The organism is Kribbella speibonae (genome assembly GCF_004331375.1).
Lineage (GTDB): Bacteria > Actinomycetota > Actinomycetes > Propionibacteriales > Kribbellaceae > Kribbella > Kribbella sindirgiensis.
Window position 1 is genome coordinate 55672 of sequence record NZ_SJKC01000005.1, and the last position, 113482, is coordinate 169153.

Annotated in this window: 106 protein-coding genes, 1 tRNA gene and 1 riboswitch (1 of these 108 cut by a window edge); of the genes, 61 read left to right on the forward strand and 46 right to left on the reverse strand. The window is 69.2% G+C overall.

Annotation, left to right across the window (positions count from 1 at the left end; translation table 11 throughout):
* Positions 1-99: 99 nt before the first annotated feature.
* Complete coding sequence (locus tag E0H92_RS31505) at positions 100-3639, reverse strand: NACHT domain-containing protein (RefSeq protein WP_131498818.1); 3540 nt, start codon at positions 3637-3639, stop codon at positions 100-102.
* A gap of 11 nt (positions 3640-3650) precedes the next feature.
* Here E0H92_RS31505 and E0H92_RS31510 point away from each other — a divergent pair, with 11 nt between their 5' ends.
* The 4 genes from E0H92_RS31510 (at position 3651) to E0H92_RS31525 (ending at position 8521) form a co-directional block, all read left to right on the forward strand.
* Positions 3651-4262, forward strand: a complete 612-nt coding sequence (locus E0H92_RS31510) for a VOC family protein (RefSeq protein ID WP_131498819.1) — start codon at positions 3651-3653, stop codon at positions 4260-4262.
* Positions 4263-4396: 134 nt separating this feature from the next.
* Positions 4397-5230, forward strand: coding sequence for an MIP/aquaporin family protein (locus tag E0H92_RS31515; protein WP_131461378.1), 834 nt, complete (start codon positions 4397-4399; stop codon positions 5228-5230).
* A 27-nt stretch (positions 5231-5257) separates the two neighbouring features.
* On the forward strand, positions 5258-6775 hold the full coding sequence (gene glpK / locus E0H92_RS31520) for a glycerol kinase GlpK (RefSeq protein ID WP_131498820.1): 1518 nt from the start codon (positions 5258-5260) through the stop codon (positions 6773-6775).
* Positions 6776-6808: 33 nt separating this feature from the next.
* The gene (locus E0H92_RS31525) at positions 6809-8521 is read left to right on the forward strand and encodes a glycerol-3-phosphate dehydrogenase/oxidase (RefSeq protein ID WP_131461380.1); all 1713 of its coding nucleotides are present in this window, start codon (positions 6809-6811) and stop codon (positions 8519-8521) included.
* A gap of 46 nt (positions 8522-8567) precedes the next feature.
* Here E0H92_RS31525 and E0H92_RS31530 read toward each other — a convergent pair whose 3' ends face one another.
* From E0H92_RS31530 to E0H92_RS31555, 6 genes are all read right to left on the reverse strand, one after another.
* On the reverse strand, positions 8568-8936 hold the full coding sequence (locus E0H92_RS31530; RefSeq protein WP_131461381.1) for a hypothetical protein: 369 nt from the start codon (positions 8934-8936) through the stop codon (positions 8568-8570).
* A gap of 119 nt (positions 8937-9055) precedes the next feature.
* A complete protein-coding gene (gene glpK / locus E0H92_RS31535; protein ID WP_131461382.1) occupies positions 9056-10576 on the reverse strand; it encodes a glycerol kinase GlpK in 1521 nt (506 codons plus the stop codon).
* A gap of 21 nt (positions 10577-10597) precedes the next feature.
* Positions 10598-11350 carry an IclR family transcriptional regulator gene (locus tag E0H92_RS31540; protein ID WP_131461383.1) on the reverse strand — a complete coding sequence of 251 codons (753 nt, stop codon included), beginning with the start codon at positions 11348-11350 and terminating at the stop codon, positions 10598-10600.
* 59 nt (positions 11351-11409) lie between these two features.
* Positions 11410-13932 (reverse strand): ABC transporter permease, encoded by a 2523-nt coding sequence (locus E0H92_RS31545; protein ID WP_131498821.1) that lies wholly within the window; start codon positions 13930-13932, stop codon positions 11410-11412.
* Positions 13932-14696 carry an ABC transporter ATP-binding protein gene (locus tag E0H92_RS31550; RefSeq protein ID WP_131461385.1) on the reverse strand — a complete coding sequence of 255 codons (765 nt, stop codon included), beginning with the start codon at positions 14694-14696 and terminating at the stop codon, positions 13932-13934. The genes E0H92_RS31545 and E0H92_RS31550 overlap by 1 nt, the downstream gene beginning before the upstream one ends.
* 49 nt (positions 14697-14745) lie before the next feature.
* On the reverse strand, positions 14746-15633 hold the full coding sequence (locus E0H92_RS31555; protein WP_131461386.1) for a RecB family exonuclease: 888 nt from the start codon (positions 15631-15633) through the stop codon (positions 14746-14748).
* Positions 15634-15761: 128 nt separating this feature from the next.
* Between E0H92_RS31555 and E0H92_RS31560 the strand changes: the two genes are divergently transcribed.
* The 5 genes from E0H92_RS31560 to E0H92_RS31580 all read left to right on the forward strand — a co-directional run bounded on the left by E0H92_RS31560 (position 15762) and on the right by E0H92_RS31580 (position 21159).
* The gene (locus E0H92_RS31560) at positions 15762-16619 is read left to right on the forward strand and encodes an intradiol ring-cleavage dioxygenase (RefSeq protein ID WP_131498822.1); all 858 of its coding nucleotides are present in this window, start codon (positions 15762-15764) and stop codon (positions 16617-16619) included.
* A gap of 35 nt (positions 16620-16654) precedes the next feature.
* Positions 16655-17809, forward strand: a complete 1155-nt coding sequence (locus E0H92_RS31565) for a M50 family metallopeptidase (protein ID WP_238152623.1) — start codon at positions 16655-16657, stop codon at positions 17807-17809.
* 62 nt (positions 17810-17871) lie between these two features.
* A complete protein-coding gene (locus E0H92_RS31570; RefSeq protein WP_131461388.1) occupies positions 17872-18834 on the forward strand; it encodes a tRNA (adenine-N1)-methyltransferase in 963 nt (320 codons plus the stop codon).
* 100 nt (positions 18835-18934) lie between these two features.
* The gene (gene arc, locus E0H92_RS31575) at positions 18935-20680 is read left to right on the forward strand and encodes a proteasome ATPase (protein WP_131296988.1); all 1746 of its coding nucleotides are present in this window, start codon (positions 18935-18937) and stop codon (positions 20678-20680) included.
* Between the two features lie 137 nt (positions 20681-20817).
* Complete coding sequence (locus tag E0H92_RS31580; protein ID WP_131461389.1) at positions 20818-21159, forward strand: hypothetical protein; 342 nt, start codon at positions 20818-20820, stop codon at positions 21157-21159.
* 8 nt (positions 21160-21167) lie between these two features.
* Here E0H92_RS31580 and E0H92_RS31585 read toward each other — a convergent pair whose 3' ends face one another.
* From E0H92_RS31585 to E0H92_RS31600, 4 genes are all read right to left on the reverse strand, one after another.
* Complete coding sequence (locus E0H92_RS31585; protein WP_131498823.1) at positions 21168-22034, reverse strand: hypothetical protein; 867 nt, start codon at positions 22032-22034, stop codon at positions 21168-21170.
* A complete protein-coding gene (locus E0H92_RS31590; RefSeq protein WP_238152624.1) occupies positions 22031-22633 on the reverse strand; it encodes an RNA polymerase sigma factor in 603 nt (200 codons plus the stop codon). The genes E0H92_RS31585 and E0H92_RS31590 overlap by 4 nt, the downstream gene beginning before the upstream one ends.
* Positions 22634-22705: 72 nt before the next feature.
* On the reverse strand, positions 22706-23446 hold the full coding sequence (locus E0H92_RS31595) for a phosphotransferase (protein WP_165550123.1): 741 nt from the start codon (positions 23444-23446) through the stop codon (positions 22706-22708).
* Positions 23443-23928, reverse strand: coding sequence for an NUDIX hydrolase (locus E0H92_RS31600; RefSeq protein ID WP_238152710.1), 486 nt, complete (start codon positions 23926-23928; stop codon positions 23443-23445). The genes E0H92_RS31595 and E0H92_RS31600 overlap by 4 nt, the downstream gene beginning before the upstream one ends.
* Positions 23929-24010: 82 nt before the next feature.
* Between E0H92_RS31600 and dop the strand changes: the two genes are divergently transcribed.
* From dop to E0H92_RS31670, 14 genes are all read left to right on the forward strand, one after another.
* The gene (dop, locus tag E0H92_RS31605) at positions 24011-25531 is read left to right on the forward strand and encodes a depupylase/deamidase Dop (protein ID WP_131461394.1); all 1521 of its coding nucleotides are present in this window, start codon (positions 24011-24013) and stop codon (positions 25529-25531) included.
* Positions 25532-25586: 55 nt separating this feature from the next.
* Positions 25587-25796, forward strand: coding sequence for a ubiquitin-like protein Pup (locus E0H92_RS31610; RefSeq protein ID WP_130448384.1), 210 nt, complete (start codon positions 25587-25589; stop codon positions 25794-25796).
* Between the two features lie 8 nt (positions 25797-25804).
* The gene (prcB, locus tag E0H92_RS31615) at positions 25805-26647 is read left to right on the forward strand and encodes a proteasome subunit beta (RefSeq protein WP_131498824.1); all 843 of its coding nucleotides are present in this window, start codon (positions 25805-25807) and stop codon (positions 26645-26647) included.
* Positions 26648-26695: 48 nt separating this feature from the next.
* The gene (gene prcA, locus E0H92_RS31620) at positions 26696-27592 is read left to right on the forward strand and encodes a proteasome subunit alpha (protein ID WP_131498825.1); all 897 of its coding nucleotides are present in this window, start codon (positions 26696-26698) and stop codon (positions 27590-27592) included.
* Positions 27589-28203 (forward strand): NUDIX hydrolase, encoded by a 615-nt coding sequence (locus tag E0H92_RS31625; RefSeq protein WP_131498826.1) that lies wholly within the window; start codon positions 27589-27591, stop codon positions 28201-28203. Before prcA ends, E0H92_RS31625 begins: the two co-directional genes overlap by 4 nt.
* Positions 28204-28206: 3 nt before the next feature.
* The gene (locus E0H92_RS31630; protein WP_131498827.1) at positions 28207-29025 is read left to right on the forward strand and encodes a hypothetical protein; all 819 of its coding nucleotides are present in this window, start codon (positions 28207-28209) and stop codon (positions 29023-29025) included.
* Positions 29025-29109, forward strand: a riboswitch (ZMP/ZTP riboswitch). (Overlaps the previous gene by 1 nt.)
* A 22-nt stretch (positions 29110-29131) precedes the next feature.
* Entirely contained in the window at positions 29132-29992 is an 861-nt protein-coding gene (locus E0H92_RS31635) for a bifunctional 5,10-methylenetetrahydrofolate dehydrogenase/5,10-methenyltetrahydrofolate cyclohydrolase (protein ID WP_131498828.1), read from the forward strand.
* A gap of 31 nt (positions 29993-30023) precedes the next feature.
* Positions 30024-30392, forward strand: coding sequence for a chorismate mutase (gene aroH / locus E0H92_RS31640; RefSeq protein ID WP_130385491.1), 369 nt, complete (start codon positions 30024-30026; stop codon positions 30390-30392).
* Positions 30389-31453: a prephenate dehydrogenase gene (locus E0H92_RS31645; RefSeq protein WP_131498829.1), complete on the forward strand. Its 1065-nt coding sequence runs from the start codon at positions 30389-30391 to the stop codon at positions 31451-31453. Before aroH ends, E0H92_RS31645 begins: the two co-directional genes overlap by 4 nt.
* Before the next feature lie 31 nt (positions 31454-31484).
* Entirely contained in the window at positions 31485-32165 is a 681-nt protein-coding gene (gene cmk / locus E0H92_RS31650; RefSeq protein WP_131498830.1) for a (d)CMP kinase, read from the forward strand.
* A complete protein-coding gene (locus E0H92_RS31655) occupies positions 32155-32883 on the forward strand; it encodes a lysophospholipid acyltransferase family protein (protein ID WP_131498831.1) in 729 nt (242 codons plus the stop codon). The genes cmk and E0H92_RS31655 overlap by 11 nt, the downstream gene beginning before the upstream one ends.
* Positions 32876-34243 carry a ribosome biogenesis GTPase Der gene (gene der, locus E0H92_RS31660; protein WP_131461403.1) on the forward strand — a complete coding sequence of 456 codons (1368 nt, stop codon included), beginning with the start codon at positions 32876-32878 and terminating at the stop codon, positions 34241-34243. Before E0H92_RS31655 ends, der begins: the two co-directional genes overlap by 8 nt.
* Positions 34244-34313: 70 nt before the next feature.
* A tRNA-Pro gene (locus E0H92_RS31665) sits at positions 34314-34387 on the forward strand.
* A 172-nt stretch (positions 34388-34559) separates the two neighbouring features.
* Positions 34560-35336, forward strand: coding sequence for a group I intron-associated PD-(D/E)XK endonuclease (locus tag E0H92_RS31670; RefSeq protein WP_131498832.1), 777 nt, complete (start codon positions 34560-34562; stop codon positions 35334-35336).
* Here E0H92_RS31670 and E0H92_RS31675 read toward each other — a convergent pair.
* Together E0H92_RS31675 and E0H92_RS31680 are read right to left on the reverse strand one after the other, a co-directional pair.
* On the reverse strand, positions 35247-37418 hold the full coding sequence (locus E0H92_RS31675) for an MMPL family transporter (protein ID WP_131498833.1): 2172 nt from the start codon (positions 37416-37418) through the stop codon (positions 35247-35249). The genes E0H92_RS31670 and E0H92_RS31675 overlap by 90 nt on opposite strands.
* Before the next feature lie 78 nt (positions 37419-37496).
* Positions 37497-38057 (reverse strand): TetR/AcrR family transcriptional regulator, encoded by a 561-nt coding sequence (locus tag E0H92_RS31680; RefSeq protein WP_131498834.1) that lies wholly within the window; start codon positions 38055-38057, stop codon positions 37497-37499.
* A 143-nt stretch (positions 38058-38200) separates the two neighbouring features.
* Here E0H92_RS31680 and E0H92_RS31685 point away from each other — a divergent pair, with 143 nt between their 5' ends.
* A complete protein-coding gene (locus tag E0H92_RS31685) occupies positions 38201-39142 on the forward strand; it encodes a S1C family serine protease (protein ID WP_131498835.1) in 942 nt (313 codons plus the stop codon).
* On the opposite strand, the gene E0H92_RS31690 is transcribed toward E0H92_RS31685, so the two are convergent.
* Positions 39132-39665 (reverse strand): GNAT family N-acetyltransferase, encoded by a 534-nt coding sequence (locus E0H92_RS31690; protein WP_131498836.1) that lies wholly within the window; start codon positions 39663-39665, stop codon positions 39132-39134. The genes E0H92_RS31685 and E0H92_RS31690 overlap by 11 nt on opposite strands.
* Before the next feature lie 23 nt (positions 39666-39688).
* On the opposite strand from E0H92_RS31690, the gene E0H92_RS31695 reads away from it, so the two are divergent.
* Entirely contained in the window at positions 39689-40324 is a 636-nt protein-coding gene (locus E0H92_RS31695) for a tetratricopeptide repeat protein (protein WP_238173681.1), read from the forward strand.
* 24 nt (positions 40325-40348) lie between these two features.
* Here the strand turns inward: E0H92_RS31695 and E0H92_RS31700 are convergent, their stop codons facing one another.
* Complete coding sequence (locus E0H92_RS31700; RefSeq protein WP_131498837.1) at positions 40349-41008, reverse strand: MBL fold metallo-hydrolase; 660 nt, start codon at positions 41006-41008, stop codon at positions 40349-40351.
* 203 nt (positions 41009-41211) lie between these two features.
* Between E0H92_RS31700 and uvrA the strand changes: the two genes are divergently transcribed.
* Positions 41212-44238 (forward strand): excinuclease ABC subunit UvrA, encoded by a 3027-nt coding sequence (gene uvrA, locus E0H92_RS31705; protein ID WP_131498838.1) that lies wholly within the window; start codon positions 41212-41214, stop codon positions 44236-44238.
* Positions 44239-44256: 18 nt separating this feature from the next.
* Here uvrA and E0H92_RS31710 read toward each other — a convergent pair whose 3' ends face one another.
* The gene (locus E0H92_RS31710) at positions 44257-45153 is read right to left on the reverse strand and encodes a hypothetical protein (protein ID WP_131498839.1); all 897 of its coding nucleotides are present in this window, start codon (positions 45151-45153) and stop codon (positions 44257-44259) included.
* A gap of 357 nt (positions 45154-45510) precedes the next feature.
* Here E0H92_RS31710 and E0H92_RS44390 point away from each other — a divergent pair, with 357 nt between their 5' ends.
* Positions 45511-46290 carry a MinD/ParA family ATP-binding protein gene (locus tag E0H92_RS44390; protein WP_165550124.1) on the forward strand — a complete coding sequence of 260 codons (780 nt, stop codon included), beginning with the start codon at positions 45511-45513 and terminating at the stop codon, positions 46288-46290.
* A 126-nt stretch (positions 46291-46416) separates the two neighbouring features.
* Complete coding sequence (locus tag E0H92_RS31720) at positions 46417-46986, forward strand: Rieske (2Fe-2S) protein (RefSeq protein WP_238152627.1); 570 nt, start codon at positions 46417-46419, stop codon at positions 46984-46986.
* Between the two features lie 114 nt (positions 46987-47100).
* Here the strand turns inward: E0H92_RS31720 and E0H92_RS31725 are convergent, their stop codons facing one another.
* Positions 47101-48327 carry a S8 family peptidase gene (locus E0H92_RS31725; protein WP_131461412.1) on the reverse strand — a complete coding sequence of 409 codons (1227 nt, stop codon included), beginning with the start codon at positions 48325-48327 and terminating at the stop codon, positions 47101-47103.
* A gap of 157 nt (positions 48328-48484) precedes the next feature.
* Positions 48485-48946, reverse strand: a complete 462-nt coding sequence (locus E0H92_RS31730; RefSeq protein WP_131498840.1) for a DUF6194 family protein — start codon at positions 48944-48946, stop codon at positions 48485-48487.
* Between the two features lie 82 nt (positions 48947-49028).
* Between E0H92_RS31730 and uvrC the strand changes: the two genes are divergently transcribed.
* From uvrC to E0H92_RS31745, 3 genes are read left to right on the forward strand one after another with little or no spacing between them, the layout of a single operon-like run.
* On the forward strand, positions 49029-51059 hold the full coding sequence (gene uvrC, locus E0H92_RS31735) for an excinuclease ABC subunit UvrC (RefSeq protein ID WP_131498841.1): 2031 nt from the start codon (positions 49029-49031) through the stop codon (positions 51057-51059).
* Positions 51059-51925: an RNase adapter RapZ gene (gene rapZ, locus E0H92_RS31740; RefSeq protein ID WP_131296880.1), complete on the forward strand. Its 867-nt coding sequence runs from the start codon at positions 51059-51061 to the stop codon at positions 51923-51925. Before uvrC ends, rapZ begins: the two co-directional genes overlap by 1 nt.
* Positions 51922-52863 (forward strand): gluconeogenesis factor YvcK family protein, encoded by a 942-nt coding sequence (locus tag E0H92_RS31745; RefSeq protein ID WP_131498842.1) that lies wholly within the window; start codon positions 51922-51924, stop codon positions 52861-52863. The genes rapZ and E0H92_RS31745 overlap by 4 nt, the downstream gene beginning before the upstream one ends.
* Here the strand turns inward: E0H92_RS31745 and E0H92_RS31750 are convergent, their stop codons facing one another.
* Entirely contained in the window at positions 52864-54285 is a 1422-nt protein-coding gene (locus E0H92_RS31750) for a hypothetical protein (protein ID WP_131498843.1), read from the reverse strand.
* Positions 54282-54782: a SigE family RNA polymerase sigma factor gene (locus E0H92_RS31755; RefSeq protein WP_131498844.1), complete on the reverse strand. Its 501-nt coding sequence runs from the start codon at positions 54780-54782 to the stop codon at positions 54282-54284. Before E0H92_RS31755 ends, E0H92_RS31750 begins: the two co-directional genes overlap by 4 nt.
* Positions 54783-54901: 119 nt before the next feature.
* On the opposite strand from E0H92_RS31755, the gene whiA reads away from it, so the two are divergent.
* The 9 genes from whiA to E0H92_RS31800 all read left to right on the forward strand — a co-directional run bounded on the left by whiA (position 54902) and on the right by E0H92_RS31800 (position 63106).
* A complete protein-coding gene (gene whiA / locus E0H92_RS31760) occupies positions 54902-55885 on the forward strand; it encodes a DNA-binding protein WhiA (protein ID WP_130448357.1) in 984 nt (327 codons plus the stop codon).
* 57 nt (positions 55886-55942) lie between these two features.
* A complete protein-coding gene (locus E0H92_RS31765) occupies positions 55943-56353 on the forward strand; it encodes a hypothetical protein (RefSeq protein ID WP_131461418.1) in 411 nt (136 codons plus the stop codon).
* A gap of 252 nt (positions 56354-56605) precedes the next feature.
* The gene (locus tag E0H92_RS31770) at positions 56606-58132 is read left to right on the forward strand and encodes a M4 family metallopeptidase (protein WP_131498845.1); all 1527 of its coding nucleotides are present in this window, start codon (positions 56606-56608) and stop codon (positions 58130-58132) included.
* A 205-nt stretch (positions 58133-58337) separates the two neighbouring features.
* A complete protein-coding gene (gap, locus tag E0H92_RS31775; protein ID WP_131461420.1) occupies positions 58338-59345 on the forward strand; it encodes a type I glyceraldehyde-3-phosphate dehydrogenase in 1008 nt (335 codons plus the stop codon).
* A 79-nt stretch (positions 59346-59424) separates the two neighbouring features.
* Positions 59425-60618: a phosphoglycerate kinase gene (locus tag E0H92_RS31780; protein WP_131498846.1), complete on the forward strand. Its 1194-nt coding sequence runs from the start codon at positions 59425-59427 to the stop codon at positions 60616-60618.
* 2 nt (positions 60619-60620) lie between these two features.
* Complete coding sequence (gene tpiA / locus E0H92_RS31785) at positions 60621-61427, forward strand: triose-phosphate isomerase (RefSeq protein ID WP_131461422.1); 807 nt, start codon at positions 60621-60623, stop codon at positions 61425-61427.
* Positions 61424-61657: a preprotein translocase subunit SecG gene (gene secG, locus E0H92_RS31790; RefSeq protein WP_130385521.1), complete on the forward strand. Its 234-nt coding sequence runs from the start codon at positions 61424-61426 to the stop codon at positions 61655-61657. The genes tpiA and secG overlap by 4 nt, the downstream gene beginning before the upstream one ends.
* Before the next feature lie 16 nt (positions 61658-61673).
* Positions 61674-62033: an RNA polymerase-binding protein RbpA gene (locus E0H92_RS31795; protein WP_131296896.1), complete on the forward strand. Its 360-nt coding sequence runs from the start codon at positions 61674-61676 to the stop codon at positions 62031-62033.
* 89 nt (positions 62034-62122) lie between these two features.
* Positions 62123-63106 (forward strand): SMP-30/gluconolactonase/LRE family protein, encoded by a 984-nt coding sequence (locus E0H92_RS31800; protein WP_131498847.1) that lies wholly within the window; start codon positions 62123-62125, stop codon positions 63104-63106.
* Here E0H92_RS31800 and E0H92_RS31805 read toward each other — a convergent pair.
* Positions 63093-64820 (reverse strand): BCCT family transporter, encoded by a 1728-nt coding sequence (locus E0H92_RS31805; protein ID WP_131498848.1) that lies wholly within the window; start codon positions 64818-64820, stop codon positions 63093-63095. The genes E0H92_RS31800 and E0H92_RS31805 overlap by 14 nt on opposite strands.
* Positions 64821-64973: 153 nt before the next feature.
* On the opposite strand from E0H92_RS31805, the gene E0H92_RS31810 reads away from it, so the two are divergent.
* Positions 64974-65828, forward strand: coding sequence for an LLM class flavin-dependent oxidoreductase (locus E0H92_RS31810; protein ID WP_131498849.1), 855 nt, complete (start codon positions 64974-64976; stop codon positions 65826-65828).
* A gap of 77 nt (positions 65829-65905) precedes the next feature.
* Here E0H92_RS31810 and E0H92_RS31815 read toward each other — a convergent pair whose 3' ends face one another.
* Positions 65906-66115: a cold-shock protein gene (locus tag E0H92_RS31815; RefSeq protein WP_130385526.1), complete on the reverse strand. Its 210-nt coding sequence runs from the start codon at positions 66113-66115 to the stop codon at positions 65906-65908.
* Positions 66116-66540: 425 nt separating this feature from the next.
* Here E0H92_RS31815 and E0H92_RS31820 point away from each other — a divergent pair, with 425 nt between their 5' ends.
* Positions 66541-66807 (forward strand): protealysin inhibitor emfourin, encoded by a 267-nt coding sequence (locus tag E0H92_RS31820; protein ID WP_131498850.1) that lies wholly within the window; start codon positions 66541-66543, stop codon positions 66805-66807.
* Here E0H92_RS31820 and E0H92_RS31825 read toward each other — a convergent pair.
* The 3 genes from E0H92_RS31825 to E0H92_RS31835 are packed head-to-tail and all read right to left on the reverse strand — an operon-like array spanning position 66804 to position 70227.
* Positions 66804-68258, reverse strand: coding sequence for a beta-N-acetylhexosaminidase (locus tag E0H92_RS31825; protein WP_131461427.1), 1455 nt, complete (start codon positions 68256-68258; stop codon positions 66804-66806). The genes E0H92_RS31820 and E0H92_RS31825 overlap by 4 nt on opposite strands.
* A 42-nt stretch (positions 68259-68300) precedes the next feature.
* Complete coding sequence (locus E0H92_RS31830; RefSeq protein ID WP_131461428.1) at positions 68301-69050, reverse strand: fructosamine kinase family protein; 750 nt, start codon at positions 69048-69050, stop codon at positions 68301-68303.
* Positions 69019-70227: an MFS transporter gene (locus tag E0H92_RS31835; protein ID WP_165550125.1), complete on the reverse strand. Its 1209-nt coding sequence runs from the start codon at positions 70225-70227 to the stop codon at positions 69019-69021. Before E0H92_RS31835 ends, E0H92_RS31830 begins: the two co-directional genes overlap by 32 nt.
* Positions 70228-70276: 49 nt before the next feature.
* Between E0H92_RS31835 and E0H92_RS31840 the strand changes: the two genes are divergently transcribed.
* Entirely contained in the window at positions 70277-70957 is a 681-nt protein-coding gene (locus tag E0H92_RS31840) for a CGNR zinc finger domain-containing protein (protein ID WP_165550126.1), read from the forward strand.
* Positions 70958-71128: 171 nt separating this feature from the next.
* Positions 71129-71545 carry a VOC family protein gene (locus E0H92_RS31845; RefSeq protein ID WP_131461431.1) on the forward strand — a complete coding sequence of 139 codons (417 nt, stop codon included), beginning with the start codon at positions 71129-71131 and terminating at the stop codon, positions 71543-71545.
* Between the two features lie 48 nt (positions 71546-71593).
* Here the strand turns inward: E0H92_RS31845 and E0H92_RS31850 are convergent, their stop codons facing one another.
* Positions 71594-72328, reverse strand: coding sequence for a phytanoyl-CoA dioxygenase family protein (locus E0H92_RS31850; protein WP_131461432.1), 735 nt, complete (start codon positions 72326-72328; stop codon positions 71594-71596).
* A gap of 70 nt (positions 72329-72398) precedes the next feature.
* Between E0H92_RS31850 and E0H92_RS31855 the strand changes: the two genes are divergently transcribed.
* Complete coding sequence (locus E0H92_RS31855) at positions 72399-73229, forward strand: helix-turn-helix transcriptional regulator (protein ID WP_131461433.1); 831 nt, start codon at positions 72399-72401, stop codon at positions 73227-73229.
* On the opposite strand, the gene E0H92_RS31860 is transcribed toward E0H92_RS31855, so the two are convergent.
* Entirely contained in the window at positions 73195-74067 is an 873-nt protein-coding gene (locus E0H92_RS31860) for a DinB family protein (protein ID WP_131498852.1), read from the reverse strand. The two genes, E0H92_RS31855 and E0H92_RS31860, sit on opposite strands and share 35 nt — an antisense overlap.
* Before the next feature lie 65 nt (positions 74068-74132).
* Here E0H92_RS31860 and E0H92_RS31865 point away from each other — a divergent pair, with 65 nt between their 5' ends.
* Positions 74133-75074 carry a helix-turn-helix transcriptional regulator gene (locus tag E0H92_RS31865; RefSeq protein ID WP_238173682.1) on the forward strand — a complete coding sequence of 314 codons (942 nt, stop codon included), beginning with the start codon at positions 74133-74135 and terminating at the stop codon, positions 75072-75074.
* Here E0H92_RS31865 and hrpA read toward each other — a convergent pair.
* Genes hrpA through E0H92_RS31890 form a run of 5 tightly spaced genes read right to left on the reverse strand, consistent with a single transcriptional unit; the run spans position 75071 to position 82663 of the window.
* Positions 75071-79123: an ATP-dependent RNA helicase HrpA gene (gene hrpA, locus E0H92_RS31870; RefSeq protein WP_131498854.1), complete on the reverse strand. Its 4053-nt coding sequence runs from the start codon at positions 79121-79123 to the stop codon at positions 75071-75073. The two genes, E0H92_RS31865 and hrpA, sit on opposite strands and share 4 nt — an antisense overlap.
* Positions 79124-79167: 44 nt before the next feature.
* Positions 79168-79572, reverse strand: coding sequence for a universal stress protein (locus E0H92_RS31875; RefSeq protein ID WP_130385540.1), 405 nt, complete (start codon positions 79570-79572; stop codon positions 79168-79170).
* A 15-nt stretch (positions 79573-79587) separates the two neighbouring features.
* The gene (locus E0H92_RS31880) at positions 79588-81150 is read right to left on the reverse strand and encodes a tripartite tricarboxylate transporter permease (protein WP_131498855.1); all 1563 of its coding nucleotides are present in this window, start codon (positions 81148-81150) and stop codon (positions 79588-79590) included.
* Complete coding sequence (locus E0H92_RS31885; RefSeq protein WP_131498856.1) at positions 81147-81653, reverse strand: tripartite tricarboxylate transporter TctB family protein; 507 nt, start codon at positions 81651-81653, stop codon at positions 81147-81149. The genes E0H92_RS31880 and E0H92_RS31885 overlap by 4 nt, the downstream gene beginning before the upstream one ends.
* Positions 81650-82663, reverse strand: a complete 1014-nt coding sequence (locus tag E0H92_RS31890; protein WP_131498857.1) for a Bug family tripartite tricarboxylate transporter substrate binding protein — start codon at positions 82661-82663, stop codon at positions 81650-81652. The genes E0H92_RS31885 and E0H92_RS31890 overlap by 4 nt, the downstream gene beginning before the upstream one ends.
* A 106-nt stretch (positions 82664-82769) precedes the next feature.
* Here E0H92_RS31890 and E0H92_RS31895 point away from each other — a divergent pair, with 106 nt between their 5' ends.
* From E0H92_RS31895 to E0H92_RS31915, 5 genes are read left to right on the forward strand one after another with little or no spacing between them, the layout of a single operon-like run.
* Entirely contained in the window at positions 82770-83540 is a 771-nt protein-coding gene (locus E0H92_RS31895) for an IclR family transcriptional regulator (RefSeq protein WP_131461440.1), read from the forward strand.
* Positions 83530-84741: a CaiB/BaiF CoA transferase family protein gene (locus E0H92_RS31900; RefSeq protein WP_202873934.1), complete on the forward strand. Its 1212-nt coding sequence runs from the start codon at positions 83530-83532 to the stop codon at positions 84739-84741. Before E0H92_RS31895 ends, E0H92_RS31900 begins: the two co-directional genes overlap by 11 nt.
* Entirely contained in the window at positions 84738-85523 is a 786-nt protein-coding gene (locus E0H92_RS31905) for a citryl-CoA lyase (protein WP_131498858.1), read from the forward strand. The genes E0H92_RS31900 and E0H92_RS31905 overlap by 4 nt, the downstream gene beginning before the upstream one ends.
* Before the next feature lie 27 nt (positions 85524-85550).
* Positions 85551-86333: an LLM class flavin-dependent oxidoreductase gene (locus E0H92_RS31910; RefSeq protein ID WP_131498859.1), complete on the forward strand. Its 783-nt coding sequence runs from the start codon at positions 85551-85553 to the stop codon at positions 86331-86333.
* A 6-nt stretch (positions 86334-86339) separates the two neighbouring features.
* A complete protein-coding gene (locus E0H92_RS31915; RefSeq protein WP_131498860.1) occupies positions 86340-86978 on the forward strand; it encodes a hypothetical protein in 639 nt (212 codons plus the stop codon).
* On the opposite strand, the gene E0H92_RS31920 is transcribed toward E0H92_RS31915, so the two are convergent.
* The 3 genes from E0H92_RS31920 to E0H92_RS31930 are packed head-to-tail and all read right to left on the reverse strand — an operon-like array spanning position 86965 to position 90279.
* Entirely contained in the window at positions 86965-88599 is a 1635-nt protein-coding gene (locus tag E0H92_RS31920) for an AMP-binding protein (RefSeq protein WP_238173683.1), read from the reverse strand. The genes E0H92_RS31915 and E0H92_RS31920 overlap by 14 nt on opposite strands.
* The gene (locus tag E0H92_RS31925; protein WP_131498861.1) at positions 88596-89474 is read right to left on the reverse strand and encodes an SDR family NAD(P)-dependent oxidoreductase; all 879 of its coding nucleotides are present in this window, start codon (positions 89472-89474) and stop codon (positions 88596-88598) included. The genes E0H92_RS31920 and E0H92_RS31925 overlap by 4 nt, the downstream gene beginning before the upstream one ends.
* A gap of 28 nt (positions 89475-89502) precedes the next feature.
* Entirely contained in the window at positions 89503-90279 is a 777-nt protein-coding gene (locus E0H92_RS31930; RefSeq protein ID WP_131498862.1) for an alpha/beta fold hydrolase, read from the reverse strand.
* Positions 90280-90355: 76 nt separating this feature from the next.
* On the opposite strand from E0H92_RS31930, the gene E0H92_RS31935 reads away from it, so the two are divergent.
* Complete coding sequence (locus E0H92_RS31935) at positions 90356-91480, forward strand: M24 family metallopeptidase (RefSeq protein WP_131498863.1); 1125 nt, start codon at positions 90356-90358, stop codon at positions 91478-91480.
* On the opposite strand, the gene E0H92_RS31940 is transcribed toward E0H92_RS31935, so the two are convergent.
* A complete protein-coding gene (locus tag E0H92_RS31940) occupies positions 91477-92457 on the reverse strand; it encodes a GlxA family transcriptional regulator (RefSeq protein ID WP_131498864.1) in 981 nt (326 codons plus the stop codon). The genes E0H92_RS31935 and E0H92_RS31940 overlap by 4 nt on opposite strands.
* A gap of 70 nt (positions 92458-92527) precedes the next feature.
* Between E0H92_RS31940 and E0H92_RS31945 the strand changes: the two genes are divergently transcribed.
* The 3 genes from E0H92_RS31945 (at position 92528) to E0H92_RS31955 (ending at position 96519) form a co-directional block, all read left to right on the forward strand.
* Complete coding sequence (locus tag E0H92_RS31945; protein WP_238173684.1) at positions 92528-93802, forward strand: MFS transporter; 1275 nt, start codon at positions 92528-92530, stop codon at positions 93800-93802.
* 46 nt (positions 93803-93848) lie between these two features.
* The gene (soxR, locus tag E0H92_RS31950) at positions 93849-94328 is read left to right on the forward strand and encodes a redox-sensitive transcriptional activator SoxR (protein WP_131498865.1); all 480 of its coding nucleotides are present in this window, start codon (positions 93849-93851) and stop codon (positions 94326-94328) included.
* Between the two features lie 64 nt (positions 94329-94392).
* Positions 94393-96519, forward strand: coding sequence for a RecQ family ATP-dependent DNA helicase (locus E0H92_RS31955; protein WP_131498866.1), 2127 nt, complete (start codon positions 94393-94395; stop codon positions 96517-96519).
* Here the strand turns inward: E0H92_RS31955 and E0H92_RS31960 are convergent.
* A complete protein-coding gene (locus E0H92_RS31960) occupies positions 96516-97805 on the reverse strand; it encodes a sulfatase family protein (RefSeq protein ID WP_131498867.1) in 1290 nt (429 codons plus the stop codon). The genes E0H92_RS31955 and E0H92_RS31960 overlap by 4 nt on opposite strands.
* An 8-nt stretch (positions 97806-97813) precedes the next feature.
* On the reverse strand, positions 97814-98593 hold the full coding sequence (locus tag E0H92_RS31965) for an ArsR/SmtB family transcription factor (protein WP_131498868.1): 780 nt from the start codon (positions 98591-98593) through the stop codon (positions 97814-97816).
* 100 nt (positions 98594-98693) lie between these two features.
* Here E0H92_RS31965 and E0H92_RS31970 point away from each other — a divergent pair, with 100 nt between their 5' ends.
* The 3 genes from E0H92_RS31970 to E0H92_RS31980 all read left to right on the forward strand — a co-directional run bounded on the left by E0H92_RS31970 (position 98694) and on the right by E0H92_RS31980 (position 101051).
* Entirely contained in the window at positions 98694-99485 is a 792-nt protein-coding gene (locus tag E0H92_RS31970; RefSeq protein WP_238173685.1) for a GNAT family N-acetyltransferase, read from the forward strand.
* Between the two features lie 13 nt (positions 99486-99498).
* Positions 99499-100242, forward strand: a complete 744-nt coding sequence (locus E0H92_RS31975; protein WP_131498869.1) for an SDR family oxidoreductase — start codon at positions 99499-99501, stop codon at positions 100240-100242.
* Positions 100243-100322: 80 nt separating this feature from the next.
* Positions 100323-101051, forward strand: a complete 729-nt coding sequence (locus E0H92_RS31980) for a MerR family transcriptional regulator (protein ID WP_202873935.1) — start codon at positions 100323-100325, stop codon at positions 101049-101051.
* A gap of 14 nt (positions 101052-101065) precedes the next feature.
* Here E0H92_RS31980 and E0H92_RS31985 read toward each other — a convergent pair whose 3' ends face one another.
* Positions 101066-102628, reverse strand: coding sequence for an adenylate/guanylate cyclase domain-containing protein (locus E0H92_RS31985; RefSeq protein WP_131461455.1), 1563 nt, complete (start codon positions 102626-102628; stop codon positions 101066-101068).
* Positions 102629-102756: 128 nt separating this feature from the next.
* On the opposite strand from E0H92_RS31985, the gene E0H92_RS31990 reads away from it, so the two are divergent.
* Both E0H92_RS31990 and E0H92_RS31995 read left to right on the forward strand, forming a co-directional pair.
* The gene (locus E0H92_RS31990; protein ID WP_131498870.1) at positions 102757-104523 is read left to right on the forward strand and encodes a M1 family metallopeptidase; all 1767 of its coding nucleotides are present in this window, start codon (positions 102757-102759) and stop codon (positions 104521-104523) included.
* 54 nt (positions 104524-104577) lie between these two features.
* The gene (locus E0H92_RS31995; protein ID WP_131461457.1) at positions 104578-105099 is read left to right on the forward strand and encodes a TrmH family RNA methyltransferase; all 522 of its coding nucleotides are present in this window, start codon (positions 104578-104580) and stop codon (positions 105097-105099) included.
* Between the two features lie 3 nt (positions 105100-105102).
* Here the strand turns inward: E0H92_RS31995 and E0H92_RS32000 are convergent, their stop codons facing one another.
* Positions 105103-105963 (reverse strand): GNAT family N-acetyltransferase, encoded by an 861-nt coding sequence (locus E0H92_RS32000; RefSeq protein WP_131461458.1) that lies wholly within the window; start codon positions 105961-105963, stop codon positions 105103-105105.
* Positions 105964-106062: 99 nt separating this feature from the next.
* Here E0H92_RS32000 and E0H92_RS32005 point away from each other — a divergent pair, with 99 nt between their 5' ends.
* Positions 106063-106749 carry a GntR family transcriptional regulator gene (locus E0H92_RS32005; protein ID WP_131498871.1) on the forward strand — a complete coding sequence of 229 codons (687 nt, stop codon included), beginning with the start codon at positions 106063-106065 and terminating at the stop codon, positions 106747-106749.
* A gap of 38 nt (positions 106750-106787) precedes the next feature.
* Here E0H92_RS32005 and E0H92_RS32010 read toward each other — a convergent pair whose 3' ends face one another.
* The 6 genes in view from E0H92_RS32010 to E0H92_RS32035 are tightly spaced (each overlapping or abutting the next) and all read right to left on the reverse strand, a layout consistent with a single transcriptional unit that may run on beyond the window.
* On the reverse strand, positions 106788-108539 hold the full coding sequence (locus tag E0H92_RS32010) for a gamma-glutamyltransferase family protein (protein ID WP_131498872.1): 1752 nt from the start codon (positions 108537-108539) through the stop codon (positions 106788-106790).
* On the reverse strand, positions 108536-109546 hold the full coding sequence (locus tag E0H92_RS32015; protein ID WP_131498873.1) for an ABC transporter ATP-binding protein: 1011 nt from the start codon (positions 109544-109546) through the stop codon (positions 108536-108538). The genes E0H92_RS32010 and E0H92_RS32015 overlap by 4 nt, the downstream gene beginning before the upstream one ends.
* Positions 109546-110523, reverse strand: a complete 978-nt coding sequence (locus tag E0H92_RS32020) for an ABC transporter ATP-binding protein (protein ID WP_131498874.1) — start codon at positions 110521-110523, stop codon at positions 109546-109548. The genes E0H92_RS32015 and E0H92_RS32020 overlap by 1 nt, the downstream gene beginning before the upstream one ends.
* The gene (locus E0H92_RS32025) at positions 110520-111407 is read right to left on the reverse strand and encodes an ABC transporter permease (protein WP_131296193.1); all 888 of its coding nucleotides are present in this window, start codon (positions 111405-111407) and stop codon (positions 110520-110522) included. The genes E0H92_RS32020 and E0H92_RS32025 overlap by 4 nt, the downstream gene beginning before the upstream one ends.
* Entirely contained in the window at positions 111407-112360 is a 954-nt protein-coding gene (locus E0H92_RS32030; RefSeq protein WP_131498875.1) for an ABC transporter permease, read from the reverse strand. Before E0H92_RS32030 ends, E0H92_RS32025 begins: the two co-directional genes overlap by 1 nt.
* Positions 112357-113482, reverse strand: the 3' portion of a protein-coding gene (locus tag E0H92_RS32035; protein ID WP_131498876.1) for an ABC transporter substrate-binding protein. Its footprint extends 563 nt past the window's final position; 1126 of the gene's 1689 nt are visible here — the last part of the coding sequence; the start codon falls outside the window, past its right edge; it ends in the stop codon at positions 112357-112359. Before E0H92_RS32035 ends, E0H92_RS32030 begins: the two co-directional genes overlap by 4 nt.

The window sequence follows — 113482 nt, forward strand, 5'->3', positions numbered from 1 at the left end:
CACTCATCCAACCCTCCGAAAGCTGAGCAGACCCAAACCGCAGACGCCCACCCACCCGAATTGGTTGGCATGCCCCACCCCGACCCTCTCAGCGGCTACTCAGCTTCCCGCGAGACCACGCAGCGCGGCGATCCGATCGCCGTCCGGCTGCACGAAGACCGCCCGGCTGAGCAGGTACTTCAGGACGAATTCGGCGCTGCTGTCGGGCCAGGTCTCCGCAACGTAGAGCGCATCCTCCGGTGCGATTCTGTCCAGATAATCGCCAGGCAGTGCGTCGAACATCTGCGGAACGTCCGGCTGGAGGTTCCAGTGATCCGGCCCCGCGACCCGCAGATAGGTGATGAATTCGGGGGCGAAGTCGTCGCTGCAGGTGATCGGCATCGACTGCGCGGCGTAGCGGTCGATCTCGAGCCGAAGGACACTCAACCGGTCCCGGTCCTCGGCGGTCGCGGACGTCTCGGCGCGCCACAGCACGGCGACGACCGTGGTCGAGCGGGCCGGTTCGGCGGCGTACAAATAATCGCGCAGTTCGGGCATCGTCGCCAGCAAGGCGGGATGGGAGCCGACCACCGCCGCGATCTCGATCTCATGTCCGGCTTCGAGCCTCGGCAGGATGACAGCGAGCGACTCCCGGACATATTCGAACGACAGCCGCGGAGCGGTCCGGGTGAGCAGGAGCAGGATCGCCCGCTTGACACTGGAGGTGATCGCCGTCGCCGAGGAGACCTTGTCCAGCAGCTCGTCGAACGCGACGCCGTCGTACGGCAGCAGGCGATCGAACTGGGGCACGCCGATGCCGTAGAAGTAGATGTTCGCGATCTCACCCAGCGCGACCACGTCCGTCGGCAGCCACCAATCCAGGTCGCTGGCATGGGTAGCGCGGGAACCGACCGTGAGCACGGCCTGGTGCATGACGTCCCCGAGCAGCTCAGCTTCTTTGAGCACTGGATCGAACGTGGTGGTGATCCCGGCTGAGAGCTCAGCTTCCGCCAGGATGACCGGGCCATCGGTCGGTTCGAGCGTCACCGTGTTCATGAGTGTGATCCACGACGACCGGTCGAGCCCTGCGCGCCAGAGCCGAACCGTCCGGGTCCAGCGGTCGGCGGTGTCGGTGCCGCCGACCACCGCCGGCACCGGGACCACATCGTCGGCGGCCACGAGTCGGAGCAGAGTGAGGTTGGCGGTGTAGCAGGCTCGGCGGCGGATCGGGTCGTAGGGGAGCGGTGTGTAGAGCTGGTCGCCGGTGTCCGGGCGGGTCAGTTCGCGTTGGAGGAGGTGGCTGATAGTGGCTTGGAAGGCGTCGTGGTTGTCGTCGGCGAGTCGTTCGGTGAGCTCGGCGACGAAGATCAGGATCGGATAGCGGGCGCTCAGCGGCTGGTGGCTGAGGAGCCGGCGAAGCAGTTCGTCGTCCAGGCCGCCCGAGTGCGGCAGATCGGCCTCCAGTTCGCGGTGCCGGGTGAGTTGGACGAGCAGCTGTACGACGAGTTCGGCGACCAGGAATTCGCCGAAGGTGGCGTGCAGGAACTCGTAGGCGCCGCGCTGCTCCCGGTCCGCGCGGGCGTTGTGGACGAACATGAACTCGCCGAGGACGCGGTCCGCGGCGGTGAGGGGCTGGACGCCGGCCCTTATGGCGGCGGGTGGTTCGAGGGCGGCCAGGTCTGCGTTCAGTTCGGTATCCGTGATGTGCTGGCGCCCGCGGTTGAACATTCCGATGGCGGCGTACTGGAGTTGGCGGCGTTGCTGACGCTGCAGCAGCTTCTGCTCGGACTCCGAAGCATCTGGTGCGGTCTTCTCGATGATCTGGCGGCTGATGAAGCGGTCCATGATCCGTTGGTACAGCGCGCTCCGGGTGAGGTCGGCGCCTAGCTGATTGGTACCGAGTTCCACGAGGTATACCGCCAGCATCAGCAGGAGCAACGGCTGACACGTCAGCTGCTTGATCTCGTCCGTCGCCGTCATCTCGTCGATCTCGAGTGGTGCGAAGCCGGCGATCCCGCTGTGTGCTGTGTTCCACGCCGCGAGCCAGCTCTCGATCCGGCCTCGGTCGAACTCGCGCAGCTTGATCATCGGGGTGTCCGGGGCGATCTCGGCGCGGTCGGCGACGACGGTTCGGGACGTGACGATGACGGAGGTCGGCGTACCCAGGGTTCTGGCGCGCTTCTGGAAGTCTCCGACCTTCGACAGGTACGCCGACTGGGTCACGCCAGTGGCCTGGACAAGTTCGTCGAAGCCGTCGAGCAGGACGACGAGATGGCACCGGTGTGGGCAGACGCTCGCGTCATCGCAGAGCTCGCATGCGCCACACTCCTGGCGCAGCTCGTCGAGGTCGGCGTTCGGCCGTTGCAGCGTTCGCTGAAGCTCCTTGTTGATCTGAAGGGTCAGGTCATCGTCAGGATTGACTGATCGGAGCGGTACGCGGATGACCGCGAACGCGTTCTCCGGGAGCTGTGCCGCCAGCACCTCCGTGAGTAACGACTTGCCGGCGCCGGGATGGCCGAGCAGGAGCAACGGGCGCCGGGCACCTTCGGGACTCGCGAGGTAGCTCGCGAGGTACTCGACCAGCGACGAGTGCTCCGGCTGGTCCGACCACCAGTCCTCGTCCGCAGGCCGGGACCGGTCGTCCGCGACTGCGTAGTGGAATGACGGCTCGACGAACCCGTCTCGGACAGTGGGTGAGGCGACGGACTGGGTCCGGGACCGGAGCAGCGGCTCGTCGAGGATCTCACGAGCTGCGAGAGCCAGCTTTTCGCGGTAGCTGTTGCGCGGTGCGGGGCGGCCCGGCATCACCATCATGAGCATCGTCCGCAGCTCGCCGAGAGCCGCTGCATGTACGTCGGCCTGCGCGCGGATCAGCTCGCGGGTTCCGGAGAACTCGTTCAGCGTCACCCACAGACTGAACGGCGCGGACGTGCTGAGCTCCAGCATCCGGCTTCGGTACAGCGACGCCGCCCGTTTGACGATCGCGTCCAGCAGCCCGGCCGACGGCACGGGCTTGAGCTGGCTCCAGGCCTCGAGGCCGGTGAAGAAGTCAAGACACCGTCGTCCGAGCCGCTCGTAGTACGGCTGCAAGTTGCGGTCGAGGTTCTCCTCAAGCCCGAGCTCCGGCGACGAGACCGGCACGGCTACGTCGAACAGGTCGTCGGGGGATGTTCCAGGTACGGCGAGCAGCCGGCGCCGCTCCTGGTCGGTGAGGCCGAGTTCGCGGTACCTCGGTCCAATGATCTGGGGCAGTGCGTCGAAGAACGACGAGACAGCCGTGATGGTGTGCGCGGCCACAACGAGGTCGAGTGGGTTCGTGTCCTTCGTGCCGCGGAGCCTCTTCGACACCTTGGTCACGACGGCATCCAGCAGACTCACCGCTTCGTTCTTCGGATCCACGAGTGCCAACCACGCGGCCCCGGCGGCCGGTCCGCCCGCGATGGTCGCTACGCCGGCGCCGGCGAAGATCGCCGTACCGAAGAACTTCTCGAGCGCGGACCGGTGCCGGTCGTCGATGTCGAGGACGGACAGCGCACCGCGGAAGGTGTACGGCGACAGAGCCACAGGCGGAAGCTCCTCGGAGGATCGGACGCGGAAGAACAACCTATCGTCGTCGACCACGGTGCGATCGCGGGCGAGCCGACGTACGTCGGAAGTCATAAGGTCGGGGCATGTTGGATCATCTGGTTCTGGCCACTGACGATCTCGGGCGGAGTGTGCGGGAGTTTGCCGTCGCGACTGGCGTCGAGCCGGCGGAGGGTGGTCGGCATGAGGGTCTTGGGACTCGGAACTACCTCGTCGCGTTCGGGCCTACGGCGTACCTGGAGATCATCGGGCCGGATCTGGAGCGGCCGGTCGGAACGGCGATGCCGTTCGGGATCGAGGGGCTTCGGGGGTCGCGGCTGGTGACTTGGGCAGTTCGGCCGGTGGATATCGCGGCCGGGGTGGCTGCGGCGCGGGAAGCGGGGGTGGAGCTCGGGGCGATCGAGCCGATGAGCCGGAGGACGGCGGCGGGGGAGTTGCTGAGATGGCGGCTGACCTCGATCTACCAGGCGCCGTACGACGGGATCGTGCCGTTCCTCATCGACTGGGGGACGAGCAGCCATCCGGCCGGGTCGGGGTTGCCGTCCGTGGAGCTGGTCGACTTCGGAGCGACACATCCACGGCCCGACGAGGTCAACGCCGTACTCGAGGCTCTGCACGCCGATCTGCGGGTGGCCGCGGGGGAGCCGGGATTGCGGGCCACGGTGGCAGGGCCGGGAGGTACGTACTCGCTGCGATGAGTTGACTGGGTGTCGCAGCCGGAAGTCGGGTGGGCCGCGTTCGACAATGTCGAACGATGGGCGTTGTGCCGCCTCGCGATCGCTCCTAGATTCCAGCCAGCCGTGGTCGTCACGGCGGGGAAGGGAGGTTCGGTATGGCTACGACCGAAGCGGTCAAAGCGAAGACCCTTCTGGGGGAGTGTTCGGCGGAACTGGCGGGCACGTTCATCCTGATCCTGTTCGGCGTCGGCGTGGTGGCGCAGGTGGTGGCGGGCGGGATCGGGAACCACGACTCGATCTCGTGGGCGTGGGGTCTCGGCGTGACCCTGGGCATCTACACCGCGGGCCGGATGACCGGCGCGCACCTGAACCCGGCGGTGACGATCGCGCTGGCGGCGTTCCGCGGGTTCAGCTGGCGGAAGGTGCTGCCGTACTCGGTGGCGCAGTTCCTCGGGGCGTTCCTGGCGGCGCTCGTGGTGCGCTGGAACTACACCGAGGCGATCGGCAAGGTCGATCCCGGCCACACGATCAAGACCCAGGGCATCTTCTCCACCCTGCCCGGCAACGGCAGCCTGGATCTCGGCGTGGGCATGTGGGGCGGCTTCCGGGACCAGATCATCGGTACGGCGATCCTGATGTTCGTCATCCTGGCGATCACCGACCTGCGCAACACCTCACCCGCGGCCAACATGGCGCCGCTGCTCGTCGGCCTGCTGGTGGTCGGCATCGGGATGGCGTGGGGCACCAACGCCGGGTACGCGATCAACCCGGCCCGTGACTTCGGGCCCCGGGTGGCCTCGCTGATCACGGGATACGGAGGAGCACTCAAAGACCAGTTCGGGGATCTCTATTTCTGGGTGCCGATCGTGGCACCGATCCTCGGCGCACTGGTCGGCGCGTTCCTGTACGACCTGCTGGTCGGCCGCAACCTGCCGATCGCGGACGAGGAAGAAGAACCCGGCCGGATCCCCGAGGAGAAGGCGGCATGACACAAACGTGTGAGGAGAGGACTTTCCATGGCTGACTTCGTCGGTGCCGTCGACCAGGGCACCACGAGCACCCGCTTCATGATCTTCGACCACTCCGGCAACGAGGTGGGCAAGCACCAGCTGGAGCACGAGCAGATCCTGCCGCAGGCCGGCTGGGTCGAGCACAACCCGGTCGAGATCTGGGAGCGGACCAGCTCGGTGATCCAGACCGCGCTGGGCGCGAAGGGCCTGCAGGCGAGCGACCTGGCGGCGCTCGGGATCACCAACCAGCGCGAGACGGCCGTGGTCTGGAACCGCAAGACCGGCCGGCCGTACTACAACGCGATCGTCTGGCAGGACACCCGGACCGACCGGATCGCCTCCGCGCTCGAACGCGAGGGCAAGGGCGACGTCATCCGGCAGAAGGCCGGGCTGCCGCCGGCGACGTACTTCTCGGCCGGCAAGGTGCAGTGGATCCTCGAGAACGTCGACGGCGTCCGGGCGGCCGCCGAGGCCGGTGACGCCGTGTTCGGCAACACCGACACCTGGCTGCTGTGGAACCTGACCGGCGGCGTGAACGGCGGCGTCCACATCACCGACGTCACGAACGCCAGCCGCACGATGCTGATGAACCTCGAGACCCTCGACTGGGACGACGAGTTGATCAGCTTCTTCAACATCCCGCGCTCGATGCTCCCGGAGATCCGCCCGTCCTCGGACCCGAACATGTACGGCGAGACGCTCGCGAACGGCCCGCTGGGCGGCGTCGTCCCGCTGACCGGCGATCTGGGTGACCAGCAGGCGGCGACGGTCGGTCAGGTGTGCTTCAACCCTGGTGAAGCGAAGAACACCTACGGCACCGGCAACTTCATGCTGCTGAACACCGGCACCGAACTGGTCCGTTCGAAGGCCGGCCTGCTCAGCACGATGTGCTACAAGTTCGGCGACGAGGCCCCGGTGTACGCGCTGGAGGGCTCGATCGCGGTCACCGGCTCCGCGGTGCAGTGGCTGCGGGACCAGCTCGGCATCATCTCCGGTGCGGCGGAGATCGAGACGCTGGCCAAGCAGGTCGACGACAACGGCGGCGTGTACTTCGTGCCCGCGTTCTCCGGCCTCTTCGCGCCGTACTGGCGCTCCGACGCCCGCGGCGCGATCGTCGGTCTGTCCCGGTTCAACACCAACGCTCACCTGGCGCGCGCAACACTGGAAGCGATCTGCTACCAGAGCAAGGACGTCACGGACGCGATGGAGAAGGACTCGGGTGTGACGCTCGACGTCCTCAAGGTCGACGGCGGTGTGACGGCCAACGAGCTGGCCATGCAGATGCAGGCCGACATCCTCGGGGTACCGGTGAGCAAGCCGGTCGTCGCGGAGACCACGGCGCTCGGTGCGGCGTACGCGGCCGGCCTCGCGGTCGGGTTCTGGAAGACCAAGGACGAACTGGTCGCGAACTGGAACGAGGACAAGCGGTGGGAGCCGCGGTGGAACGACGAGCAGCGCGAGAAGGGGTACGCCGGCTGGCAGAAGGCCGTGCAGCGCACCCTGGACTGGGTCGACGTCGACTGATTTTCAGGTAACAACGAGTTCGGAGGAAACACAGTGGCTGTAGTGGCTCTGTCACCGCAAGCAAGGGCCGACGCGATCGACGCGCTGGCCGACGGACGTGAACTGGACGTCCTGGTGGTCGGTGGCGGGGTGGTCGGCACCGGCGCGGCGCTCGATGCCGCCACCCGCGGCCTGACCACCGGACTGCTGGAGGCCCGCGACTTCGCGAGCGGCACCTCCAGCAGGTCCAGCAAGCTGATCCACGGTGGCCTGCGCTACCTGGAGATGCTCGACTTCCGGCTGGTGCACGAGGCGCTGCAGGAGCGCGGTCTGCTCCTGCAACGCCTGGCACCGCACCTGGTGAAGCCGGTGCCGTTCCTGTACCCGCTGCAGCACCGCTGGTGGGAGCGGTTCTACGCCGGCGCCGGCGTCGCGCTGTACGACGGTATGGCGGTCAGCTCCGGCCTCGGTGCCGGGCTGCCCATCCACCGGCACCTGACCCGGCGCGGCGCGATGCGGCTCGTACCGTCGCTGAAGAAGTCCGCACTGGTCGGCGCGCTGCAGTACTACGACGCGCAGGTCGACGACGCGCGGCACACGATGGAGCTCGCCCGGACCGCGGCGTCGTACGGCGCTCTCGTCGCCAACCGGGTGAAGGTGACCGGGTTCCTTCGGCAGGGCGAGCGGGTCACCGGCGTCCAGGCGAAGGACCTGGAGAGCGGGCGCGAGTTCGAGGTCCGCGCCAAGCAGGTCGTGAACGCGACCGGTGTCTGGACCGACGACACGCAGGCGATGGTGGGGGAGCGCGGGCAGTACCACGTCCGCGCGTCGAAGGGCATCCACCTCGTCGTCCCGAAGGACCGGATCCAGTCCAGCACCGGGATGATCCTGCGGACCGAGAAGTCCGTGCTGTTCATCATCCCGTGGGGCCGGCACTGGCTGATCGGCACCACGGACACCGACTGGCACCTGGACAAGGCGCACCCGGCCGCGACGAGCAAGGACATCGAGTACCTGCTCGACCACGTCAACGCCGTCCTCACGACCCCGCTCACCCGAGAGGACGTCGAGGGCGTGTACGCCGGTCTGCGGCCGCTGCTCGCCGGTGAGTCGGAGAGTACGTCGAAACTGTCCCGCGAACATGTCGTCGCGCACGCGGCGCCGGGTCTCGTCGTGGTTGCCGGGGGCAAGTACACGACGTACCGGGTGATGGCCAAGGACGCGATCGACGCGGCCGCGGACGCGCTCGACGGGCGGGTGCCGCGCAGTGTCACGAAGAACATCCCGCTGGTCGGCGCGGACGGCTACCAGGCGCTGTGGAACCAGCGGCACCTGATCGCGCAGCGCTCCGGCCTGCACGTCGCGCGGATCGAGCACCTGCTGAACCGGTACGGCGCGCTGGTCGACGAGGTCCTCGAGCTCGTCGCCGACGACCCGTCGCTGGGTGAGCAGCTGCCCGGTACGCAGGATTATCTGAAGGCCGAGATCGTGTACGCCGCGCTGGCCGAGGGCGCCCGGCATCTCGACGACATCCTCGCCCGGCGCACCCGGATCTCGATCGAGGCCTGGGACCGCGGCGTCGGCGCCGCGGAGGCGGCCGCCCGGCTGGTCGCGCCGATCCTCGGCTGGGACGAGGCGACCATCGACCGCGAGGTCTCGTTCTACACCCGGCGCGTGCAGTCCGAACGCGATTCGCAAGACCAGCCCGACGACGAGTCGGCCGACAAGGTCCGCCTGGAAGCGCCGGACATCGTCTCCCCGGCCTAGCCCGGAGGGGTGGGGAGGGCTGTCCCGGACAGCCCTCCCCGAACTGCTAGCCGACGGTCACGGTGTAGTGCGCGCCGTCGTCGGTGAACTCGTACGTGCCGGGGCCGGTGATCGCCTTCTGGCCGAGGTTGTCGTCCTCGTCCGGGAAGTCGCCTTCACGCATGACGAGCACCTTGCCTTGCTCGATGCCGACGCCCGAGATGTCCTTGCTGTCCCCCTTGACGAACTGGATCGACTCCATGACGGTGCCGCCGTCGACCGTCAGGTAGATGTCGTCGGCGCCGGTGTTGTCCTCCTGCTCGTGGCAGGTGATGTGGGTGACGTGCAGCGTCTGCGCGTTCGCGGTGAGCGGCGCGACCGCCAGCGCCGACACCCCAAGAGCTACCGCGGCGAGAACCTTGCGAGCTGAAGACATGAAACTTTCTCCTCCCGAGTCGATCGTGCTTGTGACGTCAGGACGCTAAGCAGGCGATGTATCAAGCGTTTGACAGGCACATCACGACTGCCGCTCTTCGCCCCTGCCCGAAAGGGTTGCTACAGCTCTTGATCCTCGGGACGGATCCAGTTGAAGGTGCGCTGGACGGCGGCTTGCCAGTTCGCGTACTCGGTGGCGCGGCGGGCCGGGTCCATGTGTGGCATCCACTGGCCGGCGCGGTGCCAGTTGCTGCGCAGGCCTTCCAGGTCCGGCCAGTACCCGACCGCCAGCCCGGCGGCGTACGCCGCTCCGAGCGAGACTGTCTCCGTCACCATCGGCCGGACCACGCGGACGTCCAGCAGGTCGGCGAGGAACTGCATCAGCAGGTTGTTGGCCGTCATCCCGCCGTCCACCTTCAACGCGGTCAGCGCGATCCCGGAGTCGGCGTTCATCGCGTCGACCACCTCGAGCGTCTGGAATCCGGTGGCCTCGAGGACGGCGCGAGCCAGATGTCCCTTGGTGATGTAGCCGGTCAGCCCCGCGATCACGCCGCGCGCCTCGCTGCGCCAGTGCGGCGCGAACAGCCCGGAGAACGCGGGCACGATGTACGCGCCGCCGTTGTCCTCGACCGTCCGTGCCAGGGTCTCGATCTCGGCCGCGGTGTGGATCATCCCGAGCCCGTCGCGGAACCACTGCACGAGCGACCCGGTGACCGCCATCGAGCCCTCGAGCGCGTACGACGCCGGCTGGTCGCCGATCTGGTACGCGACGGTCGTGAGCATCCCGTGCTTTGACCGGACGATCTCCTGCCCGGTGTGCAGCAGCAGGAACGAACCCGTGCCGTACGTGCACTTCGCCTCGCCCGCGCTGAAGCACGTCTGCCCGAACAGCGCCGCCTGCTGGTCGCCGAGCGCCGCGCCGATCCGGACTCCCGGAAGTACTTCGGTCGCGGTCGCGAACACCCCGGACGACGGGCGGATCTCGGGCAGGATCGCCCGCGGTACGTCGAACGCCTCGAGCAGCTCGTCGTCCCAGTCCAGCGTCTCGATGTTCATCAGCATCGTCCGGCTGGCGTTGGTGACGTCGGTGACGTGCCGCGCCTGACCGTTCGGGCCGCCGGTGAAGTTCCAGATCAGCCAGGTCTCCATCGTCCCGAACAGGATCTCGCCGCGCTCGGCGCGCTGCCGCAGGCCGGGCGTGTGGTCGAGCATCCACTTGATCCGCGGCGCCGAGAAGTACGTCGTCAGCGGCAGACCGCAGAGGTCCGCGAACCGGTCCGCACCTTCGTCTCCGGCCAGCTCCGTGACGAGCCGGTCGGTCCGGGTGTCCTGCCAGACCACCGCGTGCCCGATCGGGCGTCCGGTCCGCCGGTCCCACAGCAGGCTCGTCTCGCGCTGATTGGTGATGCCGATGGCAACGACCTGCGACGGCGCGGCGCCGATCTGCCGGATCGCGGCCGGCACCACCCGGGCCACGTTCCGCCAGATCTCCTCGGCGTCGTGCTCGACCCAGCCCGGCCGCGGGAACAGCTGCCGGTGCTCGCGCTGCGCCACCGACACCAGCCGCCCGCGCCGATCGAACAGAATGCACCGGCTCGAGTTCGTCCCCTGATCCACCGCGGCCACATACTGCTCAGCCATCCCCCCACCCCCTGATCAGCGTCACGTGTCGTCCCGGAGGTCGCGGGCGATGGCGTCGGCGGTGGCGCGGACCATGGTGACCAGGTCGGCGCGATGCCGCAGGCGGCTGTCGCAGATGCGCTCGATCCGGCCGGCCAGTCCGACCGCGCCGACGACCAGCCCGCCGAGTCCCCGGATCGGCGCCGCGATACTCCCGAGCTCGACCGTGTGCTCCTCGAACTCGGTCGCCCACCCGCGGGATCGCACCGTCGCGAGCTCCTCGCCCAGCTTCACCGGGTCGATGATCGTCCGGGTCGTGTACGCCTCCAGGTTCCGCGGCCGGGCGCTGGTGTCGTAGGCCAGGACGGCCTTGCCGAGGGCGGTCGCGTGCGGCGGCAGCGTCGTACCGACGTCGAGGTCCTGGTCGCTGTCGTCGGGCCGGAACACGTGGTGCACAACCTCCACCTTGCCCTCGACGAGCCGGCCGACGCGGACCACCTCGCCGCTGCGGGAGGCGAGCGAGTCGGCCCAGTTGATCGCGCGGCTGCGCAGTTCGTTCGGGTCGAGATAGCTCTCGCCGAGCCGCCCGAACGCGTCGCTCAGGTGGTAGTGCGCACCGCTGCGGTCCTGTTCGACGAAGCCGACCTGGTGCAGCGTCCGGAGGATCCCGTGCACGGTCGTCTTCGCCAGGCCGAGCGCGTTGCCGAGGTCGGCGACCCCCAGCCCGTCAGGCGCGGCGGCGAGCAGTCGCAGCACCGCCGCGGCCCGTTCGATCGACTGCACGGTCCCCGGCACACCGGCAGGCTACCTGTGAATCACTGGTCTGGCTCCACCTCACGCGTCACGCCGAACGATCACTCTGACGCGATGGCCTGCAGTACGTCGAGTCGCGCTGCGCGACGTGACGGCCAGACCGCGGCCAGTACGCCGAACACGATCGCGAGCACGACCGCGATCACCAGCTGCAGCACCGGGATGTCGCGGACCGCGAGCCCGTCGTCCACCATCGCCGACTGCACCGCGGCGGCGAAGGTGACGCCGATCGCCAGGCCGAGGAACGCGCCGAGCAGGGTGATCGCGATCGACTCGACCCGGAGCATCCGGCTGAGCTGCGGCCGGTCCATCCCGATCGCGCGCAGCAGCCCGATCTCCCGGGTCCGCTCGACCACGCCGAGCGCGAGTGTGTTCACGATGCCGAGCAGCGCGATCAGGATCGCCATCGCGAGCAGGAACCCGACCGCGATCAGGACGCCGTTCACCGGCTCCCGCGCGACCGCGGCGTACGCCTCCTGGTCGCGGACCTCGATCGTGGGGTAGTCCTTGCGCAGCTGGTCCAGGATCGCGGTCCGGACCTGGGCCACCTGGTTGCCCTCGGCAACTTCGACGTACAGCAGGTTGTCGCTCGGCGACCCGCCGAGGGTCCCGTACGTCGGGAGTGACACGACGATCGCGTTCAGTTGCCGGTTCGGGGCGAGGATCGCGCCGACGGTCAGGCGGTGGGTGCCGTTCGTGGTCTTCAGGTCGAACGGCTTGCCGACGGTGAGCTTCAGGGTCTTGGCGAGGTTGCGGGGGAGGATCGCCTGGCCGGCGTCCAGCGCCGCGGCGGAGCCCGCGTCGAAGGTAGTCGTCACAGGCCCGGCCAGCGTGCCGTCGCTGACGCCGGTGACCTGGACGTTCGTCCGGCCGACCTCACCGGACTGCTGCCGGACCCGCTGCACGGCCTGGACGCCCGGGACCTTCGCGGTCCGGTCGCCGACCTCGGCGCCGAAGCCGGGCGTGCCGTCGTTCGTGACGAGGATCTCGGCCGTGCCCAGCGCGTCGACGAGGCTCTTGTCGATCGACGCCTTCACCGAGGCGCCGATCACCAGCAGGCCGCTGATCAGCCCGACGGAGATCATCAGCGCGGACGCGGTCGCCGACGTACGGCGTGGGTTCCGCTCGGCGTTGCGGCGGCCGAGGGTGACCGGCGCCTTGCGGCCGAACGGGTACATCAGCGCGCGGACGACGTACCGGCTGATGATCGGGTTGAGCATCACGATCGCGAGCACGGCGGTGCCGGTGCCGAGCGTGATCAAGACGGTGCCGGGGAGTCCGCCGGCTCCCACGCCGATGCCGAAGAAGAGGACGGCCATCAGCAGCATGAAGGCGCCGATCAGCACCCGGACGAGCAGTGAGCGTTCCGGGACGTGGACGTCGTCGCGCATCGCCGCGACCGGTGGGAGCTTCCCGGCCCGGCGGGCGGCGGGGGCCGCGGCGGCGACCGTCACGCCGATACCGATCACGTAGCACGCGATGATCGTGGTCGGTGTGACCTGCAGTGACGCGGTCGGGATCCGCAGGTCGAGCAGCTCGTAGCCGAACCGGATCGCGGAGGCCACGGCGATCCCGACCAGCAGTCCGAGCGTCGCTCCGACGAAGCCGATGACGACGCTCTCGGCGAGCACCGTGCGGGTGATCTGGCCGCGGGACGCGCCGATCGCGCGGAGCATCGCGAGCTCCCGGGACCGTTGCGCGACGACCATCGCGAACGTGTTGACGATCAGGAACCCGCCGACGAATAGCGCGAGCCCGGCGAACAGCAGCAGCACGGTGCCGAATCCGCCGAAGGTGTTGTCGAGGTCGTGTTCGCCGTCGGTGGTGACCTGCTGCGCGGTGCGGACCTTGACCGAGTCGCCGATGGTGTCCGCGATCGCCTTGCTGACCACGTTCGGGTCGGAGTCCGGCTTGAGCGCGACGGTGATCGAGGTCCAGCCGGGCTTGCCGAGCAGCAGGAGCTGTGCGGTCGCCCCGTCGAAGCTGACCAGCGGTGCGCCGGCCGCGGCGCCGGCCTGTGCGGGGGTCGTGGTCGCGGTGAGCGTCGCGGTGACGGCTCGGGTCGGCGTGACGATCCGAACCTGGTCGCCGACGTGGTACCCGGCGCGGCTCGCGGTCGACTCGTCGAGGGCGAGCTGGCCGCCGCCCCAGGGCGCCGTACCGTCGACGAGCTTGAACGGCGCCGCCCCGGGGTCCCGCGGCCAGGCGGCGCCGAAGGACGTCAGACCGTAGTTCTCCAGCGGCTTGCCGTCCGGACCGAGGATCTGCACGTTGCCGACCATGAGCTGCGGGACGGCGGCAGCGACTCCGGGTACGGCGGCGATGCGGTCGACGAGATCGATCTGGAACGTCGCGGGACGGTCCGTGCCGGTCTCGATCGGGGACGCCGGCGTGACCGTGACATCCGCCGTACTGACCGCGAAGTTCTTCTTCAGCGCCGAGGACAAGCTGTCGGTGAAGACCATCGCGCCGCCGGCGAACGCGACGCCGAGAGTGACGGCGAGCGTGCACAGCACGAAGCGGAGCCGGTGCGCGAGCACCGAACGGAGGCCGAGCTTGAACATCAGCCGGCCAGCTCGTCCGCGGTGTCGTGCCGGCTCTCCAGCTGCTTCATGGCGTCGAGGACGGACTCCGCGGTCGGGTCGACCAGCTCGGACCGCAGCTGCCCGTCGGCCAGGAACAGGACGCGATCGGCGTACGACGCGGCCGTCGGGTCGTGGGTGACCATCACCACGGTCTGGTTGAACTCCCGGACCGAGCGATGCAGGAACTCGAGGACGTCACCCGAGGATCGCGAGTCGAGGTTGCCGGTCGGCTCGTCGGCGAACACCACGTCCGGGCGGGAGACCAGCGCGCGGGCGCAGGCGACCCGCTGCTGCTGGCCGCCGGACAGCTCGGACGGCTTGTGGCGGAGGCGGTCCATCAGGCCGATCGTGTCGACGACCGTGGTCAGCCAGTCCTGGTCGGGTTTGCGGCCGGCCAGGTCGAGGGGGAGCGTGATGTTCTCCAGCGCGGACAGCGTCGGGACCAGGTTGAACGCCTGGAACACGAAGCCGATCCGGTCGCGGCGCAGGTGCGTGAGCTGCTTCTCCGGCAGCGTGGTCAGGTCGACGTCACCGAGGAACACCTTGCCCTCGGATGGCTTGTCCAGCCCCGCGAGACAGTGCAGCAGCGTCGACTTGCCGGAGCCCGAGGGGCCCATGATCGCGGTGAACCGGCCTTTTCCGAAGTCCGCGCTCACCCCGGCCAGCGCGTCCACCTGCGTGAGACCACCGCCGTACCGCTTCCAGACGCCGGTCGCTCGCACCGCCACATCGCCCACACTCATGCGACGAACCGTATCCACCCAGGGTTCCTCCGCCGGGGCGAGGGCGGGACTAACCGTCGACTGTGATCAGGTCTATGCCTGCCGACTCGGCGGCGACCTCCTCCACCGAGCGGGTGGGGAGCGGCGGGGGTGTGCCGCCCCAGGCCGGGCAGATGGCCTTGTGGTCGCACCATTCGCAGAGCGGGCCCTTGCTGGGGCGCCAGTCGCCGGAGTCGAGGGCTCGGGTGATCGCGACCCACAGCGCGGAGACCTTGCGTTCGCAGGCGCGCAGGTCGGCCTCGTCGGGGACGTAGCGGACGATCTCGCCGTTGCCGAGGTAGACCAGTTGCAGCATCGCCGGCACCACGCCGCGCAGCTTCCACAGCACCAGCGCGTAGAACTTCATCTGGAACAGCGCCTTGGCCTCGAAGAACTCCGAAGGCGAGCGACCGGTCTTGTAGTCGACCACCCGGATCTCCCCGGTCGGCGCCACGTCGAGACGGTCGACGTACCCCCGCAGCACCAGACCGGATTCCAGCGCGGTCTCGACGTACAGCTCCCGCTCGGCGGGCTCCAATGCGTTCGGGTCTTCGAGCGCGAAGTACTTGCCGAGCAGCTGGTGCGCCTCGGCCAGCCACTTCGCCAGCTCCTCGCCGTCCGCGTCCTCCGCGAACAGCTCCGCGACCTCCGGCTCCTCCTCCAGCAGTCGCTGCCACTGCGGCTCGAGCATCTGCGCCGCCTGCTCCAGCGTCCGCTCGCCGCGCGGCAGGTCGAACAGCCGCTCCAGCACCGCGTGCACGACGGTCCCGCGCACCGCGGCCGCCGACGGCTTCTCCGGCAGCCGGTCGACGACCCGGAACCGGTACTTCAGCGGGCAGCTCATGAAATCCGCGGCCCGGGACGGCGACAACGCCCCGCGCGGATGCACGTGCGGATCGGCAGCAGCTGCAACGCTCATGCCCAGACCCTAGGCACAACCACCGACAGTTCGCCCGCACCCCACCCCGAGCCTGTGGAAAACCGCTTCACAGCAAACTCCCAGCAGACTCACGGCAGGCAGTCGGGACGCGTTGTCATGCTCGTTCCATGACGCCACCGACACAGCCTCCGCCGAACCATGACCGTGGTCTCGAGTACGACCTCGCGACCCTGCACCGCCGCCGCTTCCTCGGCCTGTTCACGGCCGCCGGCCTGGCCGCCGTCGCCGGCTGCTCGGCGGACGACAGCACGACGACGAGCACCCCCAGCACCACCGCGACAAGTGCGACGCCGTCAACCAGTACGAGTACGTCGACCGCGACGACCGACGCGTCCCTGGACGTGGACGAGATCCCGCAGGAGACCGGCGGACCGTACCCGGGCGACGGCTCGAACGGGCCCAACGTCCTGACCCAGTCCGGCATCGTCCGCAGCGACATCACCAAGTCGTTCGGCTCCGCGTCCGGCGTCGCCGCCGGCGTACCACTGACCGTCGAGCTGACCGTCGTCGACGCCGACCAGGACAAGGCCCTCGAAGGCGCCGCCGTTTACCTCTGGCACTGCGACGCCCAGGGCCGGTACTCGCTGTACTCCGACGGTGTGACGAACGAGAACTACCTGCGCGGCGTCCAGGCCGCAGACGGCTCCGGTAAGGTCACCTTCACCACGATCTTCCCGGCCGCGTACATGGGCCGCTGGCCGCACATCCACTTCGAGGTCTACGCCAGCACCGCCGAGGCCACCAATGCCGGTCAGATCACCCGTACGTCGCAGCTCGCGCTCCCGAAGGACGTCTGCAGCACGGTCTACGCCACCGACGGGTACGACGGCAGTGCGCAGAACCTCAGCCAGACGTCGCTGGAGAACGACAACGTGTTCGGCGACGACGACGGCGTACACCAGCTCGCGACCGTCACCGGGGACGTCTCCGGCGGGTACGTCGCCACGCTGACGGTGGGTGTGTAGCAGCGAGTTAACACCGGCCAGATAGCGTTGGTGTGATGCCAGACTCGCGTGACCCTCAGAACCCCGCCCAGCCGGCCGGTCCACCACCGCCCGGAACGTGGGTGCTGGGGCGTGTCCGCGGCATCCGGCTGACCATGCGGTTCACCTGGCTGCCGGTGGCGATGCTGCTCGCGATCGGCTTCGCGGCCATCATCGGGCAGCAGTTCCCCGAGCTCGGCGGCTGGCGGTACGTCGCCGCGTTCGCGTTCGTGGTCGCGTTCACGGTGTCGATCCTGATCCACGAGCTGGCGCACGCGCTGATGGCGATGCGGTTCGGCATCGGGGTCTCGGAGATCAACCTCGGGTTCTTCGCGGCCGGCACGCACATCGAGGGGGAGCGGAAGTCGCCGCTCGAGGAGTTCGCGGTCTCGGTCGTCGGCCCGATCGCGTCCCTGATCGTCGGCGGCCTCGCGTACCTCGGGTCCCGCGCCTTCGACGAGGGCGTCGGGTACGTCGCTCTCTGGGAACTCGGCGTGGCGAACCTGATCGTCGGCGTCACGAACCTGCTGCCCGGCCTGCCGCTGGACGGCGGCTGGGTGCTCCGGGCGATCGTCTGGAAACTCACCGGCAACATGCACACCGGCACGATCGCGGCCGCGTGGGCCGGACGGATCCTCGCGATGGCGGTGCTGGCGCTCCCGGTGCTGCTCGAGGAGATCTGGGGCCGGCAGCCGTCGATGGTCGACTTCCTGATCGCGCTGCTCGTCGGCTTCTTCCTCTGGTCCGGCTCGACCGCGTCCCTGATGCAGGCCCGGCTGCGGCGCAAGCTGCCCGCCCTCCAGGTCCGCACGATGGCCCGCCGAGCCATCGCCGTACATTCCGGCACGCCGCTCGCGGAGGCCGTCCGGCTCGCGGGGGAGGCCCACGCCGGGGCGGTCGTGGTGATCGACGGCGACGGCAAGGCGCACGCGCTGGTGTCCGAGACCGCGGTCGCCGCCGTCGCCCCGAACCAGCGCCCGTGGACCACGGTCAGCGAGGTCTCCACCCGGATCGGCGCGGGCCACATCATCGGCGTCAACGACACCGGCGAGGAGATCCTCGCCACACTCCGCGAGCACCCCGCCTCGGAGTACCTGGTCCTCGACGCCGACGGCGGCGTGTACGGCGTGCTCGCGACCTCCGACGTAGAACGCGCTTTCCGCGGCCGCTGACCAGTCGCTGATGCCGTCCTGATTACAGGCTCGCGGTGACCGAAAGTTAAGGTGAGCGCCTTATGGCTGACTTGCGCGACTTTCCCGACCAGGCGTTCTCCGGCGTCCATCACGGACCGCTGCAGGAGGGCGAGTGGATCACCCTGCAGGACTCCAAGGGCCGCCGGCACTCGGTCAAGCTGGAGCGTGGGAAGACCTTCCACACGACCAAGGGCGGGATCGAGCACGACGACCTGATCGACGGCCCGGACGCGGTCACGATCCGGTCCAAGGGCAACGTCGAGTACCTCGCGCTGCGGCCGCTGATGGCCGACTACTCGGTCTCGATGCCGCGCGGCGCCGCGGTGATCTACCCGAAGGACACCGCGCAGATCGTCACGATGGCCGACATCTTCCCGGGCGCGAAAGTGGTCGAGGCCGGCGCCGGTTCCGGTGCGCTGACCACCGCGCTGCTGCGGGCGGTCGGGATCCACGGCCAGGTGATCTCGTTCGAGCGCCGCGAGGACTTCGCCGAGGTCGCCCGCAAGAACGTGACCGGTTTCTTCGGCGCCGAGCACCCGGCCTGGCGGCTCGAGGTCGGTGACCTGGTCGAGAAGCTGAACGAGCAGGACGTCGACCGTGTGATCCTCGACATGCTCGCGCCCTGGGAATGCGTTGACGTGGTCGCTGAGGCACTTTCACCCGGCGGGGTGTTCTGTGCCTATGTGGCCACCACGACGCAGCTGAGCCGCGTTGTGGAGACGCTGAGGGCACACGGCGAGTTCACCGAGCCGCGCGCGTGGGAGTCTCTCGTGCGAGACTGGCATGTAGAGGGTCTCGCCGTCCGTCCGGGCCACCGGATGCAAGGACACACGGCCTTCCTGGTCACCGCCCGGAGGATGGCGCACGGGGTGCAGGCACCCCGCAAGAAGCGCCGTCCGGCACCGGGCGCGTACGGCGACGACTACGCCGGTCCGCGCCGCCCTGAGGCAGCCGGTGTGCCGTCGTCCGAAGTATCCGTGGAAACTTCCGGCGACATGCCGTAGGCAACGGACTCCATCCGCAACCGACACGTGATGGGATTCAGCTTGCCCGGCGAGGTTTTCTGGGTAAGGTCCATAGGGTCGAGCCCCACATGGTGAGGTGATGATCGTGGCTGGAGACGAGAGTCCTACCGCGGCAGAACTGCGTAACCAGGTCCGGTACCTGGAAGCCGAAGTCGCGGCGTTGCGACGTCGGCTGCTCGAGCACCCGGCGGACAGCCGGTCGCTCGAGAGCAGACTGTCCGAAACCCAGGCCTCCTTGGCGAGTGTCACCGCTCAGAACGAGCGGCTGGCGGACACGCTGCGGGAGGCGCGAGAGAAGATCATCGCCCTGAAGGAGGAAGTCGACCGGTTGGCGCAACCGCCGTCCGGATTCGGCACCTTCCTCGGACGGAACGAAGACGACACGCTCGACGTGTTCACCGGCGGCCGGAAACTCCGGGTCGCGGCGAGCCCGTCGGTGGATCTGGACGCGCTCAAGCTCGGCCAGGAACTGATGCTGAACGAAGCACTCAACGTGGTCGAGGCCTGTGACTTCGAGGTCGTCGGCGACGTGGTGATGCTGAAGGAGCTGCTCGCCGACGGCGAGCGGGCGCTGGTGATCGCGCAGGCCGACGAGGAACGCGTGGTGCGACTCGCCTCGCCGCTGCTCGACGTACCCCTGCGGGCCGGTGACTCGCTGTTGCTCGAGGCCCGCTCCGGCTACGTCTACGAGAAGATCCCGAAGTCCGAGGTCGAGGAGCTGATCCTCGAAGAGGTCCCGGACATCGACTACACCCAGATCGGTGGCCTGTCCGGCCAGATCGAGCAGATCCGGGACGCGGTCGAGCTGCCGTACCTGCACAAGGACCTGTTCCTCGAGCACGAGCTGAAGCCGCCGAAGGGCGTGCTGCTCTACGGCCCGCCGGGCTGCGGCAAGACGCTGATCGCGAAGGCGGTGGCGAACTCGCTGGCCAAGAAGGTCGCCGAGCGCACCGGGACCGAGGGCCAGAAGTCGTTCTTCCTGAACATCAAGGGCCCCGAGCTGCTGAACAAGTACGTCGGTGAGACCGAGCGGCACATCCGCCTGGTCTTCCAGCGGGCCCGGGAGAAGGCGTCCGAGGGCATGCCGGTGATCGTGTTCTTCGACGAGATGGACTCGCTGTTCCGTACCCGCGGATCCGGTGTGTCGTCGGACGTGGAGAACACCATCGTTCCGCAGCTGCTGAGCGAGATCGACGGTGTGGAAGGGCTGGAGAACGTCCTGGTCATCGGCGCCTCGAACCGCGAGGACATGATCGACCCGGCGATCCTGCGGCCCGGCCGGCTGGACGTGAAGATCAAGATCGAGCGCCCCGACGCCGAGGCGGCCCGGGACATCTTCTCGAAGTACCTGACCGCCAACCTGCCGCTGCACGTCGACGACCTGGGCGAGTTCGGCGGCGACCGGCAGGGCTGCGTGGACGGGATGATCCAGCGCACGGTCGAGCGGATGTACACCGAGGCCGACGAGAACCGCTTCCTGGAGGTCACCTACGCCAACGGTGACAAGGAGGTCCTGTACTTCAAGGACTTCAACTCGGGCGCGATGATCCAGAACATCGTCGACCGGGCGAAGAAGATGGCGATCAAGGCGTTCCTGGACGAGAACCAGAAGGGCCTGCGGGTGCAGCACCTGCTCCAGGCCTGCGTGGACGAGTTCAAGGAGAACGAGGACCTGCCGAACACCACCAACCCGGACGACTGGGCCCGGATCTCCGGCAAGAAGGGCGAGCGGATCGTCTACATCCGGACACTCATCTCCGGCAAACAGGGCACCGAACCAGGCCGCTCCATCGACACGGCCACGAACACCGGCCAGTACCTGTAACAGACGCCGTACGACGAACCGCCCCTGGACTCACTGTCCGGGGGCGGTTCGTCGTGTTGGGGGGTAGGTGTAACACCCGGTGCGATCGGGGGGTTTCCCCGATTGGTACGGCGGTTTCGCGGGCCTACCGTGCTGGTATGGCGACGGACGAGGTGCGGAAGGACCTGCGGGCTGCGGTGGCGGCGCGGCAGGAGCTGGGACCGGAGTACGAGGCTGAGATCATCGACAGCTTCCTGGAGAAGCTCGACGCGCGGGACCGGCACCGCAGCGCCGGGCTGCTGCCCGAGCCTGCCCCGCGGCCGCGGCACCCGAGCCGGGAGACCGACCCGGGTGGGCTGGCGCTGGCGATCGTGTCGATCGTCGCGGCGATCCCGATCACCGCGATCGCGGCCGGCATGATCGGCCCCTTCGGCGTGGTGATCTGCTGGGCCGGTCTGGTCGCGATCAACTTCGCCCGCACCATCGCGCGCCGCCGCTAGCTGTACAGCTAGCCGAGCTGCACCTGCCGGCCCTGTGCGTCGAACGCGCGGACCTCGGTCGGCAGGCGCTGACCGACCTTGAACTTCCCGTTCGCCTGGACCTCGATGTAGGCGAAGCCGCCGTCGACCACACCGCTGGTCCACGGTCCGGGCCTGCCGTTCAGGACGTACCGCGCCTCGATCTTCGCGACGTCCGGATGAGCCCGGTAGATCCGCCACGCCTGCAGCGTGGTCAGGTTGTTCGTGAAGTCTCCGTCCGAGGTGCCAAGCGTCACCAGAGCGTGCTCTGCGGTGGGCTGGGTCTGCCAGGCCCGGTCCTCGAGCCGTGCGACCGCTCCGACGGCGCCGAGCTTGCCGCTCGGTGGTGTGCGTGCCATGCAGGTCCGGTACCCGAGCTTGGCGGTGGAGGGTGCTCCTCCCTTCCCGGGCTTGCGACCACTGGGTTTCCCGCTCGGCTGAGCGGTGGCCATCTTGGTGTTCCGCGCCACTGCCACCAGCGTTGTGCTGTCCTTCGTGATTCCTCGGACGTGGCGGCTCCAGAGGAGTTCAGCAGGACCCCCCTCGCCCGGGAATTGGCATTCGGCGATGATCTTGGCCAGGTCGCTCTGCGGCACCGCACCGAGGTCGACGCCGACCTTGGCCTCGGGTGCGACCGACGTACCGGCCGCTCCGACGTCACTGGGTGACTGGTGGGTCACGACGAGCGTGCCGGCGACCACGGCCGCGACCGCTGCCACGCCGACCACCGGGGCGATCCGGTGCCGTGCCGGGCGCTGCGGAGCGGGTCGCGTCTTGTCCATCAGCTGGTTGCGGATCCGGGAGCGCTCGGCAGCGCTCATCGGCGGAACGCGCGGCGGCTCGAGCTGGGTGTTCATGAGAGCTCCTCGTTGAGGGCGACCCGGGTCAGCAGGTCGGGGAAACGGCGACGGGTGCGGTGCAGGCGGGCCTTGACGGTCCCGACCGGTACGCCGAGGGCCTCGGCCGCTTCGGCTGTGGTGAGTCCAGACCAGACGACGAGCTCGAGCGTCTCGCGTTCGTGCCGGGGCAGTTTGGCGACGGCCCGGCGGATCGCGGACATCCGGCGCTCGTCGTCCAGGCGGCGGGCGACGTCGGGGGCATGGTCGTCGTCGGGCGCCGGGTCCGGCAGCCGATCGACGAGCCCGCGCAAGCGGCTGGCCGCCCGGGCCAGCGTCCGGCACTCGTTGCCGGCCACGATCAGCAGCCAGCCGCGCGCGCTGGCACCGGTCAGCGGACCCGGCGGGTTGCGCTGGAAGCGCCGCCAGGTGCTCAGGAAGGTCGCCTGGACCACGTCGTCGGCGGTGCTCCAGGACGCGGTACGCCGGAACGCGAACGCCCGTACGTCGTCCGCGTACCGGTCGAAGAGCTCGCCGAGCGCGAAGTGGTCCCCAACGCGCAACCGATCCCAGAGTTCCCGGTCGATCGCCGAAGCGTCGCCTGTGGATGCGGTGGCCATCGACGGCTCCGTATCTTCACTCAGGATGATGTTCACACCAGGAAGTGACCGGCCGGGGGCCGGGTGGTTGCATCACAGTGCGGCGACGATCTCCGGAACGCCGTTCGCGACGTCCTCGGGCAGGTCGAGCAGCAGGCCGCGGTGGACGCCGTACCAGGGGGAGAGACGCGCCCAGTCCCTGGAGCGTTCGACCAGGTCAGGGGCGGGTTGGTAGACCTCGAGCAGCCCTTCCGCGACGGCCTCCGGTGCGCCGTTGAGGGGCCAGCAGAGGTCGAGCGCGGGGTCGCCGATCAGGGCGTCGGTCCAGTCGATGATTCCGGTGATCTGTCCGTCGGTCATCAGGATGTGGTCCGGACCGAGGTCGCAGTGCACCAGGGCGGTCCGAACGTTCGCGACGCGGTCCAGCAGTTCGGTCGCTGCGGTCCGGACCTCTGCCGGCAGCAACGGCACGATCTGGTCGCGGCACTCGTCCAGAAAGGCGGTCTTCTCGGCTGTAGCGGTCTCTGCGTCCAAAGCGCCGCACGCCACGGCTTCCGCGGTGTCGACCGCGTGCAAAGCGCTCAGAAAGGCACCCAGCGCTCGGCCCGTTTCTGTGTCGCCCTCGGTGAACGGCTCGCCGGGGAGCAGGAGGTGTCGTACGCCGTCCGTTGTCAGCTCAGGGACCGGGACAGGCAGCGGGAGCTGGGGCGCGAGCCAGGGGAGGAGCGTGGCCTCGGCCAGCAGCCGCGGGCGAACGGCGGGGCGGCGCGGTGCCCGGTGGATCCACGGCCCGTCGATCCAGGCGTGGCTGTCCCACCCCTCGAGGATCGTCATACCAAGCTCCGGACGTACGGTCCCAGCACCGCCAGCGTGTCCGGCATGAACGACCATTCGTCGAACTTGGCCACGAGCTCGGCCGGCGACATCCACGCGCCCCACGCGACCTCTTCCGGCTGGTGCCGCACCGGACCGTCCCAGACACACGTGTACAGGTAGGCGTGGTACCGCGTGTTCTCGTCGGCGTAGTCGTCCTCGGGCAACCGCGTCAGCTCGACACCGGCGATCCCGAGCTCCTCCTCCAGTTCCCGTACGACGGCATGGAACGGGTCCTCACCGGCCGCGACGACCCCACCGGCGGCGAAGTCGTACCGGCTCGGGTAGACGTCCTTGGTCGGCGTCCGCCGATGCACGTAGATCTGCCCGGCCGAGTTCAGCACGACGACACCGGTCGCGGAGTGCCGCAGGTTGTCGCGTCGCATCACCGACCGTGGCGCCGCACCGGTGACTTCGTTGTCCTCGTCCAGAATCGCCACCATCTCGTCCACTCGCGCAGTCTCACAGATAACCCTGTGGACACAGCAACCCCTTTAGTCGCCGGCACCGCGTAGGCTCGGCTGCATGAGTGTTCGGCGGATCATGGGTACCGAGACCGAGTTCGGGATCTCGGTGCCGGGCCAGCCCGGGGCGAACCCGATGCTGACCTCGAGCCAGGTGGTGAACGGCTACGCGCAGACGCAGCCGCTCGCGCGCAAGACCCGGTGGGACTTCGACGAGGAGCACCCGCTGCGGGACGCGCGAGGATTCGACCTCAGCCGGGAGGTGGCGGACTCCAGCCAGCTCACCGACGAGGAGACCGGCCTGGCGAACGTGATCCTCACCAACGGCGCCCGGCTGTACGTCGACCACGCCCACCCCGAGTACTCCGCGCCCGAGACCACGAACCCGCGGGACGCGGTGGTGTGGGACAAGGCCGGTGAGCTGGTGATCATGGAGGGCGCGCGGCAGGCCCGCCTGATCCCCGGTGCGCCGCAGCTGAACCTCTACAAGAACAACACCGACAACAAGGGCGCGTCGTACGGTTCGCACGAGAACTACCTGATGCGCCGGTCGACACCGTTCGCGTCGATCGTGCGGCACCTGACCCCGTTCTTCGTGAGCCGTCAGGTGGTCACCGGCGCGGGCCGGGTCGGGATCGGCCAGGACGGCGCGGCACACGGTTTCCAGATCAGCCAGCGGGCCGACTACTTCGAGGTCGAGGTCGGCCTGGAGACGACGCTGAAGCGGCCGATCATCAACACCCGCGACGAGCCGCACGCGAATCCGGACCGGTACCGCCGGCTGCACGTCATCATCGGCGACGCCAACCTGTCCGAGATCTCGACGTACCTCAAGGTCGGCACGACGTCGCTGGTGCTCGCGATGATCGAGGACGGCTGGCTGACCGACGACCTCGGCGTCGACCGGCCGGTGACCGCGCTGCACGAGGTCAGCCACGACCCGTCCTGCACGCACCTGCTGACGATGAAGGACGGTCGCAAGCTCACCGCCGTCCAGCTGCAGACGGAGTACCTGGAGCAGGCCCGCAAGTACGTCGAGGACAAGTACGGCGACGACGCGGACCGGCAGACCAAGGACGTGCTGCACCGCTGGGAGCAGGTGCTCGACCAGCTCGCCATCGATCCGATGAAGCTGTCCGACCAGCTCGACTGGGTCGCGAAGTACAAACTGCTCCAGTCGTACCGCGACCGCGACGGCCTGGAATGGGACGACTCGAAGCTGCACCTGGTCGACCTGCAGTACGCCGACCTGCGTCCGGACAAGGGCCTGTATTACAAGTTGGTGAAATCCGGCCGGATGCAGCGGATCGTCACCGACGAGGAGATCCGGATGGCCGTCGCGCACCCGCCGACCGACACCCGGGCGTACTTCCGCGGCCGCTGCATGCAGCAGTACGCGCCGCAGGTCGCGGCCGCCTCCTGGGACTCGGTGATCTTCGACCTGCCCGGTAAGGAGTCACTGCAACGAATCCCGACGCTGGACCCGTTGCGGGGCACGAAAGCGCATGTCGGGGCACTTCTTGACCAATGCGACACCGCAAGTGACCTGGTTCGCACCATTACTGGGGGTGCCGCCGGGTAGGGTCGCTAGTGAGGGTCGGTTGGGCGGCCCTCCCAGCGGTTCTAGGAGGTGTGCCATGGCGAAGGACGGCGGTCAGCAGCACAAGCAGCCGAAGCGTTCGTCGACCGAGGAAGAGGTCGAGCAGGTCGAGGCGTCGGAGGACGTCCAGGAGCGGAAAGAGCGGCTCGACGAGGACGTCGACTCGATCCTGGACGAGATCGACGAGGTCCTCGAGGAGAACGCCGAGGAGTTCGTCCGCGGATTCGTGCAAAAGGGTGGGGAGTGAACCGCTCGATGACATCTGATGCCTCCGGCCGGCTGCCGGAAGCCTTCCTGACCCCAGGCGGCTCGTCGTTCATGGACTTCCTGGCCGGGCACGCGCCCGACCTGTTGCCCGGACGACGGTCCCTGGGGCAGGGTGACCTGTCCAGCGAAGTCCCGCACGGTACGACGATCGTCGCGGCCACCTTCCCCGGTGGCGTGATCATGGCCGGCGACCGGCGGGCCACGATGGGCAACATCATCGCCCAGCGTGACATCGAGAAGGTGTTCCCCGCCGACGAGTACTCGGCGGTCGCGTTCGCCGGCTCGGCCGGCTTCGGGATCGAGATGGTCCGGTTGTTCCAGGTCGAGCTGGAGCACTACGAGAAGCTCGAGGGCGCCACCCTCAGCCTCGACGGCAAGGCCAACCGGCTGAGCGCGCTGATCCGGGGCAACCTGCCGATGGCGATGCAGGGCCTCACCGTGGTGCCGCTGTTCGCGGGCTACGACCCGGACATCAAGGGCGGCCGGATCTTCTCCTACGACCCGACCGGCGGTCGGTACGAGGAGACGCACTTCTACAGCGTCGGTTCGGGCTCGCTGTTCGCCCGCGGCGCACTGAAGAAGCTGTACCGCGAGGACCTGTCCGAGACCGACTGCGCGACGGTGGCGATCCAGTCGCTGATCGACGCGGCCGACGACGACTCGGCGACCGGCGGCCCGGACATGCTGCGCCGGATCTTCCCGGTGATCGGCGTGGTCACCGCGGACGGTTACCGGCGGCTGCCGGAGGACGAGGTGGCGGCGCTCGTCGACGCGGCCTGGGCCCAGCGGCACGAGCGTCCCGACGGCCCGTCCGCGGCGTCCCTCATCTGACCATTCCGACGATCCTGCCGATCGACTGATTAGAGGACGACACCTTCGATGAGCGTTCCGTTCTACGTCTCGCCCGAGCAGCTGATGCGGGACCGGGCCGACTTCGCCCGGAAGGGCATCGCCAAGGGCCGCAGCGCGATCGCGCTGCAGTACGCCGACGGCATCCTGTTCGTGGCGGAGAACCGCTCGCCCGCCCTGCACAAGGTGGCCGAGATCTACGACCGGATGGCGTTCGCCGCCGTCGGCCGGTACAACGAGTTCGAGAACCTGCGGATCGCCGGCGTCCGGCTCGCCGACATGCGCGGGTACTCCTACGACCGGCGTGACGTCACCGGCCGGGCCCTGGCCAACGCGTATGCGCAGACGCTCGGCGCGATCTTCTCCTCCGGCGGCGAGAAGCCCCTCGAGGTGGAGATCCTGGTCGCCGAGATCGGCGCCGGCGCGGCCGACGACCAGATCTACCGGCTCACCTACGACGGCTCGATCGCGGACGTCCGCGGGTACGCCGTGATGGGCGGCGCCGCCGACACGGTCGCGGAGTACATCGGCGAGCACTACACCGAGGGCATCTCGCTGGCCGGCGCGCTCCGGCTCGCGGTGGACGCGCTCGGTCACGACGGCACCGAGGTCCGGGAGCTGACCCCGGATCAGCTCGAGGTCGCCGTCCTGGACCGGACCCGGACCCAGGTGCGCAAGTTCAAGCGGATCTCCGAGGAGTCGCTGGCCGGCATCCTCAGCGAGTCCCGCCCGGCCGCCTCCGAGAAGGCGGACACGGACTCGACGTCGGAATCGGACGGCGGCTCCGACGAGGGCACGGGGTCTGACTCCGCTTCGGATGCGGGCGGCTCCGGTGAGTCGGCGGCGGGTGACACTCCGGTCGCTCCGCCGGCCGACGACGCACCGGTGGCCCCGCCGGAGGATCCCGACGACGACCGTCCGCTGTGACGGACCAGCTCAAGAACTCAGCCGCCACCGACGAGGTGGCGGCTGAGTCCTCTCGGCCCGCTGACCCGGCCCCGTGGGAACTGCTGGGGGAGGAGCCGGGTTTCAACCGGTTCCTGAGCGTCAGCTTGCGGCGGTACCGCCTGCCGGACGGCCGTGAGGTCGACTGGGACGTGATGGGCCCGAAGTCGTCGGATGGGATCACCGCCGGCGTGACCGTGCTGCCGTTGACCCCGGACGGCCGGATCGTCACGATCCGGATGTTCCGTGCCGGCCCTGACACTGTCGTCACGAACCTGCCCGGCGGTCTGGTCGAGCCCGGCGAGGATGTCGGGCTGGCGGGTGCACGGGAGCTCGAGGAGGAGACCGGCTACACCTGCGAGACGCTCGATGTGGTCGGCTGGCAGTGGTCGGGCGCCTCCTCGACGTACCGCAAGTACGTCGCGATCGCGCGTGGGTGCCGTCCCGACGGCAAGCAGCAACTGGACGAGACCGAGGACTGTGTGCCGGTCGAGCTGACCGTGGACGCCTTCCGCGCCGAGTTGCGCACTCCCGGCGCGATGACCGGAATCGACGCGGCGTACCTCGCCCTCGACCACGCCGGCCTCCTCTGATCCATGCCCAAGGCGAACCAGTCGACCAACGTCCGGACCTGGTCCAAGACGGTCCCGTCGTACGGCCTGCGGCTGAGCGACCTCGACCTGTACGTCCTGAAGAACCACGACGATCTCCTTCGCGTCCTCGGGTACGAGCGCGTCGAGGGCCCGTCGCCCCGGGCGCTCGTTGGCTGGGCTGTCCACATGGTGTTCCTGTTCGCGCTCGTCGGCGGGGTGAGCACCCTCGGCGGAGACATGTTCAGCACGTACGGCGGCCGGACCGTGCGCACAGGTACGGCGGATCCGCTCGACAACGACATCGGCGTACCGCTCACGTCGTGGTGTTTCGCCGTGGTGCTGATCGGCGTACTGCTGGTGGCTCTCCGGTGGTTCCGGTCGGACCGGCACCGGGACGGCCTGGAGATCGGCTATCTGGTGGCCACCGTCGCCTGCGGTGCGCTCGCGCTCGGGCAGCTCGTGAGTGACCGTGGTGTCGACGCCTTCGCCGCGCCGTCGCTCCCGGTCTGGGCAGCCGCCGTGTGCGCCGCCCTTCTGCTTGCTGCGGTGCTGCTCTTCTCCCGCGGTCGCCGGGTCCCGGTCCCGAACACTTTCCGCCAGATCGACACGCCGGACCCGCAGCAGGCGATCGCACTGGTCGAAGCACTCGAACCCAAGGAACGGGACAAGCTGCTCGGTGAGCGTCGACGGGCGATCGGACGCCTGCGGGAGCGCGGCCTGATCGATGCTGCTGAGGCGGCGCACGTCGAGTCGCTGCCGCTGGGAGCGTCGACGACCATCGCCCCTGCCCGCGAGTCCCACGGGCCGCGGTCGGTATCCTGACGGTGGACCGCGACTGGCGCTGAGGTGGACGACCACCGGGGAACGGTCTGCCATCCGGCTTCGCCGCGCGCCTGGGCACCTGGCTGACGCCCAGAGGAGTGCGCAGATGAGTGCAGAGTTGATGATCGGGACCGACCTCGCCGCCGAGATGGTCGCCAAGGCGGCGGAACGGGCGCGGGTCCTGCAGGAGCAGTACGGCGTCCAGCCGTGCCTGGCGACCGTGCTGGTCGGAGACGACCCGGCGTCCGCGACGTACGTGCGGATGAAGCAGAACCGCTCGAAGAAGGCCGGGATCGCGTCCCGCAGCGTCGTACTGCCGGCGTCGACGACGACGGACGAACTGGTCGCCGAGATCACGAAGCTGTCCGACGACCCGGACGTGCACGGGATCCTGCTGCAGCACCCGGTGCCGCCGCAGATCGACGAGCGGGCCGCGTTCGAGGCGATCGACCCGGGCAAGGACGTCGACGGCGTGACGATGCGCTCGTTCGCCGCGATGGCGTTCGGGGATCCGGGATTCCGGTCCGCGACGCCCGGCGGGATCATGCGGTTGCTGGCGGCGTACGACGTACCGCTCGAAGGGGCGCACGCGGTGGTGATCGGCCGCAGCCCGATCCTCGGCAAGCCGGCCGGCATGTTGCTGCTGGCATCGAACGCCACCGTCACGTACGCGCACTCCCGGACCCGGGACCTGCCCGAGCTGGTCCGTACCGCGGACGTGGTGATCGCCGCGGTCGGCAAGGCGAACTTCGTCCGCGGCGACTGGCTGAAGCCGGGCGCGGTCGTGGTCGACGCCGGCTACAACGAGGGCAATGTCGGTGATGTGCACTTCGCGGAGGCGGCCGAGGTCGCGCGCCTGATCACGCCGGTGCCGGGCGGTGTCGGGCCGATGACGATCGCGCTGCTGCTGGAGCAGACGGTCGACGCCGCTGAGACGGCTGTCCAGTCCTTGACTACTCTGGCCTAGGGTTGGGGGAGACGAACCAAGGAGGCGAGACGTGGCGGTACGGGCGATCCGGGGTGCCACCCAGCTGGACGTGGACGAGCGCGAGCACCTGCTCGAGCGGTCCGCGGAGCTGGTGAAGGCGGTCCTGGAGGCGAATGATCTGGAGAACGAGGACCTGATCAGCATCCTGTTCACCGTCACGTCGGACCTGCGTTCGGAGTTTCCCGCGGTCGCGGGCCGGCAGATCGGGCTGACCGACGTACCGCTGATGTGCATGCAGGAGATCCCGGTGCCGCACGCGCTGCCGCGGGTGGTGCGGCTGATGGTGCACACCGAGACGCCGCGGTCCCGGGACAAGATCCAGCACGTCTACCTGCACGGCGCGGTCGCGCTCCGCCCAGATCTGACCGGCGCCCAGTGAGCGAGTTACGGGGGCCGGTCCGGATCGTCGGCACCGGGTTGATCGGTACGTCGATCGGTCTCGCGCTGGCGCGGCTCGGTGTCGTCGTGGAACTCGTCGACGGGAACCCGGACAACGCGCTGATGGCGGAGCGGATCGGCGCCGGCTCGCGGCTGGTCCAGATCGAGCCGCAGCTGGTCGTGGTCGCCGTACCGCCGGATCACGTCGGCGCGGTCGTCGCGGAGCAGTTGCGGCAGACGCGGGCGATCGTGACCGACGCGGCGAGTGTGAAGTCCAAGCCGTTGGCCGATGCGCGTGCGCTGACCGACGACGTCAGCCGGTACGTCGGCAGTCACCCGATGGCCGGCTCCGAGCGCAACGGCCCGCTGGCGGCGCGCGCGGACCTGTTCGACGGCGCGACCTGGGCGATCACGCCGCACGCGACGAGCGCTCCGGAAGCAGTCGATCTCGTACGCCGACTCGCCGAAGCCTGTGGCGCCCGCACGGTGGAGATGCCGGTGGAGGACCACGATCTCGGGGTTGCCCGGGTGTCGCACCTCCCGCATCTGATGTCGGCGCTCGCCGCGGGCACGCTGGCGGACGCGCCGTCCTCCCATCTCGAACTGTCCGGTCAGGGGGTGCGCGACGTGACCCGGATCGCGGCCGGCGACCCCCGGCTGTGGACCCAGATCGTGTCCGCGAACTCGACCGCGCTGACCGGTCTGCTGGAGCAGATCCGCGGCGAGCTCGACCGGCTCCTCGTTGCCCTCGGCAAGGAAGAGGCGGGCGACGAACTGACCGCGATCCTCGGCCAGGGCGTGTCCGGCGCGGTCCGCGTTCCCGGCAAGCACGGTACGCCGCACATCGACCTGGTCACGGTCCTGGTCACGATCCCGGACCGCCCGGGCCAGCTGGCCCGCCTGTTCGCCGACGCTGCCGAGTCCGGCGCCAACGTCGAAGACCTCCGCATCGACCACAGCCCCGGCCGCCCGGTCGGCGAGGTCGAACTCGCCGTCAAGCCCGGTTCGGTCGACCAGTTGGTCGACGTACTGACCGAACGCGGGTGGGTAGTCCACCGCTGAAGTGTCCCCGGGCGAAGGTAATCTTCGGGGCATGATCATCGCTGTTGACGGGCCGAGTGGCTCCGGTAAGTCGAGCACCGCGCGTGGCGTGGCCTCCCGCCTCGGCCTGCGGTACCTGGACACCGGTGCGACGTACCGCGCGGTGACCTGGTCGGCCGTCGATCGCGGGCTGGACCTGGACGACACGGCGGCGGTCGCGCAGCGGGCGCGGGAGCTCGAGCTGGAGATCAGCACCGACCCGGACCGCCAGTTCGTGATCGCCGACGGGACCGACGTCACGGCCGCGATCCGGGAGCCGCGGATCAGCGAGGTGGTGTCGAAGATCGCCACCAACCTGGACGTCCGCAAGGAGCTGATCCGGCGGCAGCGGGCCGTCATCGACGCCGCCCAGCCGAGCGGCGGGATCGTCGTCGAGGGCCGCGACATCGCCACCGTGGTCGCCACCGACGCCGAGCTCAAGGTGCTGCTGACCGCCGACCAGGAGGCGCGGATGGCGCGCCGCGGGGCGGAGCTGGGCTCGGTCACCGCCGAGCAGCTCCGGGACCAGATCGTCCGCCGGGACGCGGACGACGCGACCGTGTCGGAGTTCCAGGTCGCCTCCGACGGAGCGGTCACCGTCGATTCGACATACATGACGCTGGACGAGGTCGTCGAGGTGATCAGCCGGCTCGCGCTCGAGAGTGTTGCCCAGGGCCGGAGTTATGACGGCTGAGGTCACCGGGCACAAGGATCTGCCCCGCACCGACGATCTGCCCGCACTGCCTTACCGGATGGCGCTTCCGTTGCGGAGAGCCGCCAGGCCGTACTTCCGCCGCAAGTACGAACTGACCGTGCTGCACGAGGACCGGTTCCCGCTGACCGGTCCGCTGCTGATGGCGCCGAACCACCTGAGCCTGCTCGACGGGCCGCTGCTCGGGGCAATCGCGCCGCGGATGCTGCACCAGCTCGGCAAGATCGAGGTGTTCGGCGGCCTCCAGGGGTGGTTCCTGCGCCGGGTCGGCCAGATCCCGGTCGACCGGTCGACGTACGACGTCCTCGCGGTCCGGCGGTCGATCAAGGTCTTGCGGGACGGCCGGGTGCTGAGCGTCTACCCCGAGGGCACCCGCGGCCCGGGCGACTTCAGCCGGATCCGGACCGGGGTGGCGTACCTGGCGATGGTCACCGGGGCGCCGATCCTGCCCGTCGCGCTGATGGGGACCCGGCTGCCCGGGGGCGACGTGGAGGGCTTTCCGCCGGCCGGGAGCCGCATCGACGTGGTGTACGGCGAGCCTTTCGCCGTCGAGCGCGTACCCTTTCCCAGGAGACACTCCGACGTACAGGCGGTCGCCGGCCAGATCGGCGACGTATTGCGCGCCCATGTGAAGGCGGCCGTCGACGAAACCGGCCACCCGCTTCCGGGCTGGCGAGACCAGAAGGACCCTGATGACTGACCTGCCCACCGAAGCACCGACGCACGACCGCGAAGACACCGGCCCGCTGCCGGTCCTCGCGATCGTCGGCCGGCCGAACGTGGGCAAGTCCACGCTGGTCAACCGCATCATCGGCCGCCGCGAGGCGGTCGTCGAGGACACCCCGGGCGTCACCCGCGACCGCGTGTCGTACGACGCCAACTGGGCCGGCCGCGAGTTCACGGTCGTCGACACCGGCGGCTGGGACCCGGACGCGGTCGGTATGGCCGCCCTGGTCGCCGCCCAGGCCGAGGTCGCGATCAACGCCGCCGACGCGGTGCTGTTCGTGGTCGACGCCGTGATCGGCATCACGGACGCCGACGAAGCGGTCGTCCGGGTACTGCGGAAGTCCGGCAAACCCGTCGTACTGGCCGCGAACAAGGTCGACGACCAGCGCATCGAGTCCGAGGCCATGAACCTGTGGAGCCTCGGCATCGGCGAGCCGTACCCGGTGTCCGGTATGCACGGCCGCGGCACGGGCGACCTGCTGGACGCTGTCCTCGAGGCGTTGCCGGAGGCACCGGCGGAGCGCGACGGTGAGCTCGGCGGACCGCGCCGGGTCGCGATCGTCGGCAAGCCGAACGTGGGCAAGTCCTCGCTGCTCAACAAGGTCGCCAAGGAGGACCGGGTCGTCGTCAGCGACGTCGCCGGTACGACGGTCGACCCGGTCGACGAACTGATCACGCTCGGCGGCCAGGAGTGGCGGTTCATCGACACCGCCGGCATCCGGCGCAAGGTGAAGAACGTCCAAGGACACGAGTACTACGCCTCCCTGCGGACCAACGCGGCGATCGAGCGGGCCGAGGTCGTCGTGGTCGTCATCGACGCCTCCGAGTCGCTCACCGAGCAGGACCTGCGGATCATGAACGCGGTCGAGGAAGCCGGCAAGGCGCTGGTGATCGCGTACAACAAGTGGGACCTGATGGACGAGGAGCGCCGCTACTACCTGGAGCGCGAGATCGACCGCGACCTGGTGCAGTTCCGCTGGGCGCCGCGGGTCAACATCAGCGCGCTCACCGGCTGGCACATGGACCGCCTCGTCCCCGCCATCGAGGCCGCGCTGGAGGGCTGGCAGACCCGCGTCCCCACCGGCCAGCTGAACGCCTTCCTCGGCCGCCTCGTCGCCGCCCACCCGCACCCGGTCCGCTCCGGCAAACAGCCGAAGATCCTGTTCGGCACCCAGGCCACCACGATGCCCCCCACCTTCGCCATCTTCACCTCCGGCCAGATCGAAGCCTCCTACCAACGCTTCATCGAACGCCGCCTCCGCGAAGACTTCGGCTTCGTAGGAAGCCCCGTCCACGTCCAAATCCGAGCCCGCCAAAAGAACAAGAAACGCTGACCGAACCCGGTAAGAACCAGCCCTCCGGATGGGGTAAGGTTTACCCCGGCTCGCTCTTCGGAGCGGTCTGCGGGCTGTAGCTTAGGTTGGTAAAGCGCCTGGCTGGGGGCCAGGAGAGCGCAGGTTCAAATCCTGTCAGCCCGACATCGAGAGGGGCACCGATTCTGTCGGTGCCCCTCTCTACGTTTGTCCCATGGCGACCTGGGATGACAGACGAACCTGGACCGACGACGACCTGCGACAGGCGGTCGCGGACAACCATTCGTGGCGGGGCGTTGCCCGAGCACTCGGCTTGAAAGGGACGTCCGCGGGGACCGTGCGCGCGCTCAAGAAGCACGCCGATCGACAGGCGTTGGACGCCACCCACTTCACCGGCCAACGCCAGTGGTCCGATCGGCAGTTGCGTGCCGTTATGCGCGACGCGACCAGCTGGACGGACGTCATCGCCGGACTCGGTGTCAGCGACGGCAAAGAGTCCCGGGTCCGGATCAAGGGACACGCGATGCGCTTGGGACTGGACTGCACGATTCTCCGGCCAGCTGAGTCGGCGCGCCCGGCAGGCGAGCCATTGAAGTTGACCGCGCGCCCAGAGACACTCCGAGCTGCGGCTCCCGCCCTCGCAATGGCCTGGTTCACACTTCATGGTTGTGCCGTCGCCTTGCCGATGGAGCCCGAGGTCTACGACCTGTTGGTGACCACGACAGACGGCGTCCGACGCGTGCAGGTGAAGAGCTCGGAACGTTCCGGCCGCGATGGTCATTGGCAGGTCGGGATAGGACGGCGGCCCTACGTTCTCGACAAGTCGGCCACGAAGATGCCGTACGATCCCGATGACATTGACCTGTTCTTCATCGTCCTTGGCGACGGACACCTGTATGTCATCCCGAGCTCAGTGCTGGCTGGTCGGACGTCCATCTACGCGGACACCTACACGGCGTACCGCGTCGGTGATGCTTCGAGTTTGTTGGGTGGGGCGTCGGAGGCCGACGCCCCACGGCGGCTGTCAGCGTACGCCCGCGAGTTCCTTGGGCTCCGTGGGTTCGACCCGGAGGGTTTCGCCTTCGATGTCTACTCGGGGGGTGAGGCGGTCTAGCCACTTCGGGAACCACCAGGCTCGGTCGCCGAGGAGGCTGAGGATGGCGGGGACGAGGGTCATCCGGACCACGAAGGCGTCGATCAGTACGCCGATGGTGAGGCCGAAGCCGATCGCCTTGATGATCGGGTCCTCGACGAGGATGAAGCCGGCGAAGACCGACGCCATGATCAGGGCCGCGGCAGTGACGACGCGGGCGCCGTGGCCGAGGCCCTGGACGGTGGCGTCGTTCGCGTGCCGGCCGTGCACGAACTCTTCCCGGACGCGGGACACGATGAACACCTCGTAGTCCATCGCCAGCCCGAAGAGAATGCCCATCATGATGATCGGCAGGAAGCTGACCAGCGGACCGGGGGAGTCGACCCCGACGAGGCTCGCGAGGTGCCCTTGCTGGAACACCGCGACCGTGATCCCGAAGGTCGCCCCGATGGTCAGCACGAACCCGAGCGTCGCCTTCAACGGCACCAGCACCGACCGGAACGCCAGCAGCAACAGCAGGAACGACAGCCCGATCACCACAAAGAGGTACGTCGGCAACGCGTCGGACAGCTTGTTCGACACATCGACGCCCACTGCCGTGTTCCCGGTCACGGAAATACTTGCGTCGCCGGTGGCGAGGGGCTGCACCGCGGACCGCAGGTTCTTCACGAGGTCAGCGGTTTCCTCGCTGGCCGGCCCGCTCTTGGGGATCACCTGCAGCAACCGCGTCGTACCGTCCTGACTCGCCGCGGCCGGCTGCGCCGCGACGACATCCGGAAGACCCTGGGCCTTACCCAGCACCTGCTGCACCAGCGTGTTGGACGTCGCCGCGTCGTTGCTCTTCACAACCACCACGAGCGGCCCGTTGGCGCCCGGCCCGAATGCTGCGGCCGTCAGGTCGTACGCGACGCGCTGGTTGCTCCCGGCGGCGGCCGAAGCACCGTCCGGCAGCGCGAGCTGCATGTCCTTCGCCGGGATCGCCAGCAACCCCAACCCGATGATGCCGACAGCAACGATCGGGACCCGGAAGCGCGTCACCAGCCGGCCCCACCGGAAACCGAAGCCTTCCTTGTGTGTCGCTTCAGCCGGCGCCTTGCGCAGCTTCCGCGGCAGCACCCGGTTCCCCACGAAACCGAGCAACGCCGGCAGCAACGTCAACGCCACCAGCACCGCGGTCAACACGGTCGCGGCCGCAGCCAGGCCCATCGCGGTCAGGAACGGTACGCCGACCACGGACAACCCGGCGAGCGCGATCACGACGGTCGCACCGGCGAACAGCACCGCCGACCCGGCCGTGGCGGTCGCTCGTGCGACCGATTCCTCCGGATCCATGCCCTCGCCCAGCTGCGACCGGTGCCGTGAGCTGATGAACAGCGAGTAGTCGATGCCCACCGCGAGCCCGAGCATCAGCGCGAGGATCGGCGCCGTCGACGACACGTCGGTGAACGCGGTCACGACGAAGAGCCCGGCCATCCCGGCGAGTACGCCGAGGAGCGCCGTCACGAGCGTCATCCCGGCTGCCACGAGCGACCCGAACGTGACGACCAGTACGACGGCCGCGACCGCGACACCGAGGATCTCGGTCGCACCGATCTCCGGTACGCCGGCCTTGATCTGCCCGCCCGGCACGACCTGGAGGTCACCCGAGCTCAGTCCGCTGAGACTGTCGTACCCGTCGACGCTCTCGTGTGAGAGCTCGTCCTGCGGCTTGTCGAACTGGACGCTGATCAACCCGGTCGTACCGTCCGGGCTGATCGCCTTGCTGGTGAACGGGTCGATCGCCGCGATCACCTCGGGCACCTTCGCGACCTTGGCGACGGTCGCGCCGACGGCCGCCTTCACGGTCGGGTCGGCGAGCGTCTTGCCGTCCGGCGCCTTCACCACGACCGTTGCGGACGCGCCGCTGGCGGCGGGCAGCTCCTGCTTGAGTGCGTCGAGTGCGCGCTGCGACTCGGTGCCCGGGATCGAGAACGTGTTCGCGGTCTTGCCGCCCAGCGTCAGCGCGCCGACACCCAGGACGACGAGGAACAGCGCCCACAGTGCGGCGACCAGGCGCCGGCGCTGGTAGGAGAACCGGCCGAGCCGGTACAGGAGGTTGGCCATCGTGGTCCGTTTCGGTGTCAGGTACGGCGTACGGGCAGAAAGGATCGCCCCGTGGCGGCGGGGGAGTCGGGTCGATGCTCAGGCGCGGCGGAGGATTCTCCGGAGGGCGATGTCGCAGAGTCTTCGGAGGTCGTCGTCGGTGCGTTCCTGTGCGTGCCGGCACTCGCCGAGGAGGCCGTTGATGGCGAACTTCGCCAGGTCCTGCTCGAGCGGGTCGTCGGAGCCGGCCAGGTAGTCCGACAGTTGCAGGCCGTCGGCGACCAGTTGCCCGACCTCGGGCATCTGCTCGATCACCGGGAGGATGTCCTGGAGTACGTCGACGACGCCGCGATGCACGACGGCCAGGTCGATGAAGCTCTGGATGGCGAGCTCCTGCGCGTCGGCCCGGGACAGCACGGCGGCGGCCTTGACGAGCGCGGCCACGTCGGCAGCGGCGGGCTCGAGGACGGCGGCGAGTACGGCGGGTTTGCCGCTGAAGTGGTACAGAACGGTCGCCTTGGAGCAGCCGGCCGCGGTCGCGATGTCCTGCAGTGACGTCGCGTTGTACCCGCGGGCCTGGAAGAGGTCCATCGCCTGATGGACGATCTCCCGCCTGGTCCGCTCCCGCGCGGGGGTGGTGCCGGGGGTAGTTACTGCCATGTCAGATAGCTTGCCTGACCGATCGGCCAGTTTTCAACCGATCGGTCAGTTTTGTGGTCCGCTTCACGCGGTTGTCTGCGGTGTAATGATGTAATTCAGGCCCCTCGCTTCGCTCGGGGTCGGGACGAGATGAGGCGAGGGCGATGGCTGACGAGATTGCCGGGGACGACGTACTGGATGCCTATTCCCGCGTGGTCTCCGGCGTGGCCGCACATCTGATCCCGCGGGTCGCGAGCCTGCGGATCCACAGCCGCCGGGGCGACTCGTCCGGTTCCGCCGTCGTGCTGACCGGCGACGGGCATCTGCTCACGAACGCGCACGTGGTCGGCGACGGCTCCGAGGCAGCGGCGGAGTTCGCGGACGGTACGACGGCGCAGGCCCGCGTGGTCGGGGTGGACCGGCTGTCCGATCTCGCCGTACTGCGGGCCGACCGGGAGATTCCTGATCCGCCGGAGTACGGCGACGCGGACCTGCTGAAGGTCGGGAACCTGGTGGTTGCCGTCGGCAATCCGCTCGGCCTGGCCGGGAGTGTGACCGCCGGCGTGGTGAGTGCACTGGGCCGGTCGTTGCCGGTGCGCAGTGGCTCAGCTCAGCGCATCATCGAGGACGTGATCCAAACTGACGCCGCGCTGAACCCGGGCAACTCCGGCGGAGCGCTTGCCGACGGCAACGGGCGGGTGATCGGGATCAACACCGCGGTCGCCGGGATCGGTCTGGGGCTGGCGGTGCCGGTCAATCCGACCACGCGGCGGATCATCTACTCGCTGCTGCACGACGGTCGGGTACGCCGCGGGTACCTCGGGCTCGTGACCAAGCCCGCGCCGCTGCAGCCGGCCCTCGCGGAACGGTTCGATCAGCGCACGGCGCTGCGGGTCGTCGAGGTGATCTCGGCCAGCCCGGCGGCGGCAGCGGGTCTCCGGCAGGGCGATCTCGTCCTGGCCGTGAACGGCGTACCGCTGCGCGACGCCCAGTCGTTGCAGCGCCAGCTGTTCGAGGACGCGATCGCGCGCCGTACCGAGATCACGGCGATCCGGAACAACGCCCTGGTGGACGTGATCGCCTACCCAGCCGAACTCAGCGATTGAGGTCGGCGCGTAGCAGGACGCAGGTGCCTGGTTTGAGGGGTGCGTTGGGGAAGGTGAAGTCGCGGGTGACCTCGGTGAATCCGAAGCGGCTGGTCAGGTCGAGGATGGGAGCGTTGGAGAGGTTGACGAAGGTGTAGACCTCGTCGGCGCGCTCGGCGGTCCAGCGCATCCGGTCTTGGGTGAGCAGGTCGCCGATGCCGTGGCGGCGCCAGTCCGCCGAGACGATCAGGCCGATCAGGTAGTACCCGTCTGGAGCCGTCGTGGGTGGGTCGGCGGGGGAGATCTGGTGGCGGATCACGGCGCCGTACCCGACGACTTCACCGTTGATCTCCGCGACCGCCGTGTAGCGATCGGGGTTCTCGAGGTCGGCTTCCAGTCGGCTGCGCCTCTCGTCGACGGGTCCGCCGGTCCGTGTGACGATCAGTTCGGCGCAGGTCGTGAGGTCCGCGTCCACGGCCGGGCGGACCAGTACGTCGGCTGATTGCCGGGCGGCCCCGGGCTGGTACTCCGCGAAGCCGGTCATCCGCTCATCCTAGGATCTGCGGGGTGGACGAACTGATGCGGCAGGTCGACGAACTGTACGAACGAGCAGTCTTCAACGGCGACTACACCGAACTCCCCGACGCGGACCGCGCATTGGACGCAGTCGAAGCGCGCCTCCTCCTGCAACGCGGCCGCATCCTCCACTGCCGCTTCCTCAAATCGCGCGTCGAACCCGTGGAGGAGTTGGCGTACTTCGAGCGGGCGGCGGGGTTGTTTCGCGAGGTTGGTGACGAGCGGGGTGAGGCGGAGGCGCAGTTCTGGATCGGCTGCTTCCATCAGGTGGTCCGCGACGACAACGCCACCGCCGTACCTTTCCTCACCGCCGCAGCCGACCTCGCCCGCAAGACCGCCGACGAACTGACCCTCTCGTACGCCCTCCGCCACCTGGGAATCGCCGCCCAAATGTCCGGCGACCTCCCGAAGGCCCGCGCGCTACTGGAGGAGTCCACAACCCTCCGCCGCACCCTGGGCTTCACCGCCGGCGTAGCCGCGAACCTGGTCGGCCTCATCTACCTGGCCATCGCCGAGAACCGCCCCGAAGACGCCCAAACCCTCGCCAACGAGGCGGAAACCCTGGCAACCACATCCGGAGCCACAGCAATCACCAACCAAATCACCACCGCCCGCACCCATCTCTAGCCCACGGCCTGAGCAGGGACGGGGTTACCAGCCGCGGTTGCGCCATTCGGGGAGGTTGGGGCGTTCGGTGCCGAGGGTGGTGTCGGAGCCGTGGCCGGGGTAGACCCAGGTTTCGTCGGGGAGGTCGGCGAAGAGTTTGGCCTCGACGTCGTTCAGGAGCGAGGTGAAGCGCTCCGCGTCGCCCTGGGTGTTGCCGACGCCGCCGGGGAACAGCGAGTCGCCGGTGAACAGGTGCGGTGCGCCGTCCGGGTCGTCGTACAGCAGGGCGATCGAGCCTGGCGTGTGGCCGACGAGGTGGATGACGCGGAGGCTGCACTGGCCGACGGCGATGTGGTCGCCGTCGTCGACGAGCTGGTCGGTGGGGACCGGGATTCCCTCGGCGTCGTGCCGGCCGGCGACCGTCGTGGCGCCGGTACGGGCGACGACCGCGGCCAGCGCCTCCCAGTGGTCCTGGTGGCGGTGTGTGGTGATCACCCGCGCGAGGCCGCCGTCACCGATCAGCCGGAGCAGCGTGTCCGCTTCGTTCGCGGCGTCGATCAGCACCTGCTCGTCGGTCTGCCGGCAGCGCAGCAGGTACGCGTTGTTGTCCATCGGCCCGACCGCGACCTTGGTGATCATCAAGTGCGCCAGCTCGTGGGTCTGCGCCGCCCCGCCGACCTTCACGTTCCCGTGGTACTCCGGCATCTCGCCTCTCCCTGATCTCGGTGACACGCCGATCCTCGCACCTCCGGACGGCCGGTGCAGCGACCACCCACCGCGATCGAATATACTTTCGAAACAGTCGCCGGATCCGGCGACGGAAGTTTTTGTCGGTGGGCCTCGTTAGCATGGCCGGGCATGTCGGAGATCCACCCTGGAACCCCTCGAGAACGGCTGAGAGTGAGCTTGTGTCTGACCGTCTGATCGTGCGCGGAGCGCGTGAGCACAACCTGAAGGACGTCTCGGTCGACCTGCCGCGGGACGCCATGATCGTCTTCACCGGCCTCTCCGGGTCCGGGAAGTCCAGCCTGGCCTTCGACACGATCTTCGCCGAGGGCCAACGGCGGTACGTCGAGTCGCTGTCGGCGTACGCGCGGCAGTTCCTCGGCCAGATGGACAAGCCGGACGTCGACTTCATCGAGGGCCTGTCACCGGCCGTCTCGATCGACCAGAAGTCCACCTCACGGAACCCGCGGTCCACCGTCGGCACGATCACCGAGGTGTACGACTACCTCCGGCTGCTGTTCGCCCGCGCCGGGCGCCCGCACTGCCCGGAGTGCGGCGAGCCGATCGCGCGCCAGACCCCGCAGCAGATCGTCGACCGGGTGCTCGAGCTGGAGGAGGGCACCCGGTTCCAGGTGCTCGCGCCGGTCGTCCGCGGCCGCAAGGGGGAGTACCTGGACCTCTTCCGTCAGCTGACCGGTCAGGGTCTGTCCCGGGCCCGGGTCGACGGCGAGACGATCCAGCTCACCGACCCGCCGAAGCTCGACAAGCAGAAGAAGCACAACATCGAGGTCGTCGTCGACCGGCTCGCGGTGAAGAGCTCGGCCAAGCAGCGCCTCACCGACTCGGTGGAGACCGCGCTCGGTCTGGCCAGCGGCCTGCTCGTGCTGGACTTCGTCGACCTCCCGGAGGACGACCCGCACCGCGAGCGCCGGTTCTCCGAGAAGCTCGCCTGCCCGAACGATCACCCGCTCGCGATCGATGAGCTCGAGCCGCGGTCGTTCTCCTTCAACTCGCCGTACGGCGCCTGCCCGGTCTGCACCGGTCTGGGCACCCGGATGGAGGTCGACCCGGAGCTGCTGGTTCCGGACCCGTCGAAGTCGCTCGACGAGGGCGCGATCCAGCCGTGGGCGGGGCAGAACGTCTCGCAGTACTTCGAGCGGCTGCTGGACGCGCTGGCGAAGGACCTGAAGTTCAAGACCAGCACGCCGTTCGGCGAGCTGCCGGCGAAGGCGAAGAAGGCGCTGCTCACCGGCCACGACAAGCAGGTCCACGTCTCGTACCAGAACCGCTACGGCCGCGAGCGGTCGTACTACACGAGTTTCGAAGGCGTCATCCCGTACGTCGAGCGGCGGCACGCGGAGGCGTCGAGCGACACCGGGCGGGAGCGCTTCGAGGAGTACATGCGCGAGGTGCCGTGCCTGGCCTGCAACGGCGCGCGGCTGAAGCCGATCTCGCTCGCGGTCACCCTCGGCGGGAAGAACATCGCCGAGATCAGCGCGATGTCGATCGACGAGGTGCACGGCTTCCTGTCGCAGATGGAGCTGTCGCCGCGGGAGAAGCAGATCGCGGAGCGGGTGGTCAAGGAGATCGGCGAGCGGCTGCGGTTCCTGCTCGACGTCGGCCTGGACTACCTGGCGCTGAGCCGTCCGGCGGGCTCGCTGTCCGGTGGTGAGGCGCAGCGGATCCGGCTCGCGACCCAGATCGGTTCGGGGCTGGTTGGTGTGCTGTACGTGCTCGACGAGCCGTCGATCGGCCTGCACCAGCGGGACAACCGGCGGCTGATCGACACGCTGGTCCGGCTCAAGGAGCTCGGCAACACGCTGATCGTCGTCGAGCACGACGAGGACACCATCGACCACGCGGACTGGGTCGTCGACATCGGCCCGGGCGCCGGCGAGCACGGCGGTCAGGTCGTCGTGTCCGGCACGGTCGAGGATCTGCGCAACCACCCGGACTCGATCACCGGCGCGTACGTGTCCGGCCGCCGGGAGATCCCGATCCCGGAGGTACGTCGGCCGCTCACCGAAGGCCGCGAGCTGACCGTGTACGGCGCGCGCCAGAACAACCTGAAGGATCTCGACGTCACGATCCCGCTCGGGGTGTTCGTCGCGGTCACCGGTGTGTCCGGTTCGGGCAAGTCGACGCTGGTGAACGACATCCTCTACACGTCGCTGGCGCGGCAGATCTACGGTGCCCGCGCGGTGCCCGGCCGGCACACGAAGATCTCCGGGATGGAGCTCGTCGACAAGGTCATCCACGTCGACCAGTCGCCGATCGGCCGGACGCCACGGTCCAACCCGGCGACGTACACCGGGGTGTGGGACCACATCCGGAAGCTGTTCGCGGACACGCCCGAGGCGAAGGTCCGCGGGTACCAGCAGGGTCGCTTCTCGTTCAACGTCAAGGGCGGCCGCTGCGAGGCCTGCTCGGGTGACGGCACGCTGAAGATCGAGATGAACTTCCTCCCGGACGTGTATGTCCCGTGCGAGGTGTGCCACGGCGCCCGGTACAACCGCGAGACGCTCGAGGTGCACTACAAGAGCAAGACGGTCGCGGACGTTCTGGACATGCCGATCGAGGAGGCGTCCGAGTTCTTCGCAGCGATCCCGGCGATCTCGCGGCACCTGAAGACGCTGGTCGAGGTCGGCCTCGGGTATGTCCGGCTCGGGCAGCCGGCGCCGACGCTGTCCGGCGGTGAGGCGCAGCGCGTCAAGCTGGCGTCCGAGCTGCAGCGGCGGTCGACGGGCCGGACGGTCTACGTGCTGGATGAGCCGACGACCGGTCTGCACTTCGAGGACATCCGCAAGCTGCTCGGCGTGCTGAGCGGCCTGGTGGACAAGGGCAACTCGGTGCTGGTCATCGAGCACAACCTCGACGTGATCAAGACCGCCGACTGGCTGATCGACCTCGGGCCCGACGGCGGGCGTCGTGGCGGCACGTTGGTCGCGGAGGGTACGCCGGAGCAGGTCGCGGCCAACCCGGCGTCGTACACCGGGCAGTTCCTCGCGGAGATCCTCGAGGGCCGGGCGGCGAAGCCGAGCGCCAAGAAGGCCGCCGCGAAGCCGGCGACACCGGCCAAGAAGGCGGCCGCGAAGAAGACCGCTGTCGCGAAGAAGACCGCGGCCAAGAGCACGGTGGCCAAGAAGACCGTGGCCAAGAAGACTGCGCCGGCTAAGAAGACGGCGGCCAGGAAGCGGGTCGCCGGCTGAGCGGGGTACGAGGGCTGATCAGCGACGGAAGAGTTGCTGCCAGAGGTGCCGGACCCAGGTGCGGCGCGGTGATGGCAGCAACGCCGCCGGCAGCATGACGCCCGGCGGCTGCGCGAGGGTGACCGGCACCTGCACCATGCGGTCACCCTGCAGCCAGTACAGGTCTGGGCTGCATTGGTCCGGTGCGTCGCGATAGGTGTTGGCGACGTACTGCGCCAACCGGTCCGCGGCTTGCTGTCCCGCATCGGCGTCGCAGAACGCGACGGTGCTCAGCCTCGGGACGCCGACCAGGACGCCCAGTCCGATGGAGGCCTGAGGCAACAACTTCTCGCGGTCGACGATCGCCATCGACACCAGCGGGTCGTCGTCCCGGGAGAGCACCGAGAAGCCGTCGTGCTCGACCGGCCGCAGATCCGAGATGTGCTCCAGCGTCAACTGCACCGGCGACGGTACGTCGGGATCGCCGAGTCCGAGCATGGAGCGCCGGACGATGGTCAGCCGGTGATAGTCCGCACCGGTACCGACGAACACCACGACCTCGAAATGGTCACCGAACGGGATCAGGGCGTCTGCCACCGGGCCGGACGTGCGCGCCGACCAGCCGCGTTGCAGCAGCATCGCGCGCTGGCGGACCGCCACGTCACCGAACCGGTGCTCCTGGGTGGCCAGCTCGCCCTCCGCGACGACCGCGCGCAGCCACGCCTCGATCTGCTCGGCCCACAACTGCTGCGGGAGCTGGCGGCACCGGTCGATGATCTCGCCGAGGCCGACGACCGCCGACATCTGCAACGCGCCGCGGCCCCAGCCGACCTCGACCGTCCGTTCGGCGGTGTCGACGACGCAGCCCGGCATCCACATCGGCGCCAGGTCCGCGATCGCCTTCAGTACCGTCGAATCGTTCGTCGTGCCAGTCATCTCCAGGCCTCTCCCACCACTAAAGTGTGCCGGGCATCCATTCGGTACGGTGCAGGGGGAAACCTTAGTCGTGAGATCGGGGCGATGACTGAATCGGACTGGCAGGCGGACATGCTGCGCCGGCTCTCCGCGCAGCCCACCCCACCTGACCAGCCCCAAGACCCCGACCCCGAACAACCCCCGGCTGACTCGTCACCATCGCCAACACCCCCACCCGCCCCGAAGCCTCCGTCCCACCCACAACCGACCCAGCAGCCCCAGTACCCGCAGCCGTACCAGCCCCAGTACCAACCGCCCCAGTACCAGCAGCCACCGCGGGCCGATTGGGGACGGCAGGCGGGGGACGGTGGGGAGTCGGTGTTCGACAGGTTCCGGCGGGTTGCGGCCGAGGCGGCGTACCTGGTCGGTGGGTCCGGGCGTTTGCAGCACGACGTCGACCTGATCGCGACCTGTCGCCGTCCGATCGCGATCACCCGCCGCGTCGGTGTCACCAGCCCGGTGGTGAACGGCGGTGCGTCGACGGTCACAGCATTGCTGGCGACGATGCTGGCCGCCCAGCGCGCGGACCGAGTGATCGCGGTCGACGTGGATCCGGGCGGTGCCGAGCTGTCGCGCCGGCTCGAGCTGACCCGCGGCTCCGGCGCGATCGAGGGGGCGAACCTGGTCCGCAGCGATCCCACCGTCCCGGCGCTCCGATCGACGCTCGACGCCGCGCAGAGCCAGGGCGCGCGTGATGTCGGGCTCGCGGTCGTGGATTGTCCGGGGACCATGTTCGACGAGATCGCGACCGAGATGGCGAACACGGGACACTGCACAGTCCTCGTCGTACCGTCGGTGCCGCACCTCGCGGAGTACTGCCTTCAGCAACTCGATCAGCTCGCACCCGCCGGACAGGATGTGCTGCTGAACCGGGGCGTCGTCGTGATCACGGTGGTCGACAGCTCCACCGGCGGTACGGCGCGGTGGCTGGGCGACGCGTTCCGCGAGCGCGGACTCGACCCCGTCGTGGTGCCGTACGACCCGCACATCGCCGGCGCCTGGCCGCTGCACTCGAGCGAGCTGGAGACCGAGACCCGCCGCGCCGTCCTGGAACTCGCCGCCCGGGTCGTCGGGATCGTGACGCGAACTGCCAGCTGATTCACAGCAAACCTTCAAACTCCGGTTCAATCCTGACGAGGTTGAACCGTTCGGCCGATCCGGTCGTTTGACTCGGTATATAGCGTTCAACCACTTCGATCAGCAGGCTCCTGGAGGTCCAGATTCATGAGCGATGACACGATGGCACCACGCACCACCCCGCAGCAGGCCACCCCGGCGGCCAAGGCGGCCGACGGTCTCCGCGACCGGAGGACGGTGCTGCGCTGCGCGGCGATGGTCGCGCTCGCGGGTGCCAGCGCGCCGATCCTCGCGGCCTGCGGTGGTGGCGACGACGCCGCGGGCGGCGGTACGACGCCGTCGGCCGGCGGGTCGAGCACCGCGCCGAGCGCCAGTGCATCGTCCAGCGCGTCGTCGAGCGCCCCGTCGTCGAGTGCGCCGGCCAGTGGCGGGTCGGTGCTCGGCCCGGTGTCCGACGTACCGGTCGGTGGCGGGAAGGTGTTCACCGACGCGAAGGTCGTGGTGACGCAGCCGACCGCGGGCCAGTACAAGGGGTTCTCCGCGGTGTGCACGCACCAGGGCAACCCGATCGGCTCGGTGGAGAACGGCCAGATCATCTGCCCGTTCCACCAGAGCCACTTCAGCATCACCGACGGCAGCCCGGTCAGCGGCCCGGCCCAGACCGCCCTCCCCGCCGTCAACGTCAAGGTCGACGGCACCAACATCGTCGAGGCCTGACCCATTTGCCTGGCTGACCAGCCAAATTGGTGGGTCAGCCAGGCAAATGGGGGGTTCCCCACCCGGAATCAGGGTGGGGAACCCCCCATTTCATGGGTCAACCCAGGAAATGCGTTACGACTGGTCGGAGGCTCCGACGTACAGGAGCTTGTTCGGGGAGCCCGCGCCCGGGTCGCCGACCTTGTCGGCCGTCGAGGTGTCGACCAGCGCCTTGGCGACGTCGGCCGGGGTGGCGTCCGGGTGGCCGGCCAGGTACAGCGCGACCCCGCCGGCGACGTGCGGCGTGGCCATCGACGTACCGCTCATCTTCGCGGTGGCGTCCGGGTCGGTGATGCCGACCGAGGTGATGTCGACACCCGGCGCGAACAGGTCAACGCACTTGCCGAAGTTCGAGAACTCCGCGCGCTTGTCCTGGTCGTCGGTGGCGCCGACGGTGATCGCCGAGGGCTCCCGGGACGGCGAGCTCTGGCAGGCGTCCGCGCTTTCATTGCCGGCAGCAACGGCGTAGGTGACGCCGGAGTCGACCGAGGCCTTGACCGCCGCGTCGAGAGCGTCGTCGGCGCCGCCGCCGAGGCTCATGTTCGCGACCGCCGGCTTCTTGGCGTTCTTGGTCACCCAGTCGATCCCGGCCACGACGGACTCGGTCGAGCCGGAGCCCTTGCAGTCGAGGACCCGGACGCCGAAGACCTTCGCGCCCTTCGCCAGGCCGTACGTCGTACCCGCGATCGTGCCGGCCACATGGCTGCCGTGGCCCATGCAGTCGACGCCGTTCTGGCCGTCGCCGACGGTGTCGGTGCCGACCGACGCGCGGTCACCGAAGTCCTTGTGGGCCGCGTAGATCCCGGTGTCGATCACGTAGACGTTCACGTTCTCGGCGGTGGTCGACGCCTCGTACTTCTTGTCCAGCGGCAGGTCGCGCTGGTCGGTACGGTCCAGGCCCCACGGCGGGTCGTCCTGGCTGACCGTGATCTTCTGGTTCTGCTGGACGAACGCGACCCGCTTGTCACCGGCCAGTTTCTTCGCCTGCTCCTCGGTCATACCGGCCGAGAAGCCCTTGATCGACGCGTCGAACTGCTTCTTGACCTTGACGTCGTAGCTGGTGGCCAGGCTCTGCGTCGCGGCCCGGGTCTGGGCCCGCGAGGTCTGGCCGGCCAGGACGACGATGTAGCTGCCGGGGATCGCGTTGGAGCTACCGGCGCCGCGGATCGTGACGGGAGCGGTTTGCGACGCGTCACTGCCGGCCGCGGTAACGGCGATTCCGGTGACTGCGAGCGCGGACGCAGCGACCGCGCCGAGTAAAGCGCGTGGTCTGCTAAGGCTGTGTCCATTTTTGGGGAACATGGGCGGAACTCCCTCGAGTCAGCGCAAGGCCTTGTTGCCTCACGCAAAGGACCTGCGCATCTACCCTGGTGCACACGCTAGGGAGTGCGCCCATCCCAGCCGGGGGTCAACTCAGCCTTATGGGCAAACCCGCAATACGACCGCAATCTTCAGCCGCCTAGAAATGGGGTAAAGCCCGAGCCTGGTGATTGGAATACTTGCGCGCCGCGAACTCGTACGCCTCGACGATCAACGGCCGTAGCTGGTCCAGACCGGTCGGGTCGACGATCGCGACCCAGTACTGAGCGGCATAGAACGGATGCGGCATCAGTACGTCGCGGGCGGCGTAGTCGTGGCCCGAGTCGAGGACCCAGTCGGCGTCGCGCTCGGTCGGCACCGGTCCGAACAGCGAGGTGTACGTCGTCTTGGTGAGGCCGAGGTTGAGACGCCAGGACCCGGGCTCGTCGAGCCGCGACACCTTCTCGTAGTGGTCACCGGTGACGATGGTGGCGAACGGCTGCTGGCGTTCGGGTGGCAGGTCGCCGGCCGGGTCGTACAGATAGAACAGGTCGTCCTGGGCCTCGAGCACCCGGACGCCGTCGTACGCGCGAAAGATCCGATCGAGTTCGTCGACAGTCATACCTTCAAGTCTGTCATTGAACCCGCAGTAGAAACTCTGGCGCGATTCCGGGTTTGTCGGCGGCCCGAACTAGGGTGGTGACGTGGCTGATCCGTCCTCGTACCGTCCCGCTCCGGGATCGATCCCCGACTCGCCCGGTGTCTACCGCTTCAGTGACTCCGGCGGCCGGGTGATCTACGTCGGCAAGGCGAAGAACCTGCGCGCCCGCCTGTCGTCGTACTTCCAGGATCTGGTGAACCTGCATCCGCGCACGCAGGCGATGGTGACGACGGCCGCGAAGGTCGAGTGGACGGTGGTCTCGACCGAGGTCGAGTCGCTGCAGCTGGAGTACTCCTGGATCAAGGAGTACGACCCGCGCTTCAACGTGAAGTACCGCGACGACAAGTCGTACCCGTGGCTGGCGATCACCCTCAACGAGGAGTACCCGCGGGTGATGGTCGGCCGCGGCCAGAAGAAGAAGGGCGTGCGGTACTTCGGTCCGTACAGTCACGCGTGGGCGATCCGGGAGACCGTCGACCTGCTGCTCCGGGTGTTCCCGATGCGCTCGTGCAGCAAGGGCGTGTTCAACCGGCACCGGCAGATCGGCCGGCCCTGTCTGCTCGGGTACATCGGCAAGTGCGCCGCGCCGTGCACCGGTCAGGTGAGCCAGGAGGAGCACCGGCAGATCGTCGACGACTTCGCCGCGTTCCTGTCCGGCCAGACCGCGACGTACGTGCGCCGCCTGCAGAAGGAGATGCAGGCCGCCGCTGCCGAGCTCGAGTACGAGCGGGCGGCGAAGATCCGCGACGACCTGGCCGCGCTGGAGAAGGCCCTGGCCAAGAACGCTGTGGTCCTCGGCGACGGCACCGACACCGACGTGATCGCGTTGAGCGAGGACCCGCTCGAGGTCGCCGTACAGATCTTCTACGTCCGCGGCGGCCGGATCCGCGGTGAGCGCGGCTTCATCGCCGACAAGGCCGACGGTACGGCGAGCACCGGCGACCTGGTGTCCCGGTTCATCCAGCAGACGTACGCCGGGGACTCCGCCGACGCGATCCCGCGGGAAATCCTGGTGCCGACGATGCCCGAGGACGCGGCCGCGCTGACCGAGTGGCTCGAGGCGACGCGCGGCGCGCGGGTGGACATCCGGGTCCCGCAGCGCGGCGACAAGAAGGCCCTGATGGAGACCGTCGAGCGCAACGCGCTGCAGACGCTGACGATGCACAAGACCAAGCGGGCCAGCGATCTGACCACCCGCAACCAGGCGCTCGAGGAGATCCAGGCCGCGCTCGACCTGCCCGAGGCGCCGCTACGGCTGGAGTGCTACGACGTCTCGAACCTGCAGGGCACCGAGGTCGTCGCCTCGATGGTGGTCTTCGAGGACGGCCTGCCGCGCAAGAGCGAGTACCGGCGGTTCGTGATCAAGGGCGTCGACGGGCAGAACGACGTCGCCTCGATCGCCGAGGTGCTGACCCGGCGGTTCAAGCGCCTCCTGGACGAGCGCGCCGCACACGCCGAGGAAGACGATCCGTCGGCCACCCTCATCGACCCCGAGACCGGGAGGGCGAAGAAGTTCGCGTACGCGCCGGGGCTCGTGGTCGTCGACGGCGGTCCGCCCCAGGTGGCGGCCGCCCGGCAGGCGATGGACGAGATCGGCGTCGGGGACATCCCCGTCGTCGGCCTGGCCAAGCGGCTGGAGGAGGTGTGGGTGCCGGACGAGGAAGACCCGGTGATCTTCTCCCGTACGTCGGAAGGCCTGTACCTGCTGCAGCGGCTCCGGGACGAGGCGCACCGGTTCGCGATCACCCATCACCGCAACCGGCGGTCGAAGTCGATGGTCGAGAGCACCCTCGACGAGGTCCCGGGGCTGGGCGACGTACGGCGGAAGACGTTGCTGCGGCACTTCGGGTCGCTCAAGAAGTTGCGGGCGGCCACCGTTGAAGAGGTGGCCGGCCTGCCCGGATTCGGGCCGCGGCTCGCCGAGTCCGTCGTACTGGCGGTTAACGCTGCCGCAACGAAGGCGGAAACCGGCCGGGCTCCGTCGGTGAACACGGCCACGGGCGAGATACTGGGAGATGACGTCCCTGCACCGGCCGGGGCGCCTGACGGGGATCCAGGGAGAACTGAGAACTGATGGACGACACGGGCGGCAACCTCATCATCGTGTCCGGTATGTCGGGCGCGGGACGGAGCTCCGTCGCCGACGTACTGGAGGACCTCGGCTGGTTCGTCGTGGACAACCTGCCGCCGATGTTCCTGACCACCCTCGTCGAGCAGGTCGTCGGCACCGGCGCGGCGCCACGGCTCGCGGTCGTCGTCGACGTCCGGACCGGGCTGTTCTTCAGCGAGCTGAGCTCGGCGATCCACGACCTGCGGCTGAAGGGGTACCGGCCGCTGACGCTGTTCCTGGAGGCGTCCGACGACGTGATCGTGCGCCGGCAGGAGGGCGTCCGCCGGCCGCACCCGTTGCAGGGCGAGGGCCGGCTGCTCGACGGCATCCAGCGGGAGCGGGAGCTGCTCGGCGACATCCGGGCCGGCGCCGACCTGGTGATCGACACCTCGAGCCTGAACATCCACCAGCTCGCCGCGAAGATCGTGAACGCGTTCGGCGACGAGGAGAACGCGGAGCTGCGGGCGACCGTGGTGTCGTTCGGGTTCAAGTACGGCATCCCGGTGGACGCCGACGTGGTCGCCGACATGCGCTTCATCCCGAACCCGTACTGGCAGCCCGACCTGCGCCCGATGACCGGGCAGGACCGGCCTGTGTCAGACTTCGTGCTCGGCCATCCGCTGGCCCAGCAGTTCCTGCAGAACTACGTGGACGTGCTGGACACCCTGCGGACCGGCTACCTGAACGAGGGCAAGCGCTTCGTCACCGTCGCGATCGGCTGCACCGGGGGAAAGCACCGCAGCGTCGCGATGGCCGAGGAGATCGCCCGAAGGCTGCGCGAGAAAGGCTCACCGACGTTAGTGGTACACCGGGACCTGGGGCGCGAGTGACGCGAGCGCCCAGGGTCGTTGCACTGGGTGGGGGACATGGCCTGGCCGCATCCCTTTCCGCGCTGCGGCATGTGACCGATCAGCTGACCGCGGTCGTCACGGTCGCCGACAACGGCGGCTCGTCGGGGCGGCTGCGCCAGGAGCTCGGCGTACTGCCGCCGGGTGATCTGCGGATGGCGCTGGCCGCGCTCTGCCGTGACGACGAGTGGGGCCGGACGTGGGCCGACGTCCTCCAGCATCGCTTCCGCAGCAACGGTGAGCTGCACGACCACGCGGTCGGCAACCTGCTGATCGTCGCGTTGTGGGAGCTGCTCGGCGAGGCGGTCGACGGACTCGACTGGGTCGGCCGGCTGCTCGGCGCCGAGGGCCGGGTGCTGCCGATGTCCGCCGTACCGCTGGACATCACCGCGCGGGTGCTCGGGCTGGACCCGGCGCATCCGGAGGCGATCGCGGAGATCCGCGGTCAGGCCGAGGTGGCGTCGACGGAGGGGCATGTCGTCGACGTCGCGCTGGACCCGGCCGATCCGCCGGCTTGCCCCGAGGCGCTGGTGGCGGTGGCGGAAGCCGACTGGGTCGTGGTGGGCCCGGGGTCCTGGTTCACCTCGGTGATCCCGAATCTGCTGGTGCCCGAGCTGTGCCGCGGCCTCGAGCAGACCAGCGCCCGCCGGCTCCTCACGCTGAACCTGGGGGAGCAGAAGGGGGAGACGGACGGCTTCTCGCCCGAGACGCACCTGGAGGTGCTCGCCGGGCACGCGCCGGATCTCCGGATCGACGTGGTGCTCGCCGACGCCGGCCACGTGCCCGACCCCGAGTCGCTGCGCCGTACGGCGGAGTCCCTCGGGGCCGAGCTGGTGATCGCCGACATCGCCGACGAGGACCGCGACCTGCATCACGCCCCGGACAAGCTCGCGAAGGTGTACCGCGAGATCTTCAGCTAGTCAGTCGAAGTCGGCGTCCACGGTCTTCTTGGCGGTGTACACCTGCTTGCCCTGGGCGTCGTACCCGCGGACGCGGACCGTCTGGATGTCGGAGTTCCCGCCGGTGAGACCCCAGATGTAGTAGCCGTTGGAGATCAGCGCGCGGGTCGGGCCCTGCTTTGGCAAGTCGACGACGATCTGCGCGACGCCGTCCGGCACCATCCCGAAGTTGAAGTCGTCGCCGAACGTCCCGTCGGCCTGCACAGCGCCGCGGCTGTAGTCGTACGCGCCCTTCGCCGTGGCCGCCAGCATGTGGCACCACGCGTGCACCTTCTGGTCCGGTGAGATCAGTACGGCGGTGAGCTTGTTGCCGGTGCCTGTCTTGAGCGCGACCTGCCAGTCCTTCGTGACCGGCCCGGCGGCCTTGATCCGCGGATCCTGCGGGCTCTTGCTGCCTTGGAAGTAGATGTCGTCCACGCCCCGGCATCGCGTGGTGATCTGCTCGTCGGTCAGCGGACTCACCGGCGGCGGGGGAGCGAGTGCCTTCCCCGTCAACGGGTCCTTCGTGAGTACGACGTTCGGCGTGATCGGCTCGGCGGTCTTGACCGTGACGTCGTCCGGGACGGACGGCCGGTTCGTCGCGGCTGTCGGGAGCGTGGGGCGTGTGTACTCGAAGATCTTGCGGCCGTCGGCGTCGTACCCGCGGACCTGCCGCAGCCGCCCGCTGGTCCGCGAATCGTCGAACCCGAGCGAGTAGAAGCCGTTCTCGCCGAGGAGCGCCTGCAGCGGCTGGGTCTCGCCATCGACGTCGACCAGAACCTCGCGGACACCGTCCGGAACGCGGCCCTCGGGCATCCCGATCGGGGTGCGGCCCGCGACAGCCTCCGCCTTGGTGGTGGATCGCCCGTACGACTGCGCCTGCCCGACGCTCATCAACGTGCAGGTGCTGACGATCGATTGATCCGGTGACAGGAACATCGCCTGGACCTTGTTGCCGGTGCCTGCCTTCACGACGACCTTCCAGCGGGCGTCGAGCGGTTGCTTGTTGTCGTAGGCGTTGGCGCCGTGCTCGCGCAGGAAGTCGACGTACTCCTTGTCGGCCTGCTTGCACTGGGTGCGCAGTTCGGCGTCGCTCAGTTGGCTGACCGGCGGAGGCGGCTTGACCTGTGCGCCGGTTTCGTCGCTGATGACGCGACCGGTCTTCGCATCGATCGTGATCCGCGGGCCGTCGGCCGGGCCGGTGCTCTCGTTGCGGTTCGCGGACCAGGTGGCGACGCCAGCGATGATGACGCCGGTGGTCAGGACGGCGGTGGAGACTGTTGCGATCCGCGTCCGTCGCACGGAGTGCCGGGCTCGCACGAGCAGGTCGTCGACGTCGGTGGTCAGCGGCCGGTCGGTGTCGTCGGCGGCAGCGGCGAGCAAGCGTTCGATGTCCGTACTCATGAGGCGCTCCTTTCGGTCTGGTCGAGAAGTTCGCGGAGGCGGGTGAGGCCGCGGGACGTCTGGCTCTTCACGCCGCCGACACCGATGCCGAGGATGTCGGCGGTCTGTTCGAGGCTGAGGTCGGCGTAGTGCCGCAGCACGACGCACGCGCGTTGGCTCGGTGGCAGTGCGCCGAGCGCCTGGACCACGAGCATCCGGTCGTCGACGGCGCTGACCGGATCAGGGTGCGTCTGCTCGTCGGAGTCGACGAGACGCTCCCGTCGCCAGGGCTTCCTGGACTGGTCGAACACGGCCGTGACCAGGCATTGGTGCGCATAGCCGTTCAGCCCTTGGGTGCGGTCGATCCGGTGCCAGCGGCGGTACACCTTCACCAGCGCGTCCTGCGCCGCGTCCTCCGCCCGGTGCCAGTCGCCGCACATCAGGTACGCCGTTCTGCGCAGCCGCCGGATCGTGGTGGCGGCGAACTCGGTGAACTCGGCGTCGTCCGGTGCCTTCATACCCCTCCTCTCGGACCGTCGCCGGAGTAACGCACTGACTGCGCTCAAAGGTTGCAGAGCGCGTAACCGGGGCAGCTTCCGGCCGTTGGGTCTTTGACATGGGTGGGAGGATGGCCTTCATGGCGATGACAGCACAGGTGAAGTCCGAGTTGACCAGTATTCAGGTGACGAAACCGTGTTGCCGCAAGGCCGAGGTCTCGTCGATCCTGCGGTTCGCGGGCGGGTTGCACCTGGTGTCCGGACGCATCGTCGTCGAGGCGGAACTGGACAGCGGCGCGGCGGCCCGGCGGCTGCGGAAGGACATCGCCGAGATCTTCGGGCACCCGTCGGACGTGGTGGTGATTTCCCCGTCAGGGATCCGCAAGCAGACGAAGTACGTCGTTCGCGTGGTCCGGGACGGTGACGCGCTGGCGCGGCAGACCGGCCTTGTGGACAACCGTGGCCGTCCGGTCCGGGGGCTTCCGCCGGCGGTCGTGTCCGGGGCGTCCTGTGACGCGGTGGCGGCCTGGCGGGGAGCGTTCCTCGCGCACGGTTCGCTGACCGAGCCCGGCCGGTCGTCCTCGCTCGAGGTGACCTGCCCCGGGCCGGAGGCGGCGCTCGCGCTGGTCGGTGCGGCGCGGCGGCTCGGGATCGGTTCGAAGGCCCGCGAGGTGCGGAACGTGGACCGTGTGGTGATCCGCGACGGTGACGCGATCGGCGCCCTGCTCACCCGGCTCGGCGCGCACGAGTCGGTGCTGGCGTGGGAGGAGCGGCGGATGCGCCGCGAGGTCCGCGCGACCGCGAACCGGCTGGCCAACTTCGACGACGCGAACCTGCGCCGCTCCGCCCGCGCGGCGGTGGCGGCGGGTGCGCGTGTCGAGCGCGCGCTGGAGATCCTCGGCGACGACGTACCGGACCACCTGCAGGTGGCGGGCAAGCTGCGGCTGGAGCACAAGCAGGCCAGTCTGGAAGAGCTCGGCCAGCTGCACGAGCCGGCCCTCACGAAGGACGCCGTCGCCGGCCGGATCCGCCGCCTGCTCGCGATGGCCGACAAGCGCGCCAGCGACCTCGGCGTCCCGAACACCGAAGCCAACCTCACCCCAGAAATGCTCGACCCGGCCTGACCGGATCGTTATCCATAACCGGCTGCGCGCGCCTTGCCAGATCGGTTGGATTGCCGCATGGGTGATGCAAACGAAGAAGAGCTGGAACAACGTCGGCAGGCCATCATCGGCGAGCAGAACCGGCAGGCCGCGGCGCAGCGGGCGAAGGAGCTGGAGGACTTCCGAAAGGCCGAGGAAGCCCGGAAGGCCGCCGAGGCGGCGAGCAAGGGCAACATGCTCGCCGATCCGGAGGCGGCTGCGCCTAGCTGGCCTGACGACGGTATGCAGGCCGTGCCGCAGACCGGGCTCGACAAGGTGGCCGGCGCGCTCGGTGTCGGGCACGCGGGAGATATTGCGTTCGCCCGGAACCTGCTGAACAGCGGGCAGGTTCCGCTGGGCGGCGTGACCAAGCAGGAACCGGCCGCCGACGGCGCGAAGGAAAGCGCCGCCGGGGCGCGGTCCGCGAAGCCGGCCCTCGGCCTCGGCTGACACCGGATCTCCGCCACTCACCAACCGGCCGGATCGTGACGCCCGCACGGTAGGCGACCGCTGGATGTTCCACCTGCGTGCGGGTTGGTGAGTGGCGGAGGTCCGGTCACCCGGATCGAAGGGTTTCCCGGTGATTCCGGGGTTTTCGAGGCCGACCGGTTCCTTTTGGCGGGGGGCTCGTCGAGGGTGTGCGTGCCCATTCGCGCATGACCTGTCCCGGGTTGTGCGTGTCTCCCGCCCAAGGAGTACCGCATGAAGCGCATTCATCGCGCCGGACTGGCCGCGACCGCGATCGCCGGTCTGGCCGTCGTCACCATCACCGTGAACGTGCAGGCCGCCCAACCCGGCGGCTCGGTCGCGTCCCCGGTCGCGGCCGCGCGCGCCAATGCCGCGCAGCTCGGCCTCGGTGACGGCGGTGACCTGGTCGTCCGTGACGTCGTCACCGACGCGGACGGCAGCAGCCACGTCCGGTTCGACCGCACGTACCAGGGTCTGCCCGTCGTCGGCGGCGATGTCGTCGTCCACCAGGACAAGGCCGGCAAGGCCCGCTCGTCCAGCGGTGGCGTCGGCAAGCTCAGCCTGTCGACCAAGCCGGCCGTGTCCGCCGCGACCGCATTCGCCGCTGCCAAGACGAAGAGCAGCAAGCAGCAGCTCGTCGTCTTCGTGACGAACGCCGGTCAGTCCAAGCTCGCCTACAAGGTCGTCAGCGAGGGCCGCAAGGCCAACGGCGAGCCGACCGGCACCGAGACGTACGTCGACGCGCAGAACGGCAAGGTTCTGGACAGCTGGACCACGGTCAACGACGATCTGGGCAGCGGCACCGGCCTGTACGTCGGCACCGTCGGCCTGGACACCACGAAGTCCGGCACCAGCTGGACAATGGTCGACCCGGTCCGCGGCGGCAACGCGACGTACAACGCGGGCACGCTGTTCTCCGACGCCGACAACGTGTGGGGGACCGGCAGCAACTCGAACGCGCAGACCGCCGGCGTCGACGCCCACTACGGCATCGCGAAGACGTGGGACTACTACAAGAGCGTGCACGGCCGCAACGGCATCGCCAACGACGGCAAGGGCGCGAAGTCGTACGTCCACGACGGCGCGTATGTGAACGCGTCCTGGAGCGACTCCTGCTTCTGCATGCGGTACGGCGACGGCGACGCGAGCCAGGGGATCGGCCCGCTCGTCGAGCTGGACATCGCCGGCCACGAGATGAGCCACGGCGTCACGAGCCGCTCGGCCGGCCTGCGCTACAGCGGCGAGTCCGGCGGCCTGAACGAGTCGACGTCGGACATCTTCGGTACGGCGGTCGAGTGGTACGCCGCGAACAGTCAGGACACCCCGGACTACGTGATGGGTGAGGAGATCTTCACCGACTACAACCCGGCGGTGAACTACATCCGGCGGATGGACAAGCCGTCGATGGACGGCTCCAGCGCCGACGCGTGGTCGAAGGGCGTCGGCCGGCTGAACGTGCACTACTCGTCCGGCGTCGGGAACCACTTCTTCTACCTGCTGTCCGAGGGCAGCGGCGCAAAGACGATCAACGGCGTCGCGTACAACAGCCCGGCCGCCAACGGCGTCACGGTCACCGGGATCGGCATCACCAAGGCCGAGAAGATCTGGTACCGCGCGCTGACGACGTACATGACGTCCCGGACCGACTACCACGGTGCGCGGACGGCGACGCTGAACGCGGCGACGGACCTGTACGGCGCGAGCAGCCCGGAGCGGGCCGCGGTCGAGAAGGCGTGGACCGCGGTGAACGTTCTGCCGTAATTGCGTGAACATCGGTGCGAGCGGCGGTTTCCGGAGAGACATTCCGGAAATCGCCGTTCGTCGTACCAGCCAGTGGTCTGGTCTGAAGCCGTGAAAAATAACCGGTGGTCTCATCTGGACGCTACCAGTTGATCGAGTGGGCTGTTGGGCTAGTGTTCGGGCTGTAGCGGCAGTGCCAAAGCTAGTTCTGAGGAGACGCAGACCCGTGACCGTACGCGTAGGTATCAACGGCTTCGGCCGCATCGGCCGTAACTTCTTCCGCGCCGTGCAGGCGTCCGGTGCCGACATCGAGGTCGTCGCCGTCAACGACCTGACCGACAACCAGACCCTCGCCCACCTGCTGAAGTACGACTCGATCCTGGGCCGGTTCCCGGGTGAGGTCTCCGCCACCGACGACGACATCACCGTCGGCGGCCACAGCTTCAAGGCGTTCGCCGAGCGCGACCCGGCCAACCTGAAGTGGTCGGACGTCGGCGCCGACGTGGTGATCGAGTCCACCGGTTTCTTCACCGACGCCACCAAGGCCAAGACGCACGCCGACAACGGCGCCAAGAAGGTCATCATCTCCGCCCCGGCGAAGAACGAGGACCTGACCGTGGTGATGGGCGTGAACCACGACCTGTACGACGCCGAGAAGCACACCGTGATCTCGAACGCGTCCTGCACCACGAACTGCATCGCCCCGCTGGCCAAGGTCCTCAACGACGCGTTCACGATCGAGAAGGGTCTGATGACCACGATCCACGCGTACACCCAGGACCAGAACCTGCAGGACGGCCCGCACAAGGACCTGCGCCGCGCCCGCGCCGCCGCGCTGAACATCGTCCCGACCTCGACCGGCGCCGCGAAGGCGATCGGCCTGGTGCTGCCGGAGCTCAAGGGCAAGCTGGACGGCTACGCGCTGCGCGTCCCGGTCCCGACCGGCTCGGCCACCGACCTGACCGTCGAGGTCGGCCGCGAGGTCACCGTCGAAGAGGTCAAGGAGGCCTACAAGGCCGCCGCGTCCGAGGGCTCCCTCAAGGGCTACCTGACCTACACCGAGGACGACATCGTCTCGAGCGACATCGTCACCGACCCGGCGTCCTGCATCTTCGACGCCGGCCTGACCAAGGTGATCGGCAACCAGGTCAAGGTCGTCGGCTGGTACGACAACGAGTGGGGCTACTCGAACCGCCTCGTGGACCTGGTGAACCACGTCGGCGCCTCGCTCTGACATTCCGCAAGCGTTGCGTCCGAAGAGAGCCTGGTGCTCTCTTCGGACGCAAGCTCGTTTCTCACGAGGAAGCTGAACTGTGAAGACCATCGAAGATCTCGGCGACCTGGCCGGCCAGCGGGTGCTGGTCCGGTCCGACCTGAACGTGCCGATCAAGGACGAGGTGATCGGCGACGACGGCCGGATCCGCGCGTCGCTGCCGACTCTGGTGAAGCTGGCGAAGGCGGGCGCGAAGGTGATCGTGACCGCGCACCTCGGCCGTCCCAAGGGCCAGCCGAACCCGGCGTACACGCTGGCCCCGGTGGCCAAGCGGCTCGGTGAGCTGCTGCAGCCCGAGGGCATCACGGTGCGGTTCGCCACCGACGTCACCGGTGACGCGGCGCAGACCGCCGTACAGGATCTCGACGAGGGCGAGGTCCTGCTGCTGGAGAACGTGCGCTACGACCCGCGCGAGGAGAGCAAGGACGAGGCCGAGCGGGGTGCGCTGGCCGATGAGCTCGCGGCGCTCGCGGATGTCTTCGTCAGCGACGGCTTCGGTGTCGTGCACCGCAAGCAGGCCAGTGTGTACGACGTCGCGCGCAAGCTCCCGCACGCCGCGGGCGGACTGGTGCTGGCCGAGGTCGACGTACTGAAGAAGCTCACCGAGGACCCGGCCCGGCCGTACGTCGTCGTACTCGGCGGCGCCAAGGTGTCGGACAAGCTCGCGGTGATCGACAATCTGCTCGCCAAGGCCGACAAGCTGCTGATCGGCGGCGGGATGGTCTTCACGTTCCTGAAGGCGCAGGGCCACGAGGTCGGCAAGAGCCTGCTCGAGGAGGACCAGCTCGACGTGGTCCGCGGCTACCTGAAGGAGGCCGGCGACAAGATCGTGCTGCCGACCGACATCGTGGTCGCACCCGAGTTCAAGGCGGACTCGCCGGCCACCGTCGTGGCCGCGGACGCGATCCCGGCCGACCAGCTCGGCCTGGACATCGGCCCGGACTCCGCGAAGGTCTTCGCCGCCGAGGTCGCCGCGGCGCGCACCGTCTTCTGGAACGGCCCGATGGGCGTGTTCGAGATGGCCGCGTTCGCGGGCGGAACCAAGGCGGTCGCGCAGGCGTTGACCGAGGTGGACGGGCTGAGTGTCGTCGGCGGCGGTGACTCCGCGGCCGCCGTCCGGCAGCTAGGCTTCGCCGACGACGCGTTCGGCCACATCTCCACCGGTGGCGGCGCGTCGCTGGAATACCTGGAGGGCAAGGAGCTCCCGGGTCTCGCCGTACTGGAAGAGGACTGAGCATGGCAGACGAGGCCCGTACGCCGTTGATGGCGGGCAACTGGAAGATGAACCTCAACCACGTCGAGGCCGTGCACCTGCTGCAGAAGCTGAGCTGGACGCTGCAGGACAAGAAGCACGACTTCGAGCGGGTCGAGGTGGCGGTGCTGCCGCCGTTCACCGACATCCGCAGCGTGCAGACGCTGGTCGACGGTGACCGGATGAAGATCCGGTACGGCGCGCAGGACGTGTCCACGCACGACTCCGGGGCGTACACCGGCGAGATCTCGGCGGCGATGCTGAGCAAGCTCGGCTGCACCTATGTGCTGACCGGGCACTCGGAGCGCCGGCAGTACCACAACGAGACCGACGAGCTGGTCAACGCCAAGACCGCGAAGGCGCTCGAGGCGGGCCTGACCCCGATCATGTGCGTCGGTGAGGGCCTGGAGATCCGCAAGGCCGACGGGCACGTCGAGCACTGCCTCGGTCAGGTCGACGCGGGGCTGGCCGGGCTGAAGCAGGACGACGTCCGCAAGCTCGTGATCGCCTACGAGCCGGTCTGGGCGATCGGCACCGGCGAGGTGGCCACTCCGGAGGACGCGCAGGAGGTGATCGCCGCGATCCGGGGCCGGATCGAGGAGACGATCTCACCCTCGGTCGCCGACTCGGTACGGATTCTTTACGGTGGATCGGTGAAGATGGCCAGCGCAGGTGGCATCATGGCCCAACCGGATGTCGACGGCTGCCTGGTCGGAGGTGCGAGCCTCCAGGTGGACGAGTTCGCCGGCATCTGCCGTTACCTGGACCTTCAGTTAGGCTACTCCTCGTGATTCTCGCTTTCTCGATCGTCGTGATCGTCTGCAGCCTGTTCCTGACGCTGCTGGTACTGCTGCACAAAGGCCGCGGTGGCGGCCTCTCGGACCTGTTCGGTGGCGGGGTGTCGTCCAGCCTGGGCGGCTCGTCGGTCGCCGAGCGGAACCTGGACCGGATCACGATCGGCGTCGGTCTGATCTGGTTCGCCGCCATCGTCGCGCTCGGCCTGCTCTACAAGCTCGGCTGAGGGGGAGTAGGTTCCCGTGGCTGGTGGTGGCAGTGCGATTCGTGGCAGCCGGGTCGGTGCCGGGCCGATGGGCGAGGCGGAGCGCGGCGACACCGCGCCCCGGCAGCGCATCGTGTTCTTCTGTGCGAACGGGCACGAGACCGCGACCTGGTTCGCGGTCGAGGCGGCCATCCCGGAGGAGTGGGACTGTCCGCGGTGCGGTCTGCCGACCAGCACCGATGTGAACAACCCGCCTCCGCCGCCGAAGATCGAGCCCTACAAGACCCACCTGGCCTATGTGAAGGAGCGCCGCTCCGAGCAGGAGGCGCAGGAGATCCTCGACGAGGCGCTGGAGAAACTCCGTGCCCGCCGCGCCCGCGGCGAAGTCATCTTCTGAACTACGACGCCCGCACCCGGACCGGTCCTCGATCGGTCCGGGTTTGTGCGTTGTGTGAGCGGACCGCTCCGGCGCGCTAGGGTCGGCGCATGAAGACGTCGATCGCGCCCGTCCGCTGGACCCCGCCGCCCGCGCCGCCCACGCGCACCCCGACCGGGATCCAGGTCGACGTCGTCGCGTTGCCGGGCGCGGGACCCGAGGACACGCTGATCGACGACGACGGCAGCGTCCTCACCGGCCTGTACGACGGCCGCATCCTGCGCGTCAGCGCCGACGGCAAGACGATCAGCACTCTCGCCGACACGGGTGGCCGGCCGCTCGGCCTGGAATGGCTGCCCGACGGCAAGGTGCTGATCTGCGACGCGAACCGCGGTCTGCTGGCGCTCGACAAGGACAACCGGATCAGCACGCTGCTGTCCGACATCGACGGCCGCCCGATGCGGTTCTGCAACAACGCGGACGTCACCGAGGACGGCACGATCTACTTCACCGACTCCTCGACCCGCTTCGGCATCGACGAGTGGATGGCCGATCTCCTCGAACACTCCACGACCGGCAGCGTGTACCGCCGTGCACCCGACGGCGAGCTCACCCGGCTGGCGACCGGTCGCGGTTTCCCGAACGGCGTGGCGCTCAGCAGCGACCGCCGTACGCTCTTCTGGGCCGAGACCGCGACGTACGGGCTCTACAAACTCGATCTCACCACCGAGGGCGCCGAGCCGGTGCAGATCGCCGCGATCCCGGGTCTGCCGGACAACATCGCCCGCGGCTCGGACGGCCTGATCTGGGTCGCGGTCGGCTCGCCACGCAACGCCGTACTCGATCTGCTCCTGCCCAAGCACCCGGTGCTCCGCAAGGTCGTCTGGTCCCTGCCGGACGCGCTGAAGCCGAAGGCCGCGGACATCATCGAGATCCAGGCGTACGACGAGACCGGTGAACTGGTCCACGACCTGCGCGCCAAGCACCCGAACTTCCACATGCCCACCGGCGTCCGCGAACGCGACGGGAAAGTGTGGCTAGGAAGCATCGGCACGAGCTCCCTAGCCACGTTCCCGACGCCTACTTCTTCGTAGCGGGCACCTCGTCCTGCTTCTCGCCGCTCCGCACGACCAGGGTGAAGTCCTCGCCGTGGGTGCTGACCCCTTCGATGACCGCAGCCTCGACCGCCTCCGAGCCGATCTCGCTGCGCAACATCAAGGGGTCGGTGCGCAGGTCCTTGGCCAGCGCGACCGCGAGACCGACCATCACGACCGCGAACGGCAGCGCCGCGACGATCGTGAGGTTCTGCAGGCCTTGCAAGGCGTCCGCACCGCCTCCGCCGGCGATCAGCATGATCGCGGCCACCGCACCGGTGAGTACGCCCCAGAAGATCACCAGTGGCTTCTTCGGCTCGATCGCGCCGCGCTCGGACAGCGTGCCCATGACGATCGACGCGGCGTCCGCTCCGGAGACGAAGAAGATCGCCACCAGGACGACGACGATGACCGTCGTGATCGCGCTCAGCGGGATGTGGTCGAGCATGCCGAACAGCTGACCCTCGGTCGTCGACGCGCCGGCGATGTCCGTACCGTCACGCTGCAGGTCGATCGCCGTACCGCCGAAGATGCAGAACCACAGGACGCTGACCAGCGACGGCACCAGCAGGACACCGGTGACGAACTGCCGGATCGTGCGGCCGCGGCTGATCCGGGCGATGAACATCCCGACGAACGGCGTCCACGAGATCCACCAGGCCCAGTAGAAGACCGTCCAGCCGGACAGCCAGGTGGCCATCGCGTCGCCGCCGCTCGCCTCGGTCCGCGCGGCCATGTCGGCCAGGTCGCGGAAGTAGTCGCCGATCGCGGTCGGCACCAGGTTCAGGATCAGCACCGTCGGGCCGACCACGAACACGAAGACCGCGAGGACGACGGCCAGCACCATGTTGATGTTCGAGAGCCACTGGATGCCCTTCGCGACGCCGGACACCGCCGAGGCCACGAAGGCCGCGGTCAGTACGGCGATCACGCCGATCATGACGCCGTTCCCGGTCTTGTCGAGCCAGCCGAGGATCCGGACACCGGAACCGATCTGCAGCGCGCCGAGCCCGAGCGACGCGGCCGACCCGAACAGCGTCGCGAAGATCGCCAGCCCGTCGATCACCTTGCCGATCGGTCCTTCGGTACGGCGTCCCAGCAGCGGAGCGAACGCCGCGCTGATCAGCTGCGACCGGCCGCGCCGGAACGTGCCGTACGCGATCGCGATCCCGACGACGGCGTAGATCGCCCACGGGTGCAGGGTCCAGTGGAACAACGTGGTCGCCATCGCGGTCTCGAGGGCCTGCGGCGATCCGCCCTCGACGGTGCCGGGCGGGGGACTGGTGAAGTGCGACAGCGGCTCGCTGACGCCGAAGAACATCAGGCCGATGCCCATGCCGGCGCTGAACATCATCGCGACCCAGGACACGGTCTTGAACTCGGGTTCCTCGTCGTCGCGGCCGAGCGGGATCCGCCCGTACCGTCCGGCGGCGAGCCAGATCACGTAGACGACGAAGCCGGAGGCCAGCAGGACGAACAGCCAGCCGGTGTTCTGCTCGACCCATCCGAGGGCCGAGTCGGACGTACTGCCGAGACCGGCGGCGTCGATGATGCCCCAGGCGACGAAGGCCAGGGCGATGACCGCGGTGACACCGAAGGTGACGCGGTCGAGTCCGGAGCCGCGACTTCGGCTGCCGGGAGGTGGCGGGGTTGCGATCGCGGGATGAAGAGCGGGGTCTTGGGTGTCTGCCTGGTTGTCGATATCAATCGCCACAGGTAAGTCACGCCTCGCTTCGGCGCGCCTCCGTTCTGTTGTGTCGGGGACAGTTTTCAGGGGACAGTTTCAGGGGACTGCCTTACGACCGTGTCGAAGATCGTGGCAAAACGCAACAATCGTGCTTTCGGCCACACTCGGTAAGGTGCGCACATGCGTTTCGGGATCGCGATCCTGCCGGAGTACCGCTGGCAGGACGCCGCGCCGCGGTGGCGGCGAGCAGAAGAGTACGGATTCGACCATGCGTGGACGTACGACCACCTGACCTGGAGCAGTCTCCAGGACTCACCGTGGTACGGGACGACCCCGACGCTGACGGCGGCCGCGCTCGTCACGTCGACGATCAAGCTCGGCACGTTCGTCACCTCGCCGAACTTCCGGCACCCGCTGGCGCTGACCCGCGACATCCTCGCGATCGACGACGTGTCGGACGGCCGGTTCCTGTGCGGGATCGGGGCCGGCGGCAGCCTGGACGCGACGATCCAGGGCGGGCCCGACCTGACACCGCGGCACAAGCAGGACCGTTACCAGGAGTTCGTACGGCTCCTCGACACCCTGCTCACCACGGACGACGTCGACTTCAAGGGCGAGTACTTCGAGACGCGCAACGGCCGCACGCTACCTGGTTGCGTACAGCAACCACGTGTCCCGTTCATCCTGGCCGGCAACGGGCCGCGGTCGCTCAAGTTCGCCGCCCGGCACGGAGACGGCTGGATGACGACCGGGGGAGCGGCTGACGATCTGGACAGCTGGTGGACCACCGTCGCCGGTCTCAGCCACCGCCTCGACGACCTCCTCGAAGGCCGCCACCTGGACCGCTACCTGTCCCTCGACTCCAAGCGCTACGCACTCTCCAGCCCAGCCGCCTTCGAAGACGCCGTCGGCCGCGCCGCAGCCCTCGGCTTCACCGACGTCATCACCCACTGGCCCCGCACCGAGGGCGTGTACGCCGGCTCCGAAACCGTCCTCGAGCAGATCGCGAACGACGTCGTACCACGGTTGCGGTGAAACGGCTGTGCTGAGACGGCGAAAGGGCCGCACACCTGGTGGTGTGCGGCCCTCTCGTCAGTGTGCTGGAAGGGCGATCAGGAACCGATCGCGCGGATGTTCTCCGCCTGCAGACCCTTCTGGCCCTGGGTGATCTCGAACTCCACGCGCTGGTTCTCGTCCAGCGAACGGAAGCCCGACATCTGGATGGCGGAGTAGTGCGCGAACACGTCCGCGCCACCGTCATCCGGGGTGATGAAGCCGAAGCCCTTGTCAGCGTTGAACCACTTGACAGTACCGACAGCCATTTGTCTATCTCCTCGATGGCTATTAACAATCCGCGACCCACACCTCATGAGCCGCGCGTCGCCGAAAGGCCCCAGACGACAGACCGGCCATGCAGCACAGCAAAAGTCAGGGAGTCCAAACTTGCAACGCCATAACTGTAGCCGTTCTGCGGGCGGATGGTAGGGGTGACCACAAACACGTGTCGCTGATTGTCGCCGGTCGTTACCCTCCGTACAGGCCCGATTCTGGCCGGCGCAGGGCCGGTCCGGAACCCGAAATCCCGCGCCGACCTGCTGTTTCGCCGCCGGAGGTGCGGACGCGACGTTGGCAACGAAGGACAATGGCCCGGTACGCCGGGTGATGGGCGCAAGATTCTGATCGGAGTTCCCGGCGTGTCGCGCGGCTGTGGACAGGTTGCACGACGAGCAACAGCGAGGAGGCAACGATGATTGTGAGCGTGACCCGGAGCGGCGGTTTCGCCGGGCTGACCAAGCAGGGCGAGCTGGACACCAGCGGCCAGCCGGACGCCGACCGGTTGGAGGCCGCCGTCCAGGAGCTCGTGGCCAAGGACCTAGGTACCGGCCGGCCGCAGCCGGACCGGTACGTGTACCGGTTGGAGGTGCGTGACGCCGACGACGTCACGCAACACACCGTCGCAGAGCAGGACGTGGACGCGACCACGGCCTGGCTGCTGGACCGCATCCTCGGCTAGCGCCAGTCGATCTCCGGTGCCCGGTAGAAGTTCACGCCGAGTACCTCCCAGCGCGGCCCCTGCTCGGCCAGCCGGTCGCGGTACGTCGTCCAGTCCAGCGCGGACTCCGGTGACCACCCCAGCTCGGCGATACCCGGCAGCCGCGGGAACACCATGAACTCGACCTTCTCCAGGTCGTCGAGCGTCTCCGTCCACAGCGGTGCCTCGACGCCATCGATCGCGCTCGCCGGCACGTTCGGAAGCAGTGTGGCGGGGTTCCAGCTGTAGGACTGCTCGACGCTGACCAGTCCGGCCCATTGCAGGCCGAGCGGCGTCTCCTCGTGGTACTTCATGTCCAGGTACGCCCGGTTCGCGGGGGAGAGGACCAGCGTCGCGCCTTGCTCCACCGCCTGCTGCGCCAGCACCTGCGCCTTGGGGTCCTCGGTGCCCCAGTACTGCACGACGGTGCCTGCGGGCAGCGGCCCGTCGGCGATCTCGTGCCATCCCATCACCCGCTTGCCGTACTTCACCACCAGCTCGGCGGCCTTGGGTACGAAGGCGAGGTACTCCGAGTGCGGCGTCGAGTGGGCCTCGTCCCCACCGAGATGCAGGAGGTCACCAGGCGTCTGCTCGGCCACCTCCCGGAACACGTCGTCGAGGAACGCGTACGTGACGTCCTTGTCGATGGTGAGCGAGCTGAAACCGACCTCGGTCTCCGTGTAGAGGTCGGGCGCCTGGTCACCCTTGTTCAGCTCGGGGTACGACGCCAGCGCCGCGTTGGTGTGCCCTGGGGTGTCGATCTCCGGTACGACGGTGATGTAGTGCTCAGCGGCGTACCGGACGAGATCGGCGTAGTCGGCCTTCGTGTAGTAGCCGCCCGCACCGCCGCCGACCTGCTGGCTGCCGCCGTGCTCTGTGAGCCGCGGCCAGGTGTCCACCTGGATTCGCCAGCCCTGGTCGTCGGACAGGTGCAGGTGCAGCCGGTTGATCTTGTAGAGCGACACGAGGTCGATGAAGTGCTTGACCTGTTCGACGGTGAAGAAGTGCCGCGAGACGTCGAGCATCACGCCGCGGTACCCGTACCGCGGGGAGTCCGAGATCGTCGTACCGGCGACCTCCCACGGACCCTCCTGCTCGCTGTCGGCCTCAGCCTTGGCGGGGAGGAGCTGGCGGAGGGTGGTGACGCCGCGGAACAAGCCCTCGGCGGTCGCCGCGGTGATGGTCACGCCGGACGCGTCCGCGCGCAGCTCGTAGCCCTCGGCACCTAACGACTCCGGACCGTTGGCGGACAGCGTGATCGTGCCGGTGCCTTGCTGGACCGGGAGCGCGAAACCGGTCGACCGCCGGAGCTGCGCCGCCAGGCGGTCGGCAATCGTTTGAGCGCCGGAGTCGTCGACGCCGATGGTGGCGTCGGACAGCAGCGTGAAGGTCTCGTCCGGGAGCGCCTGCTGCGCTATGGGCTGCGGAATCATGATCGAAAGTGTTCGCGGCTCCCGGCATTACGTCAAGAGCCTTCAATACCGCCTGGCCGCCTCGATCGCCTGGGCGACGTAGCCTCCGCCGAACAGCACGACGTGCACCAGCAACGGATACAGTTGATGCAGCTCGATCCGCTCCTGCCACCCGTCTCTCAGCGGGTGCACCTCGTCGTACGCGCGCAGTATCCGGTCCAGCCGCGGTAGGCCGAAGAGCGCGAGCATGGCGAGGTCCGTCTCTCGGTGACCGCCGTGCGCCGCCGGATCGATCAGGTGCACGCCGTCCGGCGTCCAGAGCACGTTGCCGGACCACAGGTCGCCGTGGATCCGGCACGGCTCGTCGGACGGGTCGTCGTATTCGCCTGCCTCGAGACGAATGCAGACGCGTTCGATGGGGTCGAGGTGGATGCCCTGGTCGTGGGCGGCCCGCAGGTACGGTCGCAGCCGCAGGTTCGCGTAGAACTCACCCCACGACCTCGTGGGCTCCGTTGCGTGCGGCAACGGGATGGTGCCGATGTAGCCGTCGCCACTCCACCCGTCGGGCGGTACGCCGAAGTAGCGGGCGCCGGCGTCATGCGTGACAGCCAACCGCCGGCCGAAGTCCTCCGCGGCTGACTCGGTCGGCGTGGACATGTCCAGCCTGGTCGTCGCCAGTTGAGTGGGGGAGACATGAAGCGGCTCAGCGACTGGTACGCCGCCGTGGACGGCCAGCCAGCGCAGACCGGCCGCCTCGACCTCGAAGAAGCCTGCGGGCGCGTCAGGCCGGCTCTTCACGAACGGCGTGGTCATCACGGCACTCTGGCATGCCGACTCGAGTCCTAGCCAGCAGTGGCTCGCTCAGCACGACCAGGGCGGCGACAACCACCAGCAGGCCGCCGACGGCCGCCACGCTGCGGACGCTGGAGTGGTCGATGAGGACACCGCCCAGGAGTGCACCGGCGGCGATCCCAAGGTTGTAGGCGGAGTTGGTCCCCGCTGACGCCAGCGAGGTGTTGACGGGAGCCACCTGCAGCGTCCGGGTCTGCAGAGCGACAGCCATCGCGCTGTAGGCCAAACCGCCCACGGCGATGAGGATCACCGTCGGCACCTTCCACTGGCCGAATGCGGCAAGCCCGAGCAGCACTGCGGCGACCAGGACGATCGCCTGCAGCAGTACTGCCCAGGGATGACGGTCAAGCACCCGTCCCACGAGGGCTGCGCCCACTACGCCGCCCAGCCCGCTGGCCAGCAGGACCGCTCCGAGTGCGCCCTGCCCGAAGCCGGACAGCTCCAGCAGGAACGGCGTCACGTAGGTGTTGAAGGTCATGAACCCGGTGACACCGATCGCTGCAGCGGCAACCACAGCGGCGTACCGGCGGGCATCCGGGGCCTTGCCCCGCCTTGTCGTCGCGTCCTGGACCTCTACCCGCGGCAGCAGCGTCAGAGCGCCGGCGAAGAGCGCAGCGCCCAGCCCCGCGGTCAGGAGGAACGGAATCCGCCAGCTGGTGTTCGTGCCGAGCCATGTGCCGAGCGGTACGCCGAGAACGGACGCCAGCGCCGCACCGATCGAGATGCGCGCCACGGCCCGGCCCTGCTGATCCGGCGGCACCAGACTGGTCGCGATGGACGGGGCGATCGACCAGAAGAGCGCCTGTGACAGCGCGGTCACCAGCCTGGCGCCGAAGAGGACCTCGTACGTCGGTGCGGCCGCGGCGAGCAGGTTGGCCACCGCGACGACGGCCAGCGTGCCGCTCAGCACCGTACGGCGCGGGAACCGGTGGGTGAGCCGGGTGAGCGGGATGGACGTGAGGACGACGATCACGGCGTACCCGGAGACGAGGAGACCGATCTGGGAGTTGGACCGGTCGAGATCTCCGGCCATCACGGTCAGCAGACCGATCGGCAGCACCTCGATCGTGACGTACGAGAAGGTGCCGACCGAGAGCATGAGCAGGGCCGCGGCGGCGCGGCGGGACGTGAGAGGCATCCTGACACCTGATTCCAGTAAAGGATCGTATGGTGGTAGCATCTCACCCGTGACCGACAGTTCTCACGCGGAATTCCGCATCGTGGGCGGACACCCCGCCCTCGACCTGGTGAACACGGTCACCCCGCGGGTTCGAGGCGGTGCGGTGGAGCACGATTACCTGACGTCGCCCGCCGAGCTCGTCGCCTGGGCCCGCCGGACCGGGCTGATCGATCTGCGCGACTACAGCGCCGTCGAAGGTACCTGGCGCTCGTCGCCGGAGCTGGCCACGAAGGCCCTGCACGCGACGCTGGAGATCCGCGAGGCGGCGTACGACGTGTTCGCGCCGCGGGCCGCCGGTGCGGTGGTCGCGGCCGACGGCGTCAAGCACAGCGAGGGTTCCGCGTTTGAGCGGCTGATGCTGCGGTGGTCGGCGGCGGCCGCGCGGTCGATGCTGATCCCGGACCCGGGCCGCGAGAGTGGCATCGCGGAACTGGTGGTCGGGACGTCGCCGGCGCAGTTGATCCCGGACCGGCTGGTGGTCGCGGCGGTCGAGCTGGTGCGGGGCGTCGAGCTGCGCCAGTTGCGGGCCTGCCCGGTCGACGACGGCGGGTGCGGCTGGCTGTTCCTCGACCGCAGCCGGAACGGTTCGCGCCGCTGGTGCGCGATGGAGGACTGCGGGACGCGGGCGAAAATCCGCAAGCTCGGCGAGCGCCGGCGCGCTACCGGCGTACACCGGCCTCAGGGGTAGCGCGGTCGAACCTTCACTGTCAGCGACCGGCTCAGTGGCCGAGAACGCGTGTCGAAAGGTGCGAATTGTCCCCGCGACCTGTCATCGTAGGCGGCCGGGCCTTCCGACAAGTGGGCCCTGGCCGGACCTGCCCCTCATACGGAGCAGGCTGACATCGAATGTGGAGGACAGATGACGCAGGTGGCAGAGCAGCCGGGCAGTACTGCCGGGCGGCTCGGCTCGGTGGTCCTGGATTGCCCGGACCCACTCGAGCTCGCCCAGTTCTACTCGGCGCTGCTGGGGCTGGAGATCGACGAGAGCGGTGACGAGGACTGGCGGAGCCTGACCGGCCCCGGCTCGTCGTTGGGGTTCTCGACGCTGGCCTTCCGGCGCTCGGAGGAGTACGTGCCGGACACGTGGCCCGGCACCGACGCGCAGGATCTCCATCTCGACCTGATCGTCGAGGATCTGTCCAGCGGGCACGCGACCGTGGTCGCCCTCGGAGCCGAGCCGCTCGATCCGCTGGACCCGCCGCCCGCCGACAACGCACGCGGCTGGCGGATCTACGCCGACCCCGCTGGGCACCCGTTCCGGATCTGCCTGGAGTGAGTCACTGACAGGGCCCGTCCCACCCGGGACGGGCCCTTTCGCATGTCTTCAGGCCCCGGTGAACGGGAAGTGCCGGCCCTCGACGTACTCCGGCCGCGGCTGGTAGCTGTTCACCCCCGGCTCGCCGCGCAGATGGAACGCGCTCGGGTACGGCGACTCCGGGTCGGTGATCCGCGTCGACGTCGGGATGTACCGGATCGTCAGCCCGCAGCGCCGGTGCGGGGACGTGTTCGCGGTGCTGCCGTGCACGATGTTCGGGTGGTGGACCTCGACATCGCCCGGTGCGAGCACCATGTCGACGGCCTGCGCCTCGTCGACCTCGACCGCGATCTCCTTGCCCAGCACACTCTCCACGTCGGTGTTGTCGCGCATCCCGGCGACCGCGGAGCGGTGACTTCCCGGGATCACCCGGACGCACCCGTTCTCCGGCGTCGAATGGTCGACGGCCAGCCAGAGCGTCACGACCTCCATCGGGTCGAGCGGCCAGAACGCGGCGTCCTGGTGCCAGAGCACCGGCTGCCCGGAGTACGGCGGCTTGGAGATGTAGTGCGACGCGAACAGCGCGATATCCGGCCCGATGAACTTCTCGGCGATGTCGACGAGCCGGTCGTCGCTCACCAGCCGGACCCAGAACGGGTCGTCGCGCAGATAGATGTGCCCGAGCTGCTCGGGCCGGACCTCGGGATGCCGGGCCTGCAGCCACTCGACATGATCGTTCACTTCCTTGATCAGGTCTTGGTCGATGACGTCGCGGAAGATGACGTAGCCGTCTGTTTCGAACATGCCTTCAGCGTGCGGCTCCGGCGTGGTCGGGCACTAGCAGCCCGGCGACGAGAATTTGTACTGTGTTGATGTGGATCAGGTGCTGCGGTTCGAGGCGCACGCGTTCGGCCGGCCGTACCACGCGGCCCGCGTCCGGATCCCGGCCCGTGCCCGCGACACCGAGCTGCACACGCACGCGGACTTCCACGAGTTCATGGGAGTCGTGTCCGGCAGCGGCGAGCACCTGCTGACCACCGGCGTCGAACAGCTCACCCCGGGCACGATCGTCCTGGTGCGTCCGGCGGACCGGCACGCCGTCCGCGGCTCGGCGCCCGACGGGCTGGAGTTCGTGAACGTCGCCTTCCCGAGCGCGGTCTGGCAAGGCTTCCTCGACCTGACCCGCACCGACCCGACCGCCAGCTGGTCCGCCGCTCGCGGACCGATCAGCTTCGACCAGCCGGCCGCGATCACCGCCTTCGAACAGGCTTTGGCCCGCTTCCAGGACAACCCCAGCACCTTGGATCTGCTCCGTTTCTGGATCGATCTGGTCGAACTGCTCGCACCAGCCGACGCCCTGGGCCCCGGCATACCCGACTGGCTGGCGCGAGCCTGTACGTCGATGCGCGCCGAAGAGAACCTCCGCGGCGGAGTACCGCGTCTGCTCGAACTCGCCGGCGTCAGCGCCGCCCATCTGTCCCGCTCGATGCGCACGGCCTACGGCGTCACCCCGACCGCCTTCGTCACCGACCTCCGCCTAGAACACGCCGCATCCCTGCTGGCAGCAACCAACACCCCGATCTCCACCATCGCAACCCGCTGCGGCTTCACCACCCAGTCCTACTTCACTCGCTGCTTCACCACCGCCCACGACCTCACCCCCACCGAGTTCAGGCATCGCTCCCAGCGCGCGTTCGTTCCGTGAGGTAGTCGGCAGCCTCCGTCTGTTTGAACCAGTTCGCCCAGCCGAGTACGTCGGCGTTGAAGCGGGGATCGGTCAGGGACAGGTCCGCGCCGTGCTCCACCAGGACGCGGAGGGCGTCGAGGGAGCCGTTGCCTGCGGCCAGATGAGCCGGGGTGAAGCCGTCCTTCGTGCGCTCGTTGACAGGAAAGCCGAGGTCGGCGAGCTGCGGGACGACATCCCAGCGCTGGGCCGCGGCGGCTTCGGCGAGGAGGGCGGGGCGATCGGCCGGGGTCAGTTCGCCCGCGACGGCGGCCGCGAACGGGTCCTCGGGGTGGGTACCACGGTAGAAGTCGCGGACCGTGCCGACGTGATGGATCAGCTCGTCGAGGATGTGCAGCGCGAACGAGGTCCCGTCGTGGTCGGCGTACGGGCCCGCGATCTCGCCCATCGGCCGGTCGAGGTCGTCCTGGCTGAGGGCGGCGAGGCGCCGGCGCCAGATCTCGTAGGAGCGGTCGAGGACTGCGAGGGCGTCCGCCGCGGACGTCGGCGTGGGTGGCTGGCCGTCCTCGGCGAGCGGCCGGTGGCCGAACCAGGTGGCCGTGCGGTCCTCCTGCAGGATGTCGACGATGTGGGTGATCCGCCACGCGAGGGTGGTGAACGGCGCCGGATCCGGTGGGATTCGGAGGCCGTCTTCGGAGAACCCGTCGGCGGCATACCCGTCGTCGGCCGGCCGGATCGTCCAGCAGGCATCGAACGGTTCCCAGAAGTACTCCTCGTCGGTCAGTCCTTCGACCCGGCTGCGGAGCCGTTGCCACGCGAAGTCGGACAGGTTCAGGAGGTTCTGCGAGAGCGTCGTCATGAAATCCACCGTAGGACGACCTGCGGACAGGTTCGGTCCGCAGGTCGAGGCAGAATGGACGAATCATGGACACGGCGGCCCGTCTGCTCCGACTGCTCTCGCTGCTTCAGTCGCGCCCACAGTGGGACGGTGCCGACCTGGCGGCGAGGCTCGACGTCACGCCTCGGACCGTACGGCGTGATGTCACCCGACTGCGGTCACTCGGGTACCCGGTCGACGCCGAAGCCGGGATCGGCGGCGGCTACCGTCTCGGGCCGGGCGGCCGATTGCCGCCGCTGCTGCTCGAGGACGAGGAGGCGGTCGCGATCGCGGTCGGACTGCGCGTGGCGACCACCACGACGGTGTCGGGAGTGGAAGAGGCGGCGATCTCCGCGCTCGCGAAACTCCATCAGGTCCTGCCGGCGCGGCTGCGCGAACAGGTCGCGGCGATCAACGCGCACACCAGTCAGCTGCCGCAGGGAGAGTTGCCGACGGTCGACGGCGAGGTGCTGATCCTGCTGGCCGCCGGGTGCCGTGACACCGAGGGGATCCGGTTCCGCTACCGCACTCACGGCGGCGACGAATCCGAGCGCAGCGTCGAGCCGCTGCAGATCGTCCACACCGGCCGGCGCTGGTACCTGGTCGCCCGTGACCGGGACCGGCAGGCCTGGCGGACCTTCCGCGTCGACCGGATCGCCGAGCCCGTCCTCACCGGCGCGCGCTACCGCTTCGAGGATCCGCCCGACCCGATCGCCCTCGTGGCCGAAGGCACCGGAGTGGCGCCGTGGGACATCGTCGCCCGGATCCGCGTCCAGGCCGACGCCGCCACGGTCAGCAAGGTCTTCCCGGCCCGCGAAGGCATCGTCGACCCGATCGACGCCAGCACCTGCGAACTCCGCTTCGCGGCCAACGACCTCGGCCCGCTGATCGCCCAGACCCTCCGCATCCGCTGGCCGTTCGAGATCCTCGGCCCGCCCGAACTCCGCACCGCCGTCCACGACCACGGCCGCCGCCTGCTCGATTCCTAGCTGTCGGCCAGCGCCTTGCGGATGCGTTTCTCCGAGACCGGGTACGGCGTGCCGAGGGTCTGGGCGAACAGGCTGATGCGGAGCTCCTCGAGCATCCAGCGGACCTCGAGCAGTTCCGGGCTCGGGTACTTGCCGGTCGGCACCGCGCGGAGCCGCTTGCGGTACTCGTCGGTGAGCATGTCGACGACGGCCATGCCGGAGCGGTCGCGGGCGGCGTTGGCGCCGAGCTTGTCCAGGCGCTGCTCCATGCCGCGCAGGTAGCGCGCCAGGTCGGGCAGTCGCTTGGCGCCGGTCTCGGTGATGAACCCCGGATGGACGAGTCCTTCGAGCTGACCCCGTACGTCGGACAACGCGGCCAGCAGAGCCGGAGAAGACGCGCGGGAGATCTGCTTGTCCACGGTTCGCGCATGCCCGAGCACCTGCTCGACCAGCTGCAGGATCGTCAGCACGGTGTCGGCGAGCTCCGACCGTACGGCGTCCCGCAGGATCGAGAACGCGGTGAGATTCCACGCCGGCCCGCCCGCCGCTGCCATCAGCTGATCGACGGCGGCCGCGATCGCGTCGTCGAGGAGTTCGCCGACGTTGCGATGCGGACCCGCCATCAACGTCATCTTCTGCTGATTGCTCAGGTTCCGCTGGACGACGTCGATCACCGACGGCATCGTCAGCAGCAGAAGCCGCCGCGTACCCGCCCACATCGCCGCAGCCTGGTCGCGCTCGGTCTCCTGCAGGCGGATCGCGACACTCTTGCCCTCGTCGACGAGCGCCGGGTAGCCCGCGACGGTCAGCCCGTTGCGGTGCTCGGAGAAGCTGCGGGGGAGATCGCCGAACGTCCAGTCGGTCAGGCCGGACTTCTCCAGCCCGCTGACCGCCTTGGACGCGACCTGCGAGATCGCGGCCTTCGTCTTCGGCTTCAGCTTCTCCTTCAGCCTGGCGAGATCCTTGCCCTCCGCCACGGTCTTGCGCTTGTCGTCCTCGACCCGGAACGTCATCCGGAGGTGCTCGGGAACACGCGTCCAGTCCCAGTCCTCCGACTCGATCACCACGCCGCGCAGCTCCCGCAGCGCGCGCGCCATCGCGTCAGTGAGCGGTCCCGACGCCGGGTCCAGCTCGGGGAGGATCTGCCGGGCGTGGTCTGGCGCGGGCACGATGTTGCGCCTGATTGCCTTCGGCAAGGACTTGATCAGCGTCGTGACGAGCTCCTCGCGGAACCCGGGCACGCTCCACTCGAAGCCGTCCGCGGTCACCTGGTTCAGCACCAGCAGCGGGATGTGCACCGTGACACCGTCGGCGTCCGTGCCGGGCTCGAAGGCGTACGTCAGGTCGAACGTCATCCCGTTCTGCGTCCAGCGCAGCGGGAACTCGTCCTCCTTCACGTCCGCGCCCTCGCGGACCACCAGCGAACGCTCGAAGTCGAGCAGGTCGGCGTCCCGCTGCCGGGCCGTCTTCCACCAGGTGTCGAAGTGCCGGCCGGTGACGACCTCGGGGCCGAGACGCTCGTCGTAGAACGCGAACAGCGTCTCGTCGTCGACCAGCAGGTCGCGCCGCCGGGTGCGCTCCTCGAGTTCTTCGACCTCTTCGATCAGCTTGCGGTTCTCGTGGAAGAACTTGTGGTGCGTGTCCCAGTCGCCCTCGACCAGCGCGTGCCGGATGAACAGCTCGCGCGACACCTCCGGGTCGACCTTCCCGTAGTTCACCGTGCGCCGCGCGACGATCGGCACGCCGTACAGCGTGACCTTCTCGTACGCCATCACGGCGCCGGCCTTGCGTTCCCAGTGCGGCTCGGAGTACGAGCGCTTGATCAGGTGCGGGGCGAGATCCTCGGCCCACTCCGGCTCGATCTTCGCGTTCACCCGCGCCCACAGCTTCGACGTCTCGACCAGCTCGGCGGCCATCACGAACTGCGGCGGCTTCTTGAACAGTCCGGAGCCGGGGAAGATCGCGAACTTCGTCCCGCGCGCGCCGAGGTACTGGTGCTGGTTCGCGGGGTCCTTCATGCCGAGGTGGCTGAGCAGACCGGACATCAGCGCGATGTGCACGCTCTGCGGGTCGGCCGGCTCGCCGCTGTTGAGTTTCACGCCGATCTGGGACGCGACCTGACGGAGCTGCGCGAAGATGTCCTGCCACTCGCGGACCCGGAGATAGTTCAGGTACTCGCTCCGGCACATCCGGCGGAACTGGTTCCCGGACAGCTCCTTCTGCTGCTTCTTCAGGTACCCCCAGAGGTTCAGGTACCCGAGGAAGTCGCTGTTCGGGTCCCGGAACCGGGCGTGCTGCTGGGTGGCCTGCGCTTCGGCGTCGGTCGGCCGCTCGCGCGGGTCCTGGATCGAGAGCGCGGCGGCGATCACCATGACCTCGCGAACGCAGGCGTGCTTGTCGGCCTCGACGATCATCCGGGCCAGCCGCGGATCGAGCGGGATCTGCGCGAGCTGCCGGCCGATCGGGGTCAGCCGGCCGCCCTTCGGGGTGTCGATCGCCCCGAGCTCGGTGAGCAGCTGCAGGCCGTCGGTGATGCTGCGCTTGTCGGGTTCGTCGATGAACGGGAATGCGGCGATGTCACCGAGCCCGATCGCGGTCATCTGCAGGATGACCGACGCGAGGTTGGTGCGGAGGATCTCCGGGTCGGTGAACTCGGGGCGGCTCTCGAAGTCCTCCTCGGAGTACAGCCGGATGCAGATACCGTCGCTGGTCCGGCCGCTGCGGCCCTTGCGCTGGTTCGCGCTGGCCTGCGACACCGGCTCGATCGGCAGGTGCTGGACCTTGGTGCGGTGGCTGTAGCGCGAGATGCGCGCCGTACCGGGGTCGATCACGTACTTGATGCCGGGAACGGTCAGCGAGGTCTCGGCGACGTTCGTGGCGAGGACGATCCGGCGGTTCGGGTGCGGCTGGAAGACGCGGTGCTGCTCCGCGTTCGAGAGCCTGGCGTAGAGCGGGAGGATCTCGGTCGTGCGGCGCTCGCCGCGGAACTTGTCGTTCAGCGCGTCGGCGGTGTCGCGGATCTCGCGTTCTCCGGACAGGAACACCAGTACGTCGCCGTCGGCCTCGTACTCGAGCTCGTCGACGGCGTCCAGGATCGCCTGCGTCTGGTCGCGGTCGATCGTGCTCGGGTCCTCGGGATCGTTGACCGGGCGGTACCGCACCTCGACCGGGTAGGTCCTTCCGGACACCTCGACGATCGGCGCCGGCGTACCGTCGGCGGCCGCGAAATGCGCGGCGAACCGCTCCGGGTCGATGGTCGCCGAGGTGATGATCACCTTCAGGTCGGGACGGCGGGGGAGCAGGCGTTTGAGGTAGCCGAGGATGAAGTCGATGTTCAGGCTGCGCTCGTGCGCCTCGTCGATGATCAGCGTGTCGTAGCGGGTCAGGTCGCGGTCGCGCTGCAGCTCGTTCAGCAGGATGCCGTCGGTCATCAGCTTGACCAGCGAACGCTCGCTGACCTTGTCGGTGAACCGGACGGCGAAACCGATCGTCTCGCCGAGCTCGGAGCCGAGCTCCTCCGCGATCCGCTCCGCGACCGTGCGGGCGGCGAGCCGGCGGGGCTGGGTGTGGCCGATCATCCCGTGCACGCCGCGGCCGAGCTCGAGGCAGATCTTCGGGATCTGGGTGGTCTTCCCGGACCCGGTCTCACCGGCGACGACCACGACCTGGTGATCCCGGATCGCGGCCGCGATCTCGTCCTTGAGCTGGCTGACCGGCAGCTCTTCCGGGTACGTGATCTCGGGTACGGCGTTGCGCCGTACGTCGACCCGCCGCTCGGCCTGCTCCACGGCCCCGGCCACGCTCTGCAGCTCGGCGGCCCGCTTGCGAGCATCCGACGTACGGCGAACCCGCTCGAGCCGCCGACCGAGATGCTCCCGGTCGTACGCCGTCAGGTCGTCGAGCCGAGCCGCGACCTCGCCGAGGTTCACCTCGGCGACAGGAGTCTGATCCAGGGTCTGCTCCGGGGACGGCTTCCGCCCACCGCGCCGCCGCGACGGACGACGCCGCTTCGCTGGGTCCTGGGTGGGGGCTGGGGATGGACTCGTGGACTCGGTCCGGGCATCAGGCATAACCAGACCAGTTTAGGCGGCCCGCCCCAGCACCTCACCTGATTTCAGTCGTGGGGCGATGGAACCTTCACCGCGAGCACCGGAACCGGGGACTCCAGCAAGACACGTTGGGCGGTGCTGCCGAGGATGAGTTTGCCGACCGGGCTGCGGCGGCGCAGGCCGAGGACGATCAGGCCGACGTCCTCGGCCGCGGCCGCCTTCAGGAGCGCGCCGGCCACGTCGCCCTCGGAGACCGCCTGCTGGATCGTCACCTCGACGCCGTGCTCGCGCAGCTTGGCCTCGGCGGCCGCCAACTCGTCGGCGTTGGCGTAGCGGGCGTCGATGTAGGCGTCGCCGCGGCTCGTGTTCAGCAGCAGGATCGAGGCCCCGCGCAGCTCGGCCTCGGCCGCCGCGGCGGTCAGCGCCGCCTCACCCTCGGGCGTTGGTACGTATCCGACGAGAATCTTCACGGCCCCACTCTCCCATCAATCGTCCTCGCCGAAGGACAGCCGGTCGCGGGTGGGCTGGGTACCGCGGATCCGCGCGACGATCCGGGGCAGGTACGGCACGAACAGCGCGAGCACCGTCAGCACGATGATCACCGCGCTCAGCGGACGGGTCACGAACACACTCGCGTCGCCGTTCGAGATCACCAGCGCCCGGCGGAACTGTTCCTCCATCGTCGGCCCGAGGATCACGCCGAGGATCACCGGCGCGATCGGGAAGTCGAGTTTCCGCATGAAGAACCCGGCCACACCGATCACGAGCGCCATCAGCACCTCGTACCCGGAGCCGGACAGCGAGTACACCCCGAGGCACGCGAAGACCAGAATTCCGGCGTACAGCAACGGCCGGGGGACCGTCAGGACCTGGACCCAGATCTGGATCAGCGGCAGGTTCATGATCAGCAGGATCAGGTTGCCGATGTACAGCGACGCGATCAGCGTCCAGACCAGGGTGCTCTGGTCCTCGAACAGCTGCGGCCCCGGCTGCACGTTGAAGATCTGGAACGCCGCGAGCATCACCGCGGCCGTCGCCGACGTCGGCAGGCCGAGGGTCAGCAGGGGTACGAGGACGCCCGAGAACGACGCGTTGTTCGCCGCCTCCGGTCCGGCCACACCTTCGATCGCGCCGTCGCCGAACTCGTCGCGGCCCTTCTTGCGCGCCTGCCGCCGCTCGATCGAGTACGACAGGAACGTCGGTACCTCGGCGCCGCCGGACGGGATCGCGCCGAACGGGAACCCGAGCGCGGTGCCCCGCAGCCACGGCTTCCACGACCGGCCCCAGTCCGACTTGTTCAGGTACCCGGTCCGCAGCCGGCCCTTCTCCAGTACGGCGGGACGCTCCGGCGTGGACCGTAGCTTCGAGGCCACGTGCAAGGTCTCGCCGATCGCGAACAACCCGACGATCACGATCACCACGTCGATCCCGTCCAGCAGCCGCAGTGTGCCGAACGTGTACCGCGGTGCGCCGGACAGGCTGTCCAGACCGATCAGCCCGATGAACAGCCCGACCACCAGCGACAGCAGTCCGCGGACCAGCGAGTGCCCGACGAGCGCGGTCACCGCGACCATCGCGAGCAGTGTGATCGCGAAGTAGTCGGTCGCCTGGAAGTGGCTCGCCAGGCTCCCGATCGGCTTCGCGACGAACGTCAGCAGCACGGTCGAGATCGTCCCGGCCACGAACGACCCGATCGCCGCGGTCGCCAGCGCCGTCCGGGCGCGGCCCTTCAGCGCCATCTTGTGGCCCTCGATCGCGGTCGCCACCGAAGCCGACTCACCGGGGGTGTTGATCAGGATCGAGGTGGTCGAACCGCCGTACATCGCGCCGTAGTAGATCCCGGCGAACAGGATGAACGCGCCGATCGGGTCGGAGAAGTTGAACGTGATCGGCAGCAGCAGCGCGATCGTCAGCGCCGGGCCGATCCCGGGCAGGATGCCGACGAGCATGCCGAGCGTCACGCCGAGGATCGCCCACAGAAGGTTCATCGGGTCGAGCACCGTCCCGAAACCGTGCAGCAGGTCGCCGAAAACACTCAAGCCGATCACAGGCCCAGCACCCCTCCCGGCAACGAGATGTCCAGGAACTGCGTGAACGCGATGTAGACGACGACCGTCAGTACGACGGCCACGATCGCGTCCCGTACCGTCTGCCGGCTACCGAGCACCCGGGCCGCCGCGAAGAACAGCAGCGCGGTCGCGATCACATACCCGAGCGGCACCACGAGCAGCGCGTACAGCACCAGCAACGCGGACACGGCCACCGGTTCGAACCAGGTCCGCCCGCTCTCGCGCGCAGTCCTGGGCGCCCGCAAACCCTCCACCAGATAGGCGATGGAGAGGACCAGCCAAGCGACGGTCACGAGCAGCGGGAAGAAGCGCGGTCCTGCCGGGTCCAGGCCCTTCGGGCTCCGGATGTCGAAGACGCCGATCAGGAACGTCGTACTCAGCACGATCAGCACGAGGGCGGCGATGATCCGCGCCAGCCGCGACGCCTCGACCTCGACCTCCGACGCCTTGACGGTTTCCACTGATTCTTCCGTGGTGCTCACAGGATCCCCAGCTCCTTCTCCAACGCCTGGACGCGGGTGGTCTCCTCGGCGATGAACCTGGTGGCGTCGTCACCCGTCTTGAAGAAGTCGGTCCAGCCGTTCTTCTTCCGGATCTCCGCCCATTCCGGGGACTGGTTCACCTTCGTCACGAAGTCGATCAGCCGTTGCCGGTCCGCGGCCGGTACGTCGGGCGGTGCGACGATCGCGCGCCAGTTCTGCACCTCCGCGTCGTACCCCTCGGACTTCATCGTCGGGAGCTGCTTGCCGTTGAGCGTCGCCGGCTCGGTGCCGGAGGTGGCCAGGACGCGCATCTTCCCGGCGGTGATCTGCTCCTCGAACTCGCTCAGCCCAGAGATGCCGACCGTGACGTCGCCGGACAGGATCGCCGCCGTCGCCTCACCGCCGCCGGAGTAGCTGATGTACTTCACCTTCGACGGGTCCGCGCCGGCCGCCTTCACCAGCGTGCCGGCGGTGATGTGGTCGGTGCCGCCGATCGTGCCGCCGCCCCAGCTCACCTTCGACGGGTCGGCCTCGTACATCTCGACGAGGTCCTTGAGGGACTTCAGCGGCGAGTCCGACTTCACCACCAGCACCTCCTGCTCAGCGGTCAGCGTCGCGATCGGCGTGGTGTCCGAGACCGTGATCTGGGACTGGTTCAGGGTCAGGGCGCCGACCATGACCAGGCCGGTGATCATCAGCGTGTGCGGGTCCTTGCGGTTCTTCGTGACCAGCTTGGAGATGCCGACCGCGCCGCCGGCGCCGGTCACGTTGACCACGGAGACCGCTCGCTCGCCGAGCAGCTTCTTCTCCTGGACCACGTGCTGGAACTGCCGGGCGGTCAGGTCCCAACCGCCACCAGGCGCTGCGGGGACCATGATCTCGACGTTGCGGCTCGGGAAGTCGCCGGCGACGCTGCCGCCGTCGAGCGTCTTCTCCAGGGCCGAACACCCGCTGACCAGCAGGCTGACGGCCAGACCCGCGGCGACCAGCACCGTGCGGGGTCGCGACATGAGCAGTTACCTCCTGAGGGCGAGGGGAACTGTCGGCGACCGTAGCAGCATTCCACCAGGAGGTACAGAGATTCCGTTGGGTGGCACGCCGGGTTATCGTCGGGCCATGAGTGAAGGTGACGGAGTACGGAGTGTGCACCGGGCGCTGGACCTGCTCGAGCGGTTCGACGACGAGCATCCGACCTGGTCGCTGGCGGCGCTGACGGCGGCGAGCGGGCTGCCGAAGACGACGGTGCTCCGGCTCGTGACCACGCTCGAGCAGCGCGGTCTGGTCGCGGCAATCGGCCCGGGCAAGTACGCGATCGGTCCGGGGTTCCTGCGCTGGTCCCGGCTGAGCAGCGCGACGATGGAGATCCCGCCGGCGGTCCGCGCGGCGATGGGCAAGCTGTCGGCCGACACGGGCGAGACCGCAAACCTGTACATCCGCGTCGGCCGGACCCGGGTCTGTCTCGCGCAGGCGCCCGGCACGTTGAGCGTCCGGCACATGGTGGTCGTCGGTTCGTCGATGCCGCTGTGGGGCGGGGCCGCGTCGAAGGTGCTGCTCACGGATCCGCCGGTGCTCGAGGTCGATCCGTCGCTGATCGAGGAGCTCGCGCTGGAGGCGCCGCGGCAGCCCGGGTTCGCGAAGAAGCTGCGGGCGGCCGTGACGGATGCGGCGGCGCGCGGGTTCGCGGTCAGCCACGGTGAGCGTGAGCTCGGCGCGTCGGGGGTCGCGGCCCCGGTACGGCGTACCGACGGGCGGGTCGTCGCGGCGATCGCGATCGGCGGGCCGACGACCCGGTTCAGCGACGACCGGTTGCCGCCGTACATCACCGCCGTACGCCGCTGCGCCGAAACCATCCTGCGAACCGGCTGGAGCGGGTTCAGTGCCTCCTGACGCTGATCTGCTGGCCGGGGTGCGGGTGCTTGATCTGACGAATGTGCTCGCGGGGCCGTTCGCGGGGTATCAGCTGGCGCTGATGGGGGCCGAGGTGATCAAGGTCGAGGTGCCCGGCTCGGGTGATCTCGCGCGGAACCTCGGCGGCGACCCGGACCTGTCCAAGGACGGGCTCGGCATCTCGTTCCTCGCCCAGAACTCGGGGAAGCGCTCGCTCACACTCAACCTGAAGAGCGCCGCCGGCCGCGAGGTCTTCGAGCGGCTGGTCCGCGAGGCGGACGTGCTGCTGGAGAACTTCCGGCCGGGCGTACTCGAGCGGCTCGGGTTCCCGGTCGACGTACTGCGGTCGCTGAATCCGGGGCTGGTCTACTGCGCGGTCTCGGGGTTCGGCCAGACCGGGCCGATGCGCGGACGACCGGCGTACGACCAGATCATCCAGGGACTGTCCGGGATCATGAGCGTCACGGGAACCGCGGACACCGCGCCGATCCGGACCGGGTTCCCGATCGCGGACACGCTCGGCGGGTACGCGGCGGCGTTCGCGATCTCCGCGGCGCTGGTGAAACGGGCCCGCACCGGCGCCGGAAGCTTCCTCGACGTGTCGATGCTGGAGACCGCGGTCGCCGCGATGGGATGGGTCGTCTCGGACTACCTGGTCGGGGGCCGCAAGCCCGGTGCCATGGGCAACGAGAACGCGACCTCGGCGCCGTCCGGCACGTTCCGGACCGCGGACGGGGCGCTGAACATCGCGGCCAACAAGCAGGAGCAGTACGTCGAACTGTGCACGGCGTTGGACCGCCCGGAGTTGATCACCGACCACCGCTTCACAACCCGCGAGTCCCGCAAAGCACACCGGACCGAGTTGACGGACGAACTCGAGAAGACGCTGACGCAGAAGTCCGCCGCGTACTGGGACGAGTTGCTCGCGAGTTCCGGCGTACCGGTGGCTCCGGTGCTGACTGTCGAGCAAACGCTCTCGCTGCCGCAGCTGGCCGACCGCCAACTCCTCCACACGGTCGACATGCCCGACGGCCGCGACCGCGAACTCCGGGTCCTTGGCAGTAGCGTCCACGTCGATGGTGCCTCAGTCGGACCGTCTGTCCGCCCGCCGAGGCTGGGTGAGCACACGGACGACATCCTCACCGAACTCGGCTATACCCCGGCCGAGATCGGCACCCTCCGCGCGGAAGGGGCAGTATGAGCAGTGAGTTGGCTGACTGGTGGAGTACGGGGATCTCGGATATCCAGCCTGGGGTGATCCGGTTTCACGGGTATCCGGTGGAGCAGCTGATCGGCGGGGTCACGTTTCCGCAGATGATCTGGCTGATGGTCCGTGGTGAGTTGCCGACGCCGGGGGAGTCGCGACTGCTGGAGCAGACGCTGGTCGCCGCGGTCGACCACGGCCCGCAGGCACCCTCGATCGCCGCCGCCCGGATGGCCGCGTCCTGTGGTCTGGCGCTCAACAACGCGATCGCCACCGGCGTGAATCTGCTGGGCGACATCCACGGCGGCGCCGGCCAGCAATGTGTCCAGCTCCTGTACGACCTCCGGAGCACGGTCGACGCCGGCACCGACCCGGAAACCGCCACCCGGCAGCTCGTTGCGTCGTACAAAGAACGCAAGGCGTACGTCCCAGGCTTCGGGCACCGCTTCCACCCGCACGATCCACGCCGCGACCCGCTCGTCGCCGCCGCCCAGCAAGCAGTTGCCGACGGCACCATCACCGGCCGGCACCTGGAAGTCGCCCTCGCCCTGGAATCGGCCCTCGCCCCGATCCCGATGAACGTCGACGGCGCCACCGCGATCATCTACGCCGAGCTCGGCCTCCCCGCCGAACTCGCCCGCGGCCTCTTCGTCCTGTCCCGCTCCGTAGGTCTCCTCGCCCACGCCCGCGAACAGCAACAAGAACCGACCCGCATCAAAGGCCCACTCCCGAAGTCCGTCATCCCCACCTACACCGGCCACCCACCCCGCTCACTCTGACCACCTCAGCCAGTTAGGGTCGGTCGCATGGTCGAACTGCAGGTGGTTCTCCCGGACGAGTCGGCGACGATGCCGCCCGAGCGACTGGTCGAGCTGGCGATCGCCGCGGAGGACCTGGGGTACGGCACGGCCTGGTTGCCCGACCACCTCCTCCCGCCGGGCGAGTTCGGTTCGACGTACGGCGGTGTGTACGAACCTCTCGTCACGATCGGGTACCTGGCGGCGCGCACGAGCCGCATCCGGTTCGGCACCTCGGTGCTCGTGCTCCCGATGCGCAGCCCGTATGTGGTCGCGAAGCAGGCGGCGACGCTGCACCGCCTGTCCGGCGAGCGCGTCGTACTGGGGATCGGCGCGGGCTGGGCGAAGGCTGAGCTCGCCGCGGTCGGGTCCGTGTTCGAGGAGCGCGGCCGCCGTACGGACGAGTCGCTGGCGATCATCCGTGATCTGTTCGAGGGCCGGGATCGCGGCGGGGTGTTCGAGCCGAAGCTCCGGGCACCGCTCCCGCTCATGATCGGCGGCACGACGGTGCCCGCCTTACGCCGCGCCGCGCGGTACGGCGACGAGTGGCAGGGGCTCGGTCTCGATGGGGCCGGGTTCGCGGCGGCGGTCGCGCGGCTGAGGTCCTTCGGCGACCGGCCGATCAAGGTCGGGACGCGACTCGACTGGTCCACCGGTGATCCGGATCCAATTGTCGCCGCAGCGCATGAACTTGTCGGCGCAGGAGCGGAGACGCTGGCGGTGTCGTTCGGTGACGAGCAGACCGCGCTGGATCGCATGACGCGGTTCCGCGAGCTGTTCACGGCGGGCTGAGTTCACGTGACGGTGTGGATGCTGGACAAGTCCGAGGAGTGGGTTGCGGGAGCGGAGTCGGAGACCGGGCAGTCCGGCGACGCTGTGTGGGCTTCGCAGTTGTTGTGCGATGACCTGATGCGCTGGTCGCGGTGGTGGCTCGGGCTCGGCGCTTTCGTCGTCGCGTTCTTCGCGGCGGGGACGGCTGGGACGCTCGGCATGCTGCTTGTTCTCGACGGTGCTGGGTTCGTGGTCGTCGGCATTCTTGTGGTGGCGGTGGCGGTGGCGGCGCTCGCGGTCTGCGGGGTCGTGCTGTGGCGGCTCCACCGGTCCGGGCGTCGGCTGGCGCGGGCCCTCCGTTGGTGGCTCGGGCTCAGAGCTGTCGCCGTCCCCAGCCGCGGGTTCGCCGGCTGGCTTGCGCCGCGGGCCGTGCTGTTCAAGCCGGTCGTGTTCGTGCGTGTCCTGACCGCGACCCTGTCCGGCCTGATCGGGATCTTCGGGCTGAGCATGATCGGGTACTCCGTCACCCAGGAGGCGATGCTGCTGCTCGCCTCGATCCTGTGGGGCCTGCTGGGCACGGCCTGCTTTATCGGCCAGCTGGGCGGAGTCATGCGGCTCGTCTCCGGGCTCGCCGACGACGACCCCTTGTGGTCTACGGTGGGCTGAGCTTGCCGCGCAGGACCTTGCCGGTCGCGTTGCGCGGGAACTCGTCCAGTACGACGATCTGCCTCGGCGTCTTGTACCGCGCGAGATTCGCCTTCACGTGCGTCAGCAGCTCGTCCTCGGTGGCCGGCGAGTGAAGGACGACGTACGCGATGAGCCGCTGACCGAACTCGTCGTCCGGGACTCCGGCGACGACGGCCTCGGCGACCGCGGGGTGTGCGGCGAGGCACTGCTCGATCTCGACCGGGTACACGTTCTCGCCGCCGGACACGATCATGTCGTCCTCGCGCCCGTCGACGAACAGGCGGCCGGCGGAGTCGAGGTGGCCGAGGTCGCCGGTGCTCATCCGGCCGTCGACGACGGTCTTGCTCGAACCATCGGAGTACCCGCCGAACACCAGCCCGCCGCCCGCGAAGATCCGTCCGGTCGTGCCGGTCGGCGCAAGGCGATCGTGGTCGTCGAGGATCCGGATGGTGCTGCCGAGGCACGGCCGCCCGACCGTCCCGGGTGCGGCGAGCAGGTCGGCGGAGGTCGCGATCGTGGCGATGCCGACCTCGCTCGATCCGTACGCGTCGCACAGCACCGGTCCGAAGCGCTCGATGAACCGGTCGGCCAGCGGCGCGCCGAGCTGGGAGGCGCCCGAGATGACGGCCCGCAGCGAGCGCAGGTCGTACTCCGCGATCACCGACGGACCGAGGTCGAGCAGCCGGCGCAGCATCACCGGTACGGCGACGATCGCGCCCGCTCGGGTTACTTCGACGTCGGCGAGCAACGTGGTGGGGTCGAACCGCGGTCGCAGGACGAGCGGTGAACCGAGGAACAACGCGAGCATCGAGGTGAGCAGCCCGAGCCCGTGGAACAGCGGCGGACACACCACCATCGGCTCACCCGCCCGCAACCCGAACCGGCTCAGCGCACTCCCCGTCAGCCCCGCCAGCCCCGCAGCCGTCGGCACCCGAGGCGCCGCCTTGGGCGTCCCGGTAGTCCCCGAGGTCAAGATCGTGATGTGCCCAGCGGCCCCAGGCACTGGCGCCGCCGACGCCACAGTCCCAGCCAGCCCATCCAAACTACGAACTTCACCAACCGATTCTGCGGGGGTGGACCGGATCGTCGGGATACCTGGGGGTGGGGTGAATTCTGGGTCGTGGATGAGGAGGTCTGGGCGGTTGCGTTCGAGGACCGCTTGGAGTTGTGGTGGTGCGAACTCGGTGTTCACGAACAGGACGTCGGCTCCGACCCGGGACGCGGCGAGGGTCGCCTCCAGGAAGCCGCGGTGGTTCCGGCACAGGACCGCGACCTTGCTGCCGGCAACGATTCCGTAGTCGGCGTGCATCCCGGCCGCGATCCGCTCGCACCGACGATCCAGCTCCGCGTACGTGATCTCGTCGTCGCCGGTGATCACAGCCGCACGCTCCGGGTACCGTATCGCGGCGATCACCCCGAGCGCCGCCATCGACTGACCCCAGGTGCGCAGCGCCCGCTCGATCCGCACGAGCTGGGCCGGCCCGGCCGACTTCCACACGCCGGACTTGACCAGTGCGACCGACAACCCGCCAACCTCGGCCGCGCTCCGCACCAGCCACTCCGGCGGTCGCAGCGGCCCGATCGGGCGGATCGTCCTCATCGCTTCTTCCCGCCTCCCGTACGCCGGAAGTACTGCTCGAGCATCCGATCCGTCGGCACCCGCAACAGGTTGCCGAGGGCATCGGCCGGCCGGACGAACGGCGGCGTGATGTTGTGCGGCCGCTCCGCCACCGCCGTACACACCTGGTCGGCCGCCTGCTCCGGCGTGAGCCCGGGCATCTTGTTCAGCAGCGGCGTCGGCTCACTCATCCGCGTGTGCACCAGGCCCATGTAGACCGTCGACGCCGTCACGCCGTCGCCGCGGACCTCCTGCGCCACGCACCGCAGCCACACGTCGAACGCGCTCTTCGACGCCAGGTACGCCGACCAGCGCGCCATCGGCGGCGTACGGACACCGGCTGTCGACACGTTCACGATGTGACCGGACCCGTGCTCGCGCATCGACGGCAGCAGTTCGAGCACGAGCTTGGCCGGCCCGAGGTAGTTCACCGCGTTGGTCCGCTCGATGTCATGGAACCGCTGGTAGGTGTCCGCGATCGACCGCCGGATCGACTTGCCCGCGTTGTTCACGAGTACGTCGACCCGCTCGTGCTCGGCCAGCACCGTCCGCACCAGTTCCTCGACCGCCGCCGGATCCGCCAGGTTCGCCGGATAGACGTACGCCGTCCCGCCGCGCGACCGGATGTCGTCCGCCACGAGCTGCAACTGGTCCGCCGTCCTCGCCACCAGCAGCACCGTCGCCCCGGCAGCGGCCAGCCGACGCGCGGTCGCCTCGCCGATCCCGTACGACGACCCAGTCACCAGAACCACCTTGCCCCGAACGGCCGCCGCCAGCCGCTCGTCGGAGACCCCGGCCCGCCCGTTCGTCAACGCGACGAGCAACGACCACCCGAGAGGACGCTTCCGAGTCACCATGCGCCCGACATTACCCGCTGGTAGCCGTCTATGGCAGGCGTTGCAGCCATTCGCGGATCAAGGCGCCGAACAGGGTGGGTTGTTCGAGTTGGAGGTTGTGGCCGGCGATGTCGAGGACGGCGTAGGTGGCGCGCGGGTAGTGGGGGAGCAGTTCGTACAGGTCCTCGTACCCGGTCACGGCGTCCTGCCGTCCGCACATGATGAGGGACGGTCCGTCGTACGGCAGGCCGCTCTCCGGTGCCGTCGTGAGCGCCCAGTTCTTCTGGATCCGATCCATCGCGGCCGTGTCGGCGATCGCGAGACCGGGCGCGACATCCGAGCGGTACGCCGCCAGCGCGGCGGCTGTCTGCACGACGGCGAGATCGGTGAAGTCCTCGCCCTCCTCGAGCGATTCGAGCACGCCGGGCTCGGTCCGCAGTACGACGTGCTCGGGCAGCTTGCGGTCCTTGTGCCAGAGCTGACCGGTCGGGCAGATCATGGCGAGACCGCGGATCTGCGACGGCCGCTCCGCCACCAGCCCGCGGGCCAGGTATCCGCCGTACGACTCGCCGATCAGCAGGAACGGCTCGTCGCCGATCTGCTCGTCGATGAACGCTCGCAGCGCCGCCATGATGCCGTCGGAGCTGTCGATGTCGCCGGCCGGGCTCTGCCCCATCCCGGGCAGGTCGGGGTAGAGACGGCGGTAGCCGGGCAGCTGGCTGAAGACCGGTTCGAGACAGCCGGCCATGAGCCGGTGGTCCGGCGTCCAGCCGTGCAGTGCGAGAACGGGTACGCCGTCGCCGTGGGACACGAAGTGCAGTGCCATGGAATGCCTTTCGCCGAGCAGGGTTGGAGCGAAACCCAGTTGTAGCAAGCCGTTCCGACAGTTTTAGAGTCTGAGCATGGCCCGTCGCTCAGCACTCCCTCCCGTCCATGATGCCGCCGTCCTGCGCGCCCGCCTGGACCGCGCCCGCGAGGCCGCGGCCGGTACCGGTCTGGTGATCGCGCCCGGCTCGGACCTGCGCTATCTGATCGGTCAGCCGGGCGGTTCGTTCGAACGCCTGACGGCCCTGGTGATCCCGGCCGACGGCGCCCCGGCGCTCGTCGTGCCGAAGCTCGAAGCGCCAGGTTTCGACGGGCTGGAGGAGCTCGGGGTCGAGGTCCTCACGTGGGTGGACGGCGTCGACCCGTACGACCTCGCGGCCGAGCGGCTGGGCGGCGCCGAGCGGGTCGCGGTCAGCGACTTCACGCCGGCGCTGCACGTCTTCGGGATCCGGGACGCAGTGCCGAAGGCGGAGCAGGTGCTGGCCGGGCCGATCGTGCGCGAGTTGCGGATGCGGAAGGACGCGGCGGAGATCGCCGCGCTGCGGAAGGCGGGTGCCGCGATCGACCGTGTGCACGCCCGCGTCGGCGAGTGGCTGCGTCCCGGCCGGACCGAGGCGGAGGTCGGTGCCGACATCGCGGCCGCGCTGGTCGAGGAAGGCCACACCGAGGCGGACTTCGTGATCGTCGGCAGCGGCCCGAACGGCGCGAGCCCGCACCACGCCCTGTCCGACCGGGTGATCGAGACGGGCGACGTCGTGGTCGTCGACATCGGCGGTCCGGTGGCCGAGGGCTACAACTCCGACTCGACCCGCACGTACGCCGTCGGCAACCCGCGGGACGCTGACGTCGCCGCGACGTACACCGTACTGCAGGAGGCTCAGCAGGCCGCGGTGGATGCTGTCCGGCCCGGGGCGACCGCGGAGTCGATCGACGCCGCCGCGCGGGACGTCATCACGGCGGCGGGCTTCGGCGACTACTTCATCCACCGGACTGGCCACGGGATCGGGCTGGACGTCCATGAGGAGCCGTACATCGTCGCGGGCAACGACCTGCGGCTGGAGGAAGGGATGGCGTTCAGCATCGAGCCGGGTATCTACCAGGCCGGCCGCTGGGGTGCACGGATCGAGGACATCGTCGTGGTGACCGCGGACGGCGTCGAGTCGATGAACAACCAGCCGCATGATCTGGTGGTTCTGATCTAGCCTGCCCGGAAGGTCTTGCGGTAGGCGAGTGGGGAGACGCCCAGCTCGGATCGTAGGTGGTGTCGCAGGGAGGCCGCCGTACCGAGGCCGGCCTCGTCAGCGACTCGGTCGACGGACAGGTCGGTGGTTTCGAGGAGTTGGCAGGCGTGGCGTACGCGCTGCTGCAGGAGCCAGGTGCCGGGGGACTGGCCGGTCTCGGCCTTGAAGCGTCGGCTGAAGGTGCGCACGCTCATCCGCGCATGCTCCGCCATCGCCGCGAGGCTGATGTCGTCACCGAGTCGTTCGAGCGCCCAGGCCCGCGTCGGCGACGTACCTTCACTGCCTTCCTCGGGTACGGCGCGCTCGATGAACTGCGACTGCCCGCCGTCACGCCACGGCGGTACGACGCAATGCCGGGCGGCCCGGTTGGCGACCTCGCTGCCGAAGTCGCGGCGGATCAGGTGCAGGCAAAGGTCGACGCCCGCGGCCAGGCCGGCTGAGGTGAGTACGTCGCCGTCGTCGATGAACAGCTTGTCCTCGTCGAGCTTCACCTGCGGATACACGCTGCGGAACAGCTCCGCCCGCCGCCAGTGCGTCGTCGCGGGCCGCCCGTCCAGGTAGCCGGCCGCGCCGAGGACGAACGCGCCGGTGCAGATCGAGGCGATGCGCGTACCTGGCCGGATCGTGGCGAGCGCGGCGGCGAGGTCGTCGGGCAGCGTGCCGTCGTACCGCGGCTGGGGGATGTAGGTGCCCGGGACGATCACCGTGTCCGCTTCGGCGAGCGCCTCGGGGCCGTGATCGGGGATCAGGTTGAAGCCGGCGCCCGCCCGCACCGGTCCGCCGAGTCCGCAGATCCGGACGTCGTACAACTTGGTGCCGTCGGCCTTGGTGGCGGCGCCGAGGACGGTCGGCGGGATGGTCAGGTCGAACCCGACGACCGGCTCGAGCGCGAGCACGGCGACCACGTGCGGGCCGACGGCGGCCAGATGACGACGCATGGCCATATCTTGACACATGTTGTCTGTCTGGCCACTAGTTCGATGACGGTCGAACCGTCACTCTGGTCCGGTGACGCAGATTCTGGAGACGAAGAAGGCCCCCCGGGTGCACCTGGCCTGGGCGGTCGCCGCGGTCGGGTTCGTGACGCTGATCGGTGCGGCCGGGTTCCGGTCGGTGCCGAGTGTGCTGCTCGATCCGCTGCACGAGGAGTTCGGGTGGTCGCACGCGACGATCTCGGCGGCGGTCTCGATCAACCTGCTGCTCTTCGGCGGGATCTCGCCGTTCGCGGCCGCCCTGATGGATCGGCTCGGACTGCGCAAGGTGGTCAGTGGCGCACTGGTCCTGATCGCGCTCGGCAGCGGCCTGACCGTCTTCATGACCGCCTCCTGGCAGCTGCTGCTCTGCTGGGGTCTCCTGGTCGGCGTCGGCACCGGGTCGATGTCCATGACCTTCGTGGCGACGATCACCGGGCGCTGGTTCGTCCACCGCCGCGGTCTGGTGACCGGGATCCTCACAGCGGCCGGTGCGACCGGGCAGCTGATCTTCCTGCCGCTGATCGCGTCGCTGGCCTCGAACTACGGCTGGCGGGTCCCTGCGCTCGTAGCAGCTGGTGCGGCGCTGGCCGTCGTACCGCTGGTGCTGTTCTTCCTGCGGGACTACCCGAGTGATGTCGGCTTGCGTGCGTACGGCGCTCCGGAGGGCAGTACTGCGGGGCAGCGGGTGGAAACTACCGGTAGCAGTGCCATGCGCGCGCTGAATGCCCTGCGGATGGCGGCGCGACGGCCGGCGTTCTGGATGCTGGCGGGTGGTTTCGCGATCTGCGGCGCGTCGACGAACGGTCTGATCGGCACGCACTTCGTGACAGCGGCACACGACCACGGCATGCCGGTCACGACTGCCGCGTCGCTCCTCGCGCTAGTAGGTGTGTTCGACGTGGGCGGGACGATCCTGTCCGGGTACCTGACCGACCGGTGGGACCCGCGGTACCTGCTGATCGCCTACTACTCGCTGCGCGGCCTGTCCCTGCTGGTGCTGCCGTCGCTGCTCGGACCGACCGCAGCGCCGAGCACCTGGGTGTTCATCATCTTCTACGGGCTGGACTGGGTGGCGACCGTGCCGCCGACGGTGGCGCTGTGCCGCGAGTGGTTCGGCGAGGACGGGCCGATCGTCTTCGGTTGGGTGTTCGCGTCGCACCAGGTCGGTGCCGCGCTGGCCGCGACCGGCGCCGGTGCGATCCGGGACGCGCAGGGCAGTTACAACCTGGCGTGGTACCTGGCCGGCGGGCTCTGCGCGGCCGCCGCCTTGATGTCCGCGAGCATCGGACGCCGCCTCGTCACCGCCTGATTCCATCCGCTAGCCTCGACATAAGTTGAGGTTGGAGGGATGAGCGATGGACATCGAGCCGGGTGAGTTGACGGTCGGGCAGCTGTCGCAGCGCAGCGGCGTGGCGATCTCGGCTCTGCACTTCTACGAGCGGCAGGGGCTGATCCTCAGTCGCCGTACGTCGGGGAACCAGCGGCGCTACAAGAGGGACACGTTGCGGCGGGTCGCGTTGGTCAGGATCGCGCAGCGGGTCGGCGTACCGCTGGCGGAGGTGGCCGCGATCCTCAAACTGCTGCCGGAGAACCGTACGCCGACGCGCGCCGACTGGGAGCGCATCTCGGAGTGCTGGCAGGCCGAACTGGACCGTCGCATCGTGCACCTCGAACAGCTCCGCGACGACTTCAAGGACTGTGTCGGTTGCGGCTGTCTCTCGCTCGACCGCTGTGCCCTGGCCAACCCGTACGACGCCCTCGCCGCACAAGGGCCAGGCCCGCGCCGCCTGATGAGCACCGAAGGCGAACCCTGCCACCCGGGCAAGTGCGCCTGACGTTATCCACAGGGCCCGGGCCGGACCGAGCGGACTGGGGGTGGCGGCGTCTAGGGTCTTCGGTATGGGTGACACCGAGGCGATGCTGACGCTGACCGACGACCGGGCGAAGGTCGCGGGTGACCTGATCCGGGCGATCGCGGGCGACGAGGCGCGGCTGCGGACGGATCAGGAGACCGCGGTCGCCGCGTTGTGCGAGGCGGCGGCGCGGGTGCTCGTGGTGCAGGCGACCGGCTGGGGGAAGTCCGCGGTCTACTGGGCCGCGACGGCGATCCGGCGGGCCGAGGGTTTCGGGCCGACGCTCGTGGTCTCACCGCTGCTCTCGTTGATGCGTGACCAGGTCGCCGCGGCGAGCCGTGCGGGGCTGCGCGCCGCGACGCTGAACTCGAACAACATCGACGAGTGGTCGAGCATCGAGCACGACCTGCGCTCGGGTGCGGTCGACGTGCTGCTGGTGTCGCCGGAGCGGCTGGCGAACCCGGGCTTCGGGCGGCGGGTGCTGGACAGTCTGGCCGGGGAGATCGGGCTGCTGGTGATCGACGAAGCGCATGCCGTGTCGGACTGGGGTCACGACTTCCGCCCGGACTATCGCCGGGTGTCCGAAGTCCTGCAGCAGTTGAACCCGAAGACGCCGGTGCTCGCGACGACAGCGACCGCCAATTCGCGCGTGACCGAGGACGTCGCGAAGCAGCTCGGCGCATCGACGCTGGTGCTGCGTGGTCCGCTGGCGCGATCGAGTCTGCAGCTCGCGGTGGTGGACGCGCTGTCGCCGCTGGACCGGTTCGCGTGGGTCGTCGACGTGCTGCCGACCCTTCCCGGATCGGGGATCGTGTACGCGTTGACGGTGGCCGACGCGCAACGCCTCGCCGCGGTGGTCCAGGAGGTCCACGGGAGCGACGTACCGGTAGCGGCGTACACAGGTCAGCTGGAGGCGGGGGAGCGGGAGCGGCTCGAGGACGCGCTGCGCGCGAACCAGTTGAAGGCGCTGATCGCGACGTCCGCGCTCGGGATGGGGTACGACAAACCTGACCTCGGGTTCGTCGTTCATGTCGGGTCGCCGCCCTCTCCCGTCTCGTACTACCAGCAGGTCGGTCGTGCCGGCCGCGGCATCGATCACGCGGTGGTGGCGTTGCTGCCGTCCGACGCGGACGCGGGCGTGTGGGACTACTTCGCGACCGCGACGATCCCGGTGCCCGAGAACGTGCAGCGTTTGCTCCGCGCGCTGGAGGGCTACGGGCCAGATCAGCCAGCGACGGTGCCGGGGCTGGAGGCCGAGACCGGACTGCGCCGGACCAGGGTCGAGCTGATGCTGAAGCAACTCGCGGTGGACGGCGCCGTCGAGCGGGTCGAGCGCGGGTGGATCCGGACCGGCGCCGAGTGGACCTTTGACGCGGCGCACTACGACGGCATCGTGTCGGTCCGTCGGCGCGAGGCCGACATCATGCGCGCGTACACCCGCGGCGATCGTTGTCTGATGCAACTTCTCCAGGAGTCGCTGGACGATCCGTCGGCGGAGCCGTGCGGTCGCTGCTCGGTGTGTTTGGGTGCACTGCCGGAGCCGTTGGTGGAGCGGCCCGACCCGGAGACCGTCGCGACGATCACCCGATCGCTGCGCGGTGAGGTGCACGTCCTGGAGACCCGGAAGATGTGGCCGGGCGGTGCGTTCGGCGCCCGCGGGAAGATCCCGCCCGCGCTCTCCGCCGAGCCGGGCCTCATCATCGTGTACGCCGATGCGCCCGAGTGGCGCGAGGTGTTGCAGGGTGCGTTCAGCAGTTCGCCCGCGTCTGATGCGGTCGAGGCGTTGCAGGCCGGTGCTGTCGCGGCGCTGTCCCGCTGGCGTGGATCGTGGTCGGCTCGGCCCGATGTCGTCGTACCGCTTGCTGCCGGGGGTTATCGGGAGCTCACGTCGGCGGTTGCCGATCACGTGGCCGGGGTCGGCCGGTTGGAGCGCGCGGAGTTGACCGTCGATCGGACGGGTTACACCGACGACCTGTCGTCGGCCGAGGAGGCGAAGGTCTGGCGCGACGGCCTCCAGGTGGACGGCGCCACAGCACAGGCCGTCACGGAACGCACCGTCCTGCTGCTCGTCGACGCAACCTCATCCCAGTGGCCCGTCACCGTGGCGGCCGCCAAGCTTCGGGAAGCAGGCGCCGCCGCAGTCCTCCCACTGGTGATCCACAAGCGCCCCTAGACCCGCGACCGTCGCCAGCCGTCGAGCGTTTCCGACCAGGCCTCGAGCTGCTTCGCGAGGTCGGCCAGGACCTCGGGCTCCCGCGCGGCCAGGTCGGTGGTCTCGTGCGGATCGGCGGCGAGGTCGAACAACATCCGGCCCGCAGCTCGTGGTGCCCCGAGCCGTTCGGAAGGATCGGCGACGAGCTTCCAGCGACCGCGGCGCACCGCGAGCTGACCCTCGTACTCCCACGACAGCACCCGCTCCGGATCGGTCCGCCCGTGGGACAGCACCGGCAGCAGGTCTTCTCCGTCGAGATCCGCGTCCGGTGCGAGACCGGCCGCAGCGAGGATCGTCGGCGCGACGTCCATCATCATCGACGGCTCGTCACACGTCCGGCCCGCGGGCAGTCCGGCCGGCCACGACCAGATGCCGGGCACCCGGATACCGCCCTCGAAGACCGATCCCTTGTGCCCGCGCAGTCCGCCGGTCGAACCGCCGGCGTACGCGATCTCCTCGCCGCCGAGCCAGTTGCGTTCCTCCGCCGACGGCCCGTTGTCCGACGAGAAGAAGATGATCGTGTCGTCGAGCCGCCCGGTCCGCTCCAGCGCCTCGACGATCCGCCCGACGCCGTCGTCGACACGGCTGATCATCGCCGCCATCACCTGCTGGTCCCACGGCAGGTCCGCGTACCGCGCCATCGCGTCGGCCGGCGCATGCATCGGGTAGTGCGGTGCGTTGTAGGCGACGTAGCACAGGAACGGCTCGGTGGTGTCTTCGATGAAGCCGACGGCCCGGTCGGTGATCAGGTCGGTCAGGTAGTCGCCGTTGTTCCAGATCTCGGTGTCGTCGGACCAGAGGTCGTGGATCGGGTACCGGACACCCCAGTACATGATGTGGGAGTAGTAGTCGACACAGCCGGCGCGGAAGCCCAAGTGGTGCTGGAAACCGTGCCGCAGCGGTGCCGACCCGGGCTCGACGCCGAGGTGCCACTTGCCGAAGATCGCGGTCCGCCAGCCGGCCTCCGCCAGGGCCGAGGCGAGCGTGGACTGCTGCGGCAGGCCATGCGTGTCCCGGCGAGCGCCGAGGATCGACTCGACCCCGGCGTGCGCCGGGTGCCGGCCGGTCAGCAGCGAGGCCCGGGACGGCGAGCAGACCGGCGAGTTCGAGTACCAGTCGCTCATCCGGACGCCGCGATCGGCCAGCGCGTCGAGATGCGGCGTCCGGATGTGAGGACTGCCGTAGCAGCCGAGGTCGCCCCAGCCGAGGTCGTCGGTGTAGATGATCACGATGTTCGGACGGGGCACGGGGACTCCTATTGCGCGGCGGCGACTGAGGTCTCCAGCAAGGATTTCAGGTCCGCGAGCAGCGATGGCCAGCCCTCCTGGATCATGGTTCGGATGGTGCTGTCCGGCTCGAAGCCGCTGTGGATCACGGTCAGCTTCACCTGGCCGTCGACGGGCTCCAGCTCGAAGGTTGCCGTCGACAGCGGCTCTCGGCTCGTCTTCTCGTACGTCTCCTCGTCGAACCCGACCGCCTTCGCGAACTCGGGCGTGATGTGGTGCCAGGCGTAGGACAGCCGCGTGTACGGCGTGTGCTCGAGCACCACCTGCCCCGGTCCCGAGATCGCGACGTCGCCCTGGTGCCACACCATCGGGGACCCGGGCTGCCAGTCGGTCTCGTGGTGGAGCTGCCAGTACTGCTCGGTGAACGCCGCGTCGGTCAGCGCCTGCCATAGCCGCTCGGGGGTGGTCCGGATGTAGGTCGTGTACACGAAGTCGTTCATCTCATCCTCCAAAGCCGTCTTGAGGTCGGCGAAGAACTGCACCCGCCGACGGTCGTACTGATGGATCCAGCGATCGGCGATGGCGTTGATCGGCTCGGCGTTCAGGTGGTGCAGCTTCTCCCGGCCGCGCCGGACGGTGCTGACGAGGTTGGCGCTCTCGAGCACGGCGAGATGCTTGCTGACGGACTGCCGCGCCATGTCCAGCTCGGCGCACAGCTCGCGCAGCGTCTGCCCGTTGCGCGCGTTCAGCAAGTCGAGCAGCCGGCGCCGGCTGGGATCCGCGAGCGCCCGGAACACCTCGTCGTCCATCGCACTCCGATCGCATTCATGCAGCCGTTTGGCTGCCTTTCCAACATAGGCAGCCAATTAGCTGCATGTCAACCGGACCACCCTGGGTGAGGATGTCGCCGTGGAGATCGTGAGCCTGGGCTATCGGACCGACCTGTTGCTGCTGGAGCTGAGCGGCAGCACCATGTACGACACGGGGGAGTACGTCGTCGTGCGGACGCCCGGCAACCCGGGCTTCTGGTGGGGGAACTTCCTGCTCTACCGCACGCCGTTCGCACCCGGGGACACGAAGCTCCGGCTCGACGACTTCCGGCGCGAGTTCCCGGACGCGGAGCACGTTGCCATCGGCATCGATACCGTGGACGGCAAGCTCGGGGCCGAGAACGAACTGACCGCCGCCGGGCTCACAGCCGACAGCAGCGTCGTGATGACGGCCGATCGCGTCCTTCAACCGCAGCGGCCCAACAAGGACTCGACGTACCGCTTCCTGAGCAGTGACTACGACTGGGAGCAGCTGTACCACCAGAGCCTCGCCACCGCGACGATGACGGTCGACGCCGCGTACGAGGACTTCACCCGGCGCCGGCTGGCCGCGAAACGCGAGCTTGTCGACGCCGGTCACGGGAAGTGGTTCGGTGCGTTCGACGGAGATCGGCTGCAGAGCGCGCTCGGGTTGATGTTCGACGGCAAGGGACTGGCCCGGTTCCAGGACGTGCAGACGTCGCCCGAGGATCGTGGTCGCGGCCTGGCCACCACGCTCGTCCATCACGCCTCGACGTACGGGCTGACCGAAGGCGGTGCGCGGACCCTGGTGATGGTCGCGGATCCGGAGTACCTCGCGATCCGGATCTATCGCTCGCTCGGATTCACCGACTCGGAGACCCAGCTCGGATTCGCGAAGCCTCCCGCGTGACAAAGTAGTGCGCATGACTGAACGACGTGGGGTTGTACTGGTCACCGGTGGGAGTCGCGGGATCGGCGCTGCCGCGTCGCTCGCGCTCGCGGCGGACGGCTGGGACGTCGCCGTGAACTACCGGACTCAGGCCGACGAGGCCGCGCGGGTCGTGAAGGCCTGCGAGGAACGCGGCGCCCGCGCGATCGCCGTGCAGGCCGACGTCGCCGAGGCCGAGCAGATCGAGCGGCTCTTCGAGACGGTCGCCGCGGAGCTGGGCCCGATCGGCGCGGTGATCAACAACGCCGGCGTCGTCTCGCCCGCCGGGCGGGTCGCTGAGTACGGCGCCGAGCGGCTCGACCGGGTGTTCCGGATCAACACGGTCAGCGCGTTCCTCGTCGCGGGCGCGGCGGTCCGCCGGATGTCGACGGCGTACGGCGGTGATGGTGGCGTCATCGTGAACATCTCCTCGCGCGCGGCGGTGCTCGGATCGGCGGGGGAGTACGTCGACTACGCGGCGAGCAAAGCCGCGGTCGACGCGCTGACGACCGGTCTGGCCAACGAGGTCGCGAAGGAAGGCGTCCGGGTCCTCGGCGTCCGGCCGGGTCTGATCCAGACCGACATCCACGAGCCCGGCCGCCTGGACCGCCTCGGCGCGACCCCGCCGCTGGCCCGTCCCGGCAAGCCGGAGGAGGTAGCCGAGGTCATCGCGTTCCTGGCCTCAACCCGCTCCTCGTACATGACCGGCACAACGGTCGACGTCTCGGGCGGCCGCTAGCACCACCTTGTGCACGGGATCCGCGTTCTGGAGCGTTCGCCGTGCGGATGCGGTGCACTAAGAGAGGCAGGGAGGCAGGCGTGGGACTGCGGCCGGTGGATCTGGCGCGGCGGGCGGGAGTGTCGACGCAGTTGGTGCGGAACTACGAGGCGGCCGGGATTCTGCCGCCGGCGCCGCGGTCGGACACCGGGTACCGCCAGTACGGTCCTGAGCATCTCCAGGCGTTGCTGACGTACCGCGCCCTCTACCCGGGGTTCGGCGCCGAGACCGCCACCGAGATCATGCGCGCCGTCCACAACGGCGACGAGGCGCTCGCCTACCGGCTGGTGGACGCGGCGCACGCCGCCCTGCACGAGCAGCGACTCGCCACCGACGCCGCCAGCGAGGCCCTAGGCGCGCTGGCCGCGGAGTACGTCGACGAGCAGCCCGTCACGGGACCGTCCCTGCTCGTCGGCGAACTCGCGCACCGCCTGGGCGTCCGTACGTCGGCCCTCCGCGTCTGGGAGGCCGCGGGCCTGCTCGCTCCGTCTCGCGAACCGGGCACGAAGTACCGGCGTTACGGCCCGGAGGAGGTACGGGACGCGCGGATTATCCACATGCTCCGCCAGGGCCGGTACTACTTCGAGCAGATCAAGCCGGTCCTCGACGGACTGCGCCGTACCGGCAGCACCGACGCGTTGCGCACGGCGATCGCCGAACGCCGAGCCGCCCACGACCGCCAAACCAAGGCGATGCTGTACGGCGCCGCGCTCCTCCACCAACTCATCGACGACCTTGAGCACGCACCAACCGTTTCGGCGCCGGTCTGATGGTTGGTGGGGGCTCAAAGACGGCGCGGTACGGCGAGGTGTGTCGGGGTTGATCGGCCGCGGACGGTGATCTCGGCGCCGGGGTGCCAGTGCTCGGCCTCGGCGGGGGCCGACTCGGCGACCGCGGTCATCGAGGCGATCAGCCGGCCCGGCGCGGTCTTGGCCAGTTCGCTCAGCCGCGACGCCTCGTTCACCGGGTCGCCGATCACGGTGTACTCGTGCCGCCGGACGTCGCCGACCGTACCGGCCACGACGATCCCGGCCGTGACACCGATCCCGGCGGTTGCCTCCGGCAACTCGGCGGCGAGCCGCCGGGACAGTTCCCGCCCCGCGGCGAGAGCGCTGCCCGCCGGGTCCGCGAGCTCGGCCGGCGCCCCGAAGACCGCCAGCACCGCGTCACCGGCGAACTTGTTCACAAACCCGCCCTGCCGGTCGACCTCGGCCACCACGATCGCGAAGAACCGGTTGAGCAGCTGCACGACCTCGGCGGGCGGTCGCTGCGCCGCCAGCTCGGTCGATCCGACCAGGTCGACGAACAGCACCGCGGCGTACCGCTCCTCGCCGCCGAGGCTGTCGCTGGTCAGCGCCTCCTGGACGACGTCCGGCCCGACGTACCGCCCGAACAGGTCCCGGATCCGTTCCCGCTCGCGCAGCCCGTCGGCCATCCGGTTGAACCCGGCCTGCAGCGACCCGAGCTCGGTGCCGTCGAAGACCGGGATGCTCACGTCGAGCCGCCCCTCGCCGATCAGGCTCAACGCGTCCCGCACCGACCGCACCGGCGCCACCACGGATTTCGCCGACAGCCAGGTGAGCAGGCAACCGTTGCCGAGCGCCACGATGCCCAGGGCAAGGATCACGACCGAGAGCCGGGTCGAGCTGACGTTGCCGTCGATCAGCGCGAGGACGGCGGCCAGCATCAGCCCGGCCACGGGTACGCCGGAGCCGACCGCCCAGAAGAAGACCGTGCGCGCCTTCAGACCGGCCGCGAGCAGGCGCCGCGGCGGCGGGGAGTCGACAAGCGCCCGCGCGGCGACGGGGCGGAGGGTGAACTCGGTCAGCAGATACGAGACCGTGGAGGTGACGATCATCCCGTCGATCACGGTGAGCGCGACGCGCAGCGCGTTCTCCGGCTGCAGGATCAGCGTCATCACCGAGAACAGCACCGCGGCGCCCAGCCAGAGCAGCACCTCGATCAGGGTCAGCCGCAGCGGCAGCTGCAGCGTCGCGATCTGCTCTTTCCGCGTGGCCGGGCGCTCCAGGTCGATCCAGGCGGTGACGCGGTGCGTGAGGCGGGTGCTCCAGAGGTAGCAAACCGCCACCGCGAAGAGGAAGTACGCCGGGATGACGATGGCGTCGATGAGCTGGAGTTGGTCGACCAGCGACGGTCCCGGCAGTACGAAGACGGCGAGGACGAAGGTGACGAAGGCACCGATCAGGTTGGTGCCGACCGAGAACACCGTGAGCAGCAGGTGCAGGCGGATCCGCAGCCGTTGCGGGCTCTGGTCGGCCGGCCCGAGCAGCCAGGACCCGAACGGGCGCCGTTTCAGCACCAGCTCAGGGTTCCGCTGGGTCGTCATGGCCCTAGTCTGCCGTGTCAGCACCGTCCGAGGGTTTTGGCACGGTGGTGCGGCTGGCTCAGATTGGTCGTCCGAACCGACCGGGACGTAGGTAGTGTTCCCCGGACGCCTCACTCGGGGAGCATCCCTTGACGCACGATCGCCACTCCTACGCCGAGCCGAATGTGGTTCGGACCACCCATCTCGAACTCGACCTCGCGCTCGACTTCGACGAGAAGGTGCTGGCCGGCAGCGCCACGCACACTCTCGCCTGGACCGGTGCGACCGGCCGGCTCGTCCTGGACACCCGCGACCTCACGGTGCTGGGTGTCGAGGGGCTGACGGCCGACGGCTGGGAGCCGCTGGAGTACAGCCTCGCGGTCCCGGACCCGGAGCTGGGTTCCGCGCTGACCATCCGGACGGCGGGCCACCCGCGGGTCAAGGTGAGTTACCGGACCGCGCCGACCGCGACCGGTCTGCAGTGGCTGGAGCCGGCGATGACGGCGGGCGGCGTGATGCCGTTCATGTTCAGCCAGTCGCAGGCGATCCACGCGCGCAGTTGGGTCCCGGTGCAGGACACGCCCAGCGTGCGGTTCAGCTACGCCGCGCACGTGACGGCGCCGCCGGAGCTGATGGTGCTGATGAGCGCCGACAACGGTACGACGTCGCGCCGTACCGGCTCGTACGACGTGGTGATGCCGGAGCCGATCCCGTCGTACCTGCTGGCGATCGCCGCGGGCGACCTGGTGTTCGAGCCGCTCGGTGAGCGGTCGGGCGTCTGGGCCGAGCCCGCGACCGTCAGGAGGGCCGCTACCGAGTTCTCCGACACCGAGGAGATGATGCGGGTCACCGAGGAGCTCTTCGGACCGTACCGCTGGGGCCGCTACGACCTGCTCGTGCTGCCGCCGTCGTTCCCGTACGGCGGGATGGAGAACCCGCGGATGACGTTCGCGACCCCGACGGTGGTGATCGGCGACAAGTCGCTCGTCAGCGTGATCGCGCACGAGCTGGCGCACAGCTGGTCCGGCAACCTCGTCACGCAGGACAGCTGGGACGACATCTGGCTCAACGAGGGCTTCACGTCGTACGTCGAGAACCGGATCGTCGAGGCCGTCTACGGGACCGAGTTCGCGGTGATGGAGACCGCGATCAAGCAGCACGCGACCGTCGTGAAACTGGACCCGCTGACGCCGGCCGAGCTCGCGGTCGAGCTCCCGGGCCTGCACCACCGGTCCGAGTACCACGGGACGACCTCGACCGGCCCGCTGAAGGGGTCCTGGTTCTTGTCGTGGCTGGAGGAGCGGTTCACGCGGGAGGTGTTCGACCCGTTCCTGCGCGGGTATTTCGACACGTTCGCGTTCCGCAGCATCAACACCGACAACTTCGTGGAGCACCTGCGGGAGCACCTGACCGGGGCGCATCCGGACGTGGTGACCGAGGCCGAGCTGGCCGCCTGGCTGTACGAGCCGGGGATTCCGGCGTTCGCGCGGCGTGCCGTGTCGGCCCGGTTCCAGGTCGTGGACGAGGCACGCGGTCTGTGGCTGACGACGGGCGAGCTGCCGCACGGCGCGGAGCGGTGGACGACACAGGAGTGGCTGCGGTTCCTCGACGCGGCTCCCGACGTACTGAGCCCGGTGCTGCTGCAGCAGCTCGACCGCGCGTTCGGCCTGACCGGCACGGCGAACGGTGAGATCGCACGGCGCTGGTACCAGATCGTTGCCGCCAGCAGCTACGAGGCGGCGTACGCCGAGATGGCCGAGTTCCTCACCACGGTCGGCCGGATGAAGCTGGTCCTCCCGGTGTACCAGGCGCTGGCCGGCACGGACCGGGCGTTCGCCGCGGAGGTCTTCGCCAAGGCCCGCCCCGGATATCACCCGATCACGACCGCGGCGGTGCTCAAGATCCTCGGCCAGTAGACTGGGTGCCATGATGACGCGAATTCCTGACGGGAGGATCGATCCCGCTGCTCGATGAGCGGGATCCGGGTGCGGAGCCGCAAGGACCTCAAGCACCAACGCCGCCGCAAGTCCCACTCGTGCTGGGACCATCTGCTGATCGCGCCGCTCTGGCCGATGTACGACGTGAACCTCGGGACGCTGCTCCGGACCTGTGACGCGGTCGGCGCCTGTCTCGCCGTACCGAAGCTGCCGTGGGTGCCCGATGCGCTTGCCAAGGGCAACACGCTGCGCCGGCGGACCTGCGTGCACTGGACCGGGCACGACCCGGTGCGCTGGCTGATCGATCAGCGGAGCAGACCGGACACCACGGTGATCGGGGTCGAACTGGCCGACGAGGCGATCCGGCTCGCCGATCTGCCGCCGGCCCGGAACCGGACGATCGCCGTGCTCGGGCACGAGAGCACCGGGATCCCGCCCGAAGCGGTCGACGAGCTGGACGTCGTCGTCGAGATCCCGATGATCGGGACCGGCGCCAGCCTGAACGTCGCGGTCGCCGGTTCGCTCGTGCTGTACCGGCTGGCCGGGCTGCTGTAGCTGCTACAGGTCGAGCGTCCGCCGGTGTACTTGGTACTGCGGGCGGTACCCGAGGCGGTCGTTGGTGCGCCGCATGGCCGTGTTGGTGTCGACCGTGTCGGTGAGCAGGCCGTCGAGATCGGGGAACCGGCGACGGATCTCGTGGATCTGGGCGGCCTTCATCCACAGCGCGAGCCCGCGGCCGCGGTGCTCGGGGAGGACGGCGGTGCCGTAGTTCTGGCCGTCGCCCTTCCCGTCGCCCGCGACGACGACCTCGGTGAAGCCGGCGATGCGCCCAGTGGCGTCGACCGCGGCGACGACCGAGAGCCGCTCACCGCGCTGCTCGATCAGCTGTGCGGCGTACCTGGTCCGTTCGACGTCCCACACGTCGACGCCGGTGTCGATCGTGCCCGACGGCGCGTCGTTCATCCCCGCGCGGGCGTCGGTGAAGGTCTGCACCAGTTCGTCCGGAGGCGCTCCTTCCCAGGACACCAGCCGGTAGCCGGGGACCTCCGGTACGTCGGGGGTCGTCGTCGACAGATCGAGCCGCGCGTAGATCAGTGTCAGACCGATCGTGAACCCGTGCCGCCGGAGGAAGTGGTCGCCGGCCGAGTTGACGTCGACATCGGTGACCAGCGTCCGTACGTCGTGGTCGCGCGCGCCGGTGACGACGGCGCCGAGCAGGAGCGTGCCGATCCCGCGGCCGCGCTCGGCCGGGTGCACGGTGATCTCCACGTCGCCCAAATGCGCGTGGGCCTTGCGGCTGCTGAGGCGCAGGAACGCGGAACCGACCGGCGTACCGTCGGCCTCCGCGGCCAGCCAGGCGATCCGGCGGCTGAACGGCTTGTAGTCGGGATCCGTCAGCGGAATCAGTCGAATGCTCAAGCCGTCAACATAACGCCGTCCCGGGATCACGTGCCGCGTGCCCACCGATCCGCTACCGTGGCGCGCAGGCCGAACGGGGAGCGGGGAGAGGAGCCAGGGGTGGAGCAGCTCGACGAGGACGCCCGCCGGGACCGGATGGTCCGCACGATCGGTGCCGATCACATCGCGCTCCGCGAGCAGGTGCTCGCGGAACTGCGGCGGCGGATCGTGGACGGTGAGTACCACGAGGGCGAGCGGCTGACCGAGACGCGCCTCGCGGACGACTTCGGGGTGTCACGCAACCCGGTCCGGGAAGCGCTGCGCGTGGTGGAGGCCGAAGGCTTCGTCCACATCCTTCCGCGCCGCGGCGCGGTCGTCGCGACCCTCGACGAGACCGCGGTCCGGGATCTGTTCGCCGTCCGGGAGCAGCTCGAGACGCTCGCTGCCGGGCTCGCGGCCGAGCGGGCGACGCCGACGGGGATCGCGACGCTGCGGCGGCTGGTCGAGGAGGCGAACGACGCCACGAAGGCGGAGGACTTCGACCGGGTCGCCGAGCTCAACAGCGCGTTCCACCGGGCCGTGATCGAGGTCAGCGGGAACCGCTGGCTGCTCTCGATCTCGGCCGCGATGTACCACCACGTGCACTGGGTGTTCCGGGTCGGCGCAGCCCAACGGGCGCCGCACTCGTCCGAGGAGCACGTCCGCCTGGTCGAGGCAATCGAAGCCGGCGACGCGGCCGCCGCAAGCACAGCCGCCCGCCTCCACGTAGAAGCCGCCGCGAAGGCCGCCCTGATCCGAAAAAGCTGACCTGCAGCCTGGGCTGACCGGCGCTGACCCCCGCGAGGTCAGCGGCCTACTGCGTAGCCCTGCATGCCGCGTGGGTTGGCCGCGGCCGCGAGAACGCCGTCGGCCTCCTTTCGTACCGCGCACAGCCGGCCGAGGCTCCACGGATCCGACTCGGTCACGACGTGCCCACGCCGTACCAGCTCGTCGATGACGGCGCGGCCGACCCGGCTCTCGACAACCAGCCCACCCGGCTCGCTGGTGCGCGGGTAGAACGACGACGGGAACCCTGTCGTATGCCAAGCCGGCGCGTCGATCGCCTCCTGCAGATCAGCTCCCGCGCCGAGGTGCCGCAGCAGGAACAGCAACTGCCACTGGTCCTGCTGGTCACCACCAGGCGAACCGCAGGCCATGACCGGCTCACCGTCCCGCAGCACCAGCGTCGGCGTCAGAGTCGTCCGCGGACGCTTCCCAGGCGCAAGCGACGCCGGTAGCCCCTCCTCGAGCCAGAACATCTGCGCCCGACTCCCCAGACAGAACCCAAGCTCCGGAATCGTCGGCGACGACTGCAACCAACCACCGCTCGGCGTCGCCGAGATCATGTTTCCCCACCGGTCGACCACATCGACATGGCAGGTGTCCCCACGCGTCTCACCAACCGGAGAAACGGTCGGCTCACCGGTCGTCGCATCACCAGTCTCGTTGCCCGCAGCAATCGACGGCAGCCTCGGCGTACGCCCGTCCGGGCTACCCGGCCGCAACTCCAGCGACGCCTCCGAACCGATCAGCTTCGCCCGCTCAGCGGCATACCCAGGCGACAGGAGCATCTCGAGCGGTACGTCGGCGCCGTCGCCGTACCACGCCTCCCGGTCCGCGTACGACAGCTTCATGACCTCGACCGTCGCGTGCACGCCCTCGGCGGTATCAAGGTCGACGTCACCGAGCTCCGCGAGTACGGCGAGGGACTGCAGCAGGCCGGGTCCCTGACCCCACGGACCGGTCTTGGCGACCGTGTAGCCGTTCCACTCGTACGTCGCCGGGTCCTCCCACGTGGCCTCGAACGCCGCCAGATCGTCGCCGGTGATCAAACCGGCGTGATCCGAGCCGCTGGAGTCGCGATGCGGCAGCCGCGAGAACGCGTCGATCGCCTCCGCGACGAACCCTTCCCGCCACGCCTTCCGTGCCTGCTCGATCTGCGCCTGCCGGTCCGCACCGACGGCCTCGCGCACCAGCTTCTCGAGCGTCGCGGCGTACGCTTCGTTGCTGAACCGGCCCGTCACCGGCTGTCCGTCCTTGAGCCAGAGCGCGGCGGACGTCGGCCAGTGCTCCTCGAAGAGCTGCTGCACGGTGCCGATGGTGTCGGCGATCCTCGGCACCAGCGGATGCCCGTTGCGGGCGTAGTCGATCGCGGGCTCGAGTACGACGCTCAACGGCAGCGTGCCGTGGTCGCGCAACAGGAGCAGCCAGGCGTCGACCGCGCCGGGAACCGTGGCCGCGAGCGGACCGGAACCGGGCACCAACGTCAGACCGAGTGACCGGTAGTGCTCGATGGTCGCACCGGCCGGCGCGACGCCCTGACCGCAGAGCACCCGCGGCGCCGGGTCGTCGGCGGTCGCGATGATCGCCGGCACCTCCCCGCCCGGCCCGTTGAGGTGCGGCTCGACCACGTGCAGCACGAACCCGGCGGCGGCGCCCGCGTCGAACGCGTTACCGCCCAGCTCGAGGATCCGCATGGCCGACTGCGACGCCAGCCAGTGCGTGGACGAAACCATCCCGAACGTGCCACGGAGGGTAGGACGAGTGGTGAAGCTCATGGGGCCTCCCGGCCTGGACTGAGGACCTGAGATTGCGAAGCGACCGGTCGTACGTCGGGACCGGTGCCGTCGTCGTTGACGAGGTGACACGCGACCTGATGTCCACCTTCCCCGATCGTCCGCCGTTCCGGGACGACTGTCCGGCATGTGTCCACCGCGACCGGGCATCGGGTGTGGAAACGGCAGCCGGGCGGCGGGTCGATCGCCGACGGAAGGTCGTCACCGAGCAGAACGGGCCGGCGGGCACGCTGCTCGGCAGGATCGGGGACCGGCGCGGCGGACAGCAGCGCCTGCGTGTACGGGTGCGCCGGGTTCCCGAAGATCCTCGCGCGCGGTCCCTGCTCCACCAGCTGCCCGAGATACATCACCGCGACCTCGTCCGCGAGGTACTCGACCGCGGAGAGGTCGTGCGTGATGAACAGGCAGGCGAAGCCGAGATCACGCTGGAGATCGGCGAGCAGGTTGAGGACGGCGGCCTGCACGGAGACGTCCAGCGCACTGGTCGGCTCGTCCGCGACGAGCAGCCGAGGCTCGGAGATCAGCGCGCGGGCGATGCTGACCCGTTGGCGCTGACCGCCGGACAGCTCATGGGGTGCACGCTGCGCGACCTCCGGGCGCAGGCCGACCCGGCGCAGGGACTCCGACACCTTGGCGGAGATGTCCTTACGCCGCATCAGCCGCAGCGGTTCGCCGACGATGTCGCCGACGGACAGTCGCGGGTCGAGCGAGCCGGCCGGGTCCTGGAACACGATGGACACGTCGCGGCGGTGCGGCCGGAGCCGGCGCCGGTTCAGGTGGGTGATGTCGGCACCCGCGAGCCGGACGGTTCCGCCGGTCGGTTCGAGCAGCCTGACGATGCAACGGCCGACGGTCGACTTCCCGGAGCCGCTCTCGCCGACGAGCGCGACGACAGAACCTTGCCGGATCCGCAGCGTGACACCGTCGACCGCCCGCACGGGCCCGAAGTGCATGACGAGGTCCTCGACCTCCAACGCGAGGGACTCCATCAGACCTCCACGGGTTCGCGGACCGGGTTCCAGCACGCGACGCGATGCGGGCGGTCGGTGAGTTGCGGCTGGGACGACGTACAGGTGTCGAGGGCACGTGGGCAGCGGTCGGCGAACGTGCACGCGTCGGGTTGCTCGGTGAGGACCGGGACGAGGCCGGGAATCTCGTTGAGGCGCTGGTCCTCCGCGTGCCGTCCGGCGGCGGGAGAGGCCCCGAGCAGACCGACCGTGTACGGGTGCTCCGGGTGCGCGAACAGGTCGTGCACGTCGGCGGTCTCCACCACGCGTCCGGCGTACATCACCGCGACCCGGTCGGCGAGATCGGCGACCACTCCGAGGTCGTGCGTGATCAGCACGATGCTGGTCCCGAGGCGCTCGCGCAGACCACGCAGTACGTCGAGGATTCCGGCCTGGATCGTGACGTCGAGGGCCGTGGTCGGCTCGTCGGCGATCAGCACCTTCGGATCGCAGGCGACCGCCATCGCGATCATCACGCGTTGCCGCATACCGCCGGACAGCTGGTGCGGATAGTCCCCGACGCGGCGCTCGGCGGACGGGATGCCGACGAGCTTGAGCAGTTCGATCGCGCGGGCGTGCGCCGCCTGACGGTTGAGGCCGATATGCGTCCGCAGGACCTCGATGATCTGGTGGCCGACGGTGAAGACCGGGTTCAGCGAGGTCATCGGCTCCTGGAAGATGTACGCGACCTCGCGGCCGCGGATCGAGCGGAGCGTGCGCTTGTCGGCGCCGATCAGCTCGGTCCCGTCGAGCTCGACGGAGCCGTCGACGGTCGCGGTCCGGGGGAGCAGGCCGGCGATGCTCATCGCCGTGACGCTCTTGCCGCAGCCGGATTCACCGACCACCGCCAGCACTTCGCCGTCCCCGACCTCGAAGCTGACCCGGTCGACCGCCGACAACGGCCCGTCCTCGGTGCGGAAGGTGACGGACAGATCTTTGACTGCCAGAACGGGTTTCACCGGCGGCTCGCCTTCGGGTCGAGGGCGTCGCGGAGGCTGTCGCCGACGATGTTGAACGCCAGCGTGAGCAGCATGATCGCGACACCCGGCATCACCGCGGCCCAGGGCGCCCGGGACGCGAACTGCTGCGCGTCGGCGAGCATCGTGCCGAGGCTCGGGGCGGGTGGCTGGATGCCGAGGCCGAGGAACGACAGCACGGCCTCGCCGAGGATCGCCGCCGGGATACCGACGGTGGCCTGGACGATGATCGCGGAGCCGGCGTTCGGGAAGATGTGCCGGCCCAGCACCCAGGCGTCGCTGGCACCCTCGACGATCGCCGCGGCGACGAAGTCGAGCGACTTGATCCGCAGCGTCTCCGACCGGACGATCCGGATCATGCCGGGGATCTGCGCGATCCCGATCGCGATCGCCGCGTTGCCGAGGCTCGCGCCGCGGATCGCGGCCAGCCCGACCGCGAGGATCAGGAACGGGAACGCCAGCACCAGGTCGGTGAGCCGGGAGATCAGCGCGTCGACGGTCCGGAAGTACCCGGCGATCAGTCCGAGCGGTACGCCGACCACCAGCGAGAACGCGACCGCCAGAACACCGACGTGCAGTGACGCGCGCAGCCCGAACATGATCCGCGACAGCACGTCGCGACCGAGATCGTCGGTGCCGAGCAGGTATCCGGCGGTGCCCGGGGGAGCGAACGCGCGGTCGAGGTGGGTCTGGGTGGGTTCGTGCGGCGCCAGCCAGTTGGCGAACACCGCGAGGATCACCGCGATCGCCAGCACTGCCAGCCCGGTGAGAGCGAGCGGATTGTGCAGGATCCGGCGTACCACCCGGCGGCGGTTGCTGCGGAGCGGGGCCGCTGTCAAAGCATCAGTGACATCAGCGACTGCCATCACGCTTCACCTCGCACGCGGATCCGCGGATCGATGACGGAGTACAGCAGGTCGACCAGCAGATTGATGACGATGTACGCCGTCGCGGTCACCAGCACGACCGCCTGGATCACGGGGTAGTCGCGCTGGAAGACGGCGTCGACGGTCAGCTTGCCGAATCCGGGGAGCGCGAAGATCCGCTCCGTCACGACCGCGCCGGAGATCAGCGCGCCCAGCTGGAGGCCGACGATCGTGACGACCACGATCAGGCTGTTGCGCAGGGCGTGCTTGCCGACGACCGCCTTGGGCGGGAGACCTTTGGCTTCGGCGGTCCGGATGTAGTCGGCGGACAGCGCGTCGAGCATCGAGGACCTGGTCTGGCGCATGATCACGGCGGACAGACCGGTGCCGAGGATCAGCGCCGGGAGGATCAGGTGGTGCAGGTTCGCCACCGGGTTGCTGAAGAACGGGACGAAACCCGAGGCGGGAAAGAGGCCGAGGGCAACCGACAGGTACAGGATCGCCATCAGGCCGAGCCAGAAGTGCGGCACCGACAGACCGAGCAGTGCCAGCGCGTTCGCGGCCCATTCCGCCGGGCGCCCACGACGTACGGCGGCGATCACACCGGCGCCGACCCCGATCACGCTGGCGATCAGGATCGCCAGCACCGACAGCTCGATCGTCACCGGCAGCGCGCTCAGGATCATCGACCGCACCGGCGTACCGGTCCGGATCGACTCCCCGAGATCACCGCGCGCCGCATGGCTCACGAACTGCCAGAACTGCACAAGCCACGACTGATCGAGCCCGTACTGCTGCCGGATCGCCCGCAGCGACTCCGGATCCCGGTCCTCACCCGCGAGCGCCAGCGCCGGGTCCCCCGGCAACGCCCGCACCCCGGCGAAGACCACGATCGTCGCGAGCACAAGCGTCACCGCAGACTGCCACAAACGATTGAGCAGGTACCGCCTCACTTCGCGAATCCTGCGAAGGCCGTGCGGATCACGCCGTCGGGGTAGACCTGGATGCCCAGGAGCTTCTTCGAGACGCCGGTCAGGTTGCGCTGGCGGTACATGTAGATGATCGGGTCGTCCTGCTGCAGCAACGTGGTGACCTCGCCGTAGAGCTTCACGCGCTGGGCCTGGTCGGTGGACTGGCGCGCGTCGGTCAGCAGCTTGTCGAGGGCCGGGTTGCTGTAGCCGGAGACGTTCTGGCTGCCGGTCGTGCCGACGAAGTTGTAGATGTTCGCGTCCGGGTCGACCCGCCCGGACCAGCCGAGCTGCAGCAGCTCGAAGTCACCACGGTCCTGCTGGTCCAGCAGAGCGGCGTACTCGACCGGCTTGATGACCAGATCGAACCCGGCGTCCTTCACCATCCCCTGCAGCGCCTGCGCGAGTCGCAGACTGTCCGGGTTGTTCGACGTGATCATCTCGACCTTGTACGGCGTCGTCACGCCGGCGTCGGCGAGCAACTGCTTGGCCTTCGCGGGATCGTGCGCCGGGCACACCTGCGCCGCGTCGGACGTGAACTCGCTCTTCGGCGAGACCGGCGAGCAGGCGACCGTGTTGAGCCCGTTGAAGATCGACTTCACCAGCGCCTCCCGGTCGATGGCCAGCGCCAGCGCCTGGCGGACCTTCGGGTCCTTCGCGATCGGGGTGTCGAGCTGCTTCTGCGGGTTGCCGATGCCGTTGGCGTTCCCGATGTTGACGGTCAGACCCTGGTAGCCGAGCGACTGCGACTGCAGCACGCTGACGGTGTCGTCCTTCTGCAGCGTCGGCGCGTCCTGCGACGACAGCGAGTCCGCGACCTGCGCGTCTCCGGACTTCAGGTTTGCGGAGCGGATGCTGGAGTCGGTGATGATCCGGTACTCGATCGCGTCCAGGTGCACCTTGGCGGCGTCGTAGTACTGCGGGTCCTTGACGACCTTGATCGAGTTCTGGGCGACCCGGCTGGCGAACTTGAACGGGCCGACGCAGACCGGCGCGGTGGAGAAGTTCGCACCGAGCTTGGCGACCGCGGCCGGGCTGAGCACCATCCCGGCCCGGTCGGCCAGCGCGGCGGCCAGCGGGGCGAACGGCTTCGAGAGCTTGATGACC

Bases quoted from the DNA above. Each gene is read 5' to 3' on its own strand.
- E0H92_RS32010 (WP_131498872.1), bottom strand. From the start codon at position 108,539: ATGAGCTTCACCACTCGTCCTACCCTCCGTGGCACGTTCGGGATGGTT.
- E0H92_RS31655 (WP_131498831.1), top strand. From the start codon at position 32,155: ATGACGGCTGAGGTCACCGGGCACAAGGATCTGCCCCGCACCGACGAT.
- E0H92_RS31685 (WP_131498835.1), top strand. From the start codon at position 38,201: ATGGCTGACGAGATTGCCGGGGACGACGTACTGGATGCCTATTCCCGC.
- E0H92_RS31925 (WP_131498861.1), bottom strand. From the start codon at position 89,474: ATGGTGACTCGGAAGCGTCCTCTCGGGTGGTCGTTGCTCGTCGCGTTG.
- E0H92_RS31510 (WP_131498819.1), top strand. From the start codon at position 3,651: ATGTTGGATCATCTGGTTCTGGCCACTGACGATCTCGGGCGGAGTGTG.
- E0H92_RS31635 (WP_131498828.1), top strand. From the start codon at position 29,132: ATGAGTGCAGAGTTGATGATCGGGACCGACCTCGCCGCCGAGATGGTC.
- E0H92_RS31905 (WP_131498858.1), top strand. From the start codon at position 84,738: ATGAGCAGTGAGTTGGCTGACTGGTGGAGTACGGGGATCTCGGATATC.
- E0H92_RS31995 (WP_131461457.1), top strand. From the start codon at position 104,578: ATGAGCGGGATCCGGGTGCGGAGCCGCAAGGACCTCAAGCACCAACGC.
- prcB (WP_131498824.1), top strand. From the start codon at position 25,805: ATGACATCTGATGCCTCCGGCCGGCTGCCGGAAGCCTTCCTGACCCCA.
- E0H92_RS31965 (WP_131498868.1), bottom strand. From the start codon at position 98,593: ATGGACGACGAGGTGTTCCGGGCGCTCGCGGATCCCAGCCGGCGCCGG.
- E0H92_RS31860 (WP_131498852.1), bottom strand. From the start codon at position 74,067: ATGACGACGCTCTCGCAGAACCTCCTGAACCTGTCCGACTTCGCGTGG.
- E0H92_RS31675 (WP_131498833.1), bottom strand. From the start codon at position 37,418: ATGGCCAACCTCCTGTACCGGCTCGGCCGGTTCTCCTACCAGCGCCGG.
- glpK (WP_131461382.1), bottom strand. From the start codon at position 10,576: ATGGCTGAGCAGTATGTGGCCGCGGTGGATCAGGGGACGAACTCGAGC.
- E0H92_RS31940 (WP_131498864.1), bottom strand. From the start codon at position 92,457: ATGCGTCGTCATCTGGCCGCCGTCGGCCCGCACGTGGTCGCCGTGCTC.
- E0H92_RS31800 (WP_131498847.1), top strand. From the start codon at position 62,123: ATGAAGACGTCGATCGCGCCCGTCCGCTGGACCCCGCCGCCCGCGCCG.
- E0H92_RS31825 (WP_131461427.1), bottom strand. From the start codon at position 68,258: ATGATTCCGCAGCCCATAGCGCAGCAGGCGCTCCCGGACGAGACCTTC.
- E0H92_RS31830 (WP_131461428.1), bottom strand. From the start codon at position 69,050: ATGACCACGCCGTTCGTGAAGAGCCGGCCTGACGCGCCCGCAGGCTTC.
- E0H92_RS31850 (WP_131461432.1), bottom strand. From the start codon at position 72,328: ATGTTCGAAACAGACGGCTACGTCATCTTCCGCGACGTCATCGACCAA.
- E0H92_RS31750 (WP_131498843.1), bottom strand. From the start codon at position 54,285: ATGAGTACGGACATCGAACGCTTGCTCGCCGCTGCCGCCGACGACACC.
- E0H92_RS31560 (WP_131498822.1), top strand. From the start codon at position 15,762: ATGACGCCACCGACACAGCCTCCGCCGAACCATGACCGTGGTCTCGAG.
- E0H92_RS31505 (WP_131498818.1), bottom strand. From the start codon at position 3,639: ATGACTTCCGACGTACGTCGGCTCGCCCGCGATCGCACCGTGGTCGAC.
- der (WP_131461403.1), top strand. From the start codon at position 32,876: ATGACTGACCTGCCCACCGAAGCACCGACGCACGACCGCGAAGACACC.
- E0H92_RS31725 (WP_131461412.1), bottom strand. From the start codon at position 48,327: ATGTTCCCCAAAAATGGACACAGCCTTAGCAGACCACGCGCTTTACTC.
- E0H92_RS31690 (WP_131498836.1), bottom strand. From the start codon at position 39,665: ATGACCGGCTTCGCGGAGTACCAGCCCGGGGCCGCCCGGCAATCAGCC.
- E0H92_RS31545 (WP_131498821.1), bottom strand. From the start codon at position 13,932: ATGTTCAAGCTCGGCCTCCGTTCGGTGCTCGCGCACCGGCTCCGCTTC.
- E0H92_RS31910 (WP_131498859.1), top strand. From the start codon at position 85,551: ATGGTCGAACTGCAGGTGGTTCTCCCGGACGAGTCGGCGACGATGCCG.
- E0H92_RS31865 (WP_238173682.1), top strand. From the start codon at position 74,133: ATGGACACGGCGGCCCGTCTGCTCCGACTGCTCTCGCTGCTTCAGTCG.
- whiA (WP_130448357.1), top strand. From the start codon at position 54,902: ATGGCGATGACAGCACAGGTGAAGTCCGAGTTGACCAGTATTCAGGTG.
- E0H92_RS31920 (WP_238173683.1), bottom strand. From the start codon at position 88,599: ATGAGGACGATCCGCCCGATCGGGCCGCTGCGACCGCCGGAGTGGCTG.
- E0H92_RS31550 (WP_131461385.1), bottom strand. From the start codon at position 14,696: ATGAGTGTGGGCGATGTGGCGGTGCGAGCGACCGGCGTCTGGAAGCGG.
- E0H92_RS31755 (WP_131498844.1), bottom strand. From the start codon at position 54,782: ATGAAGGCACCGGACGACGCCGAGTTCACCGAGTTCGCCGCCACCACG.
- E0H92_RS31765 (WP_131461418.1), top strand. From the start codon at position 55,943: ATGGGTGATGCAAACGAAGAAGAGCTGGAACAACGTCGGCAGGCCATC.
- rapZ (WP_131296880.1), top strand. From the start codon at position 51,059: ATGGACGACACGGGCGGCAACCTCATCATCGTGTCCGGTATGTCGGGC.
- E0H92_RS31975 (WP_131498869.1), top strand. From the start codon at position 99,499: ATGACTGAACGACGTGGGGTTGTACTGGTCACCGGTGGGAGTCGCGGG.
- E0H92_RS31590 (WP_238152624.1), bottom strand. From the start codon at position 22,633: ATGGCCACCGCATCCACAGGCGACGCTTCGGCGATCGACCGGGAACTC.
- E0H92_RS31820 (WP_131498850.1), top strand. From the start codon at position 66,541: ATGATTGTGAGCGTGACCCGGAGCGGCGGTTTCGCCGGGCTGACCAAG.
- E0H92_RS31810 (WP_131498849.1), top strand. From the start codon at position 64,974: ATGCGTTTCGGGATCGCGATCCTGCCGGAGTACCGCTGGCAGGACGCC.
- E0H92_RS31710 (WP_131498839.1), bottom strand. From the start codon at position 45,153: ATGACTGGCACGACGAACGATTCGACGGTACTGAAGGCGATCGCGGAC.
- E0H92_RS31700 (WP_131498837.1), bottom strand. From the start codon at position 41,008: ATGCCGGAGTACCACGGGAACGTGAAGGTCGGCGGGGCGGCGCAGACC.
- E0H92_RS31580 (WP_131461389.1), top strand. From the start codon at position 20,818: ATGGCGACGGACGAGGTGCGGAAGGACCTGCGGGCTGCGGTGGCGGCG.
- E0H92_RS31890 (WP_131498857.1), bottom strand. From the start codon at position 82,663: ATGTCGCGACCCCGCACGGTGCTGGTCGCCGCGGGTCTGGCCGTCAGC.
- E0H92_RS31630 (WP_131498827.1), top strand. From the start codon at position 28,207: ATGCCCAAGGCGAACCAGTCGACCAACGTCCGGACCTGGTCCAAGACG.
- tpiA (WP_131461422.1), top strand. From the start codon at position 60,621: ATGGCAGACGAGGCCCGTACGCCGTTGATGGCGGGCAACTGGAAGATG.
- E0H92_RS31935 (WP_131498863.1), top strand. From the start codon at position 90,356: ATGGCCCGTCGCTCAGCACTCCCTCCCGTCCATGATGCCGCCGTCCTG.
- E0H92_RS31985 (WP_131461455.1), bottom strand. From the start codon at position 102,628: ATGACGACCCAGCGGAACCCTGAGCTGGTGCTGAAACGGCGCCCGTTC.
- E0H92_RS31600 (WP_238152710.1), bottom strand. From the start codon at position 23,928: ATGGTGGCGATTCTGGACGAGGACAACGAAGTCACCGGTGCGGCGCCA.
- E0H92_RS31835 (WP_165550125.1), bottom strand. From the start codon at position 70,227: ATGCCTCTCACGTCCCGCCGCGCCGCCGCGGCCCTGCTCATGCTCTCG.
- E0H92_RS31570 (WP_131461388.1), top strand. From the start codon at position 17,872: ATGGCTGACTTGCGCGACTTTCCCGACCAGGCGTTCTCCGGCGTCCAT.
- hrpA (WP_131498854.1), bottom strand. From the start codon at position 79,123: ATGCCTGATGCCCGGACCGAGTCCACGAGTCCATCCCCAGCCCCCACC.
- E0H92_RS31815 (WP_130385526.1), bottom strand. From the start codon at position 66,115: ATGGCTGTCGGTACTGTCAAGTGGTTCAACGCTGACAAGGGCTTCGGC.
- E0H92_RS32025 (WP_131296193.1), bottom strand. From the start codon at position 111,407: ATGGCAGTCGCTGATGTCACTGATGCTTTGACAGCGGCCCCGCTCCGC.
- E0H92_RS31955 (WP_131498866.1), top strand. From the start codon at position 94,393: ATGGGTGACACCGAGGCGATGCTGACGCTGACCGACGACCGGGCGAAG.
- E0H92_RS31680 (WP_131498834.1), bottom strand. From the start codon at position 38,057: ATGGCAGTAACTACCCCCGGCACCACCCCCGCGCGGGAGCGGACCAGG.
- E0H92_RS31720 (WP_238152627.1), top strand. From the start codon at position 46,417: ATGAGCGATGACACGATGGCACCACGCACCACCCCGCAGCAGGCCACC.
- E0H92_RS31730 (WP_131498840.1), bottom strand. From the start codon at position 48,946: ATGACTGTCGACGAACTCGATCGGATCTTTCGCGCGTACGACGGCGTC.
- prcA (WP_131498825.1), top strand. From the start codon at position 26,696: ATGAGCGTTCCGTTCTACGTCTCGCCCGAGCAGCTGATGCGGGACCGG.
- E0H92_RS31515 (WP_131461378.1), top strand. From the start codon at position 4,397: ATGGCTACGACCGAAGCGGTCAAAGCGAAGACCCTTCTGGGGGAGTGT.
- E0H92_RS32015 (WP_131498873.1), bottom strand. From the start codon at position 109,546: ATGGAGTCCCTCGCGTTGGAGGTCGAGGACCTCGTCATGCACTTCGGG.
- E0H92_RS31585 (WP_131498823.1), bottom strand. From the start codon at position 22,034: ATGAACACCCAGCTCGAGCCGCCGCGCGTTCCGCCGATGAGCGCTGCC.
- E0H92_RS31895 (WP_131461440.1), top strand. From the start codon at position 82,770: ATGAGTGAAGGTGACGGAGTACGGAGTGTGCACCGGGCGCTGGACCTG.
- E0H92_RS31565 (WP_238152623.1), top strand. From the start codon at position 16,655: ATGCCAGACTCGCGTGACCCTCAGAACCCCGCCCAGCCGGCCGGTCCA.
- dop (WP_131461394.1), top strand. From the start codon at position 24,011: ATGAGTGTTCGGCGGATCATGGGTACCGAGACCGAGTTCGGGATCTCG.
- glpK (WP_131498820.1), top strand. From the start codon at position 5,258: ATGGCTGACTTCGTCGGTGCCGTCGACCAGGGCACCACGAGCACCCGC.
- arc (WP_131296988.1), top strand. From the start codon at position 18,935: ATGATCGTGGCTGGAGACGAGAGTCCTACCGCGGCAGAACTGCGTAAC.
- E0H92_RS31930 (WP_131498862.1), bottom strand. From the start codon at position 90,279: ATGGCACTGCACTTCGTGTCCCACGGCGACGGCGTACCCGTTCTCGCA.
- cmk (WP_131498830.1), top strand. From the start codon at position 31,485: ATGATCATCGCTGTTGACGGGCCGAGTGGCTCCGGTAAGTCGAGCACC.
- soxR (WP_131498865.1), top strand. From the start codon at position 93,849: ATGGACATCGAGCCGGGTGAGTTGACGGTCGGGCAGCTGTCGCAGCGC.
- E0H92_RS31555 (WP_131461386.1), bottom strand. From the start codon at position 15,633: ATGAGCGTTGCAGCTGCTGCCGATCCGCACGTGCATCCGCGCGGGGCG.
- E0H92_RS31610 (WP_130448384.1), top strand. From the start codon at position 25,587: ATGGCGAAGGACGGCGGTCAGCAGCACAAGCAGCCGAAGCGTTCGTCG.
- E0H92_RS31595 (WP_165550123.1), bottom strand. From the start codon at position 23,446: ATGACGATCCTCGAGGGGTGGGACAGCCACGCCTGGATCGACGGGCCG.
- E0H92_RS31530 (WP_131461381.1), bottom strand. From the start codon at position 8,936: ATGTCTTCAGCTCGCAAGGTTCTCGCCGCGGTAGCTCTTGGGGTGTCG.
- E0H92_RS31770 (WP_131498845.1), top strand. From the start codon at position 56,606: ATGAAGCGCATTCATCGCGCCGGACTGGCCGCGACCGCGATCGCCGGT.
- E0H92_RS31845 (WP_131461431.1), top strand. From the start codon at position 71,129: ATGACGCAGGTGGCAGAGCAGCCGGGCAGTACTGCCGGGCGGCTCGGC.